Below are 101,707 nucleotides of genomic sequence, written 5' to 3' on the forward strand. Positions count from 1 at the left end.
GCCAATCCGTTAAGTTGTCTCCCATGATCTGTGAATTCCGTGGCATAGATGGGCACAAACTCATCAATGCAGGGCCGCCCGTGCGGTCGTAAACGCACATTCATAGTGGACACACAAGGGCGGCTATGGATAGCCGACGTGGCCGCGGCTCATCAAGCTGATGGCTCGTTGGGTGCAGGATTAGTAAGGAGCTTATTGTGGCGTTGCGGAGAGCGCCTATCGAAGGTAGTAGGTGACCAAGCGGCATCGGCCGTCCGACTATAACGGGGTCTTCAAAGTGGCGTTAGCCCAGTGGAGCATCGATTTTGAGAAAGCGTCCCGCCCCGCATCGGCACGTGGTTTCGTGCCAGTTGCCAAACGATGGGTTGTTGAGCGGAGTATTGCTTGGACAAATTTCTTTCGACGGGTGACCAAAGACTATGAGTATACCACGGTCCGCCGTTGCGGTATCATCTTCGGTTAGTTGGCTGTACTTAGCCAACATTCAGATTATGCTACAGCGTATCGACGCGTATTGCCAAAGCTAATTCCCCAACACACTCTTAGCAAAGTAAGTGCCCAGGTATCATATCTATCATAAATACCAACACTCATAAAGAGTACTGTCGATAGATAGACTGTGATATAAAATCCTAACAGATGAATCCAGTTAGTCAAAATTATACTCGGTAATTTTCTCAATGGCTGTGGTGCACTTTTGTTGTATAAGTGGCAATATGTAAAGTAAGAAATAAATAAAGCCCCCCGGTCAACCGGGGGGCTTTATTTATTTTCGGATGATCATCTTGATCAGGACAGCCAGTTGAAGGTGATATCACTCTCACTACTTTCTAGTTGGACTGGCCGGAAGTGCTCCGGTCGCCGAATAACGAAGTTTCAATTTATTGCCCTCACCAGGCATTCGAAGCAGGTGCTGTTCGCTCACGATCGGTGCCTTTACTACCACTGTCGAGTAAGCACTAACACCCGTCTCCTTGTCTCGGACAAAGACAATATATTCAGCGTCTTGAGCTGGCACTAGCAAAACTTCCGACGCATTATTTGGCGGAACGGCACCTGGCGTGGTTCGACCCCAGGCGTAACTATAGTTGCCCGATCCACCAATCGCTTTAGCCTGAATAAGTTGCTTGCCACTAGAAGCATCCCCACCGACCTCTGTAGTGACTTTAACTTGCGCAAATAAGGTAGTCGAGCTTACTAAGCTCACGAGAATTAGCAGAATACACATTGAGTGTTTCATTGTGGAATGAGTTTATAGGATTAGAGGGTTTGAAGAGACGGGCATACATGCGTATTTAGTTAAAGTACAAAACGTCAGGCTAAACACTGTTACTGAAAACGCTCGTGGCTGGTGTACACCCTCAAAGGACTACTTTTTAAACCATTCCTTGAGGGTTTTGGGCTGCGTTGCCTGGTAGCTATAAACTAGACCCAATAGCACATTGAGAACAAGGCCAATGAGCCAGCCGGCTAGCCGCCCATTAGCATGAGTAGCAAAGGTTCCCATAAAGATAGTCCACCCCCAAACAAGGACCATACTGAGGGTCAGCAGTATTTTTGTGAGTTTGGCCATCGACTTGGGGGAGGTTACTACGACAGTTTTCAAACGATATGTTTCTGGCTTTCTAGGGCCCTGCCCTGATAGATGAAGATAAAATCGAATCTATCTTACTAGTCTGGTACGTATTTCTAAGTGAGTCCTCAAAAAATTCCTCGAGCTAAAAAATGAATGCAACAGCCACGCCCCGTTCTAGACGCATTTATTAGCCGCTCGCCTTAGGAGGGAGCGTTTTAGAAGACGTTTATGTTTTGCTATATGTCAAACCGCACCGGCGGACCGGCCATCAGTCGCATACGCTTCGCTACTACCACTATGACTAGTTATAGCTTCACTTTCATCCAGTAAAAATTATTTCACTCACCTCAAATTTTAAGCTATTTACTGCTGTATTCTACTTTCCGGAAGGGCTTTGGTAGCAATGAACCTAATCGTAATCGACAATCATCTTTAAGTAGTTTCAATACCATGCGGATTCATGTTCTCATAGGTCGGCCGGTTAATCTTTTTGTCTACACTGACCATGAAGCCATGCCTGTTATTGATTTTGTAATCAATAAAGGCTGACGGAAAAAGCTGGACGTAATTTTGCCCGAATGACTGATTCGCTAGGAACTGCTGGCCACGGTTCCGGGTTGCTTCGGCACGAAGACCAAGTTGATACGATAGTTTCTTGCGCTCCTGGTGAAATGTAGCGTATAGGGCGTGGATAGTTTCCCAATACTGATAGGTGTCCGCCTGGGAATCGCTGCGCACCAGGTCCGCGCCGTTGATGGCATAAAGTAGGTTGCGGTTGTTTGTTGCTACGTAGCTGGACTTGAAACCAGTTTCTAGTTGCGCTTTGTGTTTGAGAGGAACGGTCAGATCAGCCTTGGCTGAATAGACAGCGAAGGCGTTGTCTTGATCAAAGTACGTACGCCTTGGCGTACCAACTGCTGGTTCGAAAAACCATTCGGTATTATACTGATCCGAATGATTGGTGTTTTGGTAGTAATCCACGTCGACCGTCAGTTCCTTGCCCAGCGTATCCAACTGGTGAAGCAAATGCAAGCCTGACGAGAACGTATTCGTTGTCGTTTTTACCTGATTGTCGGAATCTTCCCTTACCGCCCCTTCTCCAATACCTCGGATCTGCGAATACGCATTCTTTCCAAATAGTTGCCCCGCATTCATTACAGCCAGGGAGAGGGTGGTTTTTTTGTCAGGTAGTAATCAAGCCCCAGCGTGGGCGTCATATTATTGGTTTGTCGAATGCTCCTGATCGTCGACTCTGCGACACCGGGAGAGGAGCTTAGCGGCTTAACAGGGGTTGACTGAATATAATTGATAACGTAATATTTGTTGCCATTGTAATCGGTATTGATCAGCAAATTGTATTTGCCCGTTTTCAGGTTAAGGTTGAATCCGCCGTTGCCTTTCGGATAACGTCCAACGCCCCCGCCCCCGTATAGGTTGCCTCTGAGCCCCTCCCGGGCGCCCCGTTTTCGGATGATATTAATAATACCCCCATTAGCGGATGCGTCGTATTTAGACGAAGGCCGGGCAATCAGTTCAATGCGTTCAATCGACGTAGACGACATGCCCCGTAATAGACCCGATAAGGCGTCGGCAGACAGGGGTGTGGCCTTACCGTCTATGTAAATCTGTACGTTACGTCCATTCAAGCTGATCTGGTTGTCCAGGTTCACCTGTACACCCAGCAGGCGATCCATCACGTCCAGCAGTGACGACCCGCCGGTTAGTTGATCGTTGAGGTTGATGACGAGTTTGTCCGCGCGCCGTTCGATAAAGGGTTTATGGCCAGAAACCGTAACGGCGGATAACGTTTTTGTCGACGGAGTAAGTTGGATGATTCCTACCGCAAGATCACCACCGCCCTGGCCAACCTGGATCTCCTGTCGGACCGGTTCGTAGCCAAGCATACTGGTTTCGAGAATGAACGTCCCAGCAGAAAGGCCGGTCAGTTGGAATTTACCGCTTATCTCGCTTATTGTCGTCTTGGTGATCGCAGAATCAGCTTTGGCTTTGAGTATAATGGCTACAAAGGGTAGCGGGTTTTTCTGCTCGTCCACGACTACACCCGATAAGCTTGTTGGGCTCTGTTGCTGAGCGGCTACACCGCTGACCAGAAAGGAAAGGAATAAAACGAACCAGCAAGCCAGGCCGCCTGAATTCAGTACTATTTTCATGACATAGTTAGTTGAACCACCACCTATCGGGCAGAACAAATGTATAACTTAATTATTAGTTATATAACTATGTTTTAAGCTATGGCAGCTTAAGGATAAATATTTAGTGGCTCCCCATTAAGCTAAATTAGTAATAATCAATTTACAATCAGTTGCTTATACTATACTGATAGCCGAGTTCAATTTGATATTGGACACGTACGGGTTGGCCATTTTGGTAGCCGGGTGACCACTGAGGGGAGTGCTTGATAATATCAGTCGCTTCCTGGCCTACCGCTTCGTTGGGACTCGCCAACACGCGAGGCATAACCACACGGCCATCGGTGTCAATGACAAAACTAACCAGTACCTTCCCTTGGTCTTGATGAGCTCTGAAGACAGCAGATTTACTTATTTCATGGCTTAGATACTGACGAAACCCGTTAAAGCTGCTGGGAAATGCCGGTGCGCGGTTTCCTTGCCCCATTGAAGCAGCCGGTTCGGTAGTACGGGTAATCAAGACCGAAAAGGACGTCATACAGAGTAAGATCGGGATCAGTAAGCTATACTTCAGCAGGCTTATCGTGGGAGATGAATGCCTACCTAACATAAAGATCCGTTGTTTGAGCAGATGCTTGTCGGTAAACGGACTCGTCAGTTGTGGGGAGCCAGCCAAGGCTCTTTTCAGCAGTAACTGGGCATATCGATGATAATCCCCCATATGGCGGGCAGTAGCGCGGTCGGCTAAGAATTCGTGCACCCGTTTGATGCTTACCTGATATAAATACACAACGGGGTTAAACCAGGTAACGATGGTCACCAGCTCAAAAAACAAGATATCCAGACTATGCCATTGCCTGATGTGAACATTTTCATGGTAATCAATGACCGAAAAATCGTCAACGTTCGGGTCGATAGCCTTATACGTAAAGAACGAAAAGGCCAAATTACGGACCGGCCTGCGCAGTGTCTTTTTTACGTATAACAACTTAACGGCTAGCCAGCTAATCCGCAGTAATACCCCGGCCAGATAAACTCGCTCCAGCCAACTACTCATGGGGTTAGGCCATAGGGGCGGCAGCGCACGCGGTAAAGCCCCAACCTGGACGACATGATCTAGCGCTATAGAGGCTGATAAGTGCTCGTTAGTCGAAATTCCCGGAAGGCAAAATGAGAGTAGGGCAAGCCCAATGAGCGAAATCCGATTGAGGACAAAAAACGTTTCCCGCTCCAGAAAGACTTTGTAAAATCCATAGCCCACCACTAAAAAACCATTGACGGCGAGAAGATAGGCAGTCATCGGTCGACGTTCTTGTCTTTGAGTTGATGGATCATTTTTTCAATGGCTTGTACATCCTCTTCCGGAATCGGTTGTTCCTGGATGAAGTACGAAAACAGCTTATGAACGGAGTTGTCAAAATAGTTGCCTAGTAATTTCTTCAACTGAAATTTTTTGTACTCTTCTCTAGATATCAGCGGGTAATACCGGTGACTTTTACCAAATGCCTCATACCCCACTACGCCTTTGGCTTCGAGAGTTCGCATGAGAGTGGAAACAGAGCTTTGAGGCGGTTTAGGTTTGGGCATCTGATCTATAATTTCTCGTACGAACGCCTTCTGCATGTTCCACAACACCTGCATCAATTGTTCTTCGGCTTTTGTCAGTTCTTTTGTGTCCATCCGCTTTTATCAATAGGCACTTATTGCGATGAGTTCCAGCTACCAATCGCATAAGGACTCACTCTTATTTTTTTTGAGCTGGTCCGTAAAAGCAACGCTATACAGGTGATTAGGTGTCATATAAACAACGTTGCGTTGTAAATCAAGAAACGTGTTGAAACGCTTCAGTACCTCATTTCCTAAAATATGAATGTTCTTATCTTTCAAGGGTTTACTGGTCGTTACCCGTTGAACGGGAACATTTGTTAGTTGATACTTTCCGATTCGTAAGGCGCCAAGGTTGGCGGTAATCACCGGAATCTCATTGCCTTGAGCCCCCTTCATTACTACCTGGTTGAGAATGGCCATTTTTTCGATTGGAAAGCCACCTTCCCGTAACAGGTCATTGTCTAACATCACGGTTCGTTGGTAGCCCGTGTCGAACAAGAACAGGCCTTTATTGGTGATGCCATCTTGTTCAATCGATCCTTTAACCAACATAAGATCCTTAGCAAACTCGATGTCGAGTTTCGTATATACATCCGTTTCTGCCACGGCGCTGGGCAGTGCTGAATGGATGATCAGCCGGGACTTGTCGTAGTCGACTTCAACAATCTTGTTTTTGAATAAATCCCAACCAAATCGACCATCGGTTTGGTGAGCGGTCAACTCAGCATCATATACCTTGGTGAGGTAGGTTGTTTGGCCAAGCTGTAGCTCGTAGATCGTGCTGTAGAGCTTAGGCGTTGTTTTTAATTTCCCTTTCAGAACGCTGTTGGTTAACACAAGTTCAGTGGTTCCCGTATCAAAATTCAGATTCAGCGTGTCGGTTCGGTTAAACACTGCTTTGACGAATAGATTGTTTTGCTCATTCATGGCAAAGGCAATCGTGTCACTGAGCGTGTTTGTTTGGGTAAACCCCTGGACGGATACGAGCAGCAGGCTAATCAGCAATGAGTAGTTCATTGAGGATAGGTAATCAATACGAGCAGACTGAGACATGGGTTATTTCAGCATCAGAAGACCTATACGCTTTCAGCATCCAGCACCCGACTCGCAAGGTAGTTGAAAATAGCCGAGATCACTGTAAAAGCTAAATGGCTTGATTGATAAACCGATTTGATAGTACTGGCTTTGTTGTAAAGAAGACAACGCTAGTTGTAGGATAATTTTTTAAAAATGACCTCAATTTATATTCTCACAGAAGGCTCAGGCATGAGATAACAGGAATTTAAAGTCGTTCAGGACAGTGCTGTTTAGTAACTGGTCTTAGCCAACCACTAAGCTTATTTTAGCTCATCGTGTTGACAATAACCTAATAAGGTAAGTAGTCCCTTATCCAAACCTAAAACAATCCCGACGTCATCTATGATTTGAACACAACGAACCGTTATTTGAACACAGTTCTCGGGACGACGGGTATCAATTTTGTTTCATAAACAAAAGAAGATATGGACGTAACCTTAATCACTGGAGCTTCAAGCGGTATTGGCGAAGCCTTGGCTAGCCAACTGGCCGCACGTAACCATAATTTGCTACTCGTAGCCCGCAGTACCGATAAACTTGATAAGCTATGCATACAACTTGCGAGCACGTATGGTATTCAGGCGCAGTACGTGTCGGCAGACCTGACGAAGCCGGAGGCTACCGGGCAGATCTACGAAGAATGTCGAAAAAGAGAGCTGACCGTGACCTTGTTAATCAACAATGCAGGCATTGGATCCAGTGGCGAGTTTGTAAAAAATGATCAGCAAGCCGAGTTAGCCATGCTGCAAGTGAACAATGCTGCCCTGGTGGCCCTCTGTCACCTGTTTCTACCCGACATGATCGCTAACAAAAAAGGCGGTATTATCAACGTAGCCTCACTAGCCGCCTTTTTTCCAAGCCCCTACATGGCGGTATATGCGGCCTCCAAAGTTTTTGTCCGCTCATTTACCCAAGCTCTAACCGAGGAGTGTAGACCCTACGGCATTCGGGTAATCTTGTTCAGTCCCGGTTTTACCAGCACTAATTTCATGAATACGCCCGCCAACGATAATGCCTGGGGCAAAGTCCTGACCGACGGGGCCTATACGCAGACGGCCCAACAGGTTGCCACCGAAATGATCCAGGCCTGGAACAGGAAAGAAACCTTTCACGTATCAGGCCGCTTAAATGCGTGGGGTGTGCGGTTGGGAGCGTTGGTACCCAGCGGCACTATCGCCCGGGTCTTTGCCCGTCAAAAACAAAAGCAGATGAATCGGTAAGCGGAACGGCCATGCAAAGAGAGAACATACCTACCATCCATATAGACACCATTGCTCAAAGCCATAAAGCCTTGGGCATTGCCAAGCCCAAGCATCCGTTGTTCAGTATTCTTAGATTTGAGGACTTGCCCAGCATGAACAATGATGCGCGGGTGCGGTTAATTTTCGATTTTTACCAAATCGTCCTCAAAAAAGACTGTCCCGGTAAGATTCAATATGGGCAAACCCCCTATGATTTTGACGAAGGGATCATGTCTTTTTTTGCCCCCAAGCAGGTTAGTATTCTGGACCCAGGCGAGGTGTTAGCTAAATCCGGCTGGTTGTTGAACATTCACGCTGATTTTTTTCGAACATATCCATTAGCGAAAAAAATAAAGGACTACGCCTTTTTCGACTACGCGGTTCATGAAGCTCTGATCCTGTCGGAAGACGAAGAACACTCGATTGAGACAATTTGTCAGCAAATTGAAAAAGAGTACCAGTTACCTATTGATAGCTACAGTCAGGATGTGGTCCTCTCGAATGTGGATTTGTTGCTCACCTATTGCAATCGATACTATAACCGGCAATTTATTACCCGCAAACCCAGCCATAGGGAGTTATTGAGCAGGGTTGACCAGGTGCTTTATAAGTCGGTACGGAACGCGGCTGAGCAAGGCTTACCTACCGTCAATGGTCTGGCCTTGCAACTGAGCCTGTCGGCCAATTACCTCAGCGATTGCCTGAAGCAACTGACGGGTCAAACGGCTCAGCAGTATATTCACGAAAAGCTAATCGAACACGCTAAAGAAATGTTGGCTACTACAGAACTGTCCGTCAGTGAGGTAGCCTACCAATTAGGGTTTTGCTATCCGCAGTCCTTCAGCAAATTATTTAAGAGCAAGACCAATCAATCGCCCCTGGATTTCAGAGCATCTTTTAACTGATTAGCAACCAGTCGATGCTGCTGTGGATTCTTGAAGAAAGCGAGTTTAGACTTCTCACGAAAATGCCCATACTTGAGAAGTGCACTGAATAAGACGCTTCTCTCCATCTGATGCGAAGCGTCTTATTCAGTGCTTGTTACCGTTACTTGGTAGGCACTAGCCACCCTTCGATTAACCGGGTGTTTTACAAACTCAGTTGCTTAGCTAAAGACGTGTTTCGTAAAAAGACTAGTTTTTAGTCCAATCCCCTTTGACATTGATCTCCCCTACCGATCCATAGTTATTAGCGAAGAGCTGGATGAGTCGGTCGTATAAACTACTCTTTATAAGCAGGCCCCATAATCCGCTGGCGATGGTCCCGACCCCACTGCTTGAGTTCGTCAAGGACTTTGCCCAATGAACCGCTGTAGGGGGTTAGTTGATACGTAACGGTGACCGGAATGGTTGAATAGACTTCACGGGTGACAAACTCATGTTGCTCCAGCTCCCGCAGCTCTTTTGTCAAGACTTTGGGCGTAATGTCGCCCAGGAGCCGCTGCAATTCATTAAACCGTTTTGGGCCATCGGTCAGCGCTAGGATGAGGGGCAGTTTCCATTTACCACTCAGTACATACAGCGCATCTTTGACGGCCCGGATATCGCCATTGCAAGCATCTTTCGAGTGGCTGGTGGGCTGACGTAGTGGGTCCATTGATCTTAGGCGTCTAACTATCCCCAAGGATACTAGTATCCTTGGGGATAGTGCTATACTTAGGATAGTAAAGATAGGTAAGTTTGTGGCATCAAACGAGAAAAAAATGAAACGAACTACAATCATCTATTGGGCATCTACGGGGCTATTATCACTGATGATGACCTTCTCGGCGTATGCCTACTTCACGCAACCCGCTATGCAGCAAGCCTTTCATCATCTGGGCTTCTCCGATACGTTTCGGATTGAATTAGCCATCGCTAAGCTAATAGGGGTGGTGGTACTGATTACGCCTTTATCGGGATGGATAAAAGAGTGGGCGTATGCCGGCTTTGCCTTTACGTTTTTATCTGCCTTTCTGGCGCATACAGCAGCCGGCGACCCTTTGTCGGCTCGCATCGCTCCTCTGGTAGCGCTGGCCATGCTGGTGGTTTCGCACCGCAGCTATCATCAACTGACAACGAACAGGGCAACCAGCGCCCAGCCACAGCCTAGTCAGCGTTGACTATTAACAGTGAGACTTGTTTTGAGAAGAGTGAACCGAGCGATTGCCGATTAGCGGTTTGGGCTGCTAGGCTTAGGGTTTTTAGGCATAAACCGCCCCAACTGCAGGAGGGGCTGCCTATTTGGAGACGCCGATAGTCAGAGATGTTGAAAAGAATGGGAACAAGCAGGCTGTGCCGACTGGTATGGCCTGCTTGTTTTTTATCTAGTCCTGTAAAAAGAAGAACTAGACAAAGGAAACTTGATTTTATTGGGGTAACCCCTTCATCAGAAAACGTACGTGTCAAGGATAGGGAGGGGAGGTTTTTCTCGTTTCACGGTCGAGTAGTTTAACAAGTGAGCCTATTGTATACTAACATTGGTTGACCGACTGCATGGCTATATATAGCATTCTGCCCTTAACCTAGCTGTTCTCAGATAAAGCTCCCACCCAAGACGAACTGGATTCGCCTGTCCATAGCCTTCTACGGAGCGAATAGCGTTTAGTAAAGAAGGCTACCTTACTCGACATACAGGCCTTGTGCTTACGTTCAACGGTTGAACTACTTCAACCTTATTTCCTAATCTACTTCATTTTTCTTACTGGCACCACAGCCCACCTTTGTCCTGTCAATAACGACTTCACTAAAGACGCTAGCAACCATGGAAACGCTCACCAATTTCTCCGTTCCTTCCAGAAATGAGGTATCAGTTCATAACCAGGCAATTTTTGATAACCTCCAAAAAGGTTTAGGATTTGTGCCCAACCTGTATGCCTATTTGGCCAAAAACGAAACGGCTCTTAGCGACTATCTCACCTTGCAAAATCGCAAAAGCTCCTTAAGGGCCAAAGAGCGCGAAGTCATCAATCTGGTAACCAGTCAGGTCAACGACTGTCATTATTGTATCGCTGCCCACACGGCACTGGGAAAGCTGAATGGATTTACGGATGAGCAGATTCTGGCTATACGCCGGGGCCAAGCTCCTTTTGATCATAAGCTAGACAGCCTAGTTACCTTCACAAAAGCGGTTGTCGAGGGCCGAGGCCGGGTAAGCCCAGAAGCCATTGAGGCCTTCTTTTCGGCTGGGTATAGCGAAGCTAATCTAATCGATGTAGTAATGACGATCGGCGATAAAATCATCACCAATTATCTGCATAACCTTACCAATCTGGAAATTGACTTTCCGCTGGCGGACGCAGTTTGATGAAGGGTAACCCTATATCCTATCCACTAACTACTCTGTCGGCATAAGCTGACAGAGTAATTCTGTTTTATCTTGCCATCCAACCGGTAACCAAATAGCCTGTTCAGTTGTCAGCAGCTCCGATTTAACATGGACCCGCAGCAAATCATTAGTAACTATGTAAAGAAATTTGTCGCCCTTACTGAGGAGGAGAGGGTTGAGTTTGCTGGGGCTTTTACCCGACTGAGTGTCAAGAAAAGGCAATTTGTCGTACAACCCGGTTTCGTCGCACAAAGCCGGTATTTTGTTCTCCAGGGGTCGCTACGCGCCTATGTGGTTGCGGATGAGGGAGAAGACCATACCATCCAATTAGCCATTGAAGAGTGGTGGATCTCGGATTATAACAGCTATATTTTCCAGCAGCCGGCTAAGATGTTTGTCATGGCAATGGAAGACAGTCTGTTGCTTCAGTTATCCCATCAACAGGAAAGCAGGCTCAAGGCTACTAATCCTAAATACGAAACCTTCTTTCGTATACTGGCCGAGCGATCGGTGGCTTCTATGCAGAGACGTATCGTCAGTAACTTAACCTTATCAGCTGAAGAGCGGTATGAACAGTTTATGGAGACCTATCCGTCGATGACAGTTCGGTTTCCGCAGTATGTGATAGCTTCCTACCTGGGCATGACCACGGAATTTCTTTCCAAGATCCGCAACCAACGCCTTAAAACAAGAAGCTAGCTTTACGATCCATCCTTTTATCGAATTGACTCATTTAGGCTGGTATAGCTAAATGCCCACATCTGCGAAAGTACCCTAATAAACTGGGTTGTCATTCATTCGCCGTTTGATTATCAAATGCGCATAACTGGACATTAATTAAAATGGATTGTCTAATGAAAAGGCTCTTAATTGAGAATGTGGGAGATTTGGCAATAAATTGTTCGGGCGTTTTGCGAGACGAGTGAGATAACTTGAGTAGACGATTAGTATGCTTTATCCCTCGGGCATCCGCTTATTTTGAGTCGGAAGCGTATCCGTGAAGTATTTAAAACTACTTAATGAGCCCGTGGCGGATCATGCTACTATTTGGTTTACAAACGCCCTACGATCTACTAACTAGTTGGCATAGATAGGTGCTTTTTCAGCTCTTCCCCAAACGACGATACCGGCCAGTACGCCTAATACGACGCTAGGAACGGCCATGCCCATTTCGCCCCGTGTCAGGTGAAATCCAGCGGCCAGAACCATCACCAGGGCTAAACCACCGGCGGCTAAACCAGTCAGCGAAGGCCGGATACGGGTTAGAGCGGGCAGGATCAAACCCAGGGCACCGGCCAATTCGGCCACGCCAATAAATCGAACTAACCCTATAGGAACCTGTGCCGTCCAGAGCATCTGTTTGGCTAACTCGGCAATCGGTACGGTAAGTTTCATAAAGCCGGCCATGCCAAAAGCCAGCGCCAGTAGTACTTGTAAAACCCAAAGGGTTATGTGCCAGCCTTTCGAAGATGTTTGCTTACTGATAACGCGTGTTTCCATGTTCTTTTTTTTAAGTTGCTACAAAGGTCTCCAAGCGTGTACTGACGCGCCTTAATGTAGATTAAGAAATACGCTCTGTATCTTAGCGATTCACGCTGTTGACCTATGCAATCGTTTTTAGATCTTATCCCCCCGGGCAAGCTTTCGGCTGAAGCGCTTGACGCGTTGACATCGCGAATCCTGACCAAGCGGGTAGCCAAGGGGGAGGTCCTGCTTAGAAAAGGCGATAAAGTGAGGAAACACTATTTTGTCAAAACTGGCCTTCTACGGAGCTATACGTTGGATGAGAATGGGAAGGAGCATATTTTCATGTTTGCTCCAGAAGGTTGGATCATCAGTGACATTGGCTGGCACGTACTGGGTAAGGAAGCCGATCTGTATATTGACGCTGTTGAAAATTCTGAAGTGGAAGTACTAGAAGACGACTTTAGTTCCTCGATACATCTCCCCACCGAAGAGGCCATGCAGAAGTTGACCAATCGAATCTATGTGCTCCAGAAGCGGATTATTTTATTAATGAGTGCCAGCCTGCGCGAGCGCTATCTTGACTTCTTAGCCACCTACCCGGCCATCGTGCAGCGGGTACCCCAAAGAATGATAGCCTCCTATTTGGGCGTTACCCCGGAAGCCCTAAGTAAGCTACGCGGTGATCTTGCCAAACAGCAGAGACACTAGTAGCTTACCTACTTTATTTCTTAATCTCAGAAAACGCTCGTGGCCGTTGCACAACTGGGCTTGTGGTATAAAACTTCTGCTATGCTGAGTTTTTGTATCTTCAGCTATGCAAGGCAGAAAACACGACCAAGAAAGAGCTGTCATCTCGTTCCAGCTTTCCAGCCATGTGCCCAAGCACAACTTCTATCGGCGGCTGAAGGAAACGCTCGATTTTTCCTTCCTCTACGAGCATACCAAAGAGCTATACGGTTCGACAGGCCATCCGTCCATCGATCCGGTGGTCTTCTTTAAGTTTATGCTCGTTGCTTACTTAGAAAATATTACTTCCGATCGCAAACTGGTGGAGCATTGCTCTATGCGAATGGATATACTCTACTTCCTAGGTTATAACCTGGATGAGCCATTACCATGGCACTCCACCTTAAGCCGCACCCGACAACTTTACCCGGAAGCGCTCTTTGAGCTAGTTTTTGATAAGGTATTTACTCTTTGTGTGGCCAGCAATATGGTAGCCGGTCGTCGAGTAGCTATCGATTCTGCTCCAGTCAAAGCTAATGCCTCAATGGAAAGGCTGCTGGAAAAACAGCCTGATAGACCTGGCCCTAAACTGGTTCAGCCGGTGGACAGTCAGCCTGAACCAGTAACCTCAGTGCCGGCACTTGGCAACCGTCAAGCTGCGCCAGTTATTACTGCTACCGATCATCAGCTAAGGCGGTTGTCCAAGCACCAGCAGAACTTGAAGAGTGTACCCAACACCCCAGGGGCAAGTAATGAAAAGGCACAGTTACTGAGCAACAAAACGCATTACAGTCCTACCGATCCCGATGCACGCATTTCCGTGAAGCCTGGCAAAGCTCGTAAACTCAACTACCATTGCAGTCTGGCAGTCGATACCGCAGAAGGAGTCATCAGCCATGTACAAGCCGATTTTGCAGACAGTCGAGATAGTCAGTGCTTACCTGGCATTACCCTGAAACTACAGCAACGATTGGAAGCTAATGAACTGCACTTACAAGAAATAATAGCTGACACTGGTTACTCGAACGGCAGCAACTACGCCTTCCTAGAACAACACCAGTTGACAGGTTGGATTCCCGTGTTTGGTAAGTATAAGCCGCAAATTGAGGGGTTTCCTTATGACTCAGAGAATGATCAGTTCACTTGTCCAGCAGGTAAACCACTGTCTTTCAAAACCTTTGACACGAATGCAGACGGGGGCTTACAAAAGATTTACCGAGCTGCTTATCAGGATTGTAAACAATGTCCGCTCAAACCCACCTGTGTTCCCAAGAGTCAGTGTCGACAGATTACTCGAACGGCTTATGATGCGGCTTACCGGCGAGCCGGCGATCGCCAGCAAAGTCGACGGGGCAAACGTATGAAGCGACTCCGGAGCATGACTGTAGAACCGGTTTTAGGAAGTTTGGTGGAGTATCAGGGTCTACGGAAAGTGAATGTACGCGGTAAGGCAGGGGCTCACAAAGTGATGCTGATGGCAGCCGTTGCCTTCAACCTGAAGAAGTTCATGAAGTTCACGACCAAGTCCACTGTCAGCCAGGCAGTAGCGCTGAAAGTGGAGTGGGGTTATTATCAGGACACTTTTAGTAGCTCTACTGTGCTCTTTTTAAACTAATTTCTATGGTAGATAAATAGGTATTCCTATTTTCCCAATCAGACAAGGGAAAACTCGTAAGACAAGCCGAGTTGTGCAACAGCCACGCTCCTTTTATGCAATGGCTGTATAAGACTGCTTGAGGCAAACGGCTGTCACAACGATCGATACATTATGTACGATTCGGCAGACCTATTCTGAGTAGCACAGCAGATACGTAAGAATATTTAGCAACGGTCGTATTGCCCTAGACCTATTTTAAAACTTGTCAATTTTTCGCCTTGGTTAGGTCGATTTATTTCTGTTGCGTCGTCGACAAGTGACGCTACAAACCAACAGCGCCGACGACTGAATGCCATCGGCGCTGTTATATCACCGCTGAAATGCAATGTATCGGCTAATCTAACGGGTATACAAAGCACCTTTAGCGATGGTCGATTCATATTCGCCGTTGATGGTTTCCAGGAACTTACCCGCTACCCAGCCAATATCGGCGTTCTTGATGAAGACAAAGCGGGTAGGCGTAGCCATCTTATTGTAAGCTTTCATGACGGCCTCCAGCCAAAGCGCTCCGGCAATGATCTGTTTTTCAGTAAGCTGACTCTGCACACTTCCCAGGGCCATTTCGGCTTCATTACGTTGGGTGGGGTCCGTAATCGAGCCCAGATCAGGCCGGATCAGACGCTGGTAATGATTGAGGGCCAGTTGCTTAAACTGGTCAACATCCTGCATCGTGATGGGTACCGCCTTAGTGCCCGTACGGTCAGGGTGCAGGTAAGTTACCAGGGCCTGCGGAATGCCGCCACTCAGACCAATCGTATTCCGCTTGCTTAGCCCTTCTTTATTGGCGCTAAGCTGCGGACTCATGGCTGAGTCAACCAACGTTTGAATAAGTTGTTGCGCTTCCCGTTTGAACGCGTCAGGGCGCAACGTGCCTTTCGGATCAATTCGTGCCGTCAGCGTTTGCAGGCCAATAGGGACATTGATCCCGTGAAATGCCTGTTTCGTATCAAAATAACCACCAATAGTGCTGGTGTTGCCGAGCGATAAAGAAGACGTACTAGGCCATACCTTGCGGGGAATAGCACCGATGGTGAACAGTTCGGCCTCCCGCTTATCGGTTAGCGTGGTATCAATGGTTAAGGCTTTGTTGGGCAGCGACTGGACTAGCTCGTTGAAAAGCCGTTTCTTCTCGGCTGGATTCAGGCTCTTGTCAACGTCGCTGGTAAAAGCAATGAAAATCCGCTCAGTCGGGATGTTGTATTGCAAAATAGAGTCCAGGCTGGTTCGCAACGCTGTCTGCCCAGATTTGAATGAGGACGATGCGTCAGCTACCAACAGCGAGTTGGGGATCACAAACGTTCGCTGAATGTCTTTCTCGTAGAAATCGGTCTCGTAATCCGTTTTTAGGATGGCTACCTTAATTTCCGTTGGGCCGATCTGTACCCCGGCGTAAAGGTTTTTCCCCGACATGTCCCGGATAATTTCGTTAACGGCCCAGGCACTGGCCACGTATTTGAGTTGGGCATACTGGCTGCGGGCCTGGCGGAGGTGATTCAAGGCCTGGGCGCTGTCTTTCTGGTCTTTGTAACATAAGCCCAGTAATTCGTTGGTAATGGCTGTCCAGTACAGATTTTTGGACTGAACAGCGGGTAGGGCACGTTCGAGCAGGTCGACAGCCGCTGGTGATTTGTCCAGTTCGCGCAGAGTATTTGCCAGCTTGACGTATTGAATAGCCTGGTTGAGGTTACGTGCCTCCTGGGCAAGCAGTCCCGTTGTAAGCAGGCTGAATAGTAAAGAAAAGACTGTTTTCATAGATAGGGTACTAAGTACAGGGTGATAAGTCCGGGATAGTTGAGACATGTCCTACATACGCAATCGAGCTAGGAGCCGATTGTTTTGACTAGTTTTTGGGATAACATGGAGTTTATACATTACGACCAAGTAGTTACCTGCTTTACTATCGCCTGCTGGTTAATGTGACGATTGGTATAGTAAAAATTTGGGGGTGAAGAATTATGCCAAAACCGTGAACTAATTAAGCTCAGAATTACCTAGACGCAGGGGGCTTTACTCTTCGAGCGTGAATGGTTTCTTGGTACGCTTTCCTATATTCTTTCCGGCGGTTTGATAAAGAACGTGAACCAGATGCTGAGCCACAATCGGAGGAGTCATCGATTGATATGACTTGCGAGTGCCGTTAGCGTAAAGAATCATAGTAATAACAGGAGCGTCGCAACATAGTATCTCGTCGGATTGCAGGTTGCGTAAATGACTCGTCTGGATGGCGGCAACGAGTTCGTGGTAAATACTATCGGGTATCCTACCCGTAAAATAACCTTCGCCGGTCGTGTCTTGCCTGGCGTGTCGATACAAAATTTCGGTATGTTGCCGTAGCTGTTTGGCGCTGTCAATCTCCGTGTGAAATACGGAACAGGTGCCAAAACATTCGGTAGTATGGAAGATGATTTTTTCGAAATGAAGTGTCGTATCAACCGAAAATTTCTGTTTCCTGAAAAAAAGGCTGCGTTTGTTGCTAAAGAAGGCAAGCGCTTCTTCTGAAAGAGGGATGAGTGTCATTGAACTGTCTGACTGCTGGCTGATCTTCAAGGTGTATTGCGTCAATGAGCCAGCCGGAGCATGCTTGCGAAGAACTGAGAAAGGGGAACGAAAATAAAGCAGATCACCGTCAGTACGTAGCGAGAAGGACAGATCTAACCCCTGCCTATTCGCTAACTCATGCTGGGCGTTAGAGTCGGCAATGTCGTTGATGTGCAACGCTTCGAGGCTATCGCCTATCCATACGCCTGACAGGTTCGGTTGGTCTGGCCGATGCCGGAGTGGAGCAACCGACAAGGCTAGTAATAAAGAAAGCAGTAACGTACCGACTAATAAGGCGTAGTGAGCAGGCTGGACAATCATAGAGGCTGGGAATAGCCTGTTGATGAACTATACGTACTGATTGCACAAAAATTACCTGACACCGCATCTACCAACTTTTCGATGAGCTCCGTGTTATGCTGTTGAGTCAATAAACAACTTGATGAACGCATTCATGTACCCCGCTACGTTGGCTGACGTAGATCGCCTACTGCCCCTGATGACGGAGTTCTACCAGTATTTCGAATACCCATTCGACGCGTCGAAACACCAACGCTTGATCACTGATTTTCTGGCTAATCCGCAATTCGGGTCACTTTGGCTGATTCGCCACGAGGAGCAGGATGCGGGCTATCTGGCGCTGACTTATGGGTTCATTTTCGAATTTGGCGGCCGGGAAGCGCGGGTCGACGAATTATACATCCGGGATGCCTATCGACGTTCAGGACTAGGCCGGTTTGCCCTGGAACAAATTCAACAGAATGCTCAGCAGCTAGGATTGAAGACGGTAACGATGCAGGTCGAGAGCTACAATACCCGAGCCCGCCAGTTGTATGAATCACTGGGTTTCGTTGATCTGGGACGCGCAACGCTTACTTGGTTTCCAGCCACGTAACGGGCTTTAAGACAATTCAAGCCGCGTCTGAACGTAATGCGTTAGACGCTGCAAAAAATAACAGACAAGTAAACCAAGCAGAAAACCGGCCAGAAGCCCTCCCGCTGAACCGCTGATAAATGAAGCTTTTGGGGTCCACCAGTGCATAAATGAGCTGACAAAGAAAAGCCCCACGCCACCCACCGCGCTTCCGCCCACTGTGCAGACTGACACAACAAAAATGCGGAATCCCTTTGCAAATGAACGTCGGTGTAAGCCAAACAAAACCGAAGCCGATAATAAGCCGAACAAAATAAGTCCGGCGATGAGTAGCACACCTAAAAAAGTCAACGCAATTCCGGCTCCAATGATACCTAGTACTAACGTTACCGCGATCACTGCTCCACCGAATAGGGCGGGGGCGAAATCATTATCCGGCTGGGTTGCATACGTCGTACTCTCCGGGGAAGCTAGCGTAGTGGAGACTGGTGAACCAGCGGTCGCTAATGTATCACGGCTTTGGCCGAAAGAGACAGTTGAGGTGCTGAGCAGCCGCCAGCAAGCCAGAGTACAAAGGAAAAATTTCATTGCCGTTAGGGGGAATTGAACGGATAGGACAAAACGATACAATAAAAGGCTTCTTTGTCAGAAAACAACTCATCGCATACGGAGCGTGACGGCAGGAAAAGTACATAGATAGGGCATCGGCGAATATATTTGCAGCCCGTACTGATTTTATCCGACACGTTATTCATGCTCCTGCCGTCCAAACTTCCGAACGTTGGTACCACCATTTTTACCGTGATGTCTGCGCTGGCGGCAGAAACGGGTGCTATTAACCTCTCACAGGGCTTTCCTGGTTTCGACTGCTCGCCCGAGCTGGTGGCGCTGGTCGACCAGTACATGCGTAAAGGGTTTAACCAGTATGCGCCCATGACGGGCGTGCCTGCGCTGCGGGAAGCGTTGGCCCATAAAACGGAAGCTTTGTACGATGTTCGTTTTGATCCGAATACTGAAATAACCATTACGTCCGGCGCCACCGAAGCCATCTTCGCGGCTATCACCGCGGTGGTGCGTCCCGGCGACGAAGTAATCGTGTTCGAACCGGCCTACGACAGTTACGTGCCCGCTATCGAATTAAATGGCGGTATCCCCGTGTACGTTACGCTGACCCCACCCGATTATGCGGTTAACTGGGAGCAGGTACGCCAACTAATCTCGGATCGTACTCGTCTTATACTGGTGAATACGCCCCATAACCCCACCGGCCGCGTCTGGACCGCTGATGACCTGGAGCAATTAGCCCAACTGGTGCGGGGCAAAGATATCTGGATCGTCAGCGACGAGGTGTATGAACACATCTATTTCGATGAGCACCAGCACCGCTCACTGATGACGCATCCAACCCTGCGCGAACGAACGTTCGTTGTCGGATCGTTTGGAAAAACGTACCACATTACGGGCTGGAAAATTGGTTATTGCCTGGCCCCAGTGGCGCTGACAACCGAGTTCAGGAAGGTGCACCAGTACCTGACATTCAGTACCGTAACGCCCATGCAGTACGCCCTGGCTGATTATTTGAATGAACCAGCGCATTACCAGCAACTGGCGGAGTTTTATCAGCGTAAGCGGGATCTATTTCTGGCTGGCTTGCAGGGATCGCGCTTTCAATTTCAGCCGTCGGAAGGAAGTTTCTTTCAGAATCTGTCGTATGCCGCTATCACCGACGAGCCGGATTACGAACTGGCCGTCCGGCTGACCCGGAAAATTGGCGTGGCGTCAATTCCGGTGTCGGTATTTTACCACCAGAAAAACGACTATAAAATCCTTCGTTTTTGTTTCGCTAAAAACGACGATCTGTTGCAGGAAGCAGCTCACCGACTTAGTGTATTATAAGATTACGGGCAGAGCCAGGCACCGGCAACTGTGCAACTTTACTAGTATGTCTATTCACCAGCAACGTTTGACCACTCACTTCTTATCGCTGGCCCTGCTTGCATCAAGCATAACTGCTGGCTTCGGACAGACTGCCACCATTCCCGTCGAAGCGCAACAGGCAGCCAAAATGGTGCGTCCGAAGGCCATTGAAGCGCATATGCGCTACCTGGCTGACGATAAGCTGGAGGGGCGCAAGCCCGGTACACGGGGCTATGAGCTAGCGGCTAAGTACGTCGAAGGCGAACTGAAAAAGCTGGGCTACAAACCAGCAGGGGAACAGGGGACGTATCGGCAGAACGTACCGCTTCGTAGCGGCCAGGTGGATGCTAAGGGGAGTGCGCTGACAATCGAACGTAATGGTAAGGAGCTGCCTTTGACTTACGGCAAAAACTACATTCTCAATCCCAACTTCGACCAGACCCGGAGTGAAGTCTCGGCTCCTGTTGTTTTTGTTGGCTACGGTGTTTCGGCGCCGGAACTGGGGTATGACGATTACGCCCAGGTCGACGTTAAGGGTAAGATTGTTGCCTATTTCAACGGGGCACCAACCACGTTTCCGTCGAACCAACGAGCGTATTACGGTTCGGCTAAAGCCGAGATGGCGGCTGCGCACGGGGCCATCGGCGTTATCTCGTTTAGTCTGCCCACCGACGTGCGCGCTCGGGTGGAAGCCGCGGCCCCCCGCGCCCGGCAGGCTACGTATCGCTGGGTCGATCGCCAGGGTAAAGCCCAGCGTACGTTCCCGCAGATTCAGGCTACTGTCCTGCTGAGCGATTCGACCGCCCGATCGTTGTTCGTTGGAACGGCTAAATCCTTCGAGGAAGCCGTTGCTGTGGCGCATCGCAGCTATCCGCAGGCTTTCCCGCTGAATGCATCCGTTCGGGTAAAGACGCAGACCACCCTGAACGATGACCTGGTGGGGCAGAACATCATTGGCGTGCTGCCCGGCAGTGACCCGGTGCTGAAGAATGAATACGTCGTGTACGTGTCACACCTGGATCATCTTGGTATTGGGCCGGGGGTAAAAGGAGATTCAATCTACAACGGCGCGCACGACAATGCATCGGGCGTCGCCATCAATCTGGAAGCGGCCCGGCTGTTTGCCGCGTTGCCCCAGGCACCCCGACGATCAATTCTGTTTGTTGGCGTAACGGGTGAAGAAATGGGGCTACTCGGGTCGGATTATTTTGCGAGCAATCCGACCGTTCCTGCCCGGCAGTTAGTAGCCAACCTTTGCCTGGATATGCCGTTCTTCTTTCATCCTTTGCTCGATATTGTTCCCTATGGCGTCGAACATTCGAGTATGGCGCAGGCTGTCCGAATGGCGGCTGGCTTCCTGAACGTAAAGATTGCCCCTGATCCAATGCCTGCTCAGGCCGTTTTTATGCGCAGTGATCATTTTAGTTTTGTGCGGCAGGGAATTCCGGCGATCTACATCAAAAGTGGGTCCGAAACGGGTGATCCCAACATGGACGGGCTGAAGGAAAACCTGGATTGGCGGGCCAGCATCTACCACTCTCCGCAGGACGACATGAACCAGGCGTTCGACTGGGACGCAGCTGCCAAACATGTGCAGTTGCAATTTCTGATTGGTTACCTGACAGCACAGGCTGATGAGCGACCCGTCTGGAATGAGGGCGATTTCTTCGGTACGCGATTTGGTCGCTCGGTGGCGCCTAAGCCCTGATTAACGATTAGCTGGAAAAAGGAGAATTTGGGTAAAGTCGATTAAACCGTTCCGTTCGTACGGTGGTTTAGTTGAATAGTTCACAGAACCGTGGGCTATTTGACTCAATGAGTATGCGCTCTCTATTCTTTTCGTTATTCGTACTTTCGGCTGCCACCTGCTTCGGCCAGATCGACTCCATAACTCGCTCAAAAGGGGAATCACCCCGTACGGCCCAGCAGCCAGTCATGATTCCTGGAATCGATTCGCCCACGTCGGCACCAGGTACGCTTTTGCAATCGCCCCCAAATCCCAATGCCGCTGCACCAGCCAAGGATGATAAAAAACGTCGGCGTACAAACGCGCCCTCAAACCCACGTGCGTTTGGTGTTGCGGTGCCATTAGGTAAGTCGAAGCGAGACACGCTCCGCTAGCGAAAAGCACATTGGCTGAGAAAGAACCTGTTAGGATAATGTCGTCTTGTAAAGTATGGATTCAGTATTCTGTATCCGTCGGTAAATACGTATATTGCCAAACGTTATTGCCTTCATTTGTTGGAGTGTAAGCTTACTCCATCTGGGCTCAAGAACAAACGTCTTACAGCCTGGCGTTATAACTGGCTGTTATTGATTAATTAATGGATATACGTCAAGCAGATCTGATTTCCTGCGAACGGGAACCAATTCACATTCTGGGTCATATTCAATCGCACGGATATTTGGTAGCCATCCAACCGGGAGACTATACGATTGTCCACGCTAGCAAAAACATTGCTCAGCTAGCTGGTGTGGAAGCTGACCAACTGTTGGGCAAGCCGATACAGACGTTGTTGAAGCAGACAAATGCGGGAGCCGATTCGCTGGTCGAACTGCTGAACGTAGGCAGTCGGCATAATACCTGGGATACGATGAACCCGTATCGGCAGATCATTGGCGATAAGGCCTGGAACCTGATTATTCATCAGCACAACGAATTGACCCTGCTTGAGTGGGAGCCCAGCGGAGACGCTACCGACGAATTGACCAACCAGCAGCTGGTAGCACAGTCGCTGACGGAAGTCCAATCGAGCCGGACCCTGACCGATCTGTTGCAGAATACAGCCCAACGCGTTAAAACGATCATTGGTTTTGACCGCGTGATGGTGTACCGATTTGGGGCCGACTGGCATGGTAAAGTCGTTGCTGAAGCGATGGAGCCGCACCTGGAACCCTTTCTGGGACTACATTACCCGGCTTCCGATATTCCAAAACAGGCGAGGGAGTTGTATAAAGTAAATCTGGTTCGGCTGATTGCCGATGCCAAAAGCCAGCCCTCGCCCATTGTTTCGCTGCCCGACTGGTCACTCGATAAACCGCTGGATTTAACGCATTCGGTGTTGCGGGCTGTTTCGCCCGTTCATATTGAGTACCTCAATAATATGGGGGTACAAGCATCCATGAGTATCTCGCTTCTTTACCGGGGAGAACTCTGGGGGTTGATCTCGTGCCATCACTACAGCCCCCGGCTGGTGAGTTTCTCCGCTCGGCAGACGGCCAAGTTTGTCAGTCAGTTGCTGTCCGCAGCGCTGGAATTTAAAAAGGACGAAGAAGACCAGACCTTTCGTTTGCAGAGCCTGCAGAATGGACAGGCCCTGCATGAGCAGTTGCTGGAAGACGGCGATGTGGTGCGGGCTTTACTGAAGCATCCGGTAACGGCGCTGGACGTAACGAAAGGGAACGGCGTGGCGGTCCTGTATAACGGACAGTTTCACAAACTGGGCCAGACGCCTGACGAACCAGCCACTCGAGCGCTGACCGAATGGCTACGTTCCAATAACGCCGAAACGTTTTTCCAGACGGACCGCCTTCCTTCGCTCTATCCCCCTGCCAGTTCCTTCCGGGAGATTGGTGCGGGGCTTCTGGCAATTGCCTTGTCGCCGGACCTGGATGAGTACGTGCTCTGGTTCAAGCCGGAGCAGATTCAGGAAGTAACCTGGGCCGGCAATCCGGAGAAAGCCGTTACGGTGACCGACGACGGCCAGCACCGATTAAGTCCCCGGAAAAGCTTTGCCGCCTGGACCGAGACTGTACGTAATACCTCGACGCCCTGGAGTGAAGCCGAAGTATCAACGGTTGTTAAACTGAGAGAAGACATTCTGCAGGTGATTAATCGGCAGGCGAATGAAATACGCCTGTTAAACCAACGATTGCAGGCTGCGTACGAAGAATTGGACGCCTTTAGTTATACCGTTTCGCATGATCTGCGGACACCGTTGTCGTCTATTCGCTGCTATTCAGAAATCCTGGTTGAGGAGTACGGAGCTAATTTTAACGAAGACGCTCGACTGCTGTTCCAGAAGATTATCGATTCGACCGATCGAATGCGCTCGCTGATCCGGCACATCCTGTACTATTCACGCATGGGTCGTACGGAACTGAATGAACAGGCCGTCGATATGCGGGGAATGCTGGAAGGAATTCGGGATGAGTTTCTGTTGGCAGAGAAAGGCCGACAATTAACAATCGATATCCAGGAAACTCCAGTCGTCAGCGGAGACCCCGTTATGATTGGCCAGCTGTTTACCAACTTGATTGGTAATGCCGTTAAATATACGCGGTTAAACCCTAAAGCTCATATTGAAGTTAAAGGACACCGGGCGAACGGCGAAATCGTTTACTCGATTGTCGACAATGGCATTGGCTTCGATATGAAGCATTCCAGTAAGATATTTGATCTATTCAAACGGCTGGAAAACGCCCGTCAGTTTGAAGGATCTGGTGTTGGAATGGCCATTGTAAAACGGATCGTCAACCGGCACGAAGGAAAGATATGGTTTCATAGTGAGCCGGGACGCGGAACTTCCTTTTTTGTTGCTTTTTCAGAACCAACCGTAGCGTAAATGTCCTATGTCAGATGTCTTATACGTAGAAGATAACGCCAATGACGCCGATATTTTTAGTCGGCTCATGCGGAAATTAGACCGGCCAATCTCGTATACCATTATTGATAATGGTTTCGAAGCACTCGATTACCTGACCAGCCAGGGTAAATATCAGGAACAGCATGGGTCGCAGCCAAAGCTTGTGCTGATGGACTTGAACATGCCTGGAATTAGCGGATTCGAAGTTATTCAGCAAGCTCGCCAGACTGAGTCGACGCGCTTCTTACCCATTATTGCCTTTAGTACGTCAGATAATCCGAATGACATTCGGGCCGCTTACGAGGCCGGTATTAATGCGTACGTCGTAAAACCAGGAGGGTACCAGGCAACAGCCTCTTTACTGGGGCGACTTTATGATTTCTGGTTGGAAAATAACCTACGTCTGGATCATCGATGAGCACCCTGCCCGAACGGTTAAGAGAACAAACGCGCCCGTTGCATGAAGCTACGGAACAGCTGCTGTATCTGAATGAGCTGCGCAACGGTACGTTACTGCCTGATGCTTATACGCATCTGCTCCGTACCCATCTGACCTATCACCAGGCGCTGGAGGAGGCAATCGCCAAATTTCCCGACTTTTTTGCCGATTATAACCTGGATGCACGCCGGAAAACCCCCTGGCTTGTTGCTGATTTAACGCAGCTGGAGCAACCGCTCCCCACACTCATGCCGGAGTTATTCGCCGACTGGTCGCCCGTCGAACTATTGGGAGCTGCTTACGTTAGTGAAGGATCGATGTTGGGAGGAAAATCGGTCTGGCAGATGCTGCAACAGAATCTTGCTATCCTGCCATTGTTAACGGATGCGCATTTCTATCAGGGGTACGGAAAGAATACCGGGCAGCAGTGGAAAGAGTTTTTAGGCTTTCTTCAGGCTCGTGGCGAAGCCCAGGCGGATCTGGTAGTTGGCGCTGCCGAGCGCGCCTTCCGGGTGTATCAAACCTGTTTTCAGCGGACGGTGCCTGTTTACACCACCTGAGGCTCCATCGGCAGAAACACTTTAAATGTAGAGCCCTGGTCCTGCTGGCTACTGACGTCAATGGCGCCACCGTGGCTTTCCGCAACCCGGTAACAAATGGCCAAGCCAATCCCAGTACCACTGTATGAAGTGCCGTCGTGCAGGCGCTGAAAAGGCGTAAAAATGCGGTCTTTGTACTTCTCGTCGAAACCAAGACCATTATCCGCAACTGTTATCAGCCAAAAATGAACGTCCTCATTCTCCGCCAGTCGCTCAGGCAGCTCTTGAGGATGCGCCGGACGGGCCTGAATGTCGATGAATGGCTGTTGACCTGTTTGCTGAAATTTTAGGGCGTTGGCCACCAGGTTCTGAAAGAGCTGTCGCAGGCGGGAATTATTCCCCATAACCGTCGGTAATGGACCTGTTTGAATACGAGCCTGTTTCTCAGAAATGACCATTTCCAGGTCATTACGAATATCCACCAATACGTCGTTGAGGTTGATCGGTTCGAATGGATCGCGGTGCGTTGCCAGCCGGGAGTAAACGAGCAGGTCCTTAATGAGCAACTGCATCCGCCCGGCCGACTTTTGAATTCGCCGGATCATATCCCGCTCACCGTCCGATAGATTGTCTTCGAACTGGTTCTGTAGGATATCGCTGAAAGCCTGAATGCGACGTAATGGCTCCTGCAAATCGTGCGAAGCAACCTGCGCAAACTGCTGAAGGTTCTCGTTACTCTGCCGAAGTTCGAAGTTACTACGCTGAAGCTCATCCGTCTGTTGCTGAATGTACTGGTCAGCCTGTTTTCGATCAGTAATATTCAGGTACATGACCAACAGACCATCATCCTGTTTAACCGAAGAAACGTCATACCAGCGTACGTCCGGGGGACCGTCAAAGCGAACTTCGTTTCGGGTCAACTGGCCCGTTTCAACGGTCTGTACATACTGCTTAAATAGTCTGGATGACTTATACGTAGGAGATACATCGCTAAGTAACCGACCAATGATTTGTTCTTTCGACGCCCCCAAGCTGGCCGCACTCAGACTATTGAGGAACTGAACCTTGAAATCGACAATATTCCCCATTTCATTACGAACAGCGTCAAGCGCCAGCGTATTGATGGGCATATTCTCAAGAACCTGATTGAGCAATCTATTGCTTTGCTGAACCAGCGTTTCCTGTTGTTCTTTGGCTCGAAGGGCTTCCTGCAGGGCCTGCGTACGCTCATTGACGCGTCGCTCTAGTTCTTCGTTGTACTGATAAGTAGGTGTGACATCAACCACAGTACCGATGACCCGCTCCACTTCGCCCCGTTCGTTACGAAGAGTATAACCGTTGGCCCGAATCCAGCGAAGTTTCTGGTCATCCAGCCCAATAACTCGGTACTCTATTTGAAATGGAGCGGTGTTGTCCGGTTGAAGACTCGCGGCTATTGCCTGAGTGACTTGGTCGCGATCGTCCGGGTGAACCCCGCTCATGAATAGATCCTGTGTAATTGGAACGGTTGAGGTGGCATAGAGCCCAAATAAAGCCCTGCTTACGTCCGACCAGGCCAAGGCTCCGGTTATAAGATTTAATTCCCAGGTGCCAATTTGCACGACCGACGAAAGTAGTCGAATACGGTCGTCGTCGCTCATTGGTTCGCTGACAAGGGTATGAGTCGGAGGTGTATTCAATGAGTGAAATAAGGGGTCAGCCATGCAATGAAAACCGCTAAAGAGTCACCAGCATGCCGGGAACCGATCTTTAAGGAAGGCTAATGTAATGGTTTCACTTGGCGAGTGGTCATTTTATGGCCTATATCTTATTAACTGACCCGCTTATTGGTGCGTTCAACGCATTTATCGGTCCGTATAAACACTCAGTGCAGGGGTAGGGTTAAGTGGGAAAGAACCCTTTTTTATGTGGCAGGAACAGGATAATCAACTTACCCGGTCGTTCACGTTTTTGACGTTTAGTGAAGCGTTTGCTTTCATGACGCGAGTCGCCTTGCTGGCCGAGCAGCAGAATCATCATCCCTGGTGGTCGAATGTGTATAATCAGGTGACTATTCGGTTGTCGACGCACGACGCGGGGAATGTCGTTACGGAGAAAGACCGGACGCTGGCGCAGGCTATTGACAAGCTGTTAAAACCGGAATGATACGTATTTGCCGGAAAAGGGCGGGGGAACCCCGCACTGACCGTTAACTTGCAGCATGAAATTGTTTCTTGTACCGACACCCATCGGCAATCTAGACGACATCACCCTGCGGGCCATTAAGGTACTGCAGCAGGCCGACGCGATTCTGGCCGAAGATACCCGGACTTCGGGTGTACTCCTGCGGCACCTGGCGATCAGCAAGCCGCTCCACAGCTATCATATCTTCAACGAACACCAAACGGTGCAACGGCTGATTGATCAGCTCAAAAGCGGTAAAACGCTGGCACTGGTCTCAGATGCGGGCACGCCCGGTATTTCGGACCCTGGTTTTCTGCTGGTTCGGGAATGTATCAAACATGACATCCCCGTTGAGTGCCTGCCGGGGCCAACGGCCTTCGTTCCGGCGCTGGTCAATTCCGGTTTACCGAACGATCGGTTTACGTTCGAAGGGTTTCTGCCTCACAAGAAAGGCCGTCAGACGCGCCTGGCCGAACTCGCCGACGAAGAGCGGACAATGGTTTTTTACGAATCACCCCACCGGCTGCTGAAAACGCTGCAACAGTTTGCCGATCTATTCGGTCCAGACCGTCAGGCCAGCGTATCCCGTGAATTGACAAAGATGTTCGAAGAGAACCGACGCGGACCGTTGTCCGAACTAATTACGTATTTTGGCGAAAAAACAGTAAAGGGTGAAATCGTTGTCTGCGTTCAGGGGAAAGAAGTCAGTAAAGGGAAAAACAAGCGGGTATATGCCGATGAGGAGGAGGACAATGATGACTAAGCGCTTCGTGATCAAAAGGCTTTGTTACGTGCTGATGATCGGATTACTCGCTCCTTTAGTTTCGGTATCGGCCCAGCAACGTCTTTCGCCTTCGGCGCAGATGAGTCTGCTGACGGCGGGGCCGGGCGAGGATTTATATTCGGTGTTTGGGCACACGGCCATCCGGGTGTATGACCCCGTGCAGAATATCGACCGGACGTACGGCTGGGGAGGATTCCGGTTTGCCGAAAATAACTTCTACGTCAAATTCCTGCGGGGTACCCTGCCGTATTACATTGATGCGTACGACATGTATCTGTTCGTGTACGCTTATCAGCAGGAAAATCGGACGCTGCGGGAACAGACGCTGAATCTGACGGCTGCGCAGAAAGATCGTCTGTTCGACGTGTTGGAAACAAACATGCGGCCCGAAAACCGGACGTACCAGTACAAATTCTTTTACGATAACTGCGCGACCCGCCCGCGCGACAAAATAGCGGAGGCTTGTGGCGATAGCCTGACCATCCCGTCCCGGTCGGTGATGACGGGGAAGTCATACCGGGACTTGATGAACCAGTACCTGGGCGAGAAACCCTGGGCAAAAGTGGGCATGAACCTGGCCATTGGTCAACCCGCTGATGAGCAGACCGATGGCTGGCACGCCATGTACCTGCCTGAGCAGGTACACAACCAGTTGGGTAATGCCAAACTGCGGCAGGCCGATGGTCGGGTGGTGAATCTAGTGAGCAATGATCGGACGCTGTTCGAAGCCCGCCGGACGTTTCCGCAGGAGCTGCCTTTTATTTTTAATCCTGAAGTAGTATTTGCTCTACTTGGTATAGCTATAGCTTTCTTTACCGTCCGCCGGTATCAGCGTGGGGTGGTCGACCGATGGTTGGATCGGCTGCTTTTCTGCTTTTCGGGCATCTGCGGCTGGCTGCTCTTCTTACTTTGGGTAGCCACGGATCATGGGGTTACGGCCTGGAACCCGACTTTACTGTATCTGATGCCATTGCATTTTCCGCTGATTTACTGGGTGACGGGAAAAACAACCACGACCCGGCGCCGAACGATGTATTTTGGGGGGACGGCCGTTCTGATCCTGGTGGGAATGCTGTTGTCCAAGGTGCCAGGGGGCGTTGACGTTATCTTTCCTTTGACCTTGCTGGTCCGTTGTATCGTTAACCTGCAACCCCTGCGTGCGGGCAAGCAGTTACCCGTTCAGCGGGCATAAGAAACGGACAATCGCAACCAAACGGGTCGTTTTTTCGTAACTAGCGGTATGATACTATTCGTAAACACGAAGCTGGACGAAACCTTAACGGCCCGGATTCGGCAGCAGATACCCTCTGAGGCAGCGGTCATTTTTCGTCAGGATTTACCAGAAGCCGAGCAGGAGGACGCCTTCCGTACGGCCAATATTCTGATGGGTAATCCCGACCCGGATTGGCTTAGTGAGCCCCTGTCCGAACTCAAGTTCTGGCAGCTTGACTCCGCAGGATTTGATAAATATTCCCAGGTGAAGCTGACGGCTGCTGTAGCCAACATGGGTGACTATTTTGCGTGGCCCTGCGCGGAAACGATGATCGCTGGAATCATGGCGCTGTACCGTCGGATTCCCGAATTGGCCGTGGAGCAGAGCCGTAAAAACTGGGTAGGGGCACCCGTTCGTAACCGGATGGAGCTTCTCCTGAAAAAGCGGGTCGTTATTCTTGGAACGGGCACTATTGGGCAGGCGGTTAAACAGATGCTGACGGGCTTTGCCTGCCAGACGAAAATGCTGGCCCGTACCGACCTGCAAGCCGACCTACACTCAGTGGAGGAATTGACAGCGGCCCTCCCCGAAACGGACATCGTCATCAACTGCCTGCCGGGTTCGGCGCGTAACTTCTTCTCCGCCGATCTGATTGCAGCCATGACCCCGACGAGTATTTACGCCAACGTGGGTCGGGGAACCACCACCGACGAGCCAGCGTTGATTGCTGCGCTTCAGGCTGGAAAAATAGGGGGGGCGGTGCTGGACGTAACGGCTACGGAACCCCTGCCCTTCGACAGCCCGCTCTGGTCGCTGCCGACGGTGTTGCTGACCCAGCATACGGGGGGCGGTCAACCCGACGAGGACGGTGGTAAAGTGGATCTGTTCCTTCGGAATCTGGAGCATTTTCAGAAGGGGGAACCCCTCGAGAACGCTGTTAACCTCAGCAACGGCTACTAAACTCATTCGCCATTGTTTGCCGAAACGAAATAGGCCTTTTTGCGGTCAATAGGCCGGTTTTTAAACATTTTTTTGTATATTTAAGGAGCCGATGAAAATCGGAAAGGGTAAGCAATCCCGCCAATTTTAGCTGAAAAAGGTTTGTAGTCATTCATGATGAACGAAGAAAATCTGGACCCTAAGGACGACGAGCAACAAGCCGATGCAGCCCTGCCTGCGTCGGACGAAACGCCCGTCGATGCGCTTGGGACCGATGAACAAGCGGCTGAGCCAGGAACCGAAAGTTTGCACAATCAAACGGTTGTGTCGGGCCTGTATCAGAATTATTTCCTGGATTATGCGTCGTACGTTATCCTCGAGCGAGCCGTGCCGGCCGTGGAGGATGGCCTAAAACCCGTGCAGCGTCGGATTCTCCACGCCCTGCACGAAATGGACGACGGTCGTTTCAATAAAGTAGCTAATGTCATCGGGCAGACGATGCAGTTTCACCCCCACGGGGATGCTTCCATCGGCGAGGCTCTGGTGAACATTGGCCAGAAAGAATTGCTGTTCGATACGCAGGGCAGCTGGGGCGATGTTCGCACTGGCGATGGCGCAGCGGCTCCCCGGTATATTGAGGTTCGTCTGTCGAAGTTTGCCCTGGATACCGTCTATAATGACAAGACGACTGAATGGCAGCTCTCGTACGACGGACGTAAAAAAGAGCCGGTAACCTTGCCGGTAAAATTCCCGTTGCTGCTGGCGCAGGGGGTTGAAGGAATCGCGGTTGGATTATCAACGAAGATTCTGCCCCACAACTTCAACGAACTGATTGAGGCTTCCATCCAGATTCTCAAGGATAAACCCGTGGTGCTATACCCGGACTTTCAGACGGGGGGACTCATCGACGTTAGTAATTACAACGACGGGCACCGGGGCGGTAAAGTACGCGTCCGGGCCCGAATCGAAGAAGTCGATAAGAAGACGCTGGCGATCCGGGACGTACCATTCGGTGTAACCACGTCACAGCTTATCGATTCGATCGTAAAAGCTGCTGAACTGGGTAAAATCCGAATCAAAGCCCCCAGCCGGAACGTAGCGGCTGTCGTCGATAATACGGCCCGGGACGTCGAAATTCTGGTGCATTTGCAGCCGGGTGTCTCACCGGACGTAACCGTCGATGCGCTCTATGCCTTCACCGACTGTGAGGTGTCTATATCGCCTAATGCCTGTGTTATCATCGGCGATAAGCCACATTTTGTGAGCGTGCTCGACATTCTGCGGGTGAACACGCACCAGACGGTGCAGTTGCTGCAGCGAGAGCTGGAAATCCGACGGAGTGAACTGATGGAGCGTTTGCTGTACAGCTCGCTCGAAAAAATCTTTATTGAGAACCGGATTTATCGGAAAATTGAAGAGTGCGAAACATTTGAAGCCGTGCTGGCAACGATCGACAAAGCGCTCAAACCGTTCAAGAAACAGTTCTACCGGGAAATCGTTGAGGACGATCTCATTCGTTTGACAGAAATCAAAATCAAGCGGATTTCTAAATACGATGGCTTCAAAGCCGACGAACTGATGCGTCGACTGGAGCAGGAATTGGCCGAAACGGAAGATAACCTGGCCAATATTACCCGCTTCGCCATTAATTATTATAAAGACCTACAGAAGAAGTATGGCAAGGGCCGTGAACGCAAGACTGAGATTCGGGCGTTTAATACTATTGCCGCTAACGTAGTCGCGGCCGCCAATCAGAAACTGTATGTCGACCGCGAAGGCGGGTTTATTGGCTATGGACTCAAAAAAGATGAGTACGTTAGCGACTGCTCGGATATTGACGACATCATCGTGTTCCGACGCGACGGTAAATGCATGGTGACGAAAATTCAGGAGAAGGTGTTCGTTGGAAAAGATATTCTGTACGTGTCTGTCTTTAAGAAAAACGACGAACGGAAAATATATAACCTAGTGTACCTGGATGCAAAATCTGGCATTTCAATGATCAAACGGTTCCCGGTAACGGGAGTGACGCGTGATCGGGAATATGACCTGACCATGGGCAATCCAAAGTCAAAAATTACGTATTTCAGCGCCAATGATAACGGTGAAGCAGAAGTAATCACCGTAAGTTTGACAGCGCAGAGCTCGGCTAAAATCAAACAGTTTGATTATGACTTTGCCTCGGTAGGGATCAAAAATCGCTCGGCGCAGGGGAATATCCTGACGAAGTATCCGGTTCGGAAAATTACGCTGAAGTCCGGTGGGGTGTCAACATTAGGTGGGGTCGACATCTGGTATGACGAGCATCTGGGTCGGCTTAACCGGGATGAACGGGGGCGGTTACTGGGGAACTTCGACGCGAAAGACAGCATCGTCGTCGTTTACAAGGACGGACAGTATGAGCTAACAAGTTTCGATCTGACCAACCGTTACGAGCCCGGTGATATTGCCGTGCTGGAAAAATTCGATCCAGACTGCGTGCTGTCGGCGGTGTATTACGAGGCCAACCAAAAGGCCTGGTACGTTAAACGATTTAAGATCGAAACGACATCACTGGATAAGAAATTTAGTATTATTGGTGATGCGAAAGGGTCTAAGCTGTTGGCTATTACGCTGGACCAATATCCTCGCATCGAGCTCGTCCACCAGGTAAAAGACCGAGGGCCGGTTGAAACAATGATGCTGGAGCCCGAAGGTTTCATCGAAATAAGAGGCTGGAAGGCGCTGGGTAACAAACTGCCTTTTGCTAAAGTGAAAGACGTCAGGTTGGCGGAACCAAAAGTTGTTGCATCAACGTCAGCAAAAGCAGCCTCGCAACCGGCTATCTCGCTCGATGAAGATGAGGCTTCCGATGAAAAAGAGTCTATGCAGTTAGGTTTGTTTTCGTAAATAATGCCAGACTAACGCGTGTGTAAATTCGTGAAATGAACACCACCTTGTCCACAACTGATTACAACGGCGAAGCGCCCCGCGAAGCGTTGGGTGTACGTGTGGTCAAACGAGCCACAAAAACATGTATTGCCCTGGCGTTTGCCGGGGCAATTGGCGTGTTGGCGGCTAATTGGTGGGTGGTGCACAGTACACGCAAGCAAGTGTATTTTGATATCAATGAGCTGCCGACCAATGATGTCGGTCTGGTACTAGGGACAAGCAAATTTGTTCGCTCGGGCAAGGAAAATCTGTTTTTTCGCTACCGGATGGAGGCTTCGGCTCGACTCTGGAAAGAAGGGAAAGTAAAATACCTTATCCTGAGTGGTAATAATGATTCAGAATACTATAACGAGCCCGCCGACATGCAACGGGCACTCGTCAAATTAGGAGTCCCCGAGTCGGTAATGACCCTTGATTACGCGGGGTATCGTACGTTCGATTCTGTTGTGCGCTGCAAAGAAGTGTTTAATCAGGACAAGATTACGGTCATATCCCAGAACTTTCACAACGCGCGGGCTTTGTTCATCAGTAACCACGAGGGTATTGATGCGATTGCTTTTGCCGCGCAGGACGTGCCGGATGGGTATTCGCTCCGGACATTACTTCGTGAATATCTGGCGCGCCCTAATAGCCTGCTGGATGTGTACGTTCAGCGTCCCACGGTTGAAAAAGGGAACTGGGAGCGAAGCCGCCGGTCAACCGTAGCCACACCGGCCACTGTGGAAGAACCAACCACACCAGCTGAGCCCGCTGATTAATAGTCCTTTTCGGTAAATAGTTTCCTGATCTTGTCGCGGGTGCGTTTCAACCGCATTTTAACCGCACTATCTTTCAGATCGAGCTGCTGGGCGATTTCCTTGATGTCCATGCCCTCTTCATACTTCATTCGTAGCATCTGCAGCTCATCGGGCGAGATAGTGCGCATAACCTGTGCCAGGTGCTGAAGCTGCATTTCGAGTAGTTCATTTTCTGCCGTATCGACCCAATGATTGTCGGATTCTTGTTCAAGCTCAACGGTCGGCAGTCGATTGGCATACCGCAGCTGATCCATGCAATAGTTATAAGATATTGAATAAAGCCAGGTAGAAAAAGCGGAATGCTCCTTGAAGTTGATGAGGTTACCGTAGACCCTAATGAAAATGTCGTGGGTAAAATCTTCGGCCTTCGCAGTATCTTTTGTCAGTGATAAACAACGTCGATAAACCTTACTGACATAGCGATTATAGAGTGTCTCAAAATAGTCATTTTGCTGCGTACGCAAATACATACGAATCAGTTCCTCATCTTTAAGTTTATGATACGTAACCATCTTGATATGTTAGTTTAAAGGAAGCTAGGTTAAGTAAGTTGTAATTGACGCCATCACAGATGCCCTATCTCAGTGTTGTAATCCTATTTGGTATACTATTTTTCGTAAATGTTTACGCTCTTCTACTTCTACTCTGAAATTATAGATTTTTAATAATGTAACTGGCCCTTGTGCTTTATAGTGTTAACTATTTTTCAGCACTTGATGAGTGTAATTACTTACTGATAATTGAATTGTTATTATGTTTCTAAAATCAATGTTTTGTGTATAAATTGTTTATTTATAGATATTTGTGTAATGGTAAGTTTATAAAATTTCTAATAAGAAAACACGATGTTATTAAAGAGTTGCCAGTGGTTAATTGACTTTGTGTTCTATGAGTAGGTCTTCTTGCTGATTTGGACAAAAATAAGATAAGTGGTCATTTAATTATTATTAGGTACGGTAAAAAATTATTCAATTATTTTTCGCTTAATCAATTGATCGTTAATATACGGTTACAAAAGAACGGTAAGGCAATAGGCATTTGGTCTTTATTTCCAGTCTCGTTTGCTGTTTTTTCTTACGCCTGTAATTATTGCTGTAACTTTGTCTTCGATTTGTGTATTATGTAAGTTGTCTATGGAGAAATGGACACAAAGGAAAGAAGCCATATTCATTTAGCTGTAGGCTTAGACTAGTACACGACGCGCCAACTTATTACATTATGATTGCCAACGACGAACTGATTCGTATAATCGATCTGCTGAACACAACATATGAGAGTGAAGAAGCCTGGCATGGTCCCTCGGTAGTTGAGGCCTTGCGGGGAGTAACACCAGCTATGGCCGGCAAACGAATCACCCCTAATACACACACTATCGCCGAACTAGTTTTCCACATGACTAGCTGGCGTATATTCTGCGTTAAAAAGATGCAGGGCGATGCTGATTTTGACATTACAACGCCCGCTAAGGATTTTGGTGCATTACCCGACAAAATTGACGACTTCGAGTGGGAAGCGCTGGAAATGGAATTGAGTTTGAGCCAGGAAGAACTCGTCAATGAACTGGATAAGCGTGACGACGACGAATTCCTGGAAGACATTGTCCCCGGCCGTCAGTATACATATTATGATATGCTGCATGGCGTGATTAACCATGATCTCTACCATACCGGACAGATCATGATCCTGAAAAAAGCGTTTACGTTTCAAGGAGCAGGGGCTCGCTACGAAAACGACGCTGATGAGTACGGCTCACCCTTCGGCAACAGCCACGATCATGATGATTACTATTGATTAAAGAGCGGAGGAGTTAATGAGTGAAAGAGCGAATATACCGGCTGGAATCGCTCTTCACTCATTAAGTCTTTCCGCGTGGTCTGGTACCGTGGCGCGGTCCAGTTTCGCTTTTTCATTCATTCCCTCCGCTTCGGTGGTCCGATTTCACTCTTTTGAATTTCTGGTTAGTTAAATCCGAGCCCGACAAATACGGGTGGCACCATTTTACTGAACAAGGACGCGCCGTCTGGGATGGTGTTCGTAATTATCAGGCACGTAATAATCTGCGTGCCATGAAACTGGGTGATCAGGTACTCTATTATCATAGCGTAACCAACCCCTGCGTCGTTGGGCTGGCAACCGTTGTCAAAGAAGCATACCCTGATCCAACCGTTCCTGCTGAGCCGGGAGGCCCGCCAACTCCGTGGGTCGTCGTTGAATTGGAACCGGTAATGGCTCTTGCGAGGCCAGTATCATTGACCCAAATCAAAGCCGAGCCCATGTTGGCCTCGGTTGGCCTTATTAAACAGTCTCGTTTATCGGTGATGCCTATTCGGCCTGATGAGTTCGAACTGATTTTGAAAATGGCCCAGTAATTACCAACCTAGACAGTATCTGATGGCGGACTTGTCTCTATCTTGGAGCAGACAATCTCTTTTTACGTGAATTCATGCAATTAATTACCCCCGCGCCCTGGTCGGAATATGAACTGATTGACTCGGGTCAATTTCAAAAACTCGAACGGTTTGGCGAGTATATTCTCTCCCGACCAGAACCCCAGGCCATCTGGGACAAATCGCTGTCGGACAGGGAGTGGGAGAATGCGCACGCTACGTTCCGACGCGATCGTCAGTCGCCCGAGCGGGGCGACTGGCAAGTGGCGCCCGGTATGCGTGATCCCTGGTTCGTTACGTTCCAGCAGGGCGGACTGAATCTTAAATTTAAGCTGGCCTTAACGACTTTCAAACACGTAGGCCTTTTTCCGGAGCAGGCTGACAACTGGGCATTCATTCACGATAAAATTACTGCTCTGAACGAAACAGGTCAGAGCCGCCCCAAAGTCCTGAATCTCTTTGCCTACACCGGTGGCGCATCGCTGGCGGCCCGGCAGGCGGGTGCTGACGTAACGCACGTAGACGCCGTCAAACCGGTCATCAGCTGGGCGCGGGAAAACATGGATTACAGCGGCCTGGATAACATCCGCTGGGTGGTGGAAGACGCGGTCAAATTTGTTCGGCGGGAGGTTCGCCGGGGGAATAAGTATCAGGGTATTATTCTGGACCCACCTGCTTACGGACGAGGCCCCGATGGCGAAAAATGGGTGCTGGAAGAACACCTGACCGATCTGCTAAAGTCCTGTGCCGACTTACTGGACCAGCAGGATTTCTTCTTTATCATTAATTTATACTCACTCGGCTTCTCATCGTTGTTGCTCGATAACCTGATGAGCCAAATTTTTGGTGACGTGCCGAACGCCGAATGGGGTGAACTGTTCATGGGTGACCAAAGTCGCAAGCGTCTTCCATTGGGCGTCTTTTATCGGTTTGCATCTGTACCTTTGTTAAAGAGCGAATCGGACCGCCGAAGCGGAACAAACGAGTGAAAGAGCAAAAAAGCGACATAAGCGCCGTTGGAAGAGTGCTACTACAGGCAATACATGCGCAAAGCCAACAAGCGATTCGTGACGGACTGAAACACCAGAGTCGTATCGTATGGCTTATGCGTTCCGTGAGCCAGTACGTCGTCGCGCTTGTCTGGAAACAAAAGCCTCAGGTGTCCGCTCATGTACCAGTTTCTATTACAACATCATCGCTCTTTCTTCCTTTCGTTCTTTCGCTCTTTTTATTTTCCTGCAGTGATGAAACCCGGCAATCGGCCCGAATCCATGAGGTACCGCAAGTGGGCGATAGTAGTCGGGTGGAAGGAGCGTTACAAGCGCTGACGAATGCCATCAATCAATCGTCACCCGCGTCGGCGTATGCCAAACGAGCCGTGATCCTGCTGGATATGGGGCGGGTGAATGAAGCTTTGGCGGATATTGACGAAGCCGTTAGCCGCGAGCCCAATATCGGTACTTATTACCTGACCCGGGCTCGGGTATTGCGAGCGTTACAACAGCCAGCCAAAGCGCTTGACAATGCCCAGCGGGCCGAAATTCTGGGGGTTGATACGCCCGAACTTTACACGCTGCAGGGGGATCTACTCCAGCAACAGCGTCAGTTTGATCGGGCGCAGTTGTACGTAGCGCGTGCTCTGCAGATGGCACCGTACGACGGCGACGCTTATTTTTTCAAAGGATTGATGGCGGCTAAACTGGGCGATACGATCCAGGCGTTGGCCCTATACAAACATTCGCTGCAACTAAAACCTCGTAACCTGGACACATACAGTCAGTTAGCGTCCGTTTATCGGGCATTGAAAGATCCGTACTCGGCACTAACGTACAATGAACAGGCCATCCGGTATTTTCCCAACAACGCCCGACTGTGTTATAGTCAGGGCGTTACATACCACATCGCTGGGAGGCTGGATAGTGCCGTGGTTTGGTATCAACAAGCGGTTAAGCTGCAACCGAACTATTACCAGGCTTATTTTCAGATTGGCTTAATCAATCAGGCTTACCGGAATTATTACAATGCACTGGCCAATTATCAGCGAGTGCAGCAGCTCCGGCCTCAGTTTCCGCGGATCGATACGTATATCGGCTATTGTTTCGAGCAGACCGGGCAATATGATCTTGCTATCGGTGCTTATGATAAAGCAACGAAGCTGGATGCGAACGACAAACTAGCTTACCAGGGTTTATGGCGGGCACAGCGCCGGCAATACACGCGAAATTCGTATAACCCATTACTTTTGCCGGACGCTTCGGCGGAGGCCGCAGCGGCAGCGGGTCGGAGTAGGCAAGTGCTGGACACGACCCGTGTGCGGATATCGACCATTCAGCCTAAAGCGACCAACTCGGCGGGGGGAAGCGATTCGTTGCGCCGAACCATAAAACCAATCAACTAAAAACCGTCAGCCAGTTATTTTGGCGGGAAAATTGAACGGAGAATACCTGTAAACGTTTACTTATATGAGTGGTCTGCAGTTGTAGGCAGACCACGGTTGCCCACAAATAAACCATAGACGCATGATTGCGCAGGACCAACAAATCCGCGTAACGCTGCCCGACGGGAGCGTTCGAGAGTACCCTAAAGGAAGTACCGGCCTAGATATCGCTTCTCGTATTAGCGAAGGCCTGGCTCGTAACGTACTGGCCGCTAAAGTAAACGGCGTCGTGCAGGACGCTGCCCGGCCCATTGAGGAAGACGCCAATGTGCAGCTTCTGACCTGGAATGACACTGAAGGAAAGGCTACCTTCTGGCACTCCTCGGCTCACTTGCTGGCCGAAGCGCTCGAAGCGCTGTATCCAGGCGTAAAATTCGGGATTGGACCAGCCATCGAAACGGGTTTTTACTACGATGTGGATCTGAACGGCCAGTCATTCTCGCAGGAAGATTTTAAGAAGGTAGAAGACAAAATGCTGGAGCTGGCCCGCCAGAAGCAGCAGTACGTCCGTAAACCTGTCAGCAAGGCTGATGCGATCGCCTACTTTAACGAAAAAGGCGATCCGTACAAACTAGACCTGATCGACGGGCTGGAAGATGGGTCGATTACGTTCTATACCCAGGGCGACTTTACCGATCTGTGTCGAGGACCGCATATTCCCAATACGGGCTTTATTAAAGCGGCCAAGATCATGAACGTAGCGGGCGCTTACTGGCGTGGAAACGAGAAGAACAAACAGCTGACTCGTATCTACGCCGTTACGTATCCAAAACAGAAAGAACTGGATGACTACCTGTTCCTGCTGGAGGAAGCCAAAAAGCGTGACCACCGCAAACTGGGTAAAGAACTGGACCTGTTTGCGTTCTCGGGAAAAGTAGGGCAGGGACTTCCCCTGTGGTTACCCAAGGGAACCATGTTGCGCGAGCGGCTGGAGAACTTTCTGCGCCGGGCCCAGATCCGGGCGGGTTACTCGCCGGTCGTTACGCCCCATATCGGTAGCAAGCAGTTGTACGTTACGTCGGGACACTGGGAGAAATATGGTGAGGATTCGTTTCAGCCGATCCGGACGCCGGACCCGAATGAGGAGTTCCTGCTGAAACCAATGAACTGCCCGCACCACTGCGAGATCTACAAAACCCGGCCCCGCTCGTACCGCGACCTGCCCCTGCGACTCGCTGAGTTCGGTACGGTATACCGCTACGAGCAATCAGGTGAATTACACGGACTAACCCGTGTGCGGGGCTTTACGCAGGACGATGCTCACATCTTCTGCCGCCCCGATCAGGTGAAGGAGGAGTTCATGAAGGTGATCGACTTAGTACTGTACGTATTCAAATCGTTGGGCTTCGACGATTATAGTGCGCAGATATCACTTCGCGATCCTGAGAACAAGGAAAAATACATCGGATCTGACGATCTTTGGGAGAAAGCCGAAGCGGCCATCATTGAGTCGGCTGCCGAAAAAGGCCTTCCGACCGTAGTTGAAATGGGTGAAGCTGCTTTTTACGGACCAAAACTTGATTTCATGGTTCGCGATGCCCTCGGGCGCCGGTGGCAGTTGGGCACTATCCAGGTAGATTACAACTTGCCAAACCGGTTCGAGCTGGAGTACATCGGAGCCGATAACCAGAAACACCGGCCGGTAATGATTCACCGGGCCCCATTTGGTTCGCTGGAGCGGTTCATTGCTATTCTGATTGAGAATACGGCGGGTAACTTCCCGCTCTGGCTATCACCAGATCAGATTGCGATTCTGCCGATTTCGGAGAAATACGAGGACTACGCTAATGATCTGTTCCTGACGTTGCAGGAGCATGACATCCGTGGATTCGTGGATTTACGGGATGAGAAAATCGGCCGAAAGATCCGGGACGCGGAAGTCAACAAAGTACCATACATGCTTGTCGTGGGCGAGAAAGAAGCGGCTGAAGGAAAAATATCGGTTCGTCGTAAAGGCCAGGGTGACCTGGGTAGTATGACCATTGACGAATTTGTACAAACCTTTCAGTCAGAAGTGAAATTATAAGAAGTAATAGTCTGCTTAGACCGGTGTTACGTTCGCGTATATCGACAGGACGTAGCGCCGGTCTACTGCAATCATACGTTTGGTAAGCAAACTTGTACAGAATCTGTATTTTGAATAGCTTTCCCGAACTTTTTACGAATCAATACGTTATCCAAACGACTTTTACGAGTCAGTTACACTTAAACACAATATATGGCATTACCCCAGCGCAGACCACCCCGTCGCGTGGTTGAAGAACCCTACAAAGTCAATGAGCGCATCCTGGCCCGTGAAGTTCGGGTGGTCGGTGAAAATGTAGAGCAGGGAATCTACGATATAAATAAAGCACAGGCGCTAGCCCGAGCCCAGAATCTTGATCTGGTTGAAGTCTCGCCTAATGCTGTTCCTCCCGTTTGTCGTATTGTAGACTATTCGAAGTTTAAATACGAGCAGAAGAAAAAGCAGAAAGAAATCAAAGCGAACGCCACGAAAGTGGTGATCAAAGAAATCCGGTTCGGCCCGAATACCGACGACCACGACTTCGAGTTCAAACTGAAGCACGCCATCAACTTCCTGAAAGAAGGAGCCAAAGTGAAGGCGTACGTGCAGTTTGTCGGCCGGGCGATTGTTTTCAAAGACCGCGGTTTTCAATTGCTGGAGCGTTTCTCGAAAGGACTCGAAGAGTTTGGAAAGATCGAAGCCGAGCCAAAACTGGAAGGCAAACGCATGACCATGTTCCTGGCTCCTAAAACGGTGACGGTTAAGAAATAATTAGTTTGTCAGATCACGCGTCCGTCTTAATCGTTCACTAGGCGATTAAGACGGACGCGTGGCGTTTTGGTGTAAATCAATAAAAGGCGCCAAAGGAATAATGGCATTCTGATCGAAAAAAACGTATCTTTGCGGCCTGTTTACTCAATTTTTCACAAGTAGCGTTTCCAAGACAATGCCAAAAGTTAAAACAAACTCGGCGGCCAAGAAGCGGTTCAAGCTGACCGGTACCGGGAAAATCAAGCGGAAGCACGCCTTCCACAGTCACATTCTGACGAAAAAAACGACGAAACAAAAGCGTAACCTGGTTCACGCTACGGTCGTTGTTAAAGCAGACGAAACACGTATCAAAGCGCTGTTGAACGTCTAAAAAAGACGCAGTTGCGTCTGGTTTCACGTTTCACCCGATTACTGGCCATCAAGTACCCGTTAAGTGGTCGCCAGTCGTCAAAAAACACAACTTATTATGCCACGTTCCGTCAATCACGTTGCCTCACGGGCGCGTCGGAAAAAAGTAATGAAGCTGGCCAAAGGATACTTCGGTCGGCGTAAAAATGTCTGGACGGTTGCTAAAAACGCCGTCGAGAAAGGTTTAGGATACGCATACCGCGACCGTCGTGCCAAGAAACGGGATTTCCGTGGTCTCTGGATTCAGCGGATCAATGCGGGTGCGCGCATCAATGGCATGTCGTACTCGGCCCTGATGGGTGCTCTGAATAAGTCAGGCATCGAACTGAACCGTAAAGTACTGGCCGACCTGGCCATGAACCACCCGGAAGCGTTTGCTGCCGTTGTGGAACAAGTGAAGTAAACAGACCTGTGTATACGAAAACCCCGGCTCAAAAGTCGGGGTTTTTTGTTTTACGTTAATATGTGTATGTGTTTTGTTGGATAGGTTTCCTATTTGTTACTGGACAGATTTTAGGGTATATAAACATCCGCTAAGTAAATACAGTCCTTTCCTGGATACCGTTCGATGTAATGATCTTGGCGACGACTCAGGTTATAGTTAACTATAGCCTGAGTTTTTTTTTACCAAATCCATAGTCGAATGAAACACCTTTTACTAGCGCTGGCCCTTGCTTCGCCCCTCGTAGCGACCTGCCAGACGGATTCGTTACGTTCTGAACCTGCTGCCGTCCCGGCGCATTCGCTACCGCTTTATCGACCCGGCTTTGCCTTCATGATTTCGGCTGGTACAGCCGGGGGCGGTGCCGCTGTTGGCTATTCCATCAACCGTCAGCTAGCCGTTCGGCTTGGTATGAATCTCTTCAATTACAAAGGGAATCTGAAAAGCGGCAAAGACTCCGACGAAATTCAAATCGGTTTCGATTATGCGGTGAAGTTGAAAAGTGCTGATTTATTACTGGACTATTACCCATTCAAAAGAGCTGGATTCAGACTGACCGGGGGAGCCTATTACAATCTTAACCAGATATCCTTTTTTGGGAAGCCGACGAAAGACGTAAAAATCAATGACGTGGTCTTTACGATCAATGAAGTAGGAACGCTGGACGGTAAGGCAAATTTTAACAAGCTTGCTCCTTACATCGGTTTGGGCTGGGGCAATCCTTACACCCGCCACCGGCTCAAGTTTATGCTGGACATCGGATTCTTCTACCAGCAGTCCCCCATCATTACGTTCAAGACGACTGGTCTGCTTGAGCCGTCATCTGATCAGGGTGAAGTTATTCAGAACAACCTGAAGCCACTGAAGTATTATCCCGTTGTCAACCTAGGCTTATCCTATAAATTATAATCCATCTCCAACTGATTATGCAGAACATATTCTACCAACCAAAATGGCAATTATTGAAGACTATCGGGCTATCAACAGCGCTGGGGGTCTTAGTTGGATGCCAGGACCTGAACGACATCAAAAACATCGATCCGTTAAAAGGCGTCGTTTTCAAACTGAACTACGAGCCAGCAAAAACACTGATGCAGGGGTTAGTGGTGGATGCCAAAACGGGAATGCAACTGGACGTACCCATAACCGTATCCGTTTTTGGTCCTGATGCCTCCCGCGTGATTACCTACGAAGGAGTGTCAACAACCTCCTTTAAGAATGAAAAAGGGGATATTTTCATTGGGTTGATTGGCAGTGTGCCTTCGACGGCGAAACCCGCTGAACTACGGGTTGTGGTTGACGCACCGGGTTATATTGGCTCAAGCCAATACCTGACGATTCGGGAAGCCAAGCCTGAACCGTTTTCGATTCGGCTGGTAAAAGAAGATGCACCACCGGTGGGGGTAGCTATATCGACGGAAACGGTCGAAACCAACTCGACAGGCGTAGTGAAAACTGCGGAAGTGATCTCAACGCCTATCACGAACTCTAACTCGACTCAGGTCACCGTAGAATTACCAGCAGGTACGCAACTCAAAGATGAGAAGGGGCAGGCGGTAACCGGTAATTTGTCAGCCGCTGTTGCTGCCTATTCATCGCAGAATCAGTCGTCACTTAGCGCCTTTCCGGGTGGTTTTGAAACGCGGGTGAGTCGGGACAACCAGGGGCAGACGAACTCGGCGGGGTCATTTGCTACAGCAGGTTTTGCATCCATCGAAATTGCATCGTCCAGTGGACAGAAAGTGGCCAATTTCAGCCAACCAGTCAAAGTAGAGATGGAGGTGTCAAAAGCCTTGATCAACCCTGAGACTAATGCACCGGTCAAAGTTGGGGATAAGATTCCTGTGTTTAGCTATAATGAGAATACAGGTGAATGGATATACGAGCGTGATGCTGTGGTGAAATCAGAGCAGGGAGAATTGCAAGTCGAGTTAGAGATTACACACCTATCCTGGTATAATCTGGACTGGTTCTACACGGGACGAAATTGCGATACAGGCGGATGGACAATCACAGGCAAACCAGATGGGCAAGCTGTCCGTTGGGTTCTCTTCCGGGGCGATTCGTACTATAGTAGCGGAATATCTTATGAAAACTCGGTTAATTTTTATTATCCTTTTCCTGGTCAGGCCCGGCTCGAACTGTTCGCCCTGAATGGTAGCAAGATCGGTTCTTCGACGGTTAACAGCATTTGTGGTAATAATTCAGTAGCTGTCAATTATCCACAACTAGTTGATACAAAGGTTAAAGTGTTGGCTTATTGCGAAAACAACAACAACGTTCAAATCTCACCCTCGACCTGGGTGTATTATCGCAAAGCGGGAAGCAGTGACCCAATGAGTGTAGCTTACTTCACCGCCGGCCAAGGAACGTTGACCGGATTGGAGCCTAACACAAATTACGAAGCTGGTGTGTACTACAATGGGTTTCAATCAAGAGTAATCAACTCGGGTAATCAGTCTGGTAATCAAGTAGTCGAGATCATATTCAAGAAGAACGTTACGATCTGTTCGGGTAAATAGAAATGTGACTAAAGTGCATAAAAAGCTAAATCCCAGCCTTTGAAGGCTGGGATTTAGCTTTTTACTGGGCAATGTCCTGAGCCATAGCGATTAGCCGGTCGGGACGGATGCCGCGTTGACCTTCGTTGATGACCTGTTGCATGGTGGCATAATCGTACTTGCTATTTGGATAAAGGTGATAAAAGCTATTGATAGCGCTCGTCATCTGCGTCAGGTCATGAGTATCAAAAGCCGTTAGTGCCCATTCTACAAAAACGGCGGGCGTATAGGTGCCTTTATAGGTCGTCTGTGAGATCCGATTCACAAATTCGTGCGGGCTGCCGGCCTGGGTATAAATCCGCTTGATAAATGTCAGCCGGTTGATGAGGGTTTCGGTACTGATGTTCCTGAGTGTCGCAAAACAACGGGTCGTATCTCGTTGCAGGGCGAACGTCAGGGCTTTGTATAAAACCGGTTCCTGCCATTGTGGTTGTAAACGGGAAGCCGTATCGAAAACGGCAACGGCCTGGCTAAACTGTTGCTTTGCCAGCAGGGCGTTACCCAATTGCAGAAAAGCCGACGGGCGTCGATTACTTTCCAATCTATTAATTTGCCGATACGTAACAATAGCCTTGTCGCTTTCGCCACCGGCCAGATAGAGTGCGGCCACTCGGGCCATTAATCGGGTATAGTCCGGATGCCGACGAAGCTGCTCCTGCACCAGCTGGCTACTGCGTTGGTAGCAAAACTGTTTGGTCGCGGCCGGTAATGTACTTTGCAGGACGCTAAGCGTCAGCGATGTGGCGGCATCGGACAGGTCAAGCTGATGACCAGGCTCATGATCATAAATGGATTCCAGCGCCATGATTCGTTGCTGGACGTCCGTGAGGAGGTTTTGCCGATCAAGCGCCCGAAGTGTCCGGAAGGGTCGGTATACCGAATAGATAAATAACGTAACAGCTAGAGTTAGTATACCAACCCGGGCTGGAAGGAGCCAGCGTAGAGATAAACTTGACACAGAAATCGGAGTCGATACGGTCGAACTTGTCGCCGTATCGACGAATGCCAGCAGGATGAAGAAAAGCTGTAAGGACAGCAGGCTGTCGAAGTTAAGTAGATTAAACAGGAAGTAGCCAACGAAAACGCTAGCCAACGCTATTCGCTCGAACGGAGTGAAATCCTTATTCGCGCGTAGCCGCTGAACCAGGCACAGCCAGACAAACAGATAGCTGCAAAGCCCTAAAAGACCCGTCGAGAATAACCAGTCGACAAACAGATTATGGGTCCGGTCGTACCAGTCCTGCGTGCCCGAAACGGCCAGCGACGCATCGTAATTGCGCGCGAAACCATAGCTGAAATTTTCCTGTCCCCAGCCTAGTAGCGGACGGTCCAGAAAACTGTCAAGCCCAATTTTCCAGCAGACAAAACGAGGAGAAAACGTATTGAACTCGCCAGTAAAGTGAGTAAGGCGGTACATAATCGGAAACTGCTGGAAAAATGCCAACTGACTAACTAACCAGAATGAACCGCCTAGTATCGCCAGCCCCAGCGCCAGCCAACTTACACTGGCCCGCCAGTTCTGCGAGCGGTGCCACATCGTTGCGCCAGCCAAATAGAGCCCGCCAAGAACCAATGCCAGTAAAGCCGACCGGGTACCAGACAGGTAGATGCCCGTTACTAACGTAACGCTAACCAGTGCCAGGACGGTCAGACGAACAGACAGAGTAATCCCTGGGAACTGTGTAACGAGATAAACACTCAGAAATAAATTCATGAGCAGGTAAGCAGCCAGAAAGGCTGGATTTCCTACGGTAGCGACGAGCCGATGATCGACGGCCTGCCAGCCGCTGCTTTGGGTAGCCCCCCAAATAACTACAGTAAGGGCGACCGATACATTGAGTAAAAGGGCAGCGTTCCACTGTTGCCGCGAAAAGGGAATTCGGGTCAGGACGAAGAAATACAGGCCCAGGTGTAGGTAAAGCAGGAAGCCTTCCAGCCGGAGGTAGGTAGAGAAAAAACTTTGAAGCGGATCGACGCCAAAACTGTCCGCCAAGGCAAGAACGAGGAGTAATAACAAGACTGAGAGTTGCAAGCGGGAAAGCTTACCCGAAAAGAAGCCAGATCTGAGTACCGCAATGATAGCCATGGCCTCGACTAGTGCGGAGAAATACCAGGTCCGCTCAGAAACAAAGCCAAAATAAGTCGTTGAACTATAGACCAGCGGAGTTAGTAGAGTAGCCAGGAATAAACCAAAGAGCAGAGCCGGGGCCGACCGACTGATCGTTTGAGGCCGGTACGTTATTGGGTTCGGCTCGGTTGCTACTGGCTTTCTCGATGAGGAAACTGCGAGTGTTGGCCGATTAGGCCTGCGTTGGGGTGTGGATTTTTGTTTCATTACCTGCGAGAGATATACAGCACTGCAAGTAATGAAATGATAATCAAATAGTTAAATGAATGAATTTGGGTGTGATAATGCGTTTGTTTTGCCAATTGCCGGTTACGATGGGTTGATGTGCTGGATTACAGCTAGTATTGTTAGACCAATAATTCGGAAGGTGGACAACGCTGGCGGGATCTATCGAAACGATTTGTTATTGTATTGTCCTGTTTTCTGGAAAGAACAGCGGACTTTTGCTGGATACCCTTACTAAATCAAGTTAACGCTTACACTACACAATGACGTATTCTCCTTCTGCGGAACGATACATGAACATGCTGTATCGACGCTGCGGCAACAGCGGCTTATTACTGCCCGCCATTTCATTGGGATTATGGCACAACTTCGGGAAAATTGATAGCCTGGACAACGCCCGGGCCATGTTGCGGACGGCGTTCGACCACGGGATCACTCACTTTGATCTGGCGAATAATTATGGGCCCCCACCGGGCTCGGCCGAAGAAACGTTTGGGCAGCTTTTCAAAGAAGATTTTGCGCCCTTCCGGGATGAGTTAGTTATTTCGACCAAAGCCGGTTGGCCTATGTGGGATGGCCCTTACGGGAACTGGGGATCAAAGAAATACCTGGTAGCCAGTCTGGATCAGAGTCTGAAGCGAATGGGGCTCGATTACGTTGATATTTATTATCATCACCGCCCCGACCCGCATACGCCCCTGGAGGAAACCATGTCGGCGCTGGATCTAATCGTGCGACAGGGGAAAGCTCTGTACGTCGGTATTTCCAGCTATAGCGCTACCGAAACGGAACAGGCTATTGACCTGCTGAAACAACTGGGCACTCCCTGCCTGATTCACCAGCCCCGGTACTCGATGTTTGATCGGTGGGTAGAAGGCGGTCTGCTGGACGTACTGGAGCGGGAAGGCGTAGGTTGTATTCCATTTTCGCCACTGGAACAGGGACTGTTGACCAACAAGTACCTGAAAGGCATTCCGGCTGATTCCAGAGCCGCTAGTCACCGGGGGAACGGAGCCTTGGAAGGCGACCAGATCACGAATACTAAAATTGCCAAGGCTATCAAACTGAATGACGTTGCCCAGGCGCGCGGACAGGATCTGGCGCAACTGGCTTTATCCTGGATTCTGAAGGATAATCGTATTACATCGGTCCTGTTAGGCGCCAGTAAGCCCCAGCAGATCACTGATTCGTTACGTTGTCTCGACAACCTTACGTTCACGGCGGAGGAGATCGCAACGATCGATACGATTTTGCGCAGCGAAGAGTCGGACCGCTAACTAAAACCATGCTACATTTGATACGTCAATTTATTTACTCACGATGACTAATAAACTTATTGTACTGGCGACGGTCTCAGCGCTAGTACTGGCAACGCAGACGGACTCGCTGGCGCAAGTAGAAACCAAAGAGCCGAACTCAAACTATAAACCAGCTTTTGCCGGACAGACGCGGGTAGCGAGCGTTAAAACCAGCGCCGGATACGAAGGTAAAGTGCTGACGGAATCGCTCAAGTTTCCGTGGGGGATCACCAGCATGCCCGACGGGCGCTTTCTCATCACAGAGCGGGAAGGAACGCTGCGGATTGCGACTATGGATGGTAAGGTAAGTGAACCTGTCTCCGGTATTCCGGCCGTCAATCCATCGGGACAGGGCGGTCTGCTGGGCATTCGGGTTGATCCTGATTTCGAGAAAAACCGGATGGTATACTGGGTTTTTTCGGAAGCAACAACCGGCGGGAACCTGACCGCCGTGGCCAAAGGAAAACTGTCGGCCGATGAGAAAAAGATCGAAGGGGCGACCGTTATCTACCGGGCAACGCCTGCCTACAAAGGCAATCTGCACTACGGCGGACGTATATTGTTCGACAAGCAGGGTAACCTGATCATCAGCACTGGCGAGCGCTCGGATAAAGTAACCCGTCCGCAGGCCCAATCAATCAATTCCGGCCTGGGTAAAGTGATTCGTATTACGACTGATGGAAAACCCGCGGCCGGTAATCCCTTCATCGGCAAAGCCGACGCTCGTCCTGAACTGTACTCGTACGGCCACCGGAACGTACAGGGGCTGGCGATGAACCCCGCAACGGGCGATCTGTGGGAAGGAGAATTTGGTCCACGCGGTGGTGATGAGATCAACCGCATCGAAGCCGGGAAAAACTACGGCTGGCCCACTATTACCTACGGCATTGAATACAGTGGCGAGAAGGTTGGCGAAGGTATTCAGCAAAAGGCTGGGCTCGAACAACCCGTGTATTACTGGGATCCTTCGGTGTCGCCCAGCGGCATGACGTTCTATACCGGCGATAAAATGCCCGAATGGAAAAATAACCTTTTTGTAGGTACGCTGAGTGGTCTGCACATTGCCCGGCTGGTGATTGAAAATAACCGGGTTGTGGGCGAAGAGCGCCTGCTTGCCGATGAGACGCAGCGATTCCGGGATATTACCCAGGGGAAAGATGGCGCTCTGTACGCGATCACCGATCAGGGTCGTTTGTACCGGATCGCTGGGAAATAAGAAAAGTAGTTACTAAAAAAGCCGAGGGACATCGCTTTGTAGCGACGCCCCTCGGCTTTTTTAATTTATAGAATCGCGGACTAATTAGACCGATGTGTCATTCTTCATGGAAATTGGAATGCGTTCCAGGACGTTTTCACCCGTGGCGGTGTTGATGCCTTCCAGTTGAATGTAACGCACGTTCGGAACCCACATGGTTCCGCCCTCGATCCGGACGTAAAGCCGCTTTATTTGAATTTTTTTCTGGTTTACGTTGGCGTACACGTAGTAGTTGTTATCCCGTTCGGAGCGGGCCAAACGCAGAGGAAGTTTCTTGTACGATACAAAGTTCAATTCGTACTGACCGTTGCCCAGGGGGCGGGACTTGATACCATACGCAAAGGTTTTCTGTATATAGTTCAGTTCCTCGGGCTGCTTGTCTTCCGCGTACCGAATCCAGTAGACGTGCACCGGATCGTTTGTGACCAGCTTACCATCTTTTACGTTCAGAGCGCAGATGATGGTGTTCGTGTTTGGATCACGCTGGAGATAAAATAGCTGGTTGGGGATATGCTGTGGGACCGGAAAACTAAGGGGAGCCGATTGCCCTTGTGCAAACGGGCCAGCCAGAGAAACCAGCAACAGGAACGCCAGCAGCAAAGCTGTTTCTGAGCGAAGTCGCGTTTTCGTTACGTCTATCAGCTTAGAGAAAGCCTTCACTTGTGTCATAGTGTAATCGTCAGGAGAGTTGTAAAAATTAGTAAGTAACGGGGGTAAATACCTGAATCAATAAATCGAATACGTTGACCAACGGGATTGATATTCGAACGAAAAGCCCGGACGTAAATTTCGCGCTTGAGACCGACCCGGCAGTAATAATCCGTATTGACAAGTTGAGTTTTTCTGGCCATGCAGAGGTTGGCCAGGTGAAGGGGAGAACGTAAACAATACTATGTATAGTTCAGGTGACTTTGACCGGCAGACCCGAAAAAAGAGCCGCCTGCCCAAAACTCAGGGCAGGCGGCTAGTTATAAACTGAGTTGTGTCGTGACGTAGTAACCGACACGGTACAGATGATACCTAATAAAGAAAATACGTACGCTTGTGAAACCGAATGGCTAGGTTTCAACGACCATCGTTTTGAGGCCCATCCGCTCGCCACCGGGCAATCGCCCCAGCAGGAAAAGATCAATTTCCGATTCGCCAGCGCGAAATACCTGCCGCTCGGTCAGGTTGGCTTCCAGCACCTGCTTGAGTTGCTGAAATTTGGCCGTTCGTGCTTTTTCTTCGTCGCCGTACCAGTCCTGTTCGGTCAGGACAGGCTTCCAGAAGGCTTCTTCCGTAGATTCTTCAACGAAAACCGAAGGCGGCAGCATTTGCCAGTCTTTGATCTGACTTACCGTAAGCGGTTCTGGTTGAGTTAGGTAGCAGGAAACAACCTCCAACGGTTCGTCGGATTCGCTGGGATACAATAGATCCGTCAGCAGCGGCTGTACCTGTGCCGTAAAGGAAGTTGTATCCATCGGCTGACTCGGAGGGGCGGGTTGATCGCTGGTCATGTAAAGCAAAATAAAACCGACGAATTGACGGGTCGGTATCGTTCCGGGGGAAACCGGAAGTCATAAAACAATTATAGTAGTTTTGGTCTTAATCAACAAAATCAAGACGATCATGTTAGAGACCTTAATGAATTTGGTACGGCAGCAGGCAGGCTCTGCCATTACAAATAATGCGGCCATTCCGGGCAACAAACACGAAGACGCGATTCAGGCGGTTTCGGGCGGTATTCTAAGCGGTCTGCAACAGCAGGTGCAGGGGGGCGGTATCGGCAGCCTGATCGGTATGCTGACCGGCAACAGCGGAGCGCAGCAGGAAGTCAATCAGGGCGTTCAGAAAACAGTGCAGGACAATCTGTTGCAAAAACTGGGCATCTCTCCCCAAATCGCCATGTCCATCGCGGCTGCTGTTGTTCCCATGGTATTGAGTAAACTTAGCCAGAAAGCCCAGGACCCCAACGATAATTCGGTCAACACGAACGATGTTGTCGGCTCGTTGAGCGGTGGAAAAGACTGGATGGGTATGGCCCAGGCGGCTATGGCCGACGGCAAACTCGATATGAGCGACCTGACACGCATTATGGGTAACTCAGGCAGCAGTAACACGCAGGATAAGCCTAAGGAGCAGTCAGGCGGAGGACTGGGTGATATGCTCGGTGGTCTGTTTAAATAAAGCAAGTTAAAGTCATTCCTATACCCCTCAACCAGTCACATTATGAAAACGATGAGTAAAACAGGAATAGCAGGTGGTTGGATTATTCTCGGGCTGGGGATGACTAGCTTGCTGACAAGTTGCGCTGATCATTTCAACGTAACACGGGCCGCTGCCACCGTGAATATTGTCAATACCAGCGGTACGAGTATCGGAACGGCTAACCTGACCGAAAACAACAGTGGTGTCGTTACGCTGGACGTTAATGTAAATGGTCTGCCCCCGGCTCGCACGGTATCCACTTTCACGAGATAGGCGTCGTAGACCCGAAAGCATCCCCCGCCTTTTCAACGTCCGGCGATCACTATAACCCCGCCAGTAAGAAGCACGGCATCAGTAATCCACAGGGAACCCACGCCGGTGATTTAGCTAACCTGGAAGTTGATGCGCAGGGTAAAGGCCGGTTAACGACAACAACGGACCGAATTACGTTGACGCAGGGCGCTACGACCCTGTTTGATGCGAATGGTTCATCGCTGATTATTCATGCGAATACCGACGATCAGGTCACTGATCCATCGGGGAACAGCGGAGGGCGAATTGCCGGTGGCGTTGTTGTAAAACAGTAAAGCACAATAAACCCCAAAAGTCTGCCACGACTTACAAGGCTACGTGTTGGTGCCCGCCAATCTGGCCAAAGCAGCTCCTGTTTCTGTCAATCTGACAGCTTTGCGCACAATTATTCTGGCTGGCATTTGTATTGTTAGATGAAGGATGTCTGACAGTATTTGACACAGAAAACAAGCAACTAAACCATATTATGGGAAAGATTATTGGTATTGACTTAGGCACCACGAACTCGTGTGTAGCCGTGATGGAAGGTAACGAACCCGTTGTTATTCCAAACTCAGAAGGAGCACGGACCACGCCGTCGGTAGTTGCCTTTATGGACAACGGTAACGGCGAACGTAAGGTCGGCGCACCGGCCAAACGTCAGGCCATCACCAACCCGAAAAATACGATTTCCTCGATCAAGCGGTTCATGGGTAAGCGCTTCAACGAGGTAACCAACGAAACCAAAAACGTCGCTTACGACGTCGAAAACGGCCCGAACGCTACGCCCCGTGTACGTATCGGCGACCGTCAATACACGCCACAGGAAATCTCGGCTCTGATTCTGCAAAAAATGAAGCAGACGGCTGAGGATTATCTGGGCCAAACCGTAACCGAAGCCGTTATTACGGTACCTGCTTACTTTAACGATGCTGAACGTCAGGCAACAAAAGAAGCGGGCCAGATCGCAGGTCTGGACGTAAAACGGATCATCAACGAACCAACCGCAGCGGCCCTGGCCTATGGTCTGGACAAAACCGACAAAGACCAGAAAATTGCGGTCTTTGACTTGGGTGGTGGTACGTTCGATATTTCGATTCTGGAACTGGGCGATGGCGTTTTCGAGGTAAAATCGACCGATGGTGATACGCACCTGGGTGGTGATGACTTTGACCAGGTGATCATCGACTGGCTGGCCGACGAATTCAAAAAGGACGAAGGTATCGATCTGCGTCAGGACCCAATGGCCCTGCAACGTCTGAAAGAAGCCGCTGAAAAAGCAAAAGTTGAGCTGTCGAGCTCGAACTCGACGGAGATCAACCTGCCTTATATTATGCCGGTGAATGGTATTCCCAAACACTTGGTACGTACGCTGAGCCGCGCGAAATTCGAGCAACTAGCCGATTCGCTGATCCAGCGCAGTCTGGAGCCTTGCCGCCGTGCGCTGAAAAACGCTGGTCTGTCGGCTAGCCAGATTGACGAAGTTATTCTGGTAGGTGGTTCGACCCGGATTCCGAAAGTACAGGACGAAGTTGAAAAACTGTTCGGTAAAAAGCCTTCGAAAGCCGTTAACCCCGACGAAGCGGTAGCTATCGGTGCTGCGGTTCAGGGTGGTGTCTTGACGGGTGAAGTAAAAGACGTGCTGCTGCTCGACGTTATCCCGCTCTCGCTGGGTATCGAAACGATGGGTGGTGTATTCACCAAAATGGTGGAAGCCAACACGACCATCCCGAGCAAGAAAGTGGAGGTGTATTCGACGGCTTCGGACAACCAGCCGAGCGTTGAAATCAACATCCTGCAGGGTGAGCGCCCAATGGCTGCTCAGAACCGCCAGTTAGGCCGGTTTATCCTATCGGACATTCCACCAGCCCCCCGTGGTGTTCCACAAATCGAAGTGACCTTCGATGTTGACGCCAACGGTATCCTGAACGTAACGGCGAAGGATAAAGGCACGGGTAAAGAGCAGAAAATCCGGATTGAAGCATCGAGCGGTCTGACCGACGCAGAAATCAACCGGATGCGTGAAGAAGCGAAAGCCAACGAAGCGGCCGACAAAGCCGAGCGTGAGTCGATCGAGAAAGTTAACGCAGCAGACTCGATGATTTTCCAGACGGAAAAACAATTGAAAGAGTACGGTGACAAACTGAGCGAAGGCAACAAGTCGGCTATTGAGTCGGCACTTGGCGAACTCCGCACCGCACACGGTTCGCGTGATGCTGCCGCGATCGATGCCGCTCTGGAAAAACTGAACGGCGCGTGGGCAACGGCTTCGACCGAAATGTACAACGCAACGGGTGGTGCTAACCCAGCTGACGGCGCAGGTGCTGGTTTCGACGGTGGTAACGCGAACCCCGGCGCAGGCCAGGGTCAGCCAACCGGCGACAACGTATCGGACGTGCCATACGAAGAAGTGAAATAAGCTAGAGACTAGCACTCGTGCATGAGCCCCGCTGAGGAAACTTAGCGGGGCTTTTTTATAATCTAGCCATTCTATGAGAAAGTAGAGTACGTGAATAATGGCAGATAGTGGCTTCTGGGAAGCTTTTTCGTTTTGGATCCCTCAACTGTGTAACGAAATGGCAGATGGCAATACGCAGCTATCTGATACAAATAAGGCGCTGACCGAGCGATTAGATTTACAATAAACGTGCGTCCGGTAAGTGAAGCCTACCGTTTCTACGAGATTTCGGTCGTTGATAAGGGGATTGGGTTTAACACCAAATACCCGGATCGGATCTTTCAGGTATTTCAACGATTACATAACCGGGACTCATTTCCCGGAACGGGAGTTGGGCTGGCAATCTGTCAGCGGGCGGTTGAAAATCACGGTAGAGCAATCACCGCTGATAGCCAGCCTGGAGAAGGATCGACGTTTTGCGTGTATCTGCCGGTCTAGTGGCTATTATCGAAAGAGACGAACAGCAAATTTATAGTTCGAATAGCGTTCCGTCTTCCAGGTAATGGAGTGGTTCTCAGTTTCCTTTTCGCCGACGTAAACGTACTGGCAGTCCATCTAAACAGGCAAAAGAAATAAACCTACAAAGTTGCACTAAAGGGGGTAGCGGACTGTTATAAAATCACTGTCTGATTACTCAACGGCAAGGGCGGGTTACTTTAGTAAAGTGGCCCGCCTTTGTAGTCTGCGAAGTTTCACCGGGCACTATTGCGGGGTAGGCTGATCGCCATGACTAGGCAGGCAACTACATACGCGCAACCACAAGACCCAGTCGCGGATCGATAGATGAATTCTAAGGTAATTATCAACTGCCTGTGGAGTTACCTGCTCGGGCTTTATCTCAGTTCGGCAAACGCCAATGGAGAATACGATTCGGTTCAATCCGTCCAAATCTGTTATAAACTGTTCCATGATAGCTTGGGGTAGACGTTAAATAGATAACTTTAACTAACTGGTTACGAGTAAGTTTTTCTTCATAAGTAGAACGTAACCATTTAGCCTGTAGGACAGGTACGTAATTGCCGCTAGTTCTTTTCCACGCCGTCTGCAAACTCAGCAACGAAATGAACGCCATACTGCCCTGAAAACACGTTCGATAGTATACCCCGTTGTCATGAATGGCTAGTGTCCAACAAAGTAATAGTGAAAGAGCCAGGTCAATTGACCTGGCTCTTTTGTTTAGAAGGCAAACTGAACACCGATTCCGAGGGACAACCCGCCGTTGTTCGTGATCGGATAACTGTTTATGGGAACGAACAAAGGGACTGGATCTGTCCGACGGTCTTTAGTGAGCAGTATGTTGTAGCTGGCGTTGATATTGATGCCAACTCGTTTACTGATAAAATAAGCCAGACCAATAGTAGGGGATAGGGTACCATAATGACTCATTCGGGAAGCAAACGAGCCATCCAAATCATAACGTTGATTTTGCCGGACGTAGCTGTAAGATATACCCACGTAAGGTTTTAACTTGCCTGCCCCGATGTAGTACTGAGCAAACGAGGAGAGCCCGATGCCCGTCAGGGTTACGCGGTTGCCATCGGTGTATCGGTAACGCGTTGAACTCAACGGAACCCCCACGCCAACAACTAGATTCTCGATAGGGAAATAGCCAATGGTTGGCGTCAAACCAAGACCAAATTTCTGGAGACCGTCCTGTTGGCTGCCTTGCAGAGAAAAATCTGCCATCTGAGCGCCAACTAGCCAGCTTCCTTTGTGGGTTTGAGCGGTAGCGGAACCAACTACCAGCAGAAACAGGACAATGATTGTACGTAATTGCTTCATACTACTTTTGTTTAATGGTTGAACCACTAGTAAGAGTAAGCCGAAGCAGATGAGGTTGTAGCTACTTGATGATATTAACATATTTTAAGGGGCGTGCCCACGCAAAACAGTGTTATGGCACGCAGAACTTCCCAATGTCAAAACGCGTTTTTAACGAGCTTTTTTACCATAATCTTCAAACAATGCGTATTAACCACGTCTCATGTCTGGCGGTATTCTGCTTGATTACTACCCTGGCCTACAGTCAGTCTGTAAAGCCTAAAGTTTACATTGACGCGACTGGTCATCGGTATTCGCAGGCGCAGTTCGATAGCATTCGAACGGCTAATATGGGGAAGCCAATTGCCACCATTGATGTGACGGAAGAAGAGAAAGAAACGCAGATCACGTTCGAGGTGATGGCCAGTAATCCCCTTGATGCGTTTAAAGAAAAGTGGATTGGGAAGCCATTACCCACCTTTAGTCTCAAGGATAAACAGGGAAAAGTCTACAGCAATAATTCGCTGCAGAATAAACTGATCGTGATCAATTTCTGGTCAACTACCTGCATTCCCTGCCTGAAAGAGATGCCTGCCCTGAGTGAGCTAGAAGCAAAATACCGCGGTAAGAATATCGTCTTTATTGCCCCAGCCCCAGAATCGCCCGAGCTGGTACAACGTGTCCTGGCGAAACGAACGTTCACGTACACCGCCCTACCGCAAGCGCAGGATCTCTTTTCTGCTTTGGCGATAGAAGGATATCCGTATCACTTCCTGGTTGATCAGACCGGCATTATTCGGGACATCTATTCCGGCTCATCAATCAACCCCCAGACGAATCAGTCAATCGTCGATGAACGGCTCGTACAGGCCATTGATCGCGCCCTGCCGAAGTAGACTCGGATTTTTGCCTTACGCTGAGACTGAAGGATACTAGTTATTCGCTGGCGTATCCGCACGCAGCAGCGCCCAGTCTTTGATTCCGGTTAGCGCCAGGGCTGCTGACCGTTGATGCGTTTCTACATCGCTGTAGAGTCGTTCAAGATACGTCTTCGTCGCTGCTGGCAGGTCCAGAAAGACGCTGTATTCATTCACGTGTTGAACGCCGGTTGGCAAGGTTGTATTGGCAAAAAAATCAACTAATGCCTGGTGGTCGTCACTGAGTTTCATCCTACAAAACTAGGACGTAATTCCCTGATCTAAATGGAAAGCGCGTAAATTAATCGTTAAAGCCAACAGCTCCGGAGCTTAGCGAATTGAGTCAAAGCAAGACGAGCGTTCGATGGCCAGGCGGTAGAACAGTATTCCCTGTAGCTGTAGTTTTTCTTTTCGTTGCCTAATCAACGTGGCACTACTTTGGCCAGTTAAGTCTGTTTCGGAACAGGATAAAGAACAACAGGAGAAATGCTCCGCCAACCAGTTTAGTGGCTTCCGATTTATCGGTATCCCACTGAGTGGCGTTCCAGTCGCCAGTCCAGAAAGCAATGATGCCGTAACTCAGGACTAAGGTCAGTAAAATCAGAAGAAAGATTCTCATTTTGCCGGAAATGAACTTTTGTTATGATAACCGATAACCCCCAAACCGACTACTCCGTTTATAAACGTTACGTACTGGCTGTTTGCCTGATGGCGCTAACGCTGATGTGTTCCCGGAAAAATGTTGATCCGGAGGGATCTGGACTAGTTGGCGAAGTGTACACCGTTGTCGATCAGCCACCAGCGCCAGCGGGTGGGCAGACAGGATTGAATGCGTATCTCATGCAGAATCTGCGGTATCCAGCTGCAGCACAGCGCGCCGGAATCCAGGGCAAGGTAATCGTGAGCTTTGTGGTGACTAGTGCCGGGAAGATTGCCGATGTACAAGTGACGCAGAGTGTGGGCGGTGGCTGCGACGAAGAAGCGGTGCGGGTTATCAAAGGCATGCCGGACTGGACTCCTGGTCAGCAAAATGGGCAGGCTGTCAACGTACGGACCAGCCTACCCATTTCATTTATAATAATCTAAATTCTAAGTGCCTACTCGTATTCTATCAAAACGAAAAGCGGTAGCGCACTGATAACGAGCGGCCTGGCAGGTTATAGCCCCGTTTTTCGTAGTAATTCTCGTCGGTTAGATTAGCGATCTGTAGCCCCAGCGTATGGTGTTGGGCCAGCGTGTACGATGCGCTCAAGTCGAGCACTAAGTATTCCGGGTATCGAATCTCCGGGTTGGCCGCATCGGTAAAGTCGGTGTCTTTGCGATGCCCCATGTACCGGCTCAACAGACGTAACTGTAGCCCCTTGAACGAATCGTATTCCAGTCCCGCGTTTAGGTTCATTTTCGCTACGTTGGCAATGTCCCGCTGGGTCACGCTGGCGTCGGTGCCGACAATGGTCTCGGTATAACGAAGCATGGTCGTTGCGTTGCCGAACAATCGGAGTGAGTACCGATATGCGGTCAAAGCGCCGAAGTCATAGCTGATTTCTGATTCAATGCCCCGCAGGTCCGAATCGGCTGCGTTGACGTAAGTAGCCCGCGCGACGAGTACGTCACCGTTAGTCTGTTTCTCGTTGACCTGCGTCACGATCCGAGCGATCCGGTCCCGTACGTTCGTGTTGAAATAAGTAGTACTTGCTCGGAAACCCGCTTTGGGACGGCTAAACGTCAACCCCAGGTCATAACTCAGGCTATTTTCGTTGGTCAGATTTGGATTACCAGTAGTAATGGTAATGCGGCCAGTTGAGGTGCGGGTTTCTGAGTAACCGGCTACGTTGAACGCATCGGGTGTTACGAACGCCCGACCCACGGTTCCTTTCAGTTGCCAGTCGGGTGCCAGCAGCAACGCTGCGCCCAGATTTGGGCTGACGAACGGATTGGTTTTTTTGCCAGGCTTGAACGTAGTAAGCAGGGGCGTTTCCTTAACGGAGAACGTAATGTCGTCCAACCGTAGGCCAGGTTGCAGGAGGAGCCGATCTCCGCCGAAGGCCAGCTGGCCCTGCGCGTAGAATGCTGACGACCGAATCGAATAATTAGGTTGCGTGGGTGCTCGTTCGGTGACGGCGTCAGTCCAGTTCCGAGACGACGTACTGGAATTCAAGTAGTCATAGCCAACGGTGAGTTGGTGGCGTCCCAGTTGCCAGTTGTCCTGGAGTTGAACGCCCTGCCAGCGGTTCGCGGTGTTTGACGACAGGAACGGCGTAACCGGCTTACCTGATACGTTGGTCGTCTGGTTGAAATTGTTTTCGCCGGAGGCAAAGACACGAAACGTCGGTTTATGATCCGTCAGTTGACCGCGAAGAGCGATTTCACCCGCCTGTCGGTTAACGTCTTTCAGGCTGGCCTGCGTCGTGCCGTAGGTGATGTCGCCGGGGGATTCAACGTCGTCGGCAATGAATTTTTCGCCCCGTACGTCTACTCGCCAGTTATTGCTGATCTGATAGCCCAGTCGCAGCACACCGGAGTAATAAGTAAGTTTGGTGTTGGGCCGAATCTGACCATCGTCTTTACGATCATCGACCGTTTCGGCTGGCTTGTTGCTGTAATACTTTACTGCCTGATCGCCCTTCAGCCAATCCCGGAACAAATTGCCTTTGCCGAGCCGGTAGTCCTGTGCCCGTCTGAGATAGTTGACCGAGGCATCGAAGTCGAGTCGCCGGGTCAGGCTGCCGCCGATATTTCCACCCGCCTGATACGTCTGAAAGGAGCCGTATTCAGCGAAGGCATTGCCCCGTAGCGCTCCTGTCGAGCGTCGGGTGATGACGTTGATAACGCCACCCATCGCCTGGGAACCATACAGCGCCGACGCGGGCCCTTTCAACACCTCGACCCGCTCCACATTGTTGAGCCCAATGGTTGACAGGTTCGTAGCCCCCGCGGGCCGACCATCAATCAGCAGCAGTGTACGCTGATTCAGACCCGAGAACTGCGGCCGAAATCCCCGGATGCCAACCCCTGAAGAGAGATTAGGGTATTGAATAACATTGACAGCCGCCAGTTTCTTGACCAGATCCGTTACGTCGGCGGCTGGGGTTTGGTTGATGTCGCGCCGGGTAATGATGTCAATTTGTTGCGGAACCCGGTCGCGCCGGTTTTCCGAGCGGGTGGCTGTAACAGTTGTTTCTTCCAGGACGCGGCTTCTGAGCGAGTCGGCGGGGATCGATTGCGCCTGTAAAGAAGTTAATGCACCAAGCATCACGCCGAGGCAAGTAACTAGCTGGATTGGGCTACCAACTACTGGGTAGTAGCGTTGTTTCATGGGTATTGATTACGAGTGAAAAATGTCGAACAACGTGTACACGCCGATCGCAATGGAGAAGATGCCAACGGCATAGTTGATGGCCCGAACTGCCGTTTGCCACCGGTCGACCACTTTAGTGAGCGAAAACGCCAGCAAGCAGCCGTAGAGCGTCATGGCGACGATGATACCCGCGCTTTGCAGGACAATGATCCAGACGGCCGTAGCGGCATCGCTGGCGGCTAGCGTCAGAGCTACGGTGCAGGCACCACCCGTACCGGCCAGGCCGTGTACCATGCCGACCCAGAAGGATCGACTGAACGTAGTAGATGGCGCTGGTTGCACGGGTTCGTGCGTTTGCCGGTGATTTCGCCGGATAGCAACAACGCCCAGCCAGATCATCAAAGGTCCGACCGCCAGTTCGACTTGTTCTGCAATGTTGAGCGACAGGGCCGATTTGACCAGCAGCACCAGACAGGCAAACAGAATCAGGGTGAACGAATGGCCCAGCGCCCAGTGCGACGAACGCCAGATGATACGCCACATATGATGCCTGTCTGAAGCGATCCGACCGGATTTGTTTTTTTCGGATGCCAGCACCGACACGGCGGCCATGTGGTCGGGTTCGAAGGAGTGCTGTACGCCCAGCAGCAACGAGTCGATAAGTAGCGGGTTGATCATGCGCTTGTTAGGTTGATGTGGTGGCAAACCCGTAAAAAGCGCGTACAAAAAGCAGGGGTGTTCGCCGGTCGGCAGGCGCACCCTATCTGACTTCGTGTTTGCCTTTCGTCCCGAAAGCACACCGGTTCTGACGTTTCTGGGCAGGTCTTCTGGCTCGTTCGATTCTGACGCCTTCCCACTCCTGATGAGGAACAGTGGCCTGATTGTCAAAATGGTTGTATGAACTATACAGCAGCGGGGACTGCTCCGATTAACGCTGACGGACAGCGCGACGGATTCCCTTTTAAGCGCTTCACGGCGGAAGCGCACCTAAAAACGGTCTCAAAAGTAAGAAACTTTAGGGTACCTTTGCCCTAATAAGTATCTACTTCCATTTTACCAACAGGAAAACGGTTCTGCCTTACGGCGGATTAATAGAGAATCGGTCGGACCGCCGATGCGGTGCAAATCCCGAACTGTCGCGCAACTGTAAGTAACGCCCCAACTGGCTGCCCCGCGGGAATCTGCCTGCGTGATGTTCACTGGTCGATCAGACTGGGAAGGACGGCCGCCAGGTTACAAGTCAGGAGACCTGCCTTTTTTCTTGCTGACAATGCTTTCGCGGTTTGAAGCACGGTCAAGATTGGCGATTTCTCCTGCAGACACCCGTTCCTGTCGGCAGAAGCTGGTGCTACTTTCCTCGCGAGCACCCATCGTCGTTTGTCCGATTGCACGTACCCGTTCGCATGCCGAACTGCAGGCAGACGCTTTTAACTCCTTATTTTTTCGTTAAAAGGTATGCACACGCGCTACGCTGATCACCCGCGACCTGGTGATCAATCAGCCCATTTTTCCACCATTCGTTCGCTGTTAGCCATAACGGTTATCCTTCTCAATCTTTTTTTAGGTGCTGCCAGCTGGGCCCAGTCGACTACGGGTACGATTCGCGGCCAGATTCAGGCCGAAACGGGTGAGCCATTACCCGCCATTACGATCCGTCTGGACGGAACGGGTTTCGGGGCTGTAACCGACGAAGCGGGCCAGTTTACGATCAAACGCGTACCCGTTGTACGTACACACTGACCGTCAGCGGGGTTGGCTACGAAGCGCACAAACAGAATATAACTGTATCGGCACAGGCTGCAACGGTACTCCGTTATCAGCTTAATAGCCGGACCAGCGAACTCTCGGAAGTAACCGTTACGTCGGCTCGCACACCGGCGTTTACGACTATCAACAAACTAGCGGTGCCCATCCGGGATATTCCCGTGACGACAAGTTCTGTATCGGGCCGTACGATCGAGCAGCGGGGCGTTGATGATCTAGGGGAGGCCATGAGAAACACGACTGGCGTCCGGGCCAACAATACGTACGGCGGATTTGAGCATTTCACAAATACGAGAAAGGAAGTCGGCTGGAGCGCTGGCTGTATCATGGTTTGCACAGCCTGGACTTTCGGCTTCTGCTTTACAAAAGACCACTCTGGGATATCATCGTCTGGGTACTCATGCTGGGCGGGACGGCCGTCAGCGCAACGGGATTGGTGTTAACGTGGAAATGGCTACGTAGGAAAGCCCGGAGAAAGACGAAAAAAGGGAAGAAGCGAAAAGGCAACCAGGTTGCCACAAACTCAACTGCCATAACAACCTTAAAGCCAGAGCAATTGGCCCATCGAAACGAAACGAGGTGAAACCCGCAACGGGTTAGCTTCAACAAAGCTTCGTATATTTAAAACTTGACGATCGTGCTAATCGATTTTAAACTCCCACACTTATAAGCAAAACGTATAGCATGGCAAATGTTGACAAGAAGGAGCTATCGGCTGAAAAGCGTAACGAACTGCTCAACGTATTAAAAGCACGTTTTGAGAAAAACAAGAACCGTCATCAGGATCTCAAGTGGATTGACGTGCAAGCAAAGCTGGACGCCAATCCCGAAAAGCTATGGACGCTTAACGACATGGAAGCAACCGGTGGAGAACCCGATGTTGTTGGGTATGATCAAGAAACGGATGAGTACATTTTTTACGATTGCTCAGCCGAGAGCCCCAAAGACCGCCGAGGTGTTTGCTACGACCGGGAGGGACTGGAATCGAGAAAAGAAAGCCGACCGGAAAGTAACGCCGTTGATATGGCCGCTGCTATGGGAATCGACCTGCTCACGGAAGAACAATATCGGGAATTACAGCAGCTCGGTAAGTTCGACCTGAAAACGTCAAGCTGGATACAGACCCCAGCGGCTATCCGCCAACTAGGCGGAGCCCTGTTTTGTGATCGGCGCTACGATACCGTTTTCGTCTATCATAATGGCGCTGCTTCGTACTATGCCGCCAGAGGGTTCCGGGGCTCGTTACGGGTCTAGGGAAATAGTATAAATCGTTGAAACTAGCGGCTTGGCCAGTTTCTTTAGCCGTTTTCGAATGTTAAATCAGAGTGATTTTTCTCAGTTTCTGCTGGCCGCTCCGTCCAGTGGCTCCGGCAAAACCACGCTAACGCTGGGGTTGTTGCGGGCGCTCGCGAACCAGGGACTACGGGTACAGCCGTTCAAGTGTGGTCCGGACTATATTGATACGCGGCACCATAGTACGGCAGTGGGTGTGACTAACGGCAATTCGCCTGGTGGAGTGCCACCCAGCACTAATCTGGATTTGTTCATGGCCTCGCCTGAACACGTAACGGCCTCGTATCAACAGTACGCCAGCGGTACCGATGTGGCGATCACGGAGGGCGTGATGGGATTATTCGACGGGGCCGACCGGATGCAGGGGAGCAGTGCGTCAATTGCCGAGCTGTTGAACATACCCGTCATTCTGATTATTAATGCCAAAGCGATGGCCTACTCGGTAGCGCCACTGCTGTACGGATTCAAGCATTTTTACCAGGGCATTAATCTGGTCGGAGCAATTTTTAATAATGTCGGGTCAGAATCGCATTACCGATTTTTGGCTGATGCCTGCGCCGACGTGGGGGTGGAGTCGCTGGGCTATCTGCCCACGAATCCACGCTTTACTATTCCATCGCGGCATCTGGGATTACATATTTCCGCCGAAACGGATTACGCGCAAATCATTCAGGCCATCGCCGACGAACTTCCTAAGACGATCGATCTGAACCGACTGCTGAACTGTACGCGAACCCCTAATTTATCTGCCTCTAGCCCCCCGGCCCCAATCCCCCAGTTCTTCGCTTCATACCGCATCAGCGTCGCGAGGGACGAAGCGTTCACCTTTACGTATCAGCAGAACCTGGACGTGCTGGCTCAATTCGGCCACGTTACGTTCTTCAGTCCGTTGCGTGATAAGAAATTGCCTGATACGGATTTTCTGTACCTGCCCGGTGGCTACCCCGAGCTATACGCCCAGCAACTGAGCGAAAACGTGGCCATACGCACTAGTATCCGCGATTATTGTCAGGGTGGGGGACTGGCTTATGCCGAATGTGGCGGGCTGATGTATTTAAGCCAATCGATCGAAATCAGTGACGGTACAGTATGGCCAATGGTGGGATCGCTGGATATAACGACGTCAATGCTGAAGGCAAAACTTACGCTCGGTTACCGGGCTGTTGACTGGGACGGAATGCGTCTAAAGGGGCACGAGTTTCATTACTCCGTGGGGTGCGAAACGCGCCCACAGGTGTCGGTAGCTTCGATCGCTAATCCAAAAGGCGTTCCGGTCGAAACAAAACTGTACCGAAGCCAACATACGATTGCCTCTTACGTGCATCTGTACTGGGGCGACAAACCGGAGTTTCTGCGGCAGTTATTTGCCTTGCCGGATGCTACACCTAACACCGATTCCGTTACTCCCTGCCCTCCTGAAGGGGTGAAGAATTAGCGGTATTCTCACCTTCTTCAGGGGGCAGGGAGTAACAACCCGTATCAGTTATAAGTAACCTCATGTCTGAAATAAAACGCCAGCGGGTAACCCGGTCCGACGGGAAAGCCATCAACCTAGTACAGCGCCGGGGACATCTGTCGTACTGCTACAACGCTTGCTGCTGCGGCCGGGTCGATCGGGGCTACGCGCCCATTCCGGTCGAACTATACAAAAGCGAATGGATGCGCCGGAAAATCCGCAACGTCGTGCACATGACCAAAGGCGGCTGCCTGGGGCCGTGTACGCTGGCCAACGTGGTGACGTTGCTGTTCGACGGACACTCCGTCTGGTTTCATTCCATCAACAGCAACTGGCAGATCATCGCGATTTTTGATTACATCGACAGCATGATTGCCGCCGATGGTTTTCTGACCCCGCCCACGGAGCTGTCGGAATATGTTTTCCAGTTTTACACCTGGAAAGGTTCCGAAGCCGCTACCCAGCTGGGCCAACCAGCCCTGCCGACAGGTGGGATTGTTTTTCTGACCCACGCCGACACCGACCTGCTGACGATGAACCGGGTTTTGCAGGAATTGCCGGATGAATTTCCGAAAACGTCGGGTATTAGCCTTCTCGCCATAAAGAGCGAAGCGCAGATGGCCCAGCTCCTGGACCGAGAAATTGGTGCGGCTCAAATTATCATCCTCCGAATACACGGCCGACCGAGCAGCGTACCCGGCTTTAGTGAGCTGGTTCGCCGAGCAAAGGACAAGGGACAGCATCTGATTGTGATCAGCGGTACGGGCGAGTTAAACCCAGAGTTTGCGGCTGTTTCAACCGTATCGCCTGCCATTCTGCACGAAACGCTGGCGTACGTCCAGGCAGGCGGGTACCAGAACTTTACGTCCCTGCTGTACTTTTTGGCTGACCACCTGCTCATGACGGGATTCGGGGCCGACGCGCCGATGCAACTGCCCGATCATGGCATTTACCATCCTGATCTTCCCGAAAACGCCGAGCCAACGGACTGGGTACAGCGCCACAATCCCGATCAGCCCACTGTAGGTATTACGTTCTATCGTTCGCACTGGATCAGCGGCAACACCGCTTTTGTGGATGCGCTGGTTCGCTCACTGGAAGAAAAGGGGCTGAACGCGCTGCCCGTATTTACGTCGTCCCTCAAGTCGGTTAACCCGGCCACCAGTGCACCGGTTGCTTTCTCTTACTTTCAGGCGGAACGGGGCGGTATTGCCATTGCGAACCTAATTAACACCATCTCGTACGCCATGACCGACGTGCGGACAGATGGTGATGAGACGGCCTCGCAGCGGGCTTTGTCTCACCTGAACGTTCCGATCTTTCAGGCGATTACGCCGGGCATGGCGCGAGGGCCGTGGGAATCGTCGAGCCGGGGGCTAAACCCGCTCGACACGGCGATGAACGTGGCCATTCCTGAATTCGACGGACGCATTATTACGGTGCCGGTATCATTTAAGGAGAAAGAACGTAACGCCAAGGGGTATGTACCGCTGGACGATCGGGTAGAGCGCGTAACGGGATTGGCGTGGCGATTTGCTCGTCTACGCCAGCTGCCGAACTCACAAAAACGAGTAGCGTTTATCTTCACGAACTCGAACACAAAGGCCTCGCAGATCGGGAACGCCGTTGGCCTGGATGCGCCCGCGTCGCTGATGAATATGCTATACGCAATGCAGGCAGAAGGGTACCAGATCGAAAATCTGCCCGCTACGGGGACGGAATTGATTCACCAACTGATCGACCATTGTTCGTACGATCAGACGTATCTAACCCCCGAGCAGTTAGCCAATGCCGCGGGTCAGGTGCCGGTGGGACAGTATACCAAGTGGTTCGCTGAGCTTCCAGAAGCGATTCAAACGAAAATGGAGAAGCAATGGGGACCGCCCCCCGGCGAGACATACGTCCACAACGGGCACATCGCGCTGGCAGGCCTCAACCTGGGCAACGCTTTTGTGGCGTTGCAACCACCCCGCGGCTACGGTATGGACCCCGACGCTATTTATCACCAACCTGATCTGCCCCCGACGCACCATTATTACGCCCTGTACCGATGGCTCCGCGACGACTGGCAGGCTGACGCGATTGTACACGTCGGTAAACACGGCACACTGGAATGGCTACCCGGCAAAGGCATTGGCTTATCGGCTAACTGCTTCCCGGACGCATTGCTGGGCGATCTGCCCCTGTTTTACCCGTTCATTATCAACGATCCCGGCGAAGGGTCACAGGCAAAACGGCGTGCCCATGCGGTCGTCGTCGATCACCTGACGCCCCCCATGACGTCCGCTGATAGCTATGGCGAGCTGGCTCAGTTGACGCAGCTGGTCGATGAGTACTACCAGGTTGAAACGATGGACCCGGCCAAGTTGCCGCTGCTGCAACGGCAAATCTGGACGCTTATCAAACAAACTAACCTGGATATGGATCTCTCTGCCATGCTCAGCCGCGACCACGGCGACCATAAACACGATTGGGACGACGAGATGACGCCCGAGGGTGTGCCCGTTAGCCTCACCGAAATGGATGGAAAAGACGTAGCGCACCTAATTGAAGATATTGACGGCTACCTCTGCGAACTGGGCGCGGCTCAGATACGAAATGGCCTGCACACGCTGGGGGAAATGCCGATGGGCGACGCGTTGGTCGACATGCTGCAATCGCTTACCCGCCTGCCCAACGCAACTACCCCGAGCTTACCTGCTGAGATTGCCCACCTTTATGACCTGGACGGGGCTGCCTTGCAGGTAAGTAAAGGCGGTCGACTCTCGGCCGTGCCAGCAATGTTTACAGAGCTAGCCGGTCGTCCCGTGGTAACCGGCTCCGACGCGCTGGAAGTGATTGATGAGTTGAGCAACCACCTATTCCGGGTAGCGCAACAACACCGGTTCCGCGCCGATCAGATCGAATCAATGCTGTTCGAGACGTTCAACGAATCGCCGGCACAGCCCAAATTTGACGGTATCCGACAGGTGCTACGATACGTCTGCGAACGGCTCCTACCAAACTTGGCCCGTACGGACGACGAGATTTCGAACCTGATGCATGGACTGTCGGGTGGCTACGTACCGGCGGGACCCAGTGGGGCACCGACGCGGGGTATGGCGCACATCCTGCCGACGGGCCGTAATTTCTACGCTGTTGATCCGCGGTCACTGCCGTCGCAGGCGGCCTGGGAGGTAGGCCAGCAACTGGCTCGCGAAGTGCTTGACCGGCACTGGAAAGAGACGGGCCGTTATCCCGAAAACGTGGGCATCAGTATCTGGGGAACCAGCGCCATGCGGACCAGTGGCGACGATGCCGCTGAAGTACTGGCGCTACTGGGTGTCCGGCCCATCTGGCAGGCCGAAAGTCGGCGGGTGACGGATATTGAAGTAATTCCGCTTGAAGAACTCGGGCGACCCCGCATTGACGTAACGACGCGCATCAGCGGCTTTTTCCGGGATGCGTTCCCCCATCTGATTGACCTGCTCGATGATGCTGTACAACGCGTTATTGCCCTCAATGAACCCCTGGAGCAGAACTTTGTCCGGAAACATTACCTCAATGAACTAACCCAGTTACAGGCGCAGGACATGCCGCTTGACGAAGCGGAGGAGCGGGCGAGCTACCGTATTTTTGGCGCGGCTCCTGGGTCGTACGGGGCGGGAATCCTGCCCTTGATCAATGAAAAAAACTGGCATAGTGATGCCGACTTCGCTCAGGCGTATGTCAACTGGGGAGGCTATGCCTATTCTAGAACAGCACAAGGAACCGATGCTCGTACCGAGTTTAAACAGCGTTTGTCGGGCGTAGAAGTGGCACTGCACAACCAGGACAACCGCGAACACGATATTTTTGACAGCGACGACTACCTACAGTTTCACGGGGGTATGATTGCGACAATCCGTAGCCTGACTGGCCAGCAGCCCAAGCACTATTTTGGTGATTCGCAAAACCCAGCTCAACCCGTCGTGCGTGACCTGAAAGAAGAAACCCTTCGGGTATTTCGTTCGCGGGTTGTCAATCCTAAATGGATTGAGAGTATAAAAAAACACGGCTATAAAGGTGGGTTAGAGCTAACGGCCACCGTCGATTACCTATTCGGTTACGATGCTACCGCGCAGGTCGTTGACGATTGGATGTACGAAAAAGTGGGCGAAACCTACGCCCTCGACCCGGCCATGCAGCAGTTTTTTGCCGAAAGTAATCCGTGGGCCTTGAACGCTATCGCCGAACGACTCCTCGAAGCCGCCCAACGGGGCATGTGGGCATCGCCATCGCCCGAAATGTTACAGGCTTTGCAGGAGGTTTATTTGAAAAGCGAAAGCTTATTGGAGGTGCGGAGCGAATGAACCCATACACGATGAATTACCCATTTTCGGCCCTCGTTGGTCAACCGAAACTGAAACAGGCATTACTACTCTGCGCGGTTAATCCCGGCATTGGCGGGGTACTGGTTCGGGGGGATAAAGGAACGGCAAAAAGTACGGCGGTACGAGGGCTAGCAGCCGTGATGCCGTTTATTCAACGGGTGGCTGGTTCGCGCTTTAACTGTCTACCTAGCGAGTTACTTGACCAATGTGAGGCCTGCCAGCAACCTGACTGGCAGGTGGAGGAAATAGCCGTTCCGTTCGTTAACCTGCCCCTGGGAGCCACCGAGGACCGAGTGCTCGGAAGTTTAGATCTGGAAGGAGTTTTGGTTGAGCGCAAAAAGAAACTGCTGCCGGGTTTGTTGGCATCGGCTCATCAAGGTATTCTATACATCGACGAAGTAAACCTACTGGCCGATCATCTGGTTGATGGCCTGCTGGACGTTGCGGCTATGGGCGTTAACACCATCCAGCGGGATGGCCTGTCGGTGAGCCACCCGGCTCGGTTTATGCTCATTGGTACGATGAATCCCGAGGAGGGAAACCTGCGGCCGCAGTTTCTCGATCGGTTCGGCCTGGTAGTCGACGTAACAGCTCCCCGCGACGTGGCTGAACGAACTGAGGTCGTCCGTCGGCGGATGGCGTTCGACGTCGATCCAGAAGCGTTTGTCCAACAGTGGACTGCGGAGCAGCAACGGTTACAAGATCAACTCCGAAAAGCCCGGCAGTTGCTTCCCTCTGTTCGGCTGGCCGATGGCTTGCTGACGATGATCAGTCAACTGTGCACGGACTTGAACGTAGCGAGCCTGCGGGCCGACCTGGTCATGTATAAAACGGCAAAAACGCTGGCTGCTTTGGCCGGACGTCTGGACGTAACACCCGATGACATTCGGCAGGCAGCCGAATTAGCCCTGCCGCATCGGCAGCGAAAAAAGACTGCACCAAACAATTTAGCCGATACCAGCAAACTGGACGAGCTGTTCCAGCAGAATCCACCCGATCGGCATTTCGAGTCTACACAACCACCGAATCCTCCTCAATCGGGTCCTTCAACGCCTACACCACTGTCTTCCGAGGCAGAAACTTCTGACAGTGGCGAAACAGCTACCGATACGGGGGCGGAGCCTGAACAGACGTTCGGGGTACTGCCTGACGTTGCTTCGCCTTCACTTGTTACGGAGCCGACCAAACAACGGCAGCCAACGCCCGAAGGCCAGCGGAGTCAGACAAGAGACCTATTACGGGGTAATGCGCTACGGGCGATTCGTGATCCGTCGCCCACGGATCTGGCTGTCACCGCCACGCTGCAAAGCTCGCTGATACGCGGTGCCGATGATTGGGGGCTCACGCGCGACGATCTGCACCAGACGGTACGAGCCGGTAAAACGGGTAATCTGATTCTATTTGTCGTTGATGCGTCGGGATCAATGGCGGCTCATCGACGTATGGAAGCCGTAAAAGGGTGCATTCTCAGTTTGCTACAGGATGCCTATCAGCACCGAGACAGCGTGGGCATGATTGCTTTCAGGGGCGTTGAGGCACAGGTCATCCTATCTCCCTCCCGCGATGTTGAACAGGCTGAGCAGGCGCTGCACCAATTACCCACCGGTGGCCGCACGCCCTTACCCCACGCCCTCCAACTGGCAGAAGAAGTTATTGAACAGGCCATTCGGTCGGGCAGCGCTAAGCCGTTCCTGGTGCTTCTTAGTGATGGTAAGGCGAATGTCCCACTACCGGGCGGTGGGGATGCCTGGCAGCAGACGATTCAGCTGGCTACGCAGTTACGGGAGCAGCAAATCTCGGCGCTGGTACTGGATACCGACACTGATTATTTGCGACTAGGACGAGCGACAGATCTGGCCACAGCCTTGGGAGCCGACTGTCTGTCACTAGACGAATTATCGGCACAGACCCTTACGGATACAGTCTCCGGTCGCCTTAACAGCTCAAACAGTCATGCGTAAACTTCGTCCTATCATGTTCGTTGGTACGGCATCCGATGTCGGGAAAAGCGTTATTACGGCCGGCTTTTGCCGGATCTTTAAGCAAGATGGCTACCAACCAGCCCCCTTTAAAGCGCAGAATATGTCGCTCAACAGCTACGCGACACCCGATGGACTGGAAATCGGACGGGCGCAGGCGGTACAAGCGGAGGCCGCTGGAAGCGTTTGCCATACTGACATGAATCCGGTCTTGCTGAAACCAACCAACGATAAAAGCTCGCAGGTTATTTTGAACGGTAAACCCGTTGGGAATCAGTCGGCTTATGACTACTTTATGGGCAACGACCGGGCCGCGTTGTTCTCGGCCGTTAAGCAGGCGTTTGACCGGTTAGCTGATCAGTATTCACCCATCGTGATGGAGGGAGCCGGTAGTATTTCAGAGCTCAACCTCAAACACCGCGATATTACCAATCTCCGGATGGCTCAACATGCTGGAGCCGCTACGTATTTGATTGGTGACATTGACCGGGGCGGGTTGTTTGGTAGCGTGTACGGCACCGTCGCCCTACTGACGCCCGAAGAACGCTCACTGATCAAGGGAGTCATCATCAACAAGTTTCGGGGTGACGCCCGGCTGTTTGACGACGGTCGACGAATGCTGGAAGAGCTGACCGGTGTTCCAGTGATCGGGGTATTGCCTTATTTTCGGGATATCTTCATCGAGCAGGAAGACTCAGTTTCGCTTAAGCAAAAGTTTCGTTCGACCGTTGCCGGGAAGGTCAACGTAGCGGTCATTCTTCTGAAACGGTTGTCTAACTTCACCGATTTTGATCGATTGGAGCAAGACCCACGGGTGAACCTGTTTTACACAAATCAACCGGAGGACATTGCGAAAGCCGATATTGTTATTCTTCCTGGCAGTAAGAACACTATTGACGACCTGCTCACGATCAAAAATAACGGTATCGCTCGCGCCATTGTCGATGCATATAAACTGGGTAAAACAGTAATCGGTATTTGCGGGGGTTACCAGATGATGGGCGAAATCGTTGAGGACCCAGATCATTTAGAAGGCTCAATTGAAGCCCTGCCTGGTTTAGGTTTGTTACCCGTCCGTACGGTCCTAGAATCTAACAAGACCACGCAGCAACGCCAATTTACGTACCGGCAGTCGACGGCTTCGTGCCTGGGTTACGAGATTCATATGGGCCAAACTACCGTTACGGGCGAGCTTAATCCTGTAGCGTGGCTGGACAATGGCGAGCCTGATGGCTACCTCCTGAATAGCCGCTGCTGGGGTACGTATCTGCACGGTATTCTGGATAATGAGGCTGTCGTTAACGACCTGCTAGCTGACTACACATCCCCGTCCGGCGTGTCTAACTTCAATTTTCAGCAGTTTAAAGAACAGCAGTACGACCGGCTCGCCGAGGTAATACGGGAGCATATTGACATGGAACAGGTATACGCGTCGCTGCACGTATAGCGTGGTAGATGCCAAATCGTTATCTTTGATTGTTCGAACAAAACGTATAATGCCATGGTCAAGGCTATCGAAGGAATTTACGAAAATGGTCACCTGGTACTGAATGAGACGTTTCCAACCTCAAAAAAAACAAAGGTTATTTTGTTAGTACTGGAGGAAGAAGATTCTGTTGATACCAAACGTAAATCAGGTGAACTTAATCATCCTGGCGGAGTTCGGTTGGGTGGCCTGGCGGGTAAGTATCGTATTCCCGACGACTTCAATGCCCCCTTGGACGATCTACGCGATTATATGTAATGGAGTACCTAGCCGACACACAAATTGTCATTTGGGCTATAGTCAGTCCTGAAAAGCTCAAACCTGCCGTTCAAAGGCTTCTTCAGCATAATACAATTTGGGTAAGTCAGATTAGCCTGTTTAAGATTGCCATTAAGCAAAAAATCGGGAAACTGCCTGAACTATTACTTCCTGTTGATTCATTGCTCAGTCAGCTGTACCAAGACGGATTTGGGCTTTTACCACTCAAAACCGCACACTTGGCTGCCTATAATTCTATTGAGCTGATGGTCGACCATTGTGATCCATTTGACCGTATCCTGCTGGCATCAGCGCTAGCCGAAAATCTGACGATCATTTCAGCTGATGAGCAATTCCGGCGATACGTATCTCAAATCAATCTTGTCGAGGCCTAACTTATGCTCCACGGACATGGCGACGACCGCTACCGATACGCGACCGATATTCACGCCGACTTTAGCACAAACGTCTGGTACGGCGGTGAACCAAGAGGGTTGAAAGACCATCTTTTCGGCCAGTGGGATAGCATCAACCGCTACCCAGAAGTGCTGGCCGAGAGCTTAGCCCATCAGATTGCTCATCACCATTACGTAGTCGCTAATCAGGTGCTTGTCAATAGTGGCACTACCGAGAGTATCTACCTGATTGCGCAGGCGTATGCTGGCCAGACGACAACCATCGTCGTGCCCGCCTTTGCCGAATATGAAGATGCCTGTCGGATGCATGGGCACTCGCTACACTTTATGGATTGGGACCAGCTAGCCCAGTTTCCTCAAATGACGAGCGATCTGGTCTTTATCTGCAATCCAAATAATCCGACCGGGGCTATTTTTTCGCAACTGGCTGACTGGATCAGGATGAATCCCCGGACGTTATTCGTTGTTGACGAAGCTTTTATTGAGTTTACAAATCAGCTCGACACCGCTATTCCGTTGCTGCATCAGTGCAGTAACGTAGTCATCATGCGATCACTGACAAAAGCTTACGCCATTCCTGGCTTACGGTTGGGCTACGTCATCAGCTCGTCATTGTTGATTGACCAGTTAAAGATGGTAAAACAACCCTGGACAGTAAACGCGATGGCGCTGGCAGCGGGGCGGTTTATTTTCGATCATTTCGACTTCGTTCAATTGCCGCTGAGTCAACTGCTGGCTGATAAGCAACTGTTCGTAAACGAGTTGTTACGTAACTCAGCGATACGGGTCTACGATAGCGGTACTCATTTCTTTCTTGCCCAAACTCAGAAGGGTACAGCCGCGCAGCTGAAGACGTATCTGATTGAAAACCATGGTCTGTTGATTCGGGACGCGAGCAATTTTCGCGGTTTGGAAGCGGGCCACTTTCGGGTTTGTACGTTAGCGCCCGAAAAAAACGCATTACTCATTAATGCCCTGGCAGCATGGAACAACTAGGGCTATTCGTACTACCGCTCCTGCTGGGCTACGTGCTGGATTTACTGATTGGCGATCCCGACAACTGGCCCCATCCCGTTCGCATTTTCGGCTCGCTGATTGCCAGGGGGGAGCGGCTCCTTAATAAAGGGAAGCTCCGATTCTGGAAAGGAGCCGCGCTAGCCCTTAGCTTATGCACACTGGCTTGTTTGTTCTTTCTTGGCCTGAACCAACTGACGTTGTCCATCCATCCGGTGCTGTTCGTGTTCACCAACGCCCTTTGGGTGTGGTACGGTCTGGCCAATCATAATTTGATTAGCGAGGGAAAAGCCGTTTTTCGGGTATTGGAGCGGGAGGGAGTGGAGGCTGGTCGTCGTCAGCTGTCGCGGATTGTGGGGCGCGATACGTCACAGCTAAGTCCGCAGCAGATTCGGATTGCGGTGCTGGAAACGATGTCCGAAAACCTTAGTGACGGTGTTATCGCTCCCTTGTTCTTTTACGGTCTGGCGGGTGTACCGGGTATGATGACCTATAAAATGATTAATACGCTGGATTCGATGATCGGTTATCGCAGTGAGCGGTACGAACAGTTTGGTAAGTTTGCCGCCCGTCTGGACGACATTGCCAACTTCATTCCGGCCCGGCTGACGGCCTTATTAATGATTCTCGTTACAGGCAATAGCCGCGGGGTACAGTTCGCTGCCCGGTACGGAAATCGGCACAAAAGCCCTAACGCGGGCTACCCGGAAGCGGCTCTGGCGGGTATTCTGAACTGCCGCTTCGGTGGACCGAACGTATATCACGGCGTACTGGTCGAAAAACCATATATCGGTGAGCAGGAGCGGCCGATTCAGCCGGACGAAATTAACCAGGTCAGCCGAATCAACCAGCGAACCTGCCTGCTAATGGTCGTTGGGATGATTGGCATTACGTACCTGCTACGGAATCATGGCTAAATTCCTTATTTCTGGCGGACCCGGAGCGGGAAAAAGCACCCTGCTGAACGCGTTACGTGCCGCCGGTTATGCTTGCTTCGATGAGGTGTCGCGGCAACTAATTCAGGAACAGGTAGCCATCGGTAGTCAATGTCTACCCTGGATTGATCTAGGCTGTTTTGCTCGAATGGCGCTGCAACGTATGGTCGAGCACTACGAACACGCGTCAATAGAAACAGACGAGCCCATCTCATTTTTTGACCGGGGTATTCCCGATATCATCGCGTATTTGCGGGTCGGTGGTCTTCCGGTTGATGAATCCTGGTACCGAGCCGCCCGTCAGTACCGGTATGCGCCCGTGGTTTTCATGGCTCCGCCTTGGGAAGCCATTTATATCAATGACAGCGAACGCTGGCAAACCTTCGCCGAAGCGTCGGCATTGCATCAGGCATTGGTTGAGACGTATCAGACATTGGAATACACCGTACTAGAATTGCCTCGTGTCACCGTAGCTAACCGCGTTACGTTCGTTCGCAACGCGGTTAGCCACTTATCTTTATTCACGTCGTAGTTACTTAAAGCGTTTGTACAGAAAGAGTTGCCATTTTTCCTCCGCCACGCCCGCCTTGTCCATTTCTGCACGAGCCAGGGTGAAAAATAGATCGGATAGCCGGTTGACGTATGCCGGGATAGCGTCGTGTACGTCGTCGGTTTTAGTAAGTGATACCAGTCGGCGTTCCCCCCGGCGGATTTGCGTACGGGCAACGTGGCACATGGCTGAGATTTCGTTGCCACCCGGCAGCAGAAAATAATCGGATGGCGACGACATAGCGGCCTCCAGCTCATCAATCCACTGCTCGCAGAAATCGGCCCCGTCCTCCGGTAGCGGGTTGGTATTAATTTTCTTGGCGGTAGACGGTCGGGCCAGGTGCGACATCATGTCCATCAAATCTTTCTGGATCTTATGCAGGTTCGGTTGCCAGGGATGCTCGTTTCCCAGCTTAACCCGCAACAGGCCAATGGTGGAGTTTGCTTCATCCAGTGTGCCAATGCACTCAACCCGAACATCGTCTTTATCAACCCGGCTGCCGCCGAAAAGTCCGGTCGTTCCTTTGTCTCCTTTTTTCGTGTATATCTTCATGGTAGTATCCTAGCCGGTTAGCTGGGGGCTGATCTGGACCAGCTTCCCTCAGTTTACTTGTTTGTAGTAGATCAACTGATGGTTGGGCAATAATTCAGGGTGTAAAATTTTGATCAGGTCAGCCAGTACCCGGTGTGGGTTTACCGCCCCTGATTCCCAGTAGTCGTTGGCACCCCGGCTGTTCACGCGCTTACCGTAGCTATACATCTGCCCCGATTTGAAGGCGTTGAAATCAGCGTATCGAACGTCCTTGGCTAGTACGTCCTTTTTAGAATCCACGCCGTTGAGGCCAATGTTGAGCCAGTAATCAGCCTTCAGCGCAATGGGGTAAACCGCTTCAAAATTTAGCGGTAGACTTCCTGTCGTTCTCCGGTTCACCCAGGGGTATGTACCACCCGCGTCCAGAAAGAAGCGGGTGACGTAACTATCACCGTCGGGGACAAACCAGGCGTCCTTTGAATTCATGCCACTGATGAGGCTGGGCTTTTGAGTAACGCTTCGGGCCAGGGCCGCCAGTCGGATATATTCCCGTTCGACCTGCTCAAACCGCTGGTTGACCAGTGCTTCTTTGTTGAGCAGTGCCGCCATCAGCTTGACCCATTCGGCTCGTCCCAGCGGGGTCCTTTCCACCCACTCGGAGTTGATCAGGACTGGGACGCCAGCGTTACGTAGCATCTGGTAGCGGTTCATCTGCGCGGTTGGGCTGCCTGTGGCCATTAGTAGGTCAGGCTGTAGAGCAACCAATTGTTCCTCGTTCAGCGTCTGATCGTGACCCACTTCCTGTATTTTTCCGGCATCAATGCGCTGGATAACCTTGGGTGACGATACGTATTTTAGATTGCCAAGGCCAATGATCTGCTCTTCGGCGCCCAGAAAGCCAGCCAGGCCAACGTGCATTGATGACATCAACACGATCCGTCGGAGAGGAATCTGAATAATCTGACTGGCCGAATAGCCTTTGGGGGCGGGGGCTCCGCGCTGCACCAGTACGTAACGGATAGTATCCGCCTTTTTTTCGAACGGGCTGATGATCGAAACCAGCTTGTAGTTTCCGACGTACTGAATCGTAAAGCCGCGGGCGTGCCGGACGGTTACCTGGTTGGTGATTCGTTTATTGGTGGTAGTTGACCGAGCGACTGGATTACGTTGTTGCGCTACTGCGGACTGGGTACTTCCCCCCATCAGGAAAAGGAATAAGAGCAGTATCCAGGCAGGACTTAAGCGAGAGAATTTTGACATTACGCATTAATTGATGAGCGGTGCCTCAACCCGTCGATTGAGTGTATTGACAGGCTCAACGTCGCGACGAAAGACTATTTGATGATTGAAGCTTTTATTAATGGTTCAATCAGTCCGGTATCGCGCCAAGTATAGGATAAACTGTGCAATGGGCAGAAGAGGCTACTAGCTTAGGCTCGCCAGTACACGAGCCAAAATTCGTCCTTTTCTTCCCATTTTGCAATGATAATACCCGCGGTATAGCTTTTTCGGAGGTACACAGACACGGAAACGGGCCGCCGAAACGGGTCAACTACGTAGCTGAGAAGCATACGTTGTTTAAACCCATTTCGGCGGCCCGAACCAGCGGCAGATTATAGGTGCCAGCTAATCAGTAATTCATAATGCCTGTTGCTGTTCAGAAAGCGACGTCGTTAGTTTTTCTGTTCTACCGGCCACCGGCATCGTCGTTGCTGATTTTGCGGCTTTGCTTACCGCCCGAACTCATCTGGCCAAACCGCCACTCAAAAGCAATCCGGGCTGATCGGCTCAAAAAGAAGGAGCGCGTTTCGGATGCGAACGTCGGCCCGTTTTGACTAAACGTCTGCGTTACGCCCCGGTTGAACGGATTGTTGACGCCCAGGGTCAGGCTTGCTTTTTTTGCCATCAGTTCCCGCTTCAGCGCAAAACCATACCAGTAGAAACTTGACCCTTGGCCTTGCAGGCTAACCCAGCCCGAGTTGAAATTTCCGTTTGCCTGAAACGTATAATCGTGGGGGAGTTTGTACGTGCTGCTGACGTTGAAATTGCCAACCAGCCCGTTGTTGCTTTGATTTAGACCGGGACTGCGTAGATCAACGTAACGCAGGTCCATGCCGCCGTTCAAGGTCCAGACTTTAGAGGCCTGGCCGGACAGGTTCAGATTCAGGCCGTACGCTGCACGCTGGGCAATATTCTGAGGTTTACTCAGCGAGACGCCTGCTTCGTCGACCGTGCGAACGTATTCGATGGCGTTGTTGGTCATGCGCCAGTAGAAGGCAGAATTGATGGACAGCCCCTTTTTGGTCGTTACGCTATGACCAAGTTCAACGGCGTGGTTTAGTTCTGGATTCAGGTACGGGTTGCCCGTTTGCAGGTTGCGCGGATCGCTGGCGTTGACCCAGGGATTGAGGTACCAAAGCTGGGGTCGCTGAATGCGTTGCGTATAGCTGGCTTTCACCGTGTGCGACCCCAGCCCTTTTGACGCCATCAGACTTGGGATCAGATTGGTGTATTGACTGTTGAGGTTTGTCTTCGTGGTCATGAAATTACCCGTGATCAACGTTCGCTCCAGACGAGCCCCAACGTTAAGCGTCCATTTTGATCGCGTCTCCACGCGAAGGGCACTGTAGCCCGCATAAATCTGCTGGTTATAGTCAAAATCGTTCGACTGGGCGGGGTCCAGCACCAAGGGCAATCGCCCATCGGCTGATTCTTCAACCCGATATTCACTACCGATGTCGCGACGGATGGCTTTTATCCCCGTTTCCAGCTTCAGCCGGGTTGTGTCGCGGGCGGAGCGTAGCTGAAACGGGTACGTATAATCAGCCTGTAGCGTGTATTCTTTGTTCCGGCTGTAATTGGTGCTGTGCTGCCGGAAAATAAGCTGGGCGGTTTCGTCCAGGGAGTAGCGGTCGGCGTCGTAAAAATAGTTGTCCGGCATGCGGCTGTACTGCGTCAGTAAACTAAATTCCGCCGGAGCTACGCCCGCCCGAGCGGGTTTGTCGGCCCGACGGTGAAACGTTTTGGTATAACCCAGATCGAACTGGCTATTTCCGTAGGGGTTGCTAAGCCGGATATCGTTGCGAAACTGCTGCAATACGTTGCCCGTCGGATCGGTCAGCCGATTGATCACGGAGCTGTTGTTGGGGTAGTAGCCCCCCCAGGCGTTGGCCGAAAAATTAATCCGGCTTGTCGAATCCGGATCATAATCCAGGCTTAGTTCACCGTAACCGCCCGTACCGGTATTGTCGGCGAAGTTGCTTTGAAATAGCGTATTCAACGGCGTTCCGTTGGCCAGGGTCGTACGAAGCGTCTGACCCTCCCGGATATTACGGAACTGATACCCATTCGCCGATAAGGAAAATCCGAGCTTCTTGGTTTTAACGGCCAGCTTGGTGTTGGTGCTTCGATTCAATGTACCAGCCGATGCCATCACCGAACCATTGAAGCCCTGCAACGCCTTTTTGGTGATGATGTTGATCACCCCGGCGGCTCCCTCGGCGTCGTACTTGGCGCCGGGACTCGTGATGACTTCCACTGATTTAATATTGTCGGCGGGCATCTGTTTCAGGGCGTCCGCCAGATTGCGGGCCATCATCGCCGACGGTTTTCCGTTGATTAGTATCCGAATGTTGGAGTTGCCCCGCATCTGAATGTTACCGTCCAGATCAAGGCTCAGCGAAGGAACTTTACGTAACACATCAGCCGCTGAACCACCCACGTTGGAGACGTCTTTCTCCGCATTGTAGACCAGGCGATCCCCCTTTTCTTCAATCAGCGATTTCTGAGCAGCTACGGTTACTTCACCTAGCGTCTGACTCGTTGCGCGCAGGCGGATTGCTGATAACGTAACGGAAGGCTGATTCGTCGTCAGGGTAACGCGTTTATTGACAGGGGTATAGCCAACGGAGGTTAACGTGAGCGTATAGCTGCCCAGGGGTAGGTTTGTTACCGTAAACTTTCCGGTACTGTCCGTCGTGGTACCAGCAATCAGCGTGGATGCATCCCGCACGGCTACTGTCGCAAAAGGCACTGGTTGGGTAGTCACCGAGTCAATCAGTGAACCTGTTACGTGTCCCGCAGGGCCCGATTGGGCAATAGCATCCCCAACCCATAGCGCCAGGGCGGCTAAGGCGATAAAAAGTTTCATAAAAGGAAGTATTGGAGGGTGAAAAGGCTGGCGAAGCGAAGGGTACTGCCGGTTGGGCCCAGGACCGGCAGTAAGACTTGATCAGCGATTTTGACTAAAGAGGAGCCAAAATCAGGAACGTTGCACCAACGGGTGCGTGAAGCGGAAATTATTTCTCTTTACGTAGATAGACATCATTGCTGATTGATTCCAGCCGAACCTGGGGGCCACCGCTGAGCAAAGTGCCTTCCAGCATGTAGCCAACAATTGGGTTTTTGGGGCGGTTGCCCGTAAACTGAATCGATAAGTCAGAATAGACTTCACCCGTGATGGTCTTCATGGCGACGTTGGCCCCTTTGGCCCCCGGCCAGCTCACGTCCACAAAGCCGCTGATGGATTTGGCCCAGACCGAACCGGTAGCGCCCTGAATATCAATGTTTGCGTTGATCGTCTCGACCTGTAAAGCCGTTTTGTGGGGGAGAAACACTTCGTAATGAATGGTACTGCAAACGGAGTAGGTTTCGCCGTTGATGCTCGTCCGCCAGGTTGATTTGCTGCCGGGACAATCTTCCGCTTTGCCTTGTTTGAGCAACTTCTGATCAAAGTCGGTCGTGAGGCTGGCGGCCTGCGCAGTCGACGTCGTTTCGACCAGTAGAGCGTCGTTGAGTTTATTATTGTTGATTGTCACCGTAATCTGCACGGAAGCAGTCGACTTGTCCCAGTAGCGAACCCGTATGTCATCACCGAATTTCAGGTTGAGGTGAACGGCCTGCCCCGCCGACAGGGGCAACGATTTGGTGATAACTTTCTGGGCCCAGACAGGCTTGATCAGAAAAAGCAGCAGGAGCAGCAGCAGTGAATTTTTCATGGTGAATGAAGGAAAAGGGTGAGGAGTCGACGCTTATTTCTGTTTACGGATGTAGATATCGCTGTTGATCGTCTTGAGTTGCAAGTCAACACCTCCGCCGTTGGTTGTCCCGTTGATCAGGTGTCCGCCACCCATGCGGGTCATCCCGTCTTTTTTGGTAGTACCCAGGTCAAAATCCGTGTACATCTCCCCGTGGATGGAGCTCAGTTTTAGGTTCGCTTTCGCCGATGCGGGCAGAGTAATGTCAATCGCTCCGTTGACGGTCGACATGGCCGTGGGTTTGCTCTGATTTAAAGCTGAATAGACTACTTTGATTTCGCCATTGATCGTGTTCGCTACGACGGGACCCGTTACGTCGATCAGATTGATTCCTCCGTTATTAGTGCGCAGCTCCAGATCGCCTTCTACGTTTTGAATCGTTAGATCGCCGTTCGTCCAGTTGGTTTGCTCGTAGAGGATGGCCGATTTCTGGGGTACCCGGATGGTATACGGTACACTTTTACGGGAGGCTTTCTCGATGCGAACGTTGTTCCCCTCCGTAATGACGGACAAACCTAAGCCCGTGTTATCGACGGCTGAATTATAAAGAGGACGCAACCCTTTCGCGCGTTCCGGGGGCGCTTCTAATTTCGTCGACGTCTGAATGATCAGTTCGTTCCCGTTATAGCCTTCGATCTTCAGATTGGTGGGATCTAGTTGGATCGTTATCCGCTGATTCCCGCTGTTGGCGAGCTTCGTTTTGTATTCCTGAGCATACAGCATCGCCCATTGGCCCAGGCAAAGTATGCCGGCCATTACTACTTTTTTCATGACAGTACGTGATTAATAAATTCGATTTATGAAGGGGAGTTATTGGCAGTCATCAGGAGGCCAGCGCCTTCCTGTGCTTTCAGTCGGACAATGTCCAGAACTTGCTGGTTACGAGCCAGGCGCTGCATATCCGAAGCCGCCCGTTTTTCCTTGATCGCGACCAGCGTTTCGATAAGCGTCAGTTGCACGTTCGGATCTTTCTGAATTCGCAACGACTGAATCAGCGCTTCGCGGACGCCTTCCTCGCTTTCGAAGTGCAGTAGCGCCTGACAGGCGGCCAGCCGGACGTTCACATTAGCGTCGAAATTCAGCGTATTGATCAGGAGCTGGGTGATTTCCTGATCGACCTGGTCGAGTTCGTAACTTTGATTAACGGCCTGGATACGGTCGCTGGCTGATGTTTTGGCTATGGCATCAAACGCCAGTACTTTTTTGATGGATGTCGCCGGATACTGACCAGTATCGGCAGCGCTGGCTAGTGTCGCGGGCTCCTCTCGGGTATAGAACCGACCGGCCGCAAAACCAACCAGTAGGAGCGCTACGCTGGCCGCGATTCGGAGACCCCAGCTCGTCAGTGACCGGATTTTTGTGTCGAATTTCGGCGCCTGTGGTTCCAAGCGAGCAAACAAATCAGTCGATGGCTGTTGCGCCTGAGCCGCGCTGAAATGAGTGAACAGCGGGGCGTGCTGCCGTAAAGCCGGCGATACCTGTTCGGGCTGTTGAAAGTAATCGCGTAGTAATTTTTCTTCTTCAATAGTCGTCTCGCCAGCGTAATAGCGGTTCAACAACTCCTCAATAGTTGGCTTCATAATCGTTTAGTCTGATGTAACCATCCCGCAGGCGCTGGCGAGCCCGGGATAGCGTAACACGGATGGTATTGATCGACAGGCCGGTGAGTTGCTCGATTTCCTCGAAAGAGTATTCCTCAACGTCGCGCAGGTGCAGTACCAGCTTCTGATTGTCGGGCAGGTCGTCGATCAGCCGCCGGATTTGCGTCGCGCTGTCCGCCAGTTCCACCTGCCGGTGGGGCGATACCTGGTCGGTGGCTACACTACTCAGATCCGCCTGCTTGTCTGCTGTCTGCCGGGCGTGTGCCTTCATGCGATCCAGGCACAAATTCTTTGTCATTTGGACGGCCAGGGCTTCCACACTCTGATACGTGTCTAGTTGCTGACGATTCGACCAGAGCCGCATCAACACATCCTGCAACGCATCTTCGGCGTCTTCCCGGTTCCCCAGGAACATCGTCGCCAGCCGGAAGAGTCGATTCTGAACAGGCAGAATGCGTTGCTTGAAAGCGTGTAGGTCCATGTCACTAGCATAGACGACTGAGTTTAGAAAACATTACAGGACTGAGAGAAATTTTTTATGGCTTCGCCGGTTCATTGGATCAGACGCCATCAATCCCGTTCTCGTACAGCCTCACATAATCTGTGCACCGATCCGCACGCGCTGTAAGAATACGCTTGAGCGAGAATGAATGCTATATCGTTAAAAGCGTTTTTAGTTTACACAAAGGAGCCTGATCAGTAGTTATATGGTTGCTTGTTGATTGACTCAACGTAAAGAGCAGTTTACTTCGGTTCAATCCCGTTCCTGTCGTTTTAATTTACGTATGCTGATGCTGGCTGACTTTCCCATTCTTTTAGTTGACGATGAAGACCACATTGCCGAGGTCGTGAAGCGGGCAGCCCACGAAACATTTCCTAACGCCCGTATCCACGTCGTACGGGACTACGCCCAGGCAGTGGCTTACTTACGGGAAACGATAGGACCCGCGCCCCAGTTGATTCTGCTGGATATCGATCTCCACGTCGGGCCAAGTGGATTAGACTTTCTGGAGCGCATACGCCAGCATCCCCAATGGCGGCTTATCCCGACAGTCGTCCTGACGCATCTTGAGGATGAAGCCGCCAACAAAGACTCCTACGAACTGGGGGCTAACTATTTCAGTATTAAGCCTTATAGTTTCGACGGCTGGAAAGATTACATGCTTAGCTTAAGTAATTACTGGTTCCGGATGGTTGCCCGGCCAACCGTCTGGCTGGGTGGGGGCAAGCACAAAGGCTTCGGGCGTGATATGTGATACCTAACTGAAGCCGTAACGATGAATAAAATTTGTCCCGGGCTTCTCCGGAGAGCTAGGTCTATCCGTGTGGCCCAGGGGCAGGCGCATGGCGTCCAGCTGCGTTAACTTGAGAACAGGAAAACAACTTTGATTTTTACGTAACGAATTGATCAGGGAAGAGACAACGGCCGCTGCCATTACGTACGCGCAGGCTTGTGACCACTTTGAACATATACAAACTATTCCGCACGTCATGTTTACCTTATTTCTGCAACACAGCGATTACCTCGAAGGACAGCCCAAAATAGAGCTACCGTTTATGCCCAACAGCAATGACTGGCTGGAAATCCCCGTCGATGTCCGGCAGAACTTCTGGCCGGGTTGCGCTGAAACATTGTACATAGTCGAACGGGAGCATCTGTTTGATGAGAAGATGCAGTATTACGGTACCCGGCTGTATCTGCAGGATTGGGAAGGACGCTAGTCAAGGTAGATGTGCTAATCGAATAGCAACAGGGAGGGCTTACTGTCAGGGCGCGGGGAGACTGCCAAGTCAAATACCAAGTCGACATGATTTAATTGACGGCGGATAGGGTAGGAGAACAGGCCCGTAACGTTTAGTAGCTGTCAACTCTGATCTGTATCTTGTCTAGCATCAAGTTGGCAAACGAACCCACTTTGCTGCATTCATGAATAACCGCCCAATTTGTCTTTTACTTGTCTTCCTGCTGATTACAATCAGACTTGTTAACGCCCAGCCTTCTGGTGATCAGTTCATCAACGGGGATCTGCTCCCCAACGCCCCGGAACTGGCAGCTCGGGGCAAGTATACAGTAGGGGTACGAACGATAAAACTGGTCCATCCGGGCCAGGTTGACGTACTGCACGGAAGCGCCGGTCAACATCCGCTCTATGACCGTCCGTTGACGGTTGAACTATGGTACCCGGCCCAGGCGGGGGCCAACAAGCAACCAACGGTCACCTATCAATCCACGTTGGGCCGAGCCAACGATCCCAAACGACCACTTGTTCCGTTTACGTTCCAGGGGCGGGCCCTGCGCGATGCACAGCCTGATCCAAGTGGCGGAGCTTATCCGTTGGTGATTGTCTCCCACGGTTATCCCGGTTCGCGACTGTTGCTGACGTATCTGACCGAAAACCTGGCCTCCAAGGGATACGTGGTAGCGGCCATCGATCACACTGAGTCGACCTACGGCGATCTGGCGGCCTTTTCCAGTACGTTGTTAAACCGTTCCCTGGACGATAAATTTGTGCTGGACGAAATGGTCCGGCTCGCGCAAAAAAACAGCACAAGTTTTCTGGCGGGCTTGCTCAACGCCGATAATACAGCCCTAATTGGTTATTCGATGGGGGGCTACGGCGTGCTTAACGTAGCCGGAGCCGGCTATAGTCCGCAGGCGCTGAAATTGTTCGGACAGATGGCCGGGGGCAGTACGGCGCTGGAACCCCGTACGCAAGCTTCACCTGCTTACAAAGCCTCGCTGGACCCGCGCATTAAAGCAGTCGTTGCATTCGCGCCCTGGGGTATGGAGCGTGGCGTCTGGGACGCCACCGGCCTGGCTGGGTTGACGCTGCCTACGCTGTTGGTGGCTGGTAGCAAGGATGATGTGTCCGGTTACGAAAAAGGCGTCAAAGCAATCTACGACGGCGCGGTTAATTCGGACCGGTATATGCTCACTTACCTCAATGCCCGCCATAATGTGGCACCCAATCCACCTCCGTCGGCCTCCATGCTACCCGGCGTATCCGCCGATGAGTACATGCACTATGCCGAGCCAGCCTGGAATGAGCACCGGATCAATAACATCAATCAGCACTTTGTGACCGCTTTTTTAGGTCTCCACCTAAAAGGAATGGAATACGGTAAGTATTTGACTCTACCGGAGACGGCTGACGCGGAAGGATGGCCTGGATTCAAAGCGCGCATGGCCGTCGGGCTGGAGTTACGCCACGCTAAACCGTAGCGGCAAACTATCCGCCTAATCAGTATAGGAGCAGTCAGGCCAAACCACTGGCTCCCGAATTTACTCGACTAATAGATGTTTGTGATGAAACCTCCTTTCTGGATCGGAATGGCCGCGCTGGTTTTCAGCGCGTGGATGGTCCAGCGGCCAGCGACTGGCAGATTGGCAGCCGATGTGCCCCCCAACATGTTATTCATTCTGACTGACGATCAGGGCTGGGGAGATCTGAGTCTACACGGGAACAAGTTCGTCGAAACGCCCAATCTCGACCGACTGGCTCGCAGTGGCGCCCAGTTTGACCGCTTTTTCGTTAGTCCCCTTTGCGCGCCCACCCGCGCTAGTATGCTCACAGGTCGCTATCACCTGCGCACGGGGACGGTTTCGGTGACCCAGGGCTGGGAACGCATGCGTGCCGATGAACTCACACTGGCCGAGGTCTTCCGCCAGAACGGTTACGCGACCGGTTGTTTCGGCAAGTGGCACAACGGTGAAAACGCGCCCGAAGACCCCAACGGGCAGGGGTTTGACGAGTTTCTGGGCTTCTGCGCGGGCCATTGGAATAATTATTTTGATACCGAGCTGCAGCACAACGACCGGATGGTGAACACAAAGGGGTTCATCACCGACGTACTGACCGATGCTGCGCTGAGCTTCATCGGGAAAAATAAAGCCCGTCATTTTTTCTGTTACGTACCCTTCAACGCTCCTCACAGTCCCCACCAGGTACCCGACCGGTATTTTACCAAGTACAAGGCTAAAGGACTTAACGATGAAGAAGCCAGCATCTACGGCATGGTCGAAAACGTGGATGATAACGTAGGGCGTCTACTGGCGGAACTGGACCGGCTGGGGTTGGCCAACAATACGATTGTTGTCTTCGCGACCGATAACGGTCCTAACGGCCATCGGTTCAATGGCGATATGAAGGGAATCAAAGGATCGGTGGACGAAGGGGGAGTGCGGGTGCCGCTGTTTGTGCGCTGGCCTGGTACTATTCGTTCCCAAACCCGAATTCGCCCCAATGCAGCCCATATCGATTTGCTGCCGACGCTGGTAGATTTGTGCGGTCTGCGCGTGACGCCGACTCATCCACTTGATGGCCGTAGTCTGGCCGAGCTGTTACGAGGTCGAACGGATACCCTGCCCGACCGGCTGCTGTTTACGCACGTTGCCGGGATGAGCGGCAACCAACTTCCCGCCGAACCGGGTGGTGTTCGCACGGCTCAATACCGGCTAACGCTGAAAAACGGGCAAACCCAGCTTTACGATATGCGTCGCGACCCCTCGCAGGCGGCTGATCTGGCTGCCAGACAGCCCGAGCAGGTACAAACGCTGAAAGATGCCTACGAACGCTGGTTTAGGGATGTTTCCCGAAACATTGAACCGACCCGACCAGCACCAGTGGCGGGTAAACGGGTGCTGTTGCAGGCGCCCGAAGCCCATTTTTCGGGTGCGGTCCGGTACAAACAGGGTAATGGCTGGGCTAATGACTGGCTGATAAACTGGAGTTCACCTGCTGATTCGATCTGGTGGGATGTGCTGGTGGATCGGCCGGGCCGGTACCAACTGAGTTTACAGTATACGGCTCCGGCTGCAGCTCGCGGAACGAAATTGACCGCTACGGTGGGGAAGAAAACACTCCAGCAAACGATACAACGTAGTTTCGATCCACCCCTGAAATCCAGTCCCGACCGGATTCCGCGTAAGGAAGTCTACGAGAAGGCATGGGCTTTGCTGCCACTGGGAACACTGGACCTGCTCCGTGGTCAGCAGCGAATTCTGCTCCGGGCGACGTCGGTTCCGAACGGGCAGGGCGCTGAGGTGAAGGCGTTGCTGCTAACCGCCCTAGGGGAGTCCGCTCCCTAAGCAGGAGATATTGTCTGAACGCTGGTAATTAACGGCTGAATTTGCTACGTAAAAAGCAGCTTCGATACTTATTCGAAGCTGCTTTTTACGTAGCAAAAAAAACTGATTAGCCTACATGTCAAGCAAGGGTCAACTGTTCCGTGAATACGGTACCGAAGCGATCCGTAGCTCGTACCGCAATGGTTTTTGCGTCGGTTGACGGTTTGATGAAAAACAGGTGATCGGTGGGCGAGGGGTCGACAAACTTATGTTTTTTGGGCAGTTCCGGTCCCGCGTATAATTCCACCGCCCAGGGGTCCAGCGCTACGCTGGGTTCGAGCTGTCCTTTTAGCACGCCGTCTTCCAGCCATTCAACTTTCCACTTCGGGTCCCAGTTCCAAACGTTCACCGCCAGCTGATCCGGCGCGTCTTTATAGCGTCCCTTCTCGTAAATCCGGAGCTGGTGCTCACGGGGCTTACCCGTCGATTTATAATACCACTGAATGTCACCCCCGTCCACTTCGTACACGCCGTAGCCGTTCGGAGTCCCGTCGCTACAGATGGGACCCGTCCACCAGGCCCCGCATACCGTGCCGTGTACGTGTTCCATGACGTTATCAGATTCCCACTTTTCGTTGACGTGGGTGTGCCCCGACATGATGTGCGTCTTGAACGGCTTCAGCATGTCGTAGAGCTGCTTTCGGTTCGATACGCTGCCGCCCAGTTCTTCCTCTTTCAGGTTGTTCCGGCGTTTGTGCCCCGTTTGCGTAGGAATGTGCAGACTCACAACGACCGTCGAGCCCGGCTTTACCAGCGACAGGTCCTGTTCGAGCCAGTGCAACTGGTTTTCGGTCAGGTAGCCGATGTACTTTTTTGCCGTCCCGATGAAAAACACATCATCAAGCATAACGTAATGAATCTGGCCCCGATTGAACGAGTAATACGTCGGGCCAAACTGTTGCTTGAATGTCCGGGCGGAATAATCGTCCGTGCGGGCGTCCAGGTCCAGGTCGTGGTTACCGATGACGTTGAAAAACGGAATGCCAGCCATCCCGGCTGCTGCTTTGTAGTCGTCGTACAGTTCGAAATGATCCCAGACTAGATCGCCACAGCCAATGCCGTGAAAAAGTGTTCCTTTGGGATACGATGCTACCAGGTCACGTAAATCGGGACCTGCCTGAGTTTTGAGCAGTTCGGCGTCTTTTTTAGAAATGATCTGCGGATCGGCCCAAACGACAAACTGGTGTTTTGTGCCGTCGGTCGGTAGTTTATCCAGTGCAAAATCAGCGCTGAACGTCCCATTTTTGGCGACAATAGGTTGAAAGAAACGGGCCATGCCCCGCTCCTGCGGGAAAGCGTAACCCGCCGGCAGACTGAGGTGAATGAACTCGGCACCGTCTTTAGCGTTCAACTGGTAGCGCCCGGATGAATCTGTCTTGACAACGGTATACCCGTCTGTAACCGCTACGTTCGCGATGCCTTTGCCCTGACTGTGAACACGGCCGATCAGCGTAGTACCCGCGACTACCGCCGATGCTGAGGGGGGCGCCTGCGCGGTTGGGGCAACGGTGAGCGCGGCCCCTGACCAGCCGATCTGCTGAAGAAAATTACGTCGATTTAGCATAGTTAAGATAAGTTTCTGGACGGTTTCCCGTAGAACGATAGCTTATTTCTCCCACCAGACTTTCGTCATGACATTGTCGCCACCGATGCGGGCGGCCGCAGCTTTGTGATTATCGGGGTTGAAACGGCGTACGTCGTTGTGGTACATGAAGCGCGTCGGCATCACGCCATTATGAAGCATATGTTGGGTTTTAGGTAACACCGGGAAGCCCGTCCGGCGATACTCGAACCACTGCTGATAATCGTTGAAGAACAGCGCCAGATACTTCTGAGTCATGATTTGCTCCAGCGTTCCATTGAAAGCAGCTTTGGTGCTGGTGAGATACGTCGTTGGAAGTACCCCGTTTTTCCACTGGGTAACCGCGGCTGTAACGCCTTTGTCGTAGGCCGTTTTAGCCGCGGCCCGATTGCCGAAATGCAGGGCCACTTCCGCCTTGATGAATTCCACTTCGGCGTAGGTCATGATCACCTCGGTGATCTCGGTGCCCAGGGTCGTAAAGATCATTAGATCACCATTGGGCGTGCTGGGATTGAAATTGAATTGCGATTCGTTTCCCGAGTGGGCACTGGGAATCCCCCGGTAACCCAGATCAACCGTGGTTGTACCTTCCAGGCGGGTAGCTTTCGTCATGAAGAGCGCCCTACGCGGATCGGCCAGATCGTTGAGCATGTCCACAAAAAACGAACTCATCGCTTCAAAATTGACGTAATCCTGCCGACGGCCCCAGGCATAATCGTACGGGGTCAATCCCGAAATTTTCACCAGTGCGGCATCCGTGTTGCTGGTGAAAATCGGGTAATCCGCTGGCTTGTCGATGATCGCTTTCAGCCGATCATAGCTGTTAAAATCGGCTTTCTTGCTCGTCCGCAGCAGCAACCGCAGCAGAAGCGAGTTGTTGAACTTCTGCCATTTCGCCTTGTCGTTGTTGTACAACAGGTCGTTTCCCGACATGCTGCCGCTTTCCTTGTAGATTGTGTTAGCCGCTTCCAGTTTGATAATCAGGTCCGCATAGACGTCTTTCTGCTCGTCAAAAACGGGCTGAGCAACGCCGTTTTCGGCCTGCATCGCTTCCGAGTACGGAATGTCCCCGAATGAGTCCGTCAGGATACCGACGATGTAGGCTTTCAGCGTGGCGGCTACTGCTTTGTAAACGGGTTGTTGATACGTATCAGCGGCCTGTTCCATTTCCCGAACGTTGCGTAGCCAGGTGTAGCAGGTACTCCAGGTCCCGTTCCCGGCCGATTCCGTTACGTCGTACCGGTGCACCCCGTTGGCAACGCTGGGGTTCGGCAAGTTCGTCTGCATGATCTGGCCCGTGAACTCGTGACTACGCACCGTGAAATAATCACTCATGCCGTAAATGATCGGGGTGAGTAAGCTGCCCGGCGTCACCTGGTCAATGCGGTTGGGGTCGGTGTTGAGCTCTTCGAAGCCTGTCGTGCAGGAGAAAGAGGCCAGCGCTACGGTTGCTAGATAAAGAAGTACTTTTTTCATTGATTACAATTGTCTTCGGGTCGAACAGTCCGTTCGATTAGAGTTTTAGATTCAGGTTAATGCCCCACGTGCGTGGCGTAGGCAGCTGGCCCATTTCAACGCCCGGCACCACCGTCGCGCCGTTCAGCGAGGCCGTCTCGGGATCGAAAATGGGGAACTTGGAAATCATCGCCAGATCGCGGCCAAAGAAGGCGATGCTGGCCCCGGAGATTTTCCAGCGACTAACCAGCGAGCGGGGCAGGGCGTATTCCAGCCGAACTTCGCGCAATTTCAGGTACGACGCATCCAGACTGTTGGTCTCTACGTTGGCCCGGCGGTAGTAATCGGCGTACCAGGTGTTGATGGCTACTGGCTTGGTGTTCGGGCTGTAAGAACCATCCTCGTTCTGCACGACGCCATCACCCACGATGGTCATTGTTTCGCGACCGTACAGCGTGTGCTTCAGCTTGCCCTGCTCGGTCATTTTGTGGTGGGTCTGTGAGTAGATGATCCCGCCGTACTGGCCGTCCAGTAATACGTTCAGCTTCAGATTTTTGTAGGCAAACTCGTTTTGCAGGCCACCGCGCCAGTTGGCGTAAGCGTTGCCAATCCGGGTAATATCCGTTGGCCGAACTGCCAGACCCGTAGCCCCATCGAAGACCACCTGCCCCAACTCATTCCGAACCAGACCATAGCCCCAGATGTCGCCCGTACTGCCGCCTTTGGTCGCAATAATGGACGCGTTGCCGCTGGTCGCAATGATCTGCTGATTGCTCTCAATAGCATCGCTCAGCGCCAGAATCTCGTTCTTGTTCTTCGCCCAGGTTGCTGTAACCCCCCAGGTAAAGTTTTTCGACTGGACGGGCTGACCCGACAGCATCACCTCGACTCCCTGGTTCCGTACGTTGCCGCCGTTGATGAAAGCCGAGCCGAAACCCGTCGTTACGTCCATCGGCACCATGAGCACCTGGTTGACCGTCGTATTCGAATAAAAATTCAGGTCCGCGTTGATGCGCTTCTTAAACAGGTATATGTTCAGACCAGCCTCCCAAGAGGTCGAAATCTCCGGCTTCAGGTTGCCATTGAAGAGAGTCGATGGGGAGTTCGCCGAACCGGGAAACGTTGATTTGTCGTAATACTTAGCCGTGCGGTAGGGGTCGGTGTCCGTCCCAACTTGTGCCCAGGACAAGCGGGCCTTGGCGAACGAAATAACCGAAGGCAGGGCAAACAGATCGCTCAGCACGTAACTCGTACTCACCGATGGGTAGAAGTAAGAACTGGTAGAACTGGGTAGGGTAGAGGACCAGTCGTTACGTCCCGTGATGTCCACGAAAATCATGTCGCGCCAGCCGAGGTTAACCAGTCCGTAAACGCTGTTGATCTGCCGCTGGGTCAGGATGTTGTCGGCAATGGATTGCTCCAGCGCATTGGACAGCTTATACACGCCGGGCAGCAGCAGACCCCTTGCCACGGCGTTGTTCTGTTTGACCTCGTTACTCATGCGGTTGCCCCCGATCGAAGCCGTCACGTCAAAATTGTTGCTCAGGCGATCTTTGTAGGTCAGCAACGCGTCTGTGTTCGACTCCATGAACATGACATCCTGCTGCTTGTAATACCCCTGCGGGAAGTTGGCCGTGTTCCAGGGACGATTCTGCTCGCGACGATCCTGCCGGGTGTTGAGGCCCGACCGAACCATCAGTTCCAGTTTGGGAGAGAGGGTATACTGCGCCTGAATGTTACCGATGATGTTGGTGCTGTTCAGGCTGTTGATCATGTCGTAGGCAATGACGTACGGGTTCTCGATGTACGAACTGAAAGGGTGAATCTGCTGAATTTGGTATTGCCCTTTTTTCCAGCGGGGTTCGTACCAGGCCAGGTCCACGTTCGGATTCTGGAAAATCATGAAGTACGCAATCGACTGGTTGTTGTAGCCCGTACCGGGCAGGTTATCGCTGTTTTTGCTGGTGTAACTCAGCTTTGTGTTCAGTTTCAGTCGTTTCGACAGGGAGATGCCCGTGTTCAGCGACGCGACCAACCGGTTGAAGCCCGTGTTCGGCATGATCCATTCATTCGTGGTGTGCGTAATGGACGCCCGGGCCGTGAAGTTGTCCGAGCCGCCTTCTACGGCAACGCTGTTGGTAAACGTGTGCCCCGTTTGCCAGAAGCCTTTGATGTTGTCTTTGTAAGGCTGCCACAACCGGCGCTCCGGCGACTGGCCTTCCCGGTCGGGATCGTACTGGAAATACTGCTGGCCGTTGAATTTAGGCCCAAAGGCACTCGACGTAGACCCCGTGTTGGGGCCGTCCGCTGACAAACCATACGAGTAATACAGCTCGCCCGTAGCGTTCCGGTTTAGGTTTCCCTGACCATACTCATACTGGTACTCGGGCCAACGTAACACATCGTTGACGCTGAAATTGGAATTGACCGTTACGCCGACTCCCTTCCCTTTGCGCTTCCCGGATTTGGTCGTAATAACCAGCGCCCCGTTCCCGGCCCGGCTACCATACAGCGCCGTCGCGGCCGCGCCTTTCAGGACGGTAACCGTCTCAATATCGTCCGGGTTGATGTCGCCCAGGCCGTTGCCGAAGTCAATCGGAATGTCTTTGTCAGCTCCACTGGCTCCCGCGCCGTAGGCCTGATCCACCCCGGAGCTAACTTTGCCGTTTATCATCGGTATACCGTCGACCACGATCAGCGCTTCATTTTTGTTGGGGTCCAGTGAACGGTCACCGCGCAACGTGATGCGGGCCGAGTTCAGCGGGCCGGAACCTGTCTGGAGAATATTCAGACCCGCCACTTTGCCCTTCAGCGCATCTGACCAGTTGTTGGGCAGGGCCTGAGTAATCTGGTCTTCCTTGATTGTCGAGACGCTGTAACCCAGCGCTTTTTCTTCCCGCTTGATACCCAGCGCCGTAACGACGACCTCATTGAGATCTTTCTGCGCGTTTTCGAGGTAGATAACAAGGTTGGTTTCGTTCCGGTCGGCCTTGAAGCGGTGCGTTTGAAAACCCACCGACGTGAAGCTCACCTCGCTCCCGGCGGGAACTTGTAGCTGAAACCGACCGTCGGCATTTGTTACGTTCACGCCCTTCCCGTTCACCGAAATGGTGGCTCCCGGTAAGGTGCCCCCGTCAGCTCTTGACACGACGGTCCCGCGAAGATTTAGCGGTTGATTTTGGGCGTGTAAAACGCAGGAACAGAGGAGCAGGATACCCAACAGCGCCTGTTTGCAGGGCACTAGAATAAGCCTGCTTACGCGTTGATAAACTAGAATAACATCCATTTTACTAGAGGATAAGTAGAAAAACACCACAAGTTTATCGCTCTAATGTTAATCGAGTTTTAATGGAATGTTATCAAAATAATATGATCATAATGATATGTAATAAACTGCTGACTGTGAGTAGTATAACGTTACGTTGATCAAGCTGGAATACTGGAAGAAGACTTTTTACGAGTTTGTTTAGGAGAATTGACTTCGCCGGAAGAGAGGGAAAGTAGAAGGCCGAACACGGGTTGTATAAACTATTTATTAGCAGTACCTGGTAGGTGATGCCTGTTTCAGATCAGGCCATATTCCTGCCGTCGAACCGGGTGGCCGGAGGGCTGCTAAGTTCTAGGGGAATCTACCCCCCGCCCCTTAAAGGGGAGAAGCTTATTCACGATTTCCTCCCCTTTAGAGGTTGTTTGGAGAGCAATTTCAGGATCACAAAATCGCCTTTTTTGTCATTCCGACGTCAGGAGGGATCTTCGCTAGAAGCAAACAAAACCGCCTTTTACCGAAGATCCCTCCTGACGTCGGGATGACAAAAACACTATCCCAAACAACCCCTAAAGAGTGAGAAGCTTATTCACGGTTTTCTCCCCCTTTAGGGGGCGGGGGGTATAGTTACCCGAAGGAAATTTGGTCACTATCAGAGACAAATTAAGAACTTAACAGCCCTGCGGGTGGCCTGAGCCAGGACGAAGACGCTCTGGCACCCCCAGATGGATGAGCAACAGCCGTGCTTCGGGTAAAAAATGATAATTTGGGTCGATGAAATCGAATGATACCGTACTTATTATTGGTGGCGGCCTGAGCGGTCTAAGCTTAGCCTATTTTCTACAAGCCAAATCTGCCAAGGTAACGCTTCTGGAAGCATCGTCCCGGTTAGGCGGGTGAATTCAAACCTTGGCGGGTGCTTTATCGACACCGCTCGAACTGGGAGCTACCTGGTTTTCGGACCGGCATCCCCAGCTGCTGGCGCTGATCGAGGAACTTGGCTTAGGGACGTTCCCCCAGTTTTCGGAAGGAATCTCCCTGTTTCAGACCAAGTCCTTCGAACCCGCGCAAAAGTTCTTTATTCCGGCTTCTGAAGCGCCGTCTTTTCGATTGGCAGGAGGGACGAGCCAGTTGATTGACGCCCTGGCCCGGCAGCTCATGCCCGATTCCGTTCACCTGAATAGCCCCGTAACCGAGGTTCAGGAGGAGTTGGAAGGTATCGTCGTTCGAACGGCAACCGGGCAAACGTATCAGGCCGACCGGGTGATCTGTTGTCTGCCCCCGCAGGTGGCTGCGCGCATCAAAGTAACCCCCGAACTCCCCTCCGCCACCCGCGACCTGCTGCCAACGGTGCAGACCTGGATGGGTGGGTCGCTCAAATTTGCGGTGGAATACGCGACTCCCTTCTGGCGCCACAAAGGATTGTCGGGGATGCTCTACAGTCACGCGGGCATAGTGGTTGAACTATACGATCACACGAGCGCTGACGGCCAGCGGTTTGGCTTTACGGGTTTTCTGAACGGGGAAACGGCTTCCTTTACGCAGGACGTACGCCGGGAACTCGTATTACGTCAGCTGGGGGAGCTGTTCGGTGAAGAAGCGCTTTCGCCGACGGCCTACGTTGATAAAGTCTGGAACGATGAATTCATCGTGGCGGGTAACCCCGTCATTCACCGGCCCCACCAGAACAACGGCCATGCTTTACTGCAAACACCGTATCTAAATGGGAAGCTGTATCTGGGCGGGACGGAAACGGCCACTGAGTCGCCCGGCTACATGGAAGGGGCGGTGGCGTCGGCCCGAAGACTGGCGACGCAGTTGGCCGGTTAATAATGTATATACTTTTTTGTCCTATATATACTACACGGTACTTGCTTAAATCACCAAGCCAGTATCTTTGGGCATCATTCTACGGTGTGGAAAAAATGGGAAAAGCCCGACTACGATGTGGTCGGGCTTTTTTATGTTGCCGGCAGTCGTGTCTAGTAGTAAACGTGTGGCTTATGCTTTTCAGCTAACACTAGCATAAACATATGTTGACTGACTACTCAACTTTCCTGAAGAAAGCGATAGCCGGACTCGTCATGGCCCTCTTCTTCCTGACGAGCTGCTTTCCTGCCACCGCCGGAATAAAAACAGACAAGCCCGCTCAGGAGCGCCCCTTCGTGCTGACGTTTGTCAGCCCATCGCCCACTGACGCCAAGTTCGCGTACACGAAAACCATTGTAGCTCAGATGTTACACACCATTGCGATCTACGAGGGAGGGGAACGGCAATTTGTCGAAGTCAAGCCTAATACCATCCCCAAGACAATAAGGGTAAACACCAAGCAGGGATATGTGGTGGTTAGACATACGATCAACTACTTCGATTCTGCTGATTATCTGTTCAGAAACGGGGATAGCGTGGCCGTCGACTATCAGAACGGGTTGCCCAAGATGACCGTACTCAACCGAAAGGCCGCCCCCAATGACTACGAGGTGGAGACACTGCTCAGGGAGCCAACTACGGTACAGGCATACACCCCAGTGGGACAGTTCTTTGGCGCGCATGCATTACTCACTCAGCGTATACTTTCCGACAAGGTGATGAAGGAACGCCTATCCAAAATTCCCCTTGAGCAACAACTAAACAAAAGCGCAGCAATCAAGCAGGAAATCATGCAGGAGTATTACGCAAAGTCGAGCGCCTATCTAGACAGGGCAGCAGCGCGGCTAGATTCCCTGCATCAGCAACAACCTCTTTCCCAAGATATCTACCATTTTTATAAACATAAGCTAACTAACCTCAAGCACATCGTCGATACGCAAACGGGTCGTCTGAACGAGCAGCAACTCCAGGCAATTTTTCGGGAACAACAACCCAATTCCTTTGGCTATCCTGAGCTGTACCGGCGTCAGTTTTTGGAAACGGTAGCTGACCGCTTAGTGGCGGCAAAAGCACCTTTCTGGAATGCAAAAGACTTTGTCAATCGCGACTACCGGCAGGTCTACCAACTCCTCAGTCAGAGCTCCCTTTTTCCCAAGAGAGACCAAGATTACCTACTTAGTCGCGAGGTCAATCGAATTGGCGACACCTTCTCCAGAAACGACCTGCTGACTTACTACAAGCGCTTTATAGAGCAAGCAAGCGATACAGCGGTGGTTCAGTCGATGAAAGAAAAATACGAGCTCGAATTTGCCGAGAACCGCACAACGACCAACTCGGTGGTGTTGGTCAACCCAACGGGCCAGCAGCAGACCCTGGACCAGTTGGTCAAACGCCACAAAGGCAAAGTCGTTTACGTCGACTTTTGGGCGAGCTGGTGTGTACCCTGCCGACAGGCTTTGCCTCGCTCTAGGGAGCTACGCCAGAGTCTGGAGAATAAGAATGTGGTGTTCCTTTATCTCTCCATCGATTCGGCTATGAAACCCTGGCAAACCGCGTCGAACAAAGAGAATCTAGCCAGCTACGCGAATAATTACTTAGTGCTTAATTACAACTCGGCCAGCTTTTTCAAGCAGTATAAGGTATCAGCGATTCCGCGATACATGATCTTCGACAAAGCTGGTCAGCTAGCCTACCAACAAGCACCAACTGTGGAGAGTCAAGAAATCGGCCCCTTGCTGGAACAGCTCGCCCAAAAACCATAAATAAGCGGATATGGTTGGTAATTTCGCTCATTTCAAGCAGATAGCCGAAGTCATTAGATCTCATATTAAACGCTCCCCTGCGGGACAGAGATAAATTTACGTATTCTTAATCCGGGTGTTTTTTTAGATGTCTTTTTAGCTGAATAGCATCAAGCAGAATTCAGACTCAGTAAATAGCTGCCTGACTGCGATAAACCGACAGACGGAACCCAGCAATGCTTGATTGAGGTAAAAGTAACCAAACGTGTATTTAATCAATCCAGGTAATAGGTTAAGGCATCGGGCACTAGGATAGCAAGGTATATGTCACTAAATATGCCCAAAATTTCTATCTATATGCACTCCTTTCGTTTACTCGTTCTGATCGCTACGATCAGCAGTTTGATCCTTTTTAGTTGCCAGGATCACCAGCTTGCCCCACCGACACAACCTCGATTCCGACTTAAAGAATACACCTTTGCTCAATCAAGAAGTTCTTACGCCTTTACCTTCACCTACGGACCGTCGGGTAAGCTGGCCAGCTACACTGAGAGATTTAACGGTGGGCTCTTTGCTACGAACTTAACCTATAACGCCCAGGGGCAGCTCGTGCGTCTTGACCGAAAGCCTTCGGATGGCAATCCTATCGCCAACAGCAGCTATCTAACCTACGATTACAACCAAGCGGGTAATATCACCACCATCACTCGCTACTTCATGCCCCCTAACGCCCCGGCTTACGTTAGCTCAGTCTATACGTTTGAATACGGAGCCAACGCGCCCTACCCCAGCCGCCAGATCTCCACTTTCTACGTCGATGGGCAAGTTAGTACGCGCGACCAACGAGACTTCTCCTACCAAAATGGCAATGCCGTTCAGATAGATTACAAGTACTTGATCGGTAGTAGTGTTGCCCCAAGTACAGTCACCTATCAGTTTGATGACAAGGCTAATCCGTTCTATAATCTATTAGGTTCTCCTGACGGATTTGAACCCATTTACAACCGCAACAATATTGTCTCCGATACGCAGTCGACAACGTATGATGGAAATGGACTGTTAACGAACCGAGTGACTAACATCAAATCGGACCCAGCCAATCAAGGCAGAAGTACTTATAGCTACGAGCAGTACTAGTGGATTTAGTTTGTCAGCCGGTATAATACCAAAAAAGCCTGACGCAAACTGCATCAGGCTTTTTTGGTATTATACCGGCTGTTATCTTGTATAGATTAGCGGACGTCCGAGACTTTATCCGAGTACAGTATTTTCAACTAATATCTAATTCACTCCAATGAAAAAATCTGTTTACCAACTTTTCTTAATTCACGCTGCCTTTTTGTTTCTACTGGCAGCCTGTACCTCCAATTCGGTAGATCGTTCCCCGTCTAAATGCCTAATTGTTAAACAAACAACGCAACACTCTACTTCCTCGTCAACTGGTAAAGAGATTGATATTGATGGTAAAAAATACACGGTTAGTGTTACCTATGATTATGCGTATAAATACGATAGTGAAAACAGATTGATACAAACAGATAGCTATGAGTACAACCGTAATCCCCTTAATGAGACGTATAAATACAGCTACCCTCATCCTGATACGTTGCTAAGCTTTTATCCTAATAAGTTTACATCGATTCTCAATGCGCAAGGGGCTATCATTAAATTGCTTGGTTCAACAAACCAGTATGTATACGATTCTGACGGTTTTCAGACGAAACTAGTTATTGGCGGTTTTACAATAAAGCGCACCGTAATGAATGAAAATATAGTCACAGAAGACGTCGAATATGATGGAGGCAGAAGTGTTTACGCTTATGAATATGATCTGACAAAACAGAATTTGCCCACCGTAACAATGCAGTGGGGCAAACAAAGTAAGAATTTGTTAGTACGGGAGAAAAGAGTTGATTATGATTCCTTTGGAAAGCCAAACCCAGGGAATTACATCATAAATTACCAGTATAAGTACGATCAGGAGGGACGGGTTACACGTAAATATTACCAGGACCCTGTACAGTCAACATCTATATATGTTGTTGATTATCAGTATCAATGCCAATAAGCAACCTTTATAAACTTGCGCACGGATCGACGACTCAATGCAGTTAAGGCAAAAAGTCCATAGTTAAATCACGACCGTTTTGCTGACCAATTCTTCTTTCTCTATCAAAACCAAACCCGTGAAGTATTTTCTTATCCTCGTTACCCTTTTAAGCCTTCAAGGATGCCGATCAAGTGAGCCTGTACCGGGCAAGACCCTTCTTTCTGGGGTAACCTTTAGCTTAGGTTGGCACAAGGTACTTTCTACCACAGAGTTTTCCTTTAAGTACAAATACAATAGCAAAAATCAGCTCATTGAGCGGCAGCAGATCGGTAGTGATGTGGTTCGTAAAACCCCCGTTAACTACTATCTTGAATACAACCAAGAAGGGAAAATTAGTCGGATCAAAACGAGTGACTCCTCGCTGTATTTCTTGACCTATCGACCCGACTCAATACTGGTGGATGCGGTTCGTGATTCAACTTCTACCATAATCTTCAATGGTAAAAAAGAATACAGGGTAGTGACGTAAAGATGGACTTTTCGTCTGGATTGCATGGTAACTATCACCGTTTCTTGCCGCTACTG

99 protein-coding genes and 2 riboswitches are annotated in these 101,707 nt (G+C 51.0%); of the genes, 62 read left to right on the plus strand and 37 right to left on the minus strand.

All coding sequences use genetic code 11. From position 1 onward, the window contains the following. Positions 1-232: 232 nt before the first annotated feature. Positions 233-463, plus strand: a complete 231-nt coding sequence (locus ACYVAD_RS23375; RefSeq protein WP_461141970.1) for a hypothetical protein — start codon at positions 233-235, stop codon at positions 461-463. 360 nt (positions 464-823) lie between these two features. Here the strand turns inward: ACYVAD_RS23375 and ACYVAD_RS23380 are convergent, their stop codons facing one another. From ACYVAD_RS23380 to ACYVAD_RS23410, 7 genes are all read right to left on the minus strand, one after another. After that, positions 824-1,240, minus strand: a complete 417-nt coding sequence (locus tag ACYVAD_RS23380) for a hypothetical protein (RefSeq protein WP_461141971.1) — start codon at positions 1,238-1,240, stop codon at positions 824-826. Positions 1,241-1,369: 129 nt separating this feature from the next. Then, complete coding sequence (locus ACYVAD_RS23385) at positions 1,370-1,573, minus strand: hypothetical protein (protein ID WP_461141972.1); 204 nt, start codon at positions 1,571-1,573, stop codon at positions 1,370-1,372. Positions 1,574-2,008: 435 nt separating this feature from the next. After that, complete coding sequence (locus ACYVAD_RS23390; protein WP_461141973.1) at positions 2,009-2,731, minus strand: outer membrane beta-barrel family protein; 723 nt, start codon at positions 2,729-2,731, stop codon at positions 2,009-2,011. Then, positions 2,731-3,747, minus strand: a complete 1,017-nt coding sequence (locus ACYVAD_RS23395; RefSeq protein WP_461141974.1) for a carboxypeptidase-like regulatory domain-containing protein — start codon at positions 3,745-3,747, stop codon at positions 2,731-2,733. The genes ACYVAD_RS23390 and ACYVAD_RS23395 overlap by 1 nt, the downstream gene beginning before the upstream one ends. A gap of 148 nt (positions 3,748-3,895) precedes the next feature. After that, positions 3,896-5,026, minus strand: a complete 1,131-nt coding sequence (locus ACYVAD_RS23400) for a M56 family metallopeptidase (protein ID WP_461141975.1) — start codon at positions 5,024-5,026, stop codon at positions 3,896-3,898. After that, positions 5,023-5,406, minus strand: coding sequence for a BlaI/MecI/CopY family transcriptional regulator (locus tag ACYVAD_RS23405; RefSeq protein WP_461141976.1), 384 nt, complete (start codon positions 5,404-5,406; stop codon positions 5,023-5,025). Before ACYVAD_RS23405 ends, ACYVAD_RS23400 begins: the two co-directional genes overlap by 4 nt. A 39-nt stretch (positions 5,407-5,445) precedes the next feature. Further along, entirely contained in the window at positions 5,446-6,351 is a 906-nt protein-coding gene (locus ACYVAD_RS23410) for a pepsin/retropepsin-like aspartic protease family protein (protein WP_461141977.1), read from the minus strand. Between the two features lie 485 nt (positions 6,352-6,836). Between ACYVAD_RS23410 and ACYVAD_RS23415 the strand changes: the two genes are divergently transcribed. Together ACYVAD_RS23415 and ACYVAD_RS23420 are read left to right on the plus strand one after the other, a co-directional pair. Continuing rightward, on the plus strand, positions 6,837-7,631 hold the full coding sequence (locus tag ACYVAD_RS23415; RefSeq protein ID WP_461141978.1) for an SDR family NAD(P)-dependent oxidoreductase: 795 nt from the start codon (positions 6,837-6,839) through the stop codon (positions 7,629-7,631). Between the two features lie 11 nt (positions 7,632-7,642). Continuing rightward, the gene (locus ACYVAD_RS23420) at positions 7,643-8,557 is read left to right on the plus strand and encodes a helix-turn-helix domain-containing protein (RefSeq protein WP_461141979.1); all 915 of its coding nucleotides are present in this window, start codon (positions 7,643-7,645) and stop codon (positions 8,555-8,557) included. A gap of 316 nt (positions 8,558-8,873) precedes the next feature. Here the strand turns inward: ACYVAD_RS23420 and ACYVAD_RS23425 are convergent, their stop codons facing one another. Next, entirely contained in the window at positions 8,874-9,248 is a 375-nt protein-coding gene (locus tag ACYVAD_RS23425; RefSeq protein ID WP_461141980.1) for a winged helix-turn-helix transcriptional regulator, read from the minus strand. A 106-nt stretch (positions 9,249-9,354) separates the two neighbouring features. Between ACYVAD_RS23425 and ACYVAD_RS23430 the strand changes: the two genes are divergently transcribed. The 3 genes from ACYVAD_RS23430 (at position 9,355) to ACYVAD_RS23440 (ending at position 11,657) form a co-directional block, all read left to right on the plus strand. Then, positions 9,355-9,753, plus strand: a complete 399-nt coding sequence (locus ACYVAD_RS23430) for a DoxX family protein (RefSeq protein ID WP_461141981.1) — start codon at positions 9,355-9,357, stop codon at positions 9,751-9,753. 641 nt (positions 9,754-10,394) lie between these two features. Further along, entirely contained in the window at positions 10,395-10,937 is a 543-nt protein-coding gene (locus ACYVAD_RS23435) for a carboxymuconolactone decarboxylase family protein (protein ID WP_461141982.1), read from the plus strand. A gap of 129 nt (positions 10,938-11,066) precedes the next feature. Continuing rightward, on the plus strand, positions 11,067-11,657 hold the full coding sequence (locus ACYVAD_RS23440; RefSeq protein WP_461141983.1) for a Crp/Fnr family transcriptional regulator: 591 nt from the start codon (positions 11,067-11,069) through the stop codon (positions 11,655-11,657). Between the two features lie 378 nt (positions 11,658-12,035). Here ACYVAD_RS23440 and ACYVAD_RS23445 read toward each other — a convergent pair whose 3' ends face one another. Further along, complete coding sequence (locus ACYVAD_RS23445; RefSeq protein ID WP_461141984.1) at positions 12,036-12,458, minus strand: DoxX family protein; 423 nt, start codon at positions 12,456-12,458, stop codon at positions 12,036-12,038. Positions 12,459-12,563: 105 nt separating this feature from the next. On the opposite strand from ACYVAD_RS23445, the gene ACYVAD_RS23450 reads away from it, so the two are divergent. Then, a complete protein-coding gene (locus ACYVAD_RS23450; RefSeq protein ID WP_461141985.1) occupies positions 12,564-13,133 on the plus strand; it encodes a Crp/Fnr family transcriptional regulator in 570 nt (189 codons plus the stop codon). 106 nt (positions 13,134-13,239) lie between these two features. Then, positions 13,240-14,766, plus strand: a complete 1,527-nt coding sequence (locus tag ACYVAD_RS23455) for an IS1182 family transposase (protein ID WP_461141986.1) — start codon at positions 13,240-13,242, stop codon at positions 14,764-14,766. Positions 14,767-15,147: 381 nt separating this feature from the next. Here ACYVAD_RS23455 and ACYVAD_RS23460 read toward each other — a convergent pair whose 3' ends face one another. Further along, the gene (locus tag ACYVAD_RS23460; RefSeq protein ID WP_461141987.1) at positions 15,148-16,560 is read right to left on the minus strand and encodes a tetratricopeptide repeat protein; all 1,413 of its coding nucleotides are present in this window, start codon (positions 16,558-16,560) and stop codon (positions 15,148-15,150) included. A 255-nt stretch (positions 16,561-16,815) separates the two neighbouring features. Continuing rightward, positions 16,816-17,667 carry a DUF6438 domain-containing protein gene (locus ACYVAD_RS23465; RefSeq protein WP_461141988.1) on the minus strand — a complete coding sequence of 284 codons (852 nt, stop codon included), beginning with the start codon at positions 17,665-17,667 and terminating at the stop codon, positions 16,816-16,818. A gap of 121 nt (positions 17,668-17,788) precedes the next feature. Here ACYVAD_RS23465 and ACYVAD_RS23470 point away from each other — a divergent pair, with 121 nt between their 5' ends. Next, positions 17,789-18,241, plus strand: a complete 453-nt coding sequence (locus tag ACYVAD_RS23470; protein ID WP_461141989.1) for a GNAT family N-acetyltransferase — start codon at positions 17,789-17,791, stop codon at positions 18,239-18,241. 6 nt (positions 18,242-18,247) lie between these two features. Here the strand turns inward: ACYVAD_RS23470 and ACYVAD_RS23475 are convergent, their stop codons facing one another. Beyond that, complete coding sequence (locus ACYVAD_RS23475) at positions 18,248-18,808, minus strand: hypothetical protein (RefSeq protein WP_461141990.1); 561 nt, start codon at positions 18,806-18,808, stop codon at positions 18,248-18,250. Positions 18,809-18,973: 165 nt separating this feature from the next. Between ACYVAD_RS23475 and ACYVAD_RS23480 the strand changes: the two genes are divergently transcribed. The 6 genes from ACYVAD_RS23480 (at position 18,974) to ACYVAD_RS23505 (ending at position 25,722) form a co-directional block, all read left to right on the plus strand. Beyond that, positions 18,974-20,116 (plus strand): pyridoxal phosphate-dependent aminotransferase, encoded by a 1,143-nt coding sequence (locus ACYVAD_RS23480; protein ID WP_461141991.1) that lies wholly within the window; start codon positions 18,974-18,976, stop codon positions 20,114-20,116. Positions 20,117-20,183: 67 nt separating this feature from the next. Further along, complete coding sequence (locus ACYVAD_RS23485; RefSeq protein WP_461141992.1) at positions 20,184-21,845, plus strand: M28 family metallopeptidase; 1,662 nt, start codon at positions 20,184-20,186, stop codon at positions 21,843-21,845. A gap of 113 nt (positions 21,846-21,958) precedes the next feature. Further along, positions 21,959-22,258 carry a hypothetical protein gene (locus tag ACYVAD_RS23490; protein ID WP_461141993.1) on the plus strand — a complete coding sequence of 100 codons (300 nt, stop codon included), beginning with the start codon at positions 21,959-21,961 and terminating at the stop codon, positions 22,256-22,258. Positions 22,259-22,461: 203 nt separating this feature from the next. Then, positions 22,462-24,702 (plus strand): ATP-binding protein, encoded by a 2,241-nt coding sequence (locus tag ACYVAD_RS23495; RefSeq protein ID WP_461141994.1) that lies wholly within the window; start codon positions 22,462-22,464, stop codon positions 24,700-24,702. Positions 24,703-24,709: 7 nt separating this feature from the next. Beyond that, complete coding sequence (locus tag ACYVAD_RS23500; RefSeq protein ID WP_461141995.1) at positions 24,710-25,141, plus strand: response regulator; 432 nt, start codon at positions 24,710-24,712, stop codon at positions 25,139-25,141. Continuing rightward, positions 25,138-25,722, plus strand: coding sequence for a biliverdin-producing heme oxygenase (locus ACYVAD_RS23505; RefSeq protein WP_461141996.1), 585 nt, complete (start codon positions 25,138-25,140; stop codon positions 25,720-25,722). The genes ACYVAD_RS23500 and ACYVAD_RS23505 overlap by 4 nt, the downstream gene beginning before the upstream one ends. On the opposite strand, the gene ACYVAD_RS23510 is transcribed toward ACYVAD_RS23505, so the two are convergent. Then, positions 25,710-27,341 carry a sensor histidine kinase gene (locus ACYVAD_RS23510; protein ID WP_461141997.1) on the minus strand — a complete coding sequence of 544 codons (1,632 nt, stop codon included), beginning with the start codon at positions 27,339-27,341 and terminating at the stop codon, positions 25,710-25,712. The two genes, ACYVAD_RS23505 and ACYVAD_RS23510, sit on opposite strands and share 13 nt — an antisense overlap. Before the next feature lie 265 nt (positions 27,342-27,606). Here ACYVAD_RS23510 and ACYVAD_RS23515 point away from each other — a divergent pair, with 265 nt between their 5' ends. The 6 genes from ACYVAD_RS23515 to ACYVAD_RS23540 all read left to right on the plus strand — a co-directional run bounded on the left by ACYVAD_RS23515 (position 27,607) and on the right by ACYVAD_RS23540 (position 34,489). Continuing rightward, positions 27,607-27,846 (plus strand): 4a-hydroxytetrahydrobiopterin dehydratase, encoded by a 240-nt coding sequence (locus tag ACYVAD_RS23515; RefSeq protein WP_461141998.1) that lies wholly within the window; start codon positions 27,607-27,609, stop codon positions 27,844-27,846. A gap of 55 nt (positions 27,847-27,901) precedes the next feature. Then, positions 27,902-28,627 carry a 16S rRNA (cytidine(1402)-2'-O)-methyltransferase gene (gene rsmI / locus ACYVAD_RS23520; RefSeq protein ID WP_461141999.1) on the plus strand — a complete coding sequence of 242 codons (726 nt, stop codon included), beginning with the start codon at positions 27,902-27,904 and terminating at the stop codon, positions 28,625-28,627. Positions 28,628-28,661: 34 nt separating this feature from the next. Continuing rightward, positions 28,662-29,840 carry an Lnb N-terminal periplasmic domain-containing protein gene (locus ACYVAD_RS23525; protein ID WP_461142000.1) on the plus strand — a complete coding sequence of 393 codons (1,179 nt, stop codon included), beginning with the start codon at positions 28,662-28,664 and terminating at the stop codon, positions 29,838-29,840. A 48-nt stretch (positions 29,841-29,888) separates the two neighbouring features. After that, positions 29,889-30,821: a D-2-hydroxyacid dehydrogenase gene (locus ACYVAD_RS23530; protein WP_461142001.1), complete on the plus strand. Its 933-nt coding sequence runs from the start codon at positions 29,889-29,891 to the stop codon at positions 30,819-30,821. A gap of 153 nt (positions 30,822-30,974) precedes the next feature. Next, positions 30,975-33,689: a DNA gyrase/topoisomerase IV subunit A gene (locus tag ACYVAD_RS23535; protein ID WP_461142002.1), complete on the plus strand. Its 2,715-nt coding sequence runs from the start codon at positions 30,975-30,977 to the stop codon at positions 33,687-33,689. A gap of 35 nt (positions 33,690-33,724) precedes the next feature. Beyond that, positions 33,725-34,489 (plus strand): SanA/YdcF family protein, encoded by a 765-nt coding sequence (locus ACYVAD_RS23540; protein ID WP_461142003.1) that lies wholly within the window; start codon positions 33,725-33,727, stop codon positions 34,487-34,489. Here ACYVAD_RS23540 and ACYVAD_RS23545 read toward each other — a convergent pair. Continuing rightward, entirely contained in the window at positions 34,486-35,040 is a 555-nt protein-coding gene (locus ACYVAD_RS23545) for an RNA polymerase sigma factor (protein WP_461142004.1), read from the minus strand. The two genes, ACYVAD_RS23540 and ACYVAD_RS23545, sit on opposite strands and share 4 nt — an antisense overlap. 706 nt (positions 35,041-35,746) lie before the next feature. Between ACYVAD_RS23545 and ACYVAD_RS23550 the strand changes: the two genes are divergently transcribed. The 10 genes from ACYVAD_RS23550 (at position 35,747) to ACYVAD_RS23595 (ending at position 45,500) form a co-directional block, all read left to right on the plus strand. Next, complete coding sequence (locus tag ACYVAD_RS23550) at positions 35,747-36,319, plus strand: DinB family protein (RefSeq protein ID WP_461142005.1); 573 nt, start codon at positions 35,747-35,749, stop codon at positions 36,317-36,319. A gap of 155 nt (positions 36,320-36,474) precedes the next feature. Then, complete coding sequence (locus ACYVAD_RS23555) at positions 36,475-36,897, plus strand: EVE domain-containing protein (RefSeq protein ID WP_461142006.1); 423 nt, start codon at positions 36,475-36,477, stop codon at positions 36,895-36,897. Positions 36,898-36,971: 74 nt separating this feature from the next. Further along, positions 36,972-37,904, plus strand: a complete 933-nt coding sequence (locus tag ACYVAD_RS23560; protein ID WP_461142007.1) for a class I SAM-dependent methyltransferase — start codon at positions 36,972-36,974, stop codon at positions 37,902-37,904. A 116-nt stretch (positions 37,905-38,020) separates the two neighbouring features. Then, positions 38,021-39,313, plus strand: a complete 1,293-nt coding sequence (locus tag ACYVAD_RS23565) for a tetratricopeptide repeat protein (RefSeq protein WP_461142008.1) — start codon at positions 38,021-38,023, stop codon at positions 39,311-39,313. A 121-nt stretch (positions 39,314-39,434) separates the two neighbouring features. After that, positions 39,435-41,378 carry a threonine--tRNA ligase gene (thrS, locus tag ACYVAD_RS23570; protein ID WP_461142009.1) on the plus strand — a complete coding sequence of 648 codons (1,944 nt, stop codon included), beginning with the start codon at positions 39,435-39,437 and terminating at the stop codon, positions 41,376-41,378. A 192-nt stretch (positions 41,379-41,570) separates the two neighbouring features. Further along, entirely contained in the window at positions 41,571-42,128 is a 558-nt protein-coding gene (gene infC / locus ACYVAD_RS23575) for a translation initiation factor IF-3 (RefSeq protein ID WP_461142010.1), read from the plus strand. Positions 42,129-42,303: 175 nt separating this feature from the next. Further along, positions 42,304-42,498 (plus strand): 50S ribosomal protein L35, encoded by a 195-nt coding sequence (rpmI, locus tag ACYVAD_RS23580; RefSeq protein WP_461142011.1) that lies wholly within the window; start codon positions 42,304-42,306, stop codon positions 42,496-42,498. A gap of 96 nt (positions 42,499-42,594) precedes the next feature. Next, the gene (gene rplT, locus ACYVAD_RS23585; protein WP_176567490.1) at positions 42,595-42,939 is read left to right on the plus strand and encodes a 50S ribosomal protein L20; all 345 of its coding nucleotides are present in this window, start codon (positions 42,595-42,597) and stop codon (positions 42,937-42,939) included. A gap of 240 nt (positions 42,940-43,179) precedes the next feature. Beyond that, positions 43,180-43,887, plus strand: coding sequence for a hypothetical protein (locus ACYVAD_RS23590; RefSeq protein WP_461142012.1), 708 nt, complete (start codon positions 43,180-43,182; stop codon positions 43,885-43,887). Between the two features lie 17 nt (positions 43,888-43,904). Further along, a complete protein-coding gene (locus ACYVAD_RS23595) occupies positions 43,905-45,500 on the plus strand; it encodes a hypothetical protein (RefSeq protein WP_461142013.1) in 1,596 nt (531 codons plus the stop codon). Between the two features lie 61 nt (positions 45,501-45,561). Here the strand turns inward: ACYVAD_RS23595 and ACYVAD_RS23600 are convergent, their stop codons facing one another. Further along, positions 45,562-47,874, minus strand: coding sequence for an O-antigen ligase family protein (locus tag ACYVAD_RS23600; protein WP_461142014.1), 2,313 nt, complete (start codon positions 47,872-47,874; stop codon positions 45,562-45,564). 281 nt (positions 47,875-48,155) lie between these two features. Between ACYVAD_RS23600 and mgrA the strand changes: the two genes are divergently transcribed. Further along, a complete protein-coding gene (gene mgrA / locus ACYVAD_RS23605) occupies positions 48,156-49,169 on the plus strand; it encodes an L-glyceraldehyde 3-phosphate reductase (RefSeq protein ID WP_461142015.1) in 1,014 nt (337 codons plus the stop codon). 43 nt (positions 49,170-49,212) lie between these two features. Further along, on the plus strand, positions 49,213-50,406 hold the full coding sequence (locus ACYVAD_RS23610) for a PQQ-dependent sugar dehydrogenase (protein WP_461142016.1): 1,194 nt from the start codon (positions 49,213-49,215) through the stop codon (positions 50,404-50,406). A gap of 84 nt (positions 50,407-50,490) precedes the next feature. Here the strand turns inward: ACYVAD_RS23610 and ACYVAD_RS23615 are convergent, their stop codons facing one another. The 3 genes from ACYVAD_RS23615 to ACYVAD_RS23625 form a co-directional block, all read right to left on the minus strand. After that, on the minus strand, positions 50,491-51,114 hold the full coding sequence (locus tag ACYVAD_RS23615) for a DUF4833 domain-containing protein (protein WP_461142017.1): 624 nt from the start codon (positions 51,112-51,114) through the stop codon (positions 50,491-50,493). Continuing rightward, positions 51,111-51,296 (minus strand): hypothetical protein, encoded by a 186-nt coding sequence (locus tag ACYVAD_RS23620; protein ID WP_461142018.1) that lies wholly within the window; start codon positions 51,294-51,296, stop codon positions 51,111-51,113. Before ACYVAD_RS23620 ends, ACYVAD_RS23615 begins: the two co-directional genes overlap by 4 nt. A 207-nt stretch (positions 51,297-51,503) precedes the next feature. Next, positions 51,504-51,944, minus strand: coding sequence for a nuclease A inhibitor family protein (locus ACYVAD_RS23625; protein WP_461142019.1), 441 nt, complete (start codon positions 51,942-51,944; stop codon positions 51,504-51,506). 112 nt (positions 51,945-52,056) lie between these two features. Here ACYVAD_RS23625 and ACYVAD_RS23630 point away from each other — a divergent pair, with 112 nt between their 5' ends. From ACYVAD_RS23630 to ACYVAD_RS23650, 5 genes are all read left to right on the plus strand, one after another. Continuing rightward, complete coding sequence (locus ACYVAD_RS23630) at positions 52,057-52,614, plus strand: hypothetical protein (protein WP_461142020.1); 558 nt, start codon at positions 52,057-52,059, stop codon at positions 52,612-52,614. Positions 52,615-52,656: 42 nt separating this feature from the next. Beyond that, positions 52,657-52,908, plus strand: coding sequence for a hypothetical protein (locus ACYVAD_RS23635; RefSeq protein ID WP_461142021.1), 252 nt, complete (start codon positions 52,657-52,659; stop codon positions 52,906-52,908). Continuing rightward, complete coding sequence (locus tag ACYVAD_RS23640) at positions 52,905-53,222, plus strand: superoxide dismutase family protein (RefSeq protein ID WP_461142064.1); 318 nt, start codon at positions 52,905-52,907, stop codon at positions 53,220-53,222. Before ACYVAD_RS23635 ends, ACYVAD_RS23640 begins: the two co-directional genes overlap by 4 nt. 191 nt (positions 53,223-53,413) lie before the next feature. Further along, positions 53,414-55,345, plus strand: coding sequence for a molecular chaperone DnaK (gene dnaK, locus ACYVAD_RS23645; RefSeq protein ID WP_461142022.1), 1,932 nt, complete (start codon positions 53,414-53,416; stop codon positions 55,343-55,345). 228 nt (positions 55,346-55,573) lie between these two features. Next, complete coding sequence (locus tag ACYVAD_RS23650) at positions 55,574-55,822, plus strand: sensor histidine kinase (RefSeq protein WP_461142023.1); 249 nt, start codon at positions 55,574-55,576, stop codon at positions 55,820-55,822. Positions 55,823-56,086: 264 nt separating this feature from the next. On the opposite strand, the gene ACYVAD_RS23655 is transcribed toward ACYVAD_RS23650, so the two are convergent. Both ACYVAD_RS23655 and ACYVAD_RS23660 read right to left on the minus strand, forming a co-directional pair. Then, positions 56,087-56,293, minus strand: coding sequence for a hypothetical protein (locus ACYVAD_RS23655; RefSeq protein WP_461142024.1), 207 nt, complete (start codon positions 56,291-56,293; stop codon positions 56,087-56,089). Positions 56,294-56,560: 267 nt separating this feature from the next. Further along, complete coding sequence (locus ACYVAD_RS23660; RefSeq protein WP_461142025.1) at positions 56,561-57,166, minus strand: outer membrane beta-barrel protein; 606 nt, start codon at positions 57,164-57,166, stop codon at positions 56,561-56,563. A gap of 182 nt (positions 57,167-57,348) precedes the next feature. Between ACYVAD_RS23660 and ACYVAD_RS23665 the strand changes: the two genes are divergently transcribed. Beyond that, entirely contained in the window at positions 57,349-58,041 is a 693-nt protein-coding gene (locus ACYVAD_RS23665; RefSeq protein ID WP_461142026.1) for a TlpA family protein disulfide reductase, read from the plus strand. Between the two features lie 36 nt (positions 58,042-58,077). On the opposite strand, the gene ACYVAD_RS23670 is transcribed toward ACYVAD_RS23665, so the two are convergent. Beyond that, positions 58,078-58,314, minus strand: a complete 237-nt coding sequence (locus ACYVAD_RS23670; RefSeq protein WP_461142027.1) for a hypothetical protein — start codon at positions 58,312-58,314, stop codon at positions 58,078-58,080. A gap of 181 nt (positions 58,315-58,495) precedes the next feature. Beyond that, on the minus strand, positions 58,496-58,681 hold the full coding sequence (locus ACYVAD_RS23675; protein ID WP_461142028.1) for a hypothetical protein: 186 nt from the start codon (positions 58,679-58,681) through the stop codon (positions 58,496-58,498). A gap of 23 nt (positions 58,682-58,704) precedes the next feature. Here ACYVAD_RS23675 and ACYVAD_RS23680 point away from each other — a divergent pair, with 23 nt between their 5' ends. Then, positions 58,705-59,148, plus strand: coding sequence for an energy transducer TonB (locus tag ACYVAD_RS23680; protein WP_461142029.1), 444 nt, complete (start codon positions 58,705-58,707; stop codon positions 59,146-59,148). A 25-nt stretch (positions 59,149-59,173) separates the two neighbouring features. Here the strand turns inward: ACYVAD_RS23680 and ACYVAD_RS23685 are convergent, their stop codons facing one another. Further along, on the minus strand, positions 59,174-61,378 hold the full coding sequence (locus ACYVAD_RS23685; RefSeq protein WP_461142030.1) for a TonB-dependent receptor plug domain-containing protein: 2,205 nt from the start codon (positions 61,376-61,378) through the stop codon (positions 59,174-59,176). Between the two features lie 9 nt (positions 61,379-61,387). After that, complete coding sequence (locus ACYVAD_RS23690) at positions 61,388-62,038, minus strand: hypothetical protein (RefSeq protein ID WP_461142031.1); 651 nt, start codon at positions 62,036-62,038, stop codon at positions 61,388-61,390. A gap of 122 nt (positions 62,039-62,160) precedes the next feature. Continuing rightward, positions 62,161-62,366: riboswitch (cobalamin riboswitch) on the minus strand. Positions 62,367-62,411: 45 nt separating this feature from the next. Beyond that, a riboswitch (cobalamin riboswitch) is annotated at positions 62,412-62,631 on the plus strand. Between the two features lie 184 nt (positions 62,632-62,815). Here ACYVAD_RS23690 and ACYVAD_RS23695 point away from each other — a divergent pair. After that, positions 62,816-63,100, plus strand: a complete 285-nt coding sequence (locus ACYVAD_RS23695; protein WP_461142032.1) for a carboxypeptidase-like regulatory domain-containing protein — start codon at positions 62,816-62,818, stop codon at positions 63,098-63,100. A gap of 76 nt (positions 63,101-63,176) precedes the next feature. Here the strand turns inward: ACYVAD_RS23695 and ACYVAD_RS23700 are convergent, their stop codons facing one another. Next, positions 63,177-63,410, minus strand: coding sequence for a hypothetical protein (locus ACYVAD_RS23700; protein WP_461142066.1), 234 nt, complete (start codon positions 63,408-63,410; stop codon positions 63,177-63,179). Here ACYVAD_RS23700 and ACYVAD_RS23705 point away from each other — a divergent pair. Next, entirely contained in the window at positions 63,316-63,567 is a 252-nt protein-coding gene (locus tag ACYVAD_RS23705; RefSeq protein ID WP_461142065.1) for a hypothetical protein, read from the plus strand. The two genes, ACYVAD_RS23700 and ACYVAD_RS23705, sit on opposite strands and share 95 nt — an antisense overlap. On the opposite strand, the gene ACYVAD_RS23710 is transcribed toward ACYVAD_RS23705, so the two are convergent. Next, positions 63,485-63,658 (minus strand): hypothetical protein, encoded by a 174-nt coding sequence (locus tag ACYVAD_RS23710; protein WP_461142067.1) that lies wholly within the window; start codon positions 63,656-63,658, stop codon positions 63,485-63,487. The two genes, ACYVAD_RS23705 and ACYVAD_RS23710, sit on opposite strands and share 83 nt — an antisense overlap. A gap of 150 nt (positions 63,659-63,808) precedes the next feature. On the opposite strand from ACYVAD_RS23710, the gene ACYVAD_RS23715 reads away from it, so the two are divergent. The 10 genes from ACYVAD_RS23715 (at position 63,809) to ACYVAD_RS23760 (ending at position 76,845) form a co-directional block, all read left to right on the plus strand. Further along, entirely contained in the window at positions 63,809-64,378 is a 570-nt protein-coding gene (locus ACYVAD_RS23715) for a DUF4256 domain-containing protein (RefSeq protein WP_461142033.1), read from the plus strand. 58 nt (positions 64,379-64,436) lie between these two features. Then, a complete protein-coding gene (locus tag ACYVAD_RS23720) occupies positions 64,437-65,852 on the plus strand; it encodes a cobyrinate a,c-diamide synthase (RefSeq protein WP_461142034.1) in 1,416 nt (471 codons plus the stop codon). Positions 65,853-65,914: 62 nt separating this feature from the next. After that, the gene (gene cobN, locus ACYVAD_RS23725; protein ID WP_461142035.1) at positions 65,915-70,204 is read left to right on the plus strand and encodes a cobaltochelatase subunit CobN; all 4,290 of its coding nucleotides are present in this window, start codon (positions 65,915-65,917) and stop codon (positions 70,202-70,204) included. An 11-nt stretch (positions 70,205-70,215) separates the two neighbouring features. Further along, entirely contained in the window at positions 70,216-72,186 is a 1,971-nt protein-coding gene (locus ACYVAD_RS23730) for a magnesium chelatase subunit D family protein (RefSeq protein ID WP_461142036.1), read from the plus strand. Further along, entirely contained in the window at positions 72,179-73,651 is a 1,473-nt protein-coding gene (locus ACYVAD_RS23735) for a cobyric acid synthase (RefSeq protein WP_461142037.1), read from the plus strand. The genes ACYVAD_RS23730 and ACYVAD_RS23735 overlap by 8 nt, the downstream gene beginning before the upstream one ends. A gap of 54 nt (positions 73,652-73,705) precedes the next feature. Continuing rightward, positions 73,706-73,948 (plus strand): hypothetical protein, encoded by a 243-nt coding sequence (locus ACYVAD_RS23740; RefSeq protein ID WP_461142038.1) that lies wholly within the window; start codon positions 73,706-73,708, stop codon positions 73,946-73,948. After that, positions 73,948-74,343 carry a type II toxin-antitoxin system VapC family toxin gene (locus ACYVAD_RS23745; protein WP_461142039.1) on the plus strand — a complete coding sequence of 132 codons (396 nt, stop codon included), beginning with the start codon at positions 73,948-73,950 and terminating at the stop codon, positions 74,341-74,343. Before ACYVAD_RS23740 ends, ACYVAD_RS23745 begins: the two co-directional genes overlap by 1 nt. A 3-nt stretch (positions 74,344-74,346) precedes the next feature. Next, positions 74,347-75,360 carry a pyridoxal phosphate-dependent aminotransferase gene (locus ACYVAD_RS23750; protein WP_461142040.1) on the plus strand — a complete coding sequence of 338 codons (1,014 nt, stop codon included), beginning with the start codon at positions 74,347-74,349 and terminating at the stop codon, positions 75,358-75,360. Then, a complete protein-coding gene (gene cbiB, locus ACYVAD_RS23755) occupies positions 75,348-76,295 on the plus strand; it encodes an adenosylcobinamide-phosphate synthase CbiB (protein ID WP_461142041.1) in 948 nt (315 codons plus the stop codon). The genes ACYVAD_RS23750 and cbiB overlap by 13 nt, the downstream gene beginning before the upstream one ends. Continuing rightward, complete coding sequence (locus ACYVAD_RS23760) at positions 76,288-76,845, plus strand: AAA family ATPase (protein WP_461142042.1); 558 nt, start codon at positions 76,288-76,290, stop codon at positions 76,843-76,845. The genes cbiB and ACYVAD_RS23760 overlap by 8 nt, the downstream gene beginning before the upstream one ends. On the opposite strand, the gene ACYVAD_RS23765 is transcribed toward ACYVAD_RS23760, so the two are convergent. The 7 genes from ACYVAD_RS23765 to ACYVAD_RS23795 form a co-directional block, all read right to left on the minus strand. Next, positions 76,846-77,415 carry a cob(I)yrinic acid a,c-diamide adenosyltransferase gene (locus ACYVAD_RS23765; RefSeq protein ID WP_461142043.1) on the minus strand — a complete coding sequence of 190 codons (570 nt, stop codon included), beginning with the start codon at positions 77,413-77,415 and terminating at the stop codon, positions 76,846-76,848. It abuts the gene before it with no gap. A 48-nt stretch (positions 77,416-77,463) separates the two neighbouring features. Then, the gene (locus ACYVAD_RS23770) at positions 77,464-78,654 is read right to left on the minus strand and encodes an ABC transporter substrate-binding protein (RefSeq protein WP_461142044.1); all 1,191 of its coding nucleotides are present in this window, start codon (positions 78,652-78,654) and stop codon (positions 77,464-77,466) included. Positions 78,655-79,081: 427 nt separating this feature from the next. Continuing rightward, positions 79,082-81,544: a TonB-dependent receptor gene (locus ACYVAD_RS23775; protein ID WP_461142045.1), complete on the minus strand. Its 2,463-nt coding sequence runs from the start codon at positions 81,542-81,544 to the stop codon at positions 79,082-79,084. A 148-nt stretch (positions 81,545-81,692) separates the two neighbouring features. After that, positions 81,693-82,391, minus strand: a complete 699-nt coding sequence (locus ACYVAD_RS23780) for a DUF4097 family beta strand repeat-containing protein (protein WP_461142046.1) — start codon at positions 82,389-82,391, stop codon at positions 81,693-81,695. A 33-nt stretch (positions 82,392-82,424) separates the two neighbouring features. Beyond that, on the minus strand, positions 82,425-83,201 hold the full coding sequence (locus tag ACYVAD_RS23785; protein ID WP_461142047.1) for a DUF4097 family beta strand repeat-containing protein: 777 nt from the start codon (positions 83,199-83,201) through the stop codon (positions 82,425-82,427). Between the two features lie 26 nt (positions 83,202-83,227). After that, positions 83,228-84,010: a HEAT repeat domain-containing protein gene (locus ACYVAD_RS23790; protein ID WP_461142048.1), complete on the minus strand. Its 783-nt coding sequence runs from the start codon at positions 84,008-84,010 to the stop codon at positions 83,228-83,230. Then, on the minus strand, positions 83,994-84,512 hold the full coding sequence (locus ACYVAD_RS23795) for an RNA polymerase sigma factor (RefSeq protein ID WP_461142049.1): 519 nt from the start codon (positions 84,510-84,512) through the stop codon (positions 83,994-83,996). The genes ACYVAD_RS23790 and ACYVAD_RS23795 overlap by 17 nt, the downstream gene beginning before the upstream one ends. A 310-nt stretch (positions 84,513-84,822) precedes the next feature. Here ACYVAD_RS23795 and ACYVAD_RS23800 point away from each other — a divergent pair, with 310 nt between their 5' ends. The 3 genes from ACYVAD_RS23800 (at position 84,823) to ACYVAD_RS23810 (ending at position 87,254) form a co-directional block, all read left to right on the plus strand. After that, a complete protein-coding gene (locus ACYVAD_RS23800) occupies positions 84,823-85,287 on the plus strand; it encodes a response regulator (RefSeq protein WP_461142050.1) in 465 nt (154 codons plus the stop codon). 235 nt (positions 85,288-85,522) lie between these two features. After that, a complete protein-coding gene (locus ACYVAD_RS23805; protein WP_461142051.1) occupies positions 85,523-85,753 on the plus strand; it encodes a hypothetical protein in 231 nt (76 codons plus the stop codon). 205 nt (positions 85,754-85,958) lie between these two features. Next, a complete protein-coding gene (locus tag ACYVAD_RS23810; RefSeq protein ID WP_461142052.1) occupies positions 85,959-87,254 on the plus strand; it encodes an alpha/beta hydrolase family protein in 1,296 nt (431 codons plus the stop codon). A gap of 68 nt (positions 87,255-87,322) precedes the next feature. Here the strand turns inward: ACYVAD_RS23810 and ACYVAD_RS23815 are convergent, their stop codons facing one another. Further along, positions 87,323-87,451, minus strand: coding sequence for a hypothetical protein (locus ACYVAD_RS23815; RefSeq protein WP_461142053.1), 129 nt, complete (start codon positions 87,449-87,451; stop codon positions 87,323-87,325). Here ACYVAD_RS23815 and ACYVAD_RS23820 point away from each other — a divergent pair. After that, positions 87,441-89,120, plus strand: a complete 1,680-nt coding sequence (locus ACYVAD_RS23820) for an arylsulfatase (protein ID WP_461142054.1) — start codon at positions 87,441-87,443, stop codon at positions 89,118-89,120. The genes ACYVAD_RS23815 and ACYVAD_RS23820 overlap by 11 nt on opposite strands. A gap of 118 nt (positions 89,121-89,238) precedes the next feature. Here ACYVAD_RS23820 and ACYVAD_RS23825 read toward each other — a convergent pair whose 3' ends face one another. The 3 genes from ACYVAD_RS23825 to ACYVAD_RS23835 are packed head-to-tail and all read right to left on the minus strand — an operon-like array spanning position 89,239 to position 95,482. Further along, positions 89,239-90,723, minus strand: coding sequence for a calcineurin-like phosphoesterase C-terminal domain-containing protein (locus ACYVAD_RS23825; protein WP_461142055.1), 1,485 nt, complete (start codon positions 90,721-90,723; stop codon positions 89,239-89,241). Positions 90,724-90,765: 42 nt separating this feature from the next. Continuing rightward, positions 90,766-92,217 (minus strand): SusD/RagB family nutrient-binding outer membrane lipoprotein, encoded by a 1,452-nt coding sequence (locus ACYVAD_RS23830; protein ID WP_461142056.1) that lies wholly within the window; start codon positions 92,215-92,217, stop codon positions 90,766-90,768. A 37-nt stretch (positions 92,218-92,254) separates the two neighbouring features. Further along, positions 92,255-95,482: a SusC/RagA family TonB-linked outer membrane protein gene (locus ACYVAD_RS23835; protein ID WP_461142057.1), complete on the minus strand. Its 3,228-nt coding sequence runs from the start codon at positions 95,480-95,482 to the stop codon at positions 92,255-92,257. 753 nt (positions 95,483-96,235) lie between these two features. Here ACYVAD_RS23835 and ACYVAD_RS23840 point away from each other — a divergent pair. From ACYVAD_RS23840 to ACYVAD_RS23865, 6 genes are all read left to right on the plus strand, one after another. Next, positions 96,236-96,361 carry an FAD-dependent oxidoreductase gene (locus ACYVAD_RS23840; RefSeq protein WP_461142058.1) on the plus strand — a complete coding sequence of 42 codons (126 nt, stop codon included), beginning with the start codon at positions 96,236-96,238 and terminating at the stop codon, positions 96,359-96,361. 9 nt (positions 96,362-96,370) lie between these two features. Further along, positions 96,371-97,291, plus strand: coding sequence for a flavin monoamine oxidase family protein (locus tag ACYVAD_RS23845; RefSeq protein WP_461142059.1), 921 nt, complete (start codon positions 96,371-96,373; stop codon positions 97,289-97,291). A 203-nt stretch (positions 97,292-97,494) separates the two neighbouring features. Next, complete coding sequence (locus tag ACYVAD_RS23850) at positions 97,495-99,093, plus strand: TlpA family protein disulfide reductase (RefSeq protein ID WP_461142060.1); 1,599 nt, start codon at positions 97,495-97,497, stop codon at positions 99,091-99,093. Positions 99,094-99,429: 336 nt separating this feature from the next. After that, positions 99,430-100,209, plus strand: a complete 780-nt coding sequence (locus ACYVAD_RS23855; RefSeq protein WP_461142061.1) for a hypothetical protein — start codon at positions 99,430-99,432, stop codon at positions 100,207-100,209. 157 nt (positions 100,210-100,366) lie between these two features. Continuing rightward, a complete protein-coding gene (locus tag ACYVAD_RS23860; RefSeq protein ID WP_461142062.1) occupies positions 100,367-101,140 on the plus strand; it encodes a hypothetical protein in 774 nt (257 codons plus the stop codon). A gap of 118 nt (positions 101,141-101,258) precedes the next feature. Further along, on the plus strand, positions 101,259-101,651 hold the full coding sequence (locus ACYVAD_RS23865; RefSeq protein ID WP_461142063.1) for a hypothetical protein: 393 nt from the start codon (positions 101,259-101,261) through the stop codon (positions 101,649-101,651). Positions 101,652-101,707: the final 56 nt, after the last annotated feature.

This window comes from Spirosoma pomorum (assembly GCF_054776615.1).

Coding starts and splice junctions, on each gene's coding strand:
- ACYVAD_RS23825 (WP_461142055.1), bottom strand. CDS start 90,723: ATGCTAAATCGACGTAATTTTCTTCAGCAGATCGGCTGGTCAGGGGCC.
- ACYVAD_RS23840 (WP_461142058.1), top strand. CDS start 96,236: ATGAAATCGAATGATACCGTACTTATTATTGGTGGCGGCCTGAGCGGT.
- ACYVAD_RS23600 (WP_461142014.1), bottom strand. CDS start 47,874: ATGAAACAAAAATCCACACCCCAACGCAGGCCTAATCGGCCAACACTC.
- ACYVAD_RS23445 (WP_461141984.1), bottom strand. CDS start 12,458: ATGGAAACACGCGTTATCAGTAAGCAAACATCTTCGAAAGGCTGGCAC.
- ACYVAD_RS23470 (WP_461141989.1), top strand. CDS start 17,789: ATGAACGCATTCATGTACCCCGCTACGTTGGCTGACGTAGATCGCCTA.
- ACYVAD_RS23655 (WP_461142024.1), bottom strand. CDS start 56,293: ATGGAACAGTTTATAACAGATTTGGACGGATTGAACCGAATCGTATTC.
- ACYVAD_RS23625 (WP_461142019.1), bottom strand. CDS start 51,944: ATGACCAGCGATCAACCCGCCCCTCCGAGTCAGCCGATGGATACAACT.
- ACYVAD_RS23710 (WP_461142067.1), bottom strand. CDS start 63,658: ATGGCAGTTGAGTTTGTGGCAACCTGGTTGCCTTTTCGCTTCTTCCCT.
- ACYVAD_RS23410 (WP_461141977.1), bottom strand. CDS start 6,351: ATGAACTACTCATTGCTGATTAGCCTGCTGCTCGTATCCGTCCAGGGG.
- ACYVAD_RS23850 (WP_461142060.1), top strand. CDS start 97,495: ATGTTGACTGACTACTCAACTTTCCTGAAGAAAGCGATAGCCGGACTC.
- ACYVAD_RS23415 (WP_461141978.1), top strand. CDS start 6,837: ATGGACGTAACCTTAATCACTGGAGCTTCAAGCGGTATTGGCGAAGCC.
- ACYVAD_RS23720 (WP_461142034.1), top strand. CDS start 64,437: ATGTTAAATCAGAGTGATTTTTCTCAGTTTCTGCTGGCCGCTCCGTCC.
- ACYVAD_RS23815 (WP_461142053.1), bottom strand. CDS start 87,451: ATGAATAACATGTTGGGGGGCACATCGGCTGCCAATCTGCCAGTCGCT.
- mgrA (WP_461142015.1), top strand. CDS start 48,156: ATGACGTATTCTCCTTCTGCGGAACGATACATGAACATGCTGTATCGA.
- ACYVAD_RS23505 (WP_461141996.1), top strand. CDS start 25,138: ATGAGCACCCTGCCCGAACGGTTAAGAGAACAAACGCGCCCGTTGCAT.
- ACYVAD_RS23785 (WP_461142047.1), bottom strand. CDS start 83,201: ATGAAAAAAGTAGTAATGGCCGGCATACTTTGCCTGGGCCAATGGGCG.
- ACYVAD_RS23795 (WP_461142049.1), bottom strand. CDS start 84,512: ATGGACCTACACGCTTTCAAGCAACGCATTCTGCCTGTTCAGAATCGA.
- ACYVAD_RS23715 (WP_461142033.1), top strand. CDS start 63,809: ATGGCAAATGTTGACAAGAAGGAGCTATCGGCTGAAAAGCGTAACGAA.
- ACYVAD_RS23775 (WP_461142045.1), bottom strand. CDS start 81,544: ATGAAACTTTTTATCGCCTTAGCCGCCCTGGCGCTATGGGTTGGGGAT.
- ACYVAD_RS23740 (WP_461142038.1), top strand. CDS start 73,706: ATGGTCAAGGCTATCGAAGGAATTTACGAAAATGGTCACCTGGTACTG.
- rplT (WP_176567490.1), top strand. CDS start 42,595: ATGCCACGTTCCGTCAATCACGTTGCCTCACGGGCGCGTCGGAAAAAA.
- ACYVAD_RS23550 (WP_461142005.1), top strand. CDS start 35,747: ATGATTGCCAACGACGAACTGATTCGTATAATCGATCTGCTGAACACA.
- ACYVAD_RS23760 (WP_461142042.1), top strand. CDS start 76,288: ATGGCTAAATTCCTTATTTCTGGCGGACCCGGAGCGGGAAAAAGCACC.
- ACYVAD_RS23685 (WP_461142030.1), bottom strand. CDS start 61,378: ATGAAACAACGCTACTACCCAGTAGTTGGTAGCCCAATCCAGCTAGTT.
- ACYVAD_RS23730 (WP_461142036.1), top strand. CDS start 70,216: ATGAATTACCCATTTTCGGCCCTCGTTGGTCAACCGAAACTGAAACAG.
- ACYVAD_RS23460 (WP_461141987.1), bottom strand. CDS start 16,560: ATGAAAACAGTCTTTTCTTTACTATTCAGCCTGCTTACAACGGGACTG.
- ACYVAD_RS23675 (WP_461142028.1), bottom strand. CDS start 58,681: ATGAGAATCTTTCTTCTGATTTTACTGACCTTAGTCCTGAGTTACGGC.
- ACYVAD_RS23820 (WP_461142054.1), top strand. CDS start 87,441: ATGTTATTCATTCTGACTGACGATCAGGGCTGGGGAGATCTGAGTCTA.
- ACYVAD_RS23480 (WP_461141991.1), top strand. CDS start 18,974: ATGCTCCTGCCGTCCAAACTTCCGAACGTTGGTACCACCATTTTTACC.
- ACYVAD_RS23525 (WP_461142000.1), top strand. CDS start 28,662: ATGATCGGATTACTCGCTCCTTTAGTTTCGGTATCGGCCCAGCAACGT.
- ACYVAD_RS23435 (WP_461141982.1), top strand. CDS start 10,395: ATGGAAACGCTCACCAATTTCTCCGTTCCTTCCAGAAATGAGGTATCA.
- ACYVAD_RS23545 (WP_461142004.1), bottom strand. CDS start 35,040: ATGGTTACGTATCATAAACTTAAAGATGAGGAACTGATTCGTATGTAT.
- ACYVAD_RS23615 (WP_461142017.1), bottom strand. CDS start 51,114: ATGACACAAGTGAAGGCTTTCTCTAAGCTGATAGACGTAACGAAAACG.
- ACYVAD_RS23695 (WP_461142032.1), top strand. CDS start 62,816: ATGCACACGCGCTACGCTGATCACCCGCGACCTGGTGATCAATCAGCC.
- cobN (WP_461142035.1), top strand. CDS start 65,915: ATGTCTGAAATAAAACGCCAGCGGGTAACCCGGTCCGACGGGAAAGCC.
- ACYVAD_RS23620 (WP_461142018.1), bottom strand. CDS start 51,296: ATGGCCAGAAAAACTCAACTTGTCAATACGGATTATTACTGCCGGGTC.
- ACYVAD_RS23810 (WP_461142052.1), top strand. CDS start 85,959: ATGAATAACCGCCCAATTTGTCTTTTACTTGTCTTCCTGCTGATTACA.
- ACYVAD_RS23860 (WP_461142062.1), top strand. CDS start 100,367: ATGAAAAAATCTGTTTACCAACTTTTCTTAATTCACGCTGCCTTTTTG.
- ACYVAD_RS23425 (WP_461141980.1), bottom strand. CDS start 9,248: ATGGACCCACTACGTCAGCCCACCAGCCACTCGAAAGATGCTTGCAAT.
- rsmI (WP_461141999.1), top strand. CDS start 27,902: ATGAAATTGTTTCTTGTACCGACACCCATCGGCAATCTAGACGACATC.
- ACYVAD_RS23780 (WP_461142046.1), bottom strand. CDS start 82,391: ATGAAAAATTCACTGCTGCTGCTCCTGCTGCTTTTTCTGATCAAGCCT.
- ACYVAD_RS23565 (WP_461142008.1), top strand. CDS start 38,021: ATGCGTTCCGTGAGCCAGTACGTCGTCGCGCTTGTCTGGAAACAAAAG.
- ACYVAD_RS23830 (WP_461142056.1), bottom strand. CDS start 92,217: ATGAAAAAAGTACTTCTTTATCTAGCAACCGTAGCGCTGGCCTCTTTC.
- ACYVAD_RS23515 (WP_461141998.1), top strand. CDS start 27,607: ATGTGGCAGGAACAGGATAATCAACTTACCCGGTCGTTCACGTTTTTG.
- ACYVAD_RS23660 (WP_461142025.1), bottom strand. CDS start 57,166: ATGAAGCAATTACGTACAATCATTGTCCTGTTTCTGCTGGTAGTTGGT.
- ACYVAD_RS23530 (WP_461142001.1), top strand. CDS start 29,889: ATGATACTATTCGTAAACACGAAGCTGGACGAAACCTTAACGGCCCGG.
- ACYVAD_RS23430 (WP_461141981.1), top strand. CDS start 9,355: ATGAAACGAACTACAATCATCTATTGGGCATCTACGGGGCTATTATCA.
- ACYVAD_RS23405 (WP_461141976.1), bottom strand. CDS start 5,406: ATGGACACAAAAGAACTGACAAAAGCCGAAGAACAATTGATGCAGGTG.
- ACYVAD_RS23680 (WP_461142029.1), top strand. CDS start 58,705: ATGATAACCGATAACCCCCAAACCGACTACTCCGTTTATAAACGTTAC.
- ACYVAD_RS23500 (WP_461141995.1), top strand. CDS start 24,710: ATGTCAGATGTCTTATACGTAGAAGATAACGCCAATGACGCCGATATT.
- ACYVAD_RS23380 (WP_461141971.1), bottom strand. CDS start 1,240: ATGAAACACTCAATGTGTATTCTGCTAATTCTCGTGAGCTTAGTAAGC.
- ACYVAD_RS23790 (WP_461142048.1), bottom strand. CDS start 84,010: ATGAAGCCAACTATTGAGGAGTTGTTGAACCGCTATTACGCTGGCGAG.
- ACYVAD_RS23745 (WP_461142039.1), top strand. CDS start 73,948: ATGGAGTACCTAGCCGACACACAAATTGTCATTTGGGCTATAGTCAGT.
- ACYVAD_RS23390 (WP_461141973.1), bottom strand. CDS start 2,731: ATGAATGCGGGGCAACTATTTGGAAAGAATGCGTATTCGCAGATCCGA.
- ACYVAD_RS23475 (WP_461141990.1), bottom strand. CDS start 18,808: ATGAAATTTTTCCTTTGTACTCTGGCTTGCTGGCGGCTGCTCAGCACC.
- ACYVAD_RS23630 (WP_461142020.1), top strand. CDS start 52,057: ATGTTAGAGACCTTAATGAATTTGGTACGGCAGCAGGCAGGCTCTGCC.
- ACYVAD_RS23665 (WP_461142026.1), top strand. CDS start 57,349: ATGCGTATTAACCACGTCTCATGTCTGGCGGTATTCTGCTTGATTACT.
- ACYVAD_RS23540 (WP_461142003.1), top strand. CDS start 33,725: ATGAACACCACCTTGTCCACAACTGATTACAACGGCGAAGCGCCCCGC.
- ACYVAD_RS23440 (WP_461141983.1), top strand. CDS start 11,067: ATGGACCCGCAGCAAATCATTAGTAACTATGTAAAGAAATTTGTCGCC.
- ACYVAD_RS23855 (WP_461142061.1), top strand. CDS start 99,430: ATGCACTCCTTTCGTTTACTCGTTCTGATCGCTACGATCAGCAGTTTG.
- ACYVAD_RS23420 (WP_461141979.1), top strand. CDS start 7,643: ATGCAAAGAGAGAACATACCTACCATCCATATAGACACCATTGCTCAA.
- ACYVAD_RS23690 (WP_461142031.1), bottom strand. CDS start 62,038: ATGATCAACCCGCTACTTATCGACTCGTTGCTGCTGGGCGTACAGCAC.
- dnaK (WP_461142022.1), top strand. CDS start 53,414: ATGGGAAAGATTATTGGTATTGACTTAGGCACCACGAACTCGTGTGTA.
- ACYVAD_RS23490 (WP_461141993.1), top strand. CDS start 21,959: ATGCGCTCTCTATTCTTTTCGTTATTCGTACTTTCGGCTGCCACCTGC.
- ACYVAD_RS23450 (WP_461141985.1), top strand. CDS start 12,564: ATGCAATCGTTTTTAGATCTTATCCCCCCGGGCAAGCTTTCGGCTGAA.
- ACYVAD_RS23495 (WP_461141994.1), top strand. CDS start 22,462: ATGGATATACGTCAAGCAGATCTGATTTCCTGCGAACGGGAACCAATT.
- ACYVAD_RS23670 (WP_461142027.1), bottom strand. CDS start 58,314: ATGAAACTCAGTGACGACCACCAGGCATTAGTTGATTTTTTTGCCAAT.
- ACYVAD_RS23735 (WP_461142037.1), top strand. CDS start 72,179: ATGCGTAAACTTCGTCCTATCATGTTCGTTGGTACGGCATCCGATGTC.
- ACYVAD_RS23765 (WP_461142043.1), bottom strand. CDS start 77,415: ATGAAGATATACACGAAAAAAGGAGACAAAGGAACGACCGGACTTTTC.
- cbiB (WP_461142041.1), top strand. CDS start 75,348: ATGGAACAACTAGGGCTATTCGTACTACCGCTCCTGCTGGGCTACGTG.
- ACYVAD_RS23750 (WP_461142040.1), top strand. CDS start 74,347: ATGCTCCACGGACATGGCGACGACCGCTACCGATACGCGACCGATATT.
- ACYVAD_RS23610 (WP_461142016.1), top strand. CDS start 49,213: ATGACTAATAAACTTATTGTACTGGCGACGGTCTCAGCGCTAGTACTG.
- ACYVAD_RS23385 (WP_461141972.1), bottom strand. CDS start 1,573: ATGGCCAAACTCACAAAAATACTGCTGACCCTCAGTATGGTCCTTGTT.
- ACYVAD_RS23800 (WP_461142050.1), top strand. CDS start 84,823: ATGCTGGCTGACTTTCCCATTCTTTTAGTTGACGATGAAGACCACATT.
- ACYVAD_RS23805 (WP_461142051.1), top strand. CDS start 85,523: ATGTTTACCTTATTTCTGCAACACAGCGATTACCTCGAAGGACAGCCC.
- rpmI (WP_461142011.1), top strand. CDS start 42,304: ATGCCAAAAGTTAAAACAAACTCGGCGGCCAAGAAGCGGTTCAAGCTG.
- ACYVAD_RS23590 (WP_461142012.1), top strand. CDS start 43,180: ATGAAACACCTTTTACTAGCGCTGGCCCTTGCTTCGCCCCTCGTAGCG.
- ACYVAD_RS23455 (WP_461141986.1), top strand. CDS start 13,240: ATGCAAGGCAGAAAACACGACCAAGAAAGAGCTGTCATCTCGTTCCAG.
- ACYVAD_RS23465 (WP_461141988.1), bottom strand. CDS start 17,667: ATGATTGTCCAGCCTGCTCACTACGCCTTATTAGTCGGTACGTTACTG.
- ACYVAD_RS23595 (WP_461142013.1), top strand. CDS start 43,905: ATGCAGAACATATTCTACCAACCAAAATGGCAATTATTGAAGACTATC.
- ACYVAD_RS23535 (WP_461142002.1), top strand. CDS start 30,975: ATGATGAACGAAGAAAATCTGGACCCTAAGGACGACGAGCAACAAGCC.
- ACYVAD_RS23835 (WP_461142057.1), bottom strand. CDS start 95,482: ATGGATGTTATTCTAGTTTATCAACGCGTAAGCAGGCTTATTCTAGTG.
- ACYVAD_RS23400 (WP_461141975.1), bottom strand. CDS start 5,026: ATGACTGCCTATCTTCTCGCCGTCAATGGTTTTTTAGTGGTGGGCTAT.
- ACYVAD_RS23560 (WP_461142007.1), top strand. CDS start 36,972: ATGCAATTAATTACCCCCGCGCCCTGGTCGGAATATGAACTGATTGAC.
- ACYVAD_RS23395 (WP_461141974.1), bottom strand. CDS start 3,747: ATGAAAATAGTACTGAATTCAGGCGGCCTGGCTTGCTGGTTCGTTTTA.
- ACYVAD_RS23510 (WP_461141997.1), bottom strand. CDS start 27,341: ATGAGCGACGACGACCGTATTCGACTACTTTCGTCGGTCGTGCAAATT.
- ACYVAD_RS23770 (WP_461142044.1), bottom strand. CDS start 78,654: ATGTCAAAATTCTCTCGCTTAAGTCCTGCCTGGATACTGCTCTTATTC.
- ACYVAD_RS23635 (WP_461142021.1), top strand. CDS start 52,657: ATGAAAACGATGAGTAAAACAGGAATAGCAGGTGGTTGGATTATTCTC.
- thrS (WP_461142009.1), top strand. CDS start 39,435: ATGATTGCGCAGGACCAACAAATCCGCGTAACGCTGCCCGACGGGAGC.
- infC (WP_461142010.1), top strand. CDS start 41,571: ATGGCATTACCCCAGCGCAGACCACCCCGTCGCGTGGTTGAAGAACCC.